The sequence below is a fragment of the Nocardioides limicola genome (genome assembly GCF_016827675.1).
GTDB classification, from domain to species: Bacteria; Actinomycetota; Actinomycetes; order Propionibacteriales; family Nocardioidaceae; genus Nocardioides; species Nocardioides limicola.
This window is the reverse complement of record NZ_JAERJA010000002.1, coordinates 558215-662842: the sequence shown is the minus strand read 5'-3', so window position 1 is coordinate 662842 and position 104628 is coordinate 558215. Positions and strand designations below refer to the sequence as shown.

Here is a 104628-nt window from a genome sequence, read left to right as displayed (position 1 = left end):
GCAGTGGTGTGGGGGCGGAGGAGTTGCGGTCGTTGTTGGAGAAGGTGGTGGCGCAGGTTTCTCCGGCGATGGTGGAGCATCCGGTGGTGTTGCCGCCTGGGTGCCCTGCGGTGGATCACCCGGTGATCGCTCGGGTGTTGGGGGAGGTGGAGTACGCCCGCGGTGACGCGGGTTGGGGATGCTCGTATCTGTCATCCTCAGGCGTGAACCTCTTTGCTGAGGGGACCCAGTTGAGTCAGGGGGCGCTCGCTGAAGAGAACGCGATGAGTGCTGAGAACGTGGCGGCTGGCCGCACACGCGTGATCGAGGAAGGGCCGGGAGTTCTACGGACCCGGTCTGGTGGACAGACTGACTGGGGCGAGTTTGTGACAGTGGAGGAGGCGCGGCAGAAACTCCAGGTGGATCTGTCGCATGTGGAGTCGCGGTCGAAGCCGGTGGGGGTGTCGGAGGCGGACTTCGATGAGTTGATGGATGTGTTGATCGCCGCCTGGCGGGACGCAATGGAGTGAGGCGCACGCCTCGCAGGTGCTCCCGGTTACGATGCGTCAGCAGTCATCGTCATCGACAGGAGCCACGATGAGTCAGCCGGCCTCGGGAGCCACCGGCCTGATCAGGGTCACCGTTGCCTCACCCACGCGACGCGTCGACCTCGTCCTCCCCGGCGCAGTGCCCATCGCCGAACTGGTCCCCGAACTGGCTCGCAGCGTCGGCCTGCTCGACCCCAGCACCGTCTACGGCGGCTACCGGATGCGCACGCACGACGGACGGGACCTGGTCGCCGATGTCGGCCTCGTCGCCCAGGGAGTCGACGACGGCGGGCTGGTCACCATCTCCGCAGGCATCGACGAGGAGCCCCCCAAGGTCTACGACGACATCGTCGAGGCGATGGCCGACGTGGTCGAGGGCGACCTCAAGCCGTGGCAGCCCGCCGCAGGACGGCGTACCGCCTTGTGGGCAGCCGGCCTCCTGCTGGCCGTGGGCGCCGCTGCACTACTGCTGCAACGTGGTGGCACCCTGCCGGCGGTCGCCGCCGGTGTGATCGCGACACTGCTCTGCCTCGGCGCGGTCGTGCTCTCCCGGGCCCAGGACGAGGAGAGTGCCGCCGTCGCCGTGGCCTGGATGGGCGCCGGCTACGGGGCTGCCACGGGATGGCTGCTGGCGCCCGCGGGCGACCCCTTCGGCTACGGATTGGCCTTCACCGGTGCCGGGGCGATGATCGCCGGCCTGCTCACCATCCTCGGCCTGGACGCCGGCCGGGCGCTGAGCATCCCCCCGGTGGTGGCCGGGGGCATCGCCACCACCGGGGGCCTGCTGCTGGCCTGGACCACCCTCGACCCGGCGACCGTGCTGGTCGCGCTGCTGGTGCTCGTCGTGATCTTCGGCAGTGTCTTCCCCTGGCTCGCGCTCAGCTCCACCGGCACCGATGTGGACCAGATCTTCTCGGTCGCCGACATCACCGCTGACCCCGACCCGATTGCGGCCGACGATGTGGCCCGCGACGCCCGCACCGCGCACGAGATCCTGATCGCCGTCACCGCCACCGTGGGACTGCTGCTGGTCCTGGTCGCGCCGGTCGCCGTCGGGTTGGGCGTCGCAGGCACCCTGCTCGCGCTCTGCTGCTGCCTGGTGGTGGTGCTGCGCACCCGTCAGTACCGCACCGGTGCCACCGTGCTCGTCGGGCTCACCTCCGGTATCGCCGGGATGGTCTCCACGGCCGTCGCGGTGCTCTGGCTGCACCCCGAGTGGCGGCCCGTCACCGCCGTCGTCCTCGCCGTCGCCGGCGGCCTGCTCCTGGCAGCCACCCTGCTCCCCTCGTCGGGATCGGTCCGACGCGGCCGGCTCGGGGACATCGCGGAGACGCTCGCACTGCTCGCCCTGCTGCCGCTGCTGATCCTGGCCATCGGCGTCTTCGCGGCCATCCGGAGCTGAGCCGATGCCCACCAAGAAGGACCTCGTCGAGGCGCACGCCTACAGCCGCCGCCGACTGATCACCGCGTTCGTCAGCGGGGCGCCAGGCGGTCGGGAGGTCGAGCCGACCAGACCCGGCAGGACGATCGTGGGCGGCATCGCGCTGTCGGTGCTGCTGATCGCCGGCGCTGCGATTGCCGGCGTCTTCACCGGGCGCACGCCCGCGGACTGGTTCTCCCCCGGGCTCGTGCTGTCCAAGGAGACCGGCGCGCCGTACGTCGTGATCGAATCCGACGGTGAGCTGACCATCCGGCCGGTCGTGAACATCACCTCGGCCCGGCTGCTCGTCGGTGCCGACTCCAGCCCGACCACGGTCCCCCAGACCGAGATCGACCGGCGACAGGTCGGCGACTACATCGGCATCCCCGAGGCGCCGGCGACGCTGCCCGGGCCCGACCTGATGATCGACCGCGGCTGGACCGCCTGCCTGGGAGTCGAGGGCGGCCTGCGCGCCTCCATCGCGCTCGAGCCCGGCGTCGAGATCCTGCCGACGGCGGCCGCAGTGGCGCAGGTCGATGGCGAGCACCACCTGATCGTCCGCTCCCAGGAGCGCTACAACTTCGGCAGCGCCCAGACCTTCAGCCTGCGGCTCCCCGACAACGACGTGGTCCGCTCCCGGATGCTCAGCCAACTGGGCCAGAACCAGATGCTGCGTCCTCGTGAGGTCCCCCGCGACTGGCTGACCCTCTTCCAGCCCGGCCCCCGACTCGACCTGGACAGTTTCGGGCTGCAGGGCCGGGGGGAACCCGTCAGTTATGCACGCGACCTCGGCGGGATCGACGCCGCCATCGGCGACCTGGTGCGGATCGGCAACCAGGCCTTCCTGCTGCAGCACGACGGGCCGGCCGAGCTGACCCCCTTCGCCGAGATCGTCTACCGGGCCCTCACCGGGGTCGAGCCACGCGACCTCACCGAGATCGGGCGCGCCTACGTCGCCGGCCAGTACCCGGCCGAGTGGCCACAGGTGCCACCGACCGAGCACGCCGGCGAATGGTGCGCCCTCCTCGAGCCGCGGGCCGCCGACACTCCCCAGGTGTGGTTGGCGATGCCACGGCCAGCCCCCGGCGGTGGCGCCCCCAGCGCCGAAGGCCCTTCGGCTCGGGACGTCCCGGCGGGCGTCCGGCAGGTTCGGGTGGAGCCCGGACACGGTGCCCGGGTGACCGCCGGCGGTTGGGACTTCCACACCGGGGGCAGCGAGTTCGTCATCGACCCCCGAGGCATTCGGTACGAGCTGATCGGGGACGCCGGCGACCTGCTCGGGTACGCCGCCCATCAGCCCCGGCTGGTCCCTGACACCTGGCTCACGCTCTTCGACCAGGGCGTGCCACTCTCCCAGCAGGCCGCCACCTGCACGCCCGGACGAGGATCGGACAGGTGCTGACCGGTCTCAGCCCCGGTTCCCCGCGGGCTATCGTGACTCCACCGTCCGGCGATCGACGTCCGGCTGAAGAAGGGTGAACCACATGATGAAGCGAGCAGGGGCAGTGCTGTCCGCGGCTGTACTCGGGTTCGCGGTGACCGCCTGTGGTGGCACCGATGATCCGGTGGCGTGGGCAGACAAGGTCTGTTCGGCGCTGGAGGACCCGATCGAAGCGCTCATGGCCGAGCCGGAGATCGACCCCTCGGACCTCGAGGCCACTCAGGCCGGGCTGGTCGACTACCTCGACAACGCAGCCACCAGCATCGGTGACATCAAGGACGCCTTCGGTGACGCCGGTGCCCCGCCCGTCGAGGGTGGCGACGACCTGGCGGACGAGATCTCCACCGCGCTGAGCAGTGCCCAGACCGCGATCGGTGAGGCGCGCGACAAGGTCGCCGAAGCCGACGCCAGCGACCCGATGGCGTTCAGCGCCGCGCTGAGCGGGATGAGCGGCGAACTCGCCTCCCTCACCTCCGCGATGGAGGCGGTCGGCTCCCTGGACAGCAACCCCGAACTGCAGAGCGCGGCCGAGCAGGCGAAGTCCTGCCAGTTCCTGAATGACATGTAGGACGTGGGTGGCCGCAGCGATCGCGGCGGCCACCCTCGCGATCCCCGTGCCGGCCCAAGCCGGCACGGGGAGCCTCGTCGACTGCTCGGCCCTGCGGTACGACGACGACGTGATGCCTGCCTCGCCCGCCAGCAATCCGCCGCTGGCGGCCCTCGGCGTCACCCGCGCCCACGAACTCCTCCGGGCCGACGGGTTGCGGCCCGGTGCCGGGATCGGCATCGCCGTCATCGGCGGCGGGGTGCGGCCGACCGGCAGTCTCGAGGTCGCCCATGCCGAGGTGCTGGCCGGTGGGGGGCCGCCCCAACAGCCGACCGCCACCATCGTCGCCGCCCTCGCCGTCGGCACCGGCACCGCGACGGACGGAGTCCCCTTGGGGCTGGCACCCCAGGCCCGCGCCCTCTCGGTGCGGGTCTTCGACTCCGACAACCCCCGCGACGGCGAGGCGGCGCTGACCACCGACAGGGTGGCTCGTGGTCTGAACTGGGTCGCCGACCAGGCTGCGGCCCGCCGCATCAACGTGGTCGCGGTGCCGCACTCGGTGGCCGCCAGCGACACTCTCGAGCAGGCGGTACGACGCGTCCAGCGGGCCGGCGTACTCGTCGTCGCCGCTGCCGGCCAGGACGCCCATCCGGCCAACTACGACGGAGTCCTCGCGGTGGCAGCGATGCCCGAGCGTGGACGACCACTGCCCGAAGGCAGCGACATCGCCGAAGTCGACCTGATGGCCCCCACCGCCGCGGCCGTGGCCACCGGCCTCAACGGTGCCCGCTGCCAGGTGTCCGCCGACGCGGCGGAGTACGCCGTCGGTGTGGTCGCCGGCGCCGCGGCCCTGACCTGGACCCGGCATGCCGACGACAACGCCGCCCAGATCGCGGCGAGGCTGCGGCACACCGCCAGCGGCGCCTCCGGCACCCGCGGCCCGGTGACCGGAGCCGGCATGGTGCAGCCGGTCGAGGCGCTCACCCGCCCCCTTCGGCCCGCCCCCGACGGCTCCGTCGACCAACTCGCTCCCGTCGGCTCCGAGGCGGCCACCGTCCAGCCGCCACCGCCCGCCGACGACGTCTACGCCCCCGCGCGAGAGTCGTTCCTGTGGTGGGGGCTGCTGGCCGGCGGCGCCCTGCTGCTGGTGCTGCTGGCCCGACCGCTGCTGCGGCGGGGTTCCCGGCCGGGCGCGGCTGTGAGAGGCTGACCCCCAGCCGCAGTGCACGGGAAGTTCGGTGTGAATCCGACGTGGTCCTCGCCACTGTGACCGGGAAGTCCCTCCTCGCACGATGCCACTGGCCCCCGGGCTGGGAAGGCAGAGGAGGGGTGACGATCCGGAAGCCAGGAGACCGGCTGCGGCGACACGGAAGAGTCCACGAGGAATGGAAGGGGCCACTCATGGCCAACGCAGTCGCAGTCTCCACCCCCGCAGTCAGGGTCCCGGCCTGGGCCTGGCTGCTCGTCGCCGTCGCGCTGTTCGCGTGGTACGTGATCTCCCAGGACAACGGCGCGGTGCTCGGCGCCGCAGCCGGGTTCCTGCACGAGGTCACTCACGACGCCCGGCACGCCCTCGGCGTGCCCTGCCACTGAGGGGGGCTTGTGACCTTCCCTCAACTGCTCCGTCGCGGTGTTGCGGCCGGAGCCATTGCCGGCGCCCTGGCGGCGGTCTACCTGTTGCTGCTGGTGGAGCCACTGATCGAGAAGGCCCTGGTCATCGAGGAGGCTCGTGAGCACGGCCACAGTCACGGCCACGAGGAGGAACTGGTCAGCCGCCTCGGGCAGGTGCTCGGCGCGATCGGCACTCTGGCCGTGGTCGGGATCATCTTCGGGATCGTGCTGGCCGTCGTCTTCGCCGCGAGCCGGGACCGGCTGCCGGTCGTCCATGACCACGGCCGGTCGGCGCTGTTGGCGGGCATCGGTTTCGTGGTCTTCGCGCTGCTTCCGGCGATCAAACTGCCGGCCAACCCGCCCGGTGTCGGCGACCCCGACTCGGTCGACCAGCGCACCGTCATCTACCTGGCGCTGATCGTGCTCGGCATCGCGCTCGCGGTGGCCGCCCTCTCGCTGGACCGGACACTGGCCGGTCACGGTCTGACCGGCCCGGTCCGGTCCACCCTGCTGATCGGCGGCTCGGTGCTGGTCGCCGCTGTGGTGCTGGTGCTGCTGCCGGCCTCCCAGGACGCGGTGGCCGACGATATTCCGGCCGCCTTGTTGTGGGAGTTCCGGCTGGCCTCGCTCGGTCAGTTGGCCGTGCTCTGGGCGGCGTTGGGGCTGACCTTCGGAGTGCTGGTCTCCCGGCTGCCCGCAGCGCGGGACGCGGAGCTGGTCGCGCGCTGATGCCGGCATCGGTCACGGTCTGTCGGGGCTGCTGCTGCGGCACCGTCGAGAAGCATCCCGACTTCGACCACGAGGAGCAGTTGGCGACGTTGCGTTCCGGCGTCAGCCGGGTGGTGGTCGCCGATTGTCTCGGCTCCTGTGACCGCTCCAACGTGGTGGTGGTGTCCCCGGATCCGGCTGCGCGCCGGGCCGGGGCGCGCCCGGTCTGGCTGTCCCGGATGCTCACCGTCGCAGCGACGCAGGCGGTGCTCGACTGGGTCGCCGACGGCGGGCCGGGCGTCGCGGACCTACCTCCCGCCCTGCGGGCCCGCCAACTGGTCGGCGCCTCCGCGGAGCCGGAGGCCACCGCGGGTTGAGGTGTCGGGCTCTGCTGATAGACACATGCCATGACCGCCACTCGGGACCAAGCAGACGCCCACCTCCGGGCGCTCGTCGGGCGTGACGACGCCCGGCTGTACGACGACCAGTGGGCGGCCATCGAAGCGCTCGCGGTGCAGCGGCGGCGCGCCCTGGTGGTGCAGCGCACCGGCTGGGGCAAGTCGGCGGTCTACTTCGTGGCCACCCTGCTGCTGCGGGAGTCCGGTGCCGGGCCGACGGTGATCATCTCGCCGCTGTTGGCGCTGATGCGCAACCAGATCGCGGCCGCCGAGCGGGCCGGGATCCGTGCCGTGACGATCAACTCGACCAACCTGGAGCAGTGGGAGTCGGCCCACGCCCGGATCGCGGCCGGCGAGGTCGACGTACTCCTGGTCAGCCCGGAGCGTCTCAACAACCCCGGTTTCCGCGACGAGGTGCTGCCCCGGCTGGCCGCCACCTGCGGGCTGCTGGTGGTCGATGAGGCGCACTGCATCTCGGACTGGGGTCACGACTTCCGTCCCGACTACCGGCGGATCCGCACCCTGCTGCAGGAGTTGCCGGCCGGGATCGGCGTCCTGGCCACCACCGCCACCGCCAATCAGCGGGTCACCGACGATGTCGCCGAACAGCTGGCCACCTCGGGGACCGGATCCAGTGACGCGGTGCTGGTGCTGCGGGGATCCCTGGACCGGGAGTCGCTGCGACTGGGCGTGGTCCGGCTGCCCACCGCCGAGCAGCGGCTCGCCTGGCTGGCCGACCATCTCGAGGAGCAGCCGGGCAGCGGGATCGTCTACTGCCTGACGGTGGCGGCGACCGTGGAGGTGGCGGACTACCTGACCTCCCGGGGGCACCGGGTGGCGGCGTACTCGGGGCAGACCGAGGCCAGCGAACGGCAGGCGCTGGAGCAGGCGCTGCTCGACGGCGAGGTGAAGGCGCTGATCGCGACCAGTGCCCTGGGGATGGGCTTCGACGCGGCGCTGGGGTTCGTGGTGAATCTCGGCGCTCCGAGCTCGCCGGTCGCCTACTACCAGCAGGTGGGCCGTGCCGGGCGCGGTGCCATCGACTCGGCGTCGGTGGTGCTGCTGCCGGCCATCGAGGACCGGGACATCTGGGCCTACTTCGCGTCGTTGGCGTTCCCGGCCGAGCCGCTGGTGCGCCAGACGCTGGCAGCGCTCGCTGCCGCGGAGCGGCCGTTGAGCACCGCGGCGCTGGAACCGCTGGTGGAGCTGAGCCGGACCCGTCTGGAGACGATGCTGAAGGTGCTCGACGTCGACGGCGCTGTACGCCGGGTCGCGGGCGGATGGATGGCCACCGGCGTGGAGTGGACGTACGACGAGGACCGGTACCGGCGGGTCGCCGAGGCCCGGACACGTGAGCAGCAGGCGATGCTGGACTACCTGTCCACCAGCAGTTGCCGGATGGCGCATCTGCGGGCCCAGTTGGACGACCCTGAGGTGGCGGGGGGCGAGTGGCGGTGCGGCCGGTGCGACAACTGTGGCGGGCTGGTGCTGGATGCCGAGGTGTCGGCGGCCGCGGTGACGGAGGCCGCCGAACGGCTGGCCCGGCCGGGGGTGCCGATCGCGCCACGGAAACTGTGGCCGACCGCGTTGGCCACGCTCGGAGTGCCGCTGTCGGGCCGGATCAAGCCGGTGGCGCAGGAGGGGCGGGCGGTGGCCAGACTCAGCGATCTGGGGCACGGCCCGTCGCTGCGCCGATTGCTGGCCGGTGAGGACGGGCCGGTCCCGGTGTCGTTGGCCCGTGCGATGGTCGCGATGCTGGACGACTGGACGCCGGAGGTGGACGTGATCGTGGTCGCCGAGTCGGTGACCCGGCCGATGGTGGTGGCCGATCTGGCGGCGGGCTTGAGTCGGCGGCTGCAGGTGCCGGTGGTGGGCCGTTGGGCGGTCGCGGACACGTCCGTGCCGCCGGGCAAGGGGGCGGCGAACTCGGCGCAGCGGGTGGTCGCCGTACGCCGTCGGCACCGGTTGGATCTCGACGACCCGGCCGCCGTGCGGGATCGGCGGGTGCTGCTCGTCGACGATCAGGTGGTCACCGGGTGGTCGCTGGCGTTGGCCGCCGCGGCGGTCTACGAAGCCGGCGCGGTCAGCGTCGCCCCGCTCACGCTCGCCGTCAACGGTTGAGGGGTGCTGCTCGTGGGTTCGATGTTTCGATCGCTCGCCGAGTGGGTATGACTCACGTTGAACGGACACGAGGGGGATAGGTGACGACCGAACAGCAGTTCCCGGCGCGGCTACCCGCCGCTTCCATGGCGGTCACCGACTCCTGCAGGATCGGCATCTGGATCCCTGCCATCGTGGCGCAACTGGACAAGGCGCGGGCACTTCTCCCTTGGGACAATCAAGGGCCCTGGCAGCGTCCGGCTGGTATTGGCCTTGGGACCACAGGTCCGATGCCTGAACACTTGGCACTCCAGGAGACGACCCTGGACGTACTGCGCAGGACGGGCCGTCAGTTGGAGCGCGGGGGCGAAGCCCTGTTCGAGGCGGCCCGATACATCGGACTCGCAGACGAGGAGGTGAGCGGTGGATTCTCGGCGATGGTCGATCGGATCCTCGCCAGCCATGAGCAGTTCTAGGGGTCGGGCGCGGTGCTTCTTGGTGCTGGCATGTGTGGCCGTGTTGGGAGGGTGTGTGCAGGCCGAGCCCCGTGATCTGTTGATGTCGGCCAGGTTTGAGACGGTTGACGGTCCACAGATGTGGGTGCAGTTGCCGATGGGGCAGGTGCACGTGGCGGTGGGAGACCCGATGGAGGTTGTTCCCCCTGAACTGACGAACGAGCCCGGTGGGTCAGCGGCTGATCCGGGCTTCATGTTTGTGCCTTTGGTGGTGGAGTGGAATCTGGAGGGGAGGCCGTTCATACCCTCGTTCGGCAGGCAGCCATCTCCTGAACCGGTGCTGTCGCTGAGCATTGGTGAGGAGGAGTATCGCCTGGGCCGGGTGTCCATGCTGTTCACGGAGGGGGCAGAGCCGGCGGAACTGCGCCGTGGTGGCTACTTCTTGCATGTGCCGAAGGTCGAGGTGGAGGTCTCGACATTGGCGTTGCTGGTGGAGTTCGACGGGGTGAGGCAGACGGCGTATCCCGATGGGAGTCGTGATGCGGGTGAGGCGGGTGGCCTGTATGGGTTGCCCACGTACGTGGAAGGCCAATCGTGTGCTGAGGAGACCTGGGAGATCGAAGGGACGTTGCGTGGATATGAGCCGCGTTTGGACTGTTTGGTCAAGGTGCTGGACTACCCCTATCTGGCTGGGCACGGGTGGGCTCATGATCTCGCTGCGGATCACTCTTGGGTGATTGTCGAGGCGAGCGCGCATTTCAGCGGCGTGGTGACGGAGGCCGGTCAGGCGGCCTGGGAGGGCTGTCAGCCCCGCCCGGGTAGGGCGAATGTCGCGGTGTCGCTTGGGGGTGACGAACCGATGGTCGAGTTGTCCAGTTCGACGCCAACCTGGGGGAGCTCTGTCTCGCCGCGCCTCCTGGTGGCGTTCCTTGCTCCACGTGGTGACGACGCGCTTCTTCAGATTGAAGGGACCTTCGGGTGCTTTGTGCTGACGCCAGACGACCTGGTCGACCACGTCCTAAAGGTGAGTCAGGAAGTGCGGGTGAGTCGATGAGACCACGGGCGCCCAAGCTAGGATGTGGAACACGTTCTAGTAGAGGAGCTTGCTGATGGGACGCTTGTCATTGCCGGAGGAGAAGCCGCCGGGCCTGGACTCGCCGGGTGCTGCCAAGGCGATCAAGGTGATGGCCCGGGTGCAGGTGCGGGTCTTCAAACTCACGAACGGTCGGATCGGCAACAAGTGGCGGATCGGGGCCGGCTTCCGCAAGCCGGTGCCGACGCTGCTGCTGGAGCACGTCGGACGCAAGTCGGGGACCCGCTTCACGACCCCGCTGCTCTACCTCGAAGATGGCGACCGGCTGGTCGTCGTCGGGTCCCAGGGTGGGATGCCCAAGCACCCGCAGTGGTACTTCAACCTGCGTGCGAACCCGGACACACGGGTGCATCTGAAGAAGCGTCGCGGGGTTCAGGTGACTGCTCGAGTGGCCGACCCGGACGAGCGCGCCGAACTGTGGCCGCGTCTGGTCGAGCTGTACGCCGACTTCGCCAAGTACGCCAAGTGGACCGACCGAGAGATCCCGGTGGTGATCCTCAGCCCCCGCTGAGACACCTCACAAGCGAAAACCACTGCTCGGTCGGGTCGGTCGGTGGCAGGATGTGCCCGTGCTGGGCGTGATCAACCTTCCGACGTACCTGGTCGGGCTCGTGTTGATCATCCTGCTGCCCGGCCCCAACTCGCTGTACGTCCTGTCCGTGGCCGCTCGCCGAGGGGTGGGGACCGGCTACCGCGCCGCGATGGGGGTATTCACTGGCGACGCGGTACTCATGGCGCTGTCGGCCGGGGGCGTGGCCTCACTGCTTCAGGTCACCCCGGGCGCTTTTGCGGTGATCAAGTTCCTCGGTGCCGGCTATCTGGGCTGGTTGGCGCTCGGCATGCTCCGGGCCGCCCTCGCCACGTGGCGCGGGCGGCGAGAGGTGGTGACGGTCGGCGACACTCCGCCGCCTGCTTCGATCGAACGGCCCTATCGGCGCGCATTGGTGATCAGCCTCCTCAACCCGAAGGCGATCCTCTTCTTCGTGGCCTTCTTCGTTCAGTTCGTCGATCCGACGTACCCGAACCCGGTGGTTTCGTTCCTGGTGCTCGCCACCTTCGCCCAGGCTGCATCGTTGGCGTACCTGTCGCTCCTCATCTTCGGTGGCGCGCGGTTGGCCGCCGGATTCCGGACGCGGCACCGCACCTCCGCCCTCGCCACCGCCGGAGTCGGTGCGATCTTCATCGCCTTCGCGGTCAAGCTGTCGGTGGCCAGCGCTGGCTGAGACCCCCGAAATGACAGACAGCCAGCCCCAAGTCTGGGACCGGCTGTCCGGTATCTCCTGAGAGATCACACGGCGGAGGTAGGGGGATTCGAACCCCCGAGGGCTATTAACCCAACCCGCTTTCCAAGCGAGCGCCATAGGCCACTAGGCGATACCTCCGCCGAGGAGGTTACCCGTCCTGGGGCGTTCCGCTGAAATCCGCTCCCTGGTCGGGACGGCCCGGACAGGGTCGCGTTGGTGGGCTGACCCACCCTCCCTTAGACTCGGGGCAACCCCCCGTGCGGCGACATCTTGCCGAACTCCCCCAGGGCCGGAAGGCAGCAAGGGTAAGCGAGCTCTGTCGGGTGCATGGGGGGCCTTTGCATGTAGCCACATGCCTCGAGGGGGCGGGTTTGGTTGCGGCCACATGCCTCGAGGGGGCGGGTTTGGTTGCGGCCACATGCCTCGAGGGGGCGGGGTGGGTGTCGGTTGTCGGTCCCGGTGGTTAGTGTTCAGGGGTGGACTCGCCCCTCGCCCTGTATCGCCGATACCGGCCGGAGACCTTCGCCGAGGTCGTCGGTCAGGACCACGTCACCGAGCCGCTGCGCGCAGCCCTGGCGAACAACCGCGTCAACCACGCCTATCTCTTCTCCGGCCCCCGCGGCTGCGGCAAGACCACCTCGGCCCGGATCCTCGCCCGCGCCCTGAACTGCGAGAAGGCGCCGATCGCGGACCCGTGTGGTGAGTGCGAGTCCTGCCAGGAACTCGCCAGGGGCGGCCCCGGCTCCATCGACGTCATCGAGATCGACGCCGCCTCCCACGGCGGCGTCGATGATGCCCGCGACCTGCGCGAGAAGGCGTTCTTCGCGCCGGTGAAGAGCCGCTACAAGGTCTACATCATCGACGAGGCGCACATGGTCACCACGCAGGGCTTCAACGCCCTGCTCAAGCTCGTCGAGGAGCCGCCCCCACACCTGCGGTTCATCTTCGCCACCACCGAGCCGGAGAAGGTCATTCCGACCATCCGCTCCCGCACCCATCACTACCCGTTCCGACTGATCCCGCCCCGGCTGCTCTCCGACTACCTCGCGGAACTGTGCCGTCTCGAAGAGGTGCAGATCGAGCCGGCCGCGCTGCCGTTGGTGGTCCGTGCCGGGGCCGGCTCGGCCCGGGACACCCTGTCGGTCCTGGACCAACTCCTCGGCGGGGCGGGCCCCGCCGGAGTCACCCACAAGCTCGCCACCGACCTGCTCGGGTACACCCCCGACACGCTCCTGGACGACGTGGTGGACGCCTTCGCCGCCGGTGACGGCGCGGGTGTCTTCGGAGTGGTCGACCGGGTCATCGAGACCGGCCAGGACCCGCGCCGGTTCGCCGAGGACCTGCTCCGGCGGCTGCGCGACCTGGTGATCATCAACGCCGTCCCGGACGCGCCGGCCACTGGGCTCATCGACGTCTCCGAGGACGCAGCCGAGAGGCTGGTGGCCCAGGCAGCTCGCTTCGGTGGCGGCCAACTCGCCCGCGCTGCCGACCTGCTGGCCACCGGACTGACCGAGATGCGCGGAGCCACGGCCCCCCGGCTGCTCCTGGAACTCATCTGCGCCCGGGTGCTGCTGCCTGCTGCCGACGACAGCAACGACGGCGTCCTGGCCCGCCTGGACCGGCTGGAACGACGGATGAGCATCGCTGCCCCGGCAGTCGGGTCGCCGCAGGCCCCGGCACCCGCCGCGTCCAGCACGCCCCGACCAACTGCGGTCGCCCCGGCCGCCGCCGAGCCCGCTGCGGAGCCTGCCCGACCGCCCGCGGCAGAGCCCGCCCTGGACCCTGCCCGACCGCCCGCCGCTGAGCCCGCCCCGGAGCCCGCCGAGTCGCCAGTTGTCCCGCCAGCCCCTGCCGAGCCTGCCGCGAGCTCGTCGCCGCAGGCGACCAGTGCGCTGAACCTCGCCGACGTACGACGACTCTGGCCCGACGTCGTCGAGGCCACCAAGAAGCGGCGTCGAGTCACCTGGATCCATCTGACCCAGCACGCGCAGGTCGTCGCCGTCGACGGCAACACCCTCACCCTCGGCTTCAGCAACTCCGGGGCGCGTGAGAGCTTCGCGGCCGGCGGAAGCGACGAGATCGTCCGGCAGGCAGCCCTTGACGTGATCGGTCACGCCTGGACCATCGACGCCATCGTCGACCCCGGCGCAACCGCTGGCGGGGGGGCTCCCGCCCCGACCGGGGACCGGTCCGGCTCCCGTAGCGCACCCGCCGACAGTCGGGCTGCCCAACCCGCCCCGATGGCGCCCCCCGATCCGAACCCCACCGGGGAAGCGGGCCCGCCCGACGAGGACGCCGCCCGCCCCGCCGCGCCCACACCGGACGCCCCCGCCGAGTCGAGCGGCGTGCCTGCCGCCGTCCGGGACGCCCTCAGGAACGGCCCCGCCGAGGCGCCAGCACCGCCCCGCGACCCCGACGCCGACGTCGACCCCGACGACCCGGTGATGGACGACAGCGACCTGGCCGGCGCGCAACTGCTGCAACGCGAGCTCGGGGCCCAGATCATCGACGAGATCCCTCACAACTGAGCGCAACCAGGAGACGCCATGACGCAGAACCCCTTCGGAGAGAACCCGCTCGACGCGCTCGGTGAGGCCCTCGGTGGCGCCCTCGGCGGACCCGGCGGCCTGGACATGGGCGCCCTGCTGGAGCAGGCCACCCAGATGCAGCAGCAACTCGTCGAGGCCCAGGAACGACTCGCCGAGACCGAGTTCAGCGGCACCGTGGCCGGCGGAGCCGTCACGGTCGGCGTGAGCGGCGTCGGTGAGCTCAAGTCGGTCCAGATCAAGGCAGGTGGCTTCGACGGCACCGACGCCGACGACCTGGCCGACCTCGGCGACATGATCGTGGCCGCCTACCGCGACGCCAAGGCCAACGCTGACGCGGAGGCCGCGGACCTGCTCGGGCCCCTCGCGGGTGGCATGGGCGGCGGACTGCCGGGTCAGGGCGGCCCTGGGCTGCCCGGCGGCCTCGGCTTCTAGCAGGCCACGTTGTACGAAGGCATCGTCCAGGACCTCATCGACGAACTCGGCCGACTCCCCGGGATCGGCCCCAAGAGCGCGCAGCGGATCGGCTTCCACCTGCTGCAGGCCGACCCCGCCGACGTACGCCGGCTGGCCGACGTACTCATCGAGGTCAAGGCCAAGGTCAAGTTCTGCCGGGTCTGCTTCAACGTCTCCTCCGACGTCGAGTGCCGGGTCTGTCGTGACCCGCGCCGGGACGGCTCGGTGATCTGCGTGGTGGAGGAGTACAAGGACGTCGTCGCGATCGAACGGACCCGCGAGTTCCGCGGCCGCTACCACGTCCTCGGCGGCGCGATCTCGCCGATCGACGGCGTCGGACCGGAGCAGTTGCGGATCCGGGAACTGATGACGCGGCTGGCCGACGGGGCGGTCACCGAGGTGATCCTGGCCACCGATCCCAACCTCGAGGGCGAGGCCACCGCGACGTACCTCACCCGACTTCTCAAGCCTTTGGGGTTGCGCGTAACGCGACTTGCCAGTGGACTACCAGTAGGGGGGGACCTCGAGTACGCCGACGAGGTGACCTTGGGACGGGCATTTGCCGGGAGGAGAGCAGCAGAATGAACGATGCAGATCCGCAGGTGGTCGTGCGTGACGACACCCTGGCCCGCGACGAGGGCAGCGTCCGGCCCGAGCTCGCCGAGTTCGCCCAGCAGATCGCCGACCAGGTCGCGTCGTTCCTGCTGGCATTGCGGGCACTCGCCAAGGAGCCGAACGCCAGCCGTGCCGTCTCCCTGCTGCTCCTGGAGGTCTCCCAGGTGCTGCTCGCCGGCGCCAGGCTGGGCGTCCAGACCGACTTCACCCCGGTCACCGAGTTCCAGCCCGACGCCGGCCCGGACCCGGACCTGGACGCGATGCGGCTGCGGCTCGCCGAGATGCTGGGCGACCTCGACACCTACGCCGAGCTCTTCGATCCCTATGGGGAGCCGGACGTCGTGGTCTCCAACCTCTCCGACGACCTCACCAGTGTGGCCACGTCGCTGGCGCACGGGCTGCGGCATTTCAGGGCCGGCCGGGTCACCGAAGCACTGTGGTGGTGGCAGTTCTCGTACGTCGCCAGCTGGGGGTCCGAGGCCAGCGCCGCGCTCCGCGCGCTGCAGGCCGTGGTCTCCCACGACCGCCTCGACGCGGACATCCCCGGCGAGGACGACCAGCTCGCCGCGGCCAATGAGATGCTGGAGAACTGACCTCTCCGCACCGAGTAGAATCGCCCTTCGGCCAGCCCTGTCCGGGCGACACACCAGAACCTCGAAGGACCAACCGTGGGCGACTCCAGCATCGTCGTACAGAAGTACGGCGGTTCCTCCCTCGCGGACGCTGCTGCCATCAAGCGGGTGGCCCGCCGGATCGTGGAGAGCAAGAAGGCCGGGTACGACGTCGTCGTCGCGGTCTCGGCGATGGGTGACACCACCGACGAACTGCTCGACCTCGCCGCCGGCGTGAGCCCGCTGCCGCCCGCCCGGGAGATGGACATGCTGCTCACCGCCGGTGAGCGGATCTCGATGGCGCTGGTCGCGATGGCGATCTCCGACCTCGGGTTCACGGCCCGCTCGTTCACCGGCTCCCAGGCCGGTGTGATCACCGACTCGGTGCACGGCAAGGCCAAGATCATCGACGTCACCCCCGGCCGGATCTCCTCGGCCCTGGCCGAGGGGCACATCGTGATCGTGGCCGGATTCCAGGGCGTCTCCGCGGACACCAAGGAGATCACCACCCTGGGCCGGGGCGGCACCGACACCACCGCCGTGGCGCTCGCCGCCGCGTTGGGCGCCGAGTCGTGCGAGATCTACACCGACGTGGACGGCGTCTTCTCCGCCGACCCGCGGATCGTGCCCACCGCGCGCAAGCTGGACCGGGTCTCCTACGAGGAGATGCTGGAGATGGCCGCGTCCGGCGCCAAGATCCTGCACCTGCGCTGTGTCGAGTACGGGCGCCGGCACGGCATCCCGATCCACGTCCGCAGTTCGTTCAGCCAGCTGGAAGGTACCTGGGTCGTCGACGACCCGACGGAGGGAAACACCATGGAACAGGCCATCATCGCCGGCGTCGCCCACGACCGCAGCGAGGCCAAGGTCACCGTCGTCGGAGTGCCCGACAAGGTCGGCGAGGCCGCGGCCATCTTCGAGGCGCTGGCCGACGCACAGACGAACATCGACATGATCGTCCAGAACGTCTCCGCGGCCGCCACCAACCGCACCGACATCTCCTTCACCCTGCCCCGCACCGACGGCCAGGCCGCGATGGAGGCGCTCGCCGGGATCCAGGACGTCGTCGGCTACGAGAAGCTGCTGTACGACGACAAGATCGGCAAGGTGTCCCTCATCGGAGCCGGGATGCGCTCGCACCCGGGCATCACCGCGAAGTTCTTCACCGCCCTGGCCGAGGCCGGGGTCAACATCGACATGATCTCCACCTCCGAGATCCGGATCTCGGTGGTGGTGGCCGACGAGCAGGTCGACGCCGCGGTGGCGGCCACGCACACCGCCTTCGACCTGGACGCCGACGAGGTGCAGGCGGTCGTGTACGGAGGGAGCGGACGATGAGCAACGGCGTACGTATCGGCGTTGTCGGCGCCACCGGCCAGGTCGGCGTCGCGATGCGGCAGATCCTGGCCGAACGGAACTTCCCGATCGCCGAGATCAGGTTCTTCTCGTCAGCCAGGTCCGCGGGCAAGGTGCTCGGCTTCGCCGGCCGTGAGGTCGTCGTCGAGGACGCCGAGACCGCAGACCCCACCGGCCTGGACATCGCGCTCTTCTCCGCTGGCGCCACCGCGTCCCGTGCGCTGGTGCCTCGGTACGTCGACGCCGGCGTGATCGTCGTCGACAACTCGAGCGCCTTCCGCAAGGACCCGGCCATCCCGCTGGTCGTCTCCGAGGTCAACCCCGAGGCGATGGCGGACGTGATCGCGGCCGGTCGCGGCATCATCGCGAACCCGAACTGCACCACCATGGCGGCGATGCCGGTGCTCAAGCCGCTGCACGACGCGGCCGGGCTGACCCGACTGGTGGTCTCCACCTATCAGGCCGTCTCCGGCTCCGGCATCGCCGGCGTCGAGGAGCTCGCGAACGGGATCGCGACCGCCGGAGAGAAGGCTCGGGAGTTGGCCTACGACGGCTCCGCAGTGGACTTCGGCGAGCCCGGGGTCTATCGGCGGACCATCGCGCACAACGTGCTGCCGTTCGCTGGCAATCTGGTCGACGACGGGCTCAACGAGACCGACGAGGAGCAGAAGCTGCGCAACGAGTCCCGCAAGATCCTCGGCATCCCCGAGTTGCTGGTCTCCGGTCTCTGCGTCCGCGTCCCGGTCTTCACCGGCCACTCGCTGGCGATCAACGCCGAGTTCGCTGCCGAGATCACTCCGGAGCGCGCCGTCGAGCTGCTCCGGGCTGCTCCCGGTGTCGAGCTCACCGACATCCCCACGCCGTTGCAGGCGGCGGGCAACGACCCGTCGTACGTCGGTCGGATCCGGCAGGACGAGGGAGTTCCGGGCCGCCGCGGTCTGGCGCTCTTCGTCTCCGGCGACAACCTGCGCAAGGGTGCGGCCCTGAACACGGTGCAGATCGCCGAGCTGGTGGCTGCGGCTCGCTGAGCGGGCTCAGCGCTGGATCTCGTAACCCTCTTCCTCTGCGGCCTCCATCACGGTGCCGGTGATCCAACTCGAGAAGACGAACGACCCGGCGGCGACCAGCGGCACCACCAGCAGCATGAACGGTGAGAACAGCGCGTCCACCAGCAGCAGCAGGGCGATCACCGCGACCAGGCCGACGCCGAGCAGGCTGGTGCTGCGCGGGTCCGGCTGGGAGAAGGCACTCAGCAGCCAGCCGCCGATCAGGACGAGGCAGATCAGGATCGCCACCAGCATGAAGAATCCGGCGCCGCCGCAGGACGTCGTCCCTCTGGCCATCGTGCACAGGCTCAGGGAGAGGTAGGTGGCCCCGACGGCCAGCAGGCCGATGATGATGCCGGTGATCGCGGAGGCCTGCCACCACGGCAGGGTGGGTAGCCGCAGGCTCGGCATCGATGGGGCACGGAATCCCGGCTTGGGGGCGGGTGGCTCGGTTGCCACCGCCGAATCCTCGGGTGCGGCCGGCAGGTCGTCGAGGACCACTGTCTCCTCGGCGAGCCGTTCGTCCGCCCACTGCTCGGCGACGTCGGTGTCGGTGAACTCGGGGTCGGTGACCTCAGTGTCGGTGAACCCAGTGTTGGTGACCTCAGTGTCGGTGACGGGGGCCAGGTCCGGCTCTTCGAAGTCGTCCTCGTCGAGTTCGTCGTCCGGGTCGACGTCGACGACCTCATGTTCGGCATCCTCGAACTCGACGTCCTGGTCGATGCCGACGTCCTCGAGGTCACCCTCCTCGTAGTCGGCACCCTCGATGAACTCTTCGGCCGCCGTCTCGTCGTCGACGAACTCAGGCTCCGGCGCAGCCGCCTTCTTCTTGCGGCGGAAGGGGCTGAACGACGGCAGTTCCAGGGAGGGGCCGTCGTACTCCGGGTCCTTGCTTGGCATGGACCTAGTTTGCCATGCCCGGGCACGGCGCGGCGGTCGCCGCGGTCGCCGCCGCGCCGGGGATCACGTGGTGACGATGTCTCGGCGCCTCAGCCCCAGGAAGCCCAGTGCGAGCAGCGCCGCGGCGACCAGGGACAGAATCACCAGGGGCCAGGCCTCGGCGCTCTCCGCAGGCACGGCCGGGGTGTGCCAGAACGGCGACAGCGCGGACAGCCAGTCCGGGAACCGGAGTAGGTCGCTGAGCATCGTCTGGACCAGCGCACAGGCGAACACCAGCCATCCCCAGGCGGTGCTGGTCCAGCCCCAAATAGCGAAGGCACCCGACGCCACTACGGCGATGGCGGGCAGTTGGACCAAGGCGCCGGACAGTCCCAGCCACAGGTGGTTCGAGTTGCCGTCCATCAGTGCGTAGACACCGCCGAACGTGAGTGCGACCAGGGTCAGCAGGACAACCGTGGCCAGGCCGCTGACCAGCAGGTTGGCACTTGCCCACCGCCAGCGGGGGACTGCGGTGGCCAAATGGGCCTCGGCCCGACCGGATTGTTCCTCGGTCCGCAGGCGCAACACCGACATCACCGTGAAAGCAGCCAAGAGACTGGCCTGGAAGCGACTGATGTAGGCCACGAAGAAGTCGATCAGCGCCTCCCCGGCCGCGCCGTCCCCGAACATGGCCGCCGCCTCGGGGTTCTGCTCCAGCATCTCGGGCACCTGGGTGACGATCGAGCCGTAGAGGGCGGCCAGAAGCAACAACAAGGCACCCCACCCGAAGATGAGTCCGCGCTGGGTGCGCCAGACGAAGCCGGTGTCCGTGGACAGCAGGCCGGAAGCGCGTGGCCGGCCGAGTTTGGGCTCCAGCAGACCCCCGCCGACGTCGCGACGTGAGCCGAGTGCCGCGGTCAGCAGGAAGCCCAGCGCAGCGCCGGTGACCAGCACCAGGAGAACCCACCAGCGACGCTCACCGAAGGACTCGACCGCCTGCGCCCAGCCGAAGGGGGAGAGCCAGACGGCAGGGCTGTCTCGGATCGCGGCTATACCTCGGATCGCGAAGGTGATCGCGATGACCGCGCCGCCGATGCCGAGGGCCCCTCTGCCGGTCACCGAGACCTGCGCGGCAACGGCAGCGCTGGAGGCGAAGACCACGCCGAGCCCAGCCAAGCTCGCCCCGAAGGCGAGCGAGCCGCCCGCCTCCACTCCGGCGACGATGAAGGCCCCCGCGATCAGCGCCCCGGTCATGACCGAGGCGAGGATCGCCACCGTGAGCGCGGCCAGCACCGGTGCGTGCCTTCCGACCACTGTGGAGCGGACCAGTTCGGTGCGCCCCGCCTCCTCGTCAGAGCGGGTGTGCCGGACGACGGTGAACAGCACCATCAGGCTGATCAGGATGCCGGCCATGAAACTGACCTCGTTGACCGCGATGCCCCCGATGGTGTCAAGCCCGGCCTCGCGGCCAGCCATGATCAGGTTGGTGATGTTGTCGCCCATCATCCGCGAGTAGAGAGCAATCTGCCGGTCGTCGCTGTAGAAGTCGATCACTGCGTTTGCGCTGAACAGTGCCATCGTTGCGTTGCCCAGGATCCAGGCGGGCAGAATGAGCCTGTCGCGTCGCAGGATCAGCCGGACCAGGTGTCCGGTGCCTGTGTAGTGCTTCACGCCGACTCCTGGCCGGGGATCTCGCCGTACTGGCGCATGAAGAGTTCTTCCAAGGTGGGCGGGTGTGCGCTGAGCGACGTCAGGCCGGCCGCGGACAGGGCCGCAATGGCCGCGTGCAGGTGCTCGGCGTCGACGTCGAAGGTGACCCGGTGGTCGTGCACCTCGGGGGCGTGTACGCCGGGGATCTGCGACAGGTCGGGGATCGGCCCCGACGTCTTGGCGGTCACCGTGGTTCGGGAGAGTTCGCGCATCTCGGTCAGGCTGCCGGTCTGCACATTGTGGCCCTCGCGGATGATGCTCACCCGATCGCACAGCGCCTCGACCTCGGCCAGGATGTGACTGGACAGCAGCACGGTCGCGCCGCGAGAGGTCATCTCGTGGACGCACTCCTGGAAGGTGGCCTCCATCAGCGGGTCCAGCCCGGAGGTCGGCTCATCGAGCAGGAACAGCTCGGCGTCCGAGGAGAGCGCGGCGACCAGGGCGACCTTCTGCCGGTTGCCCTTGGAGTAGGTGCGCGCCTTCTTGCGAGGGTCGAGCTCGAAGCGCTCGATGAGCTCGGCCCGCCTGGTCTCGTTGAGACCGCCACGCATCCGTCCGAGCAGGTCGATGATCTCGCCGCCGGTCAGACCCGGCCACAGCATCACGTCGCCGGGCACGTAGGCGATCCGGCGGTGCAGCTCCGCGGCGTGCGCCCAGGGGTCACCGCCGAGCAGCCGGGCGGTGCCGCTGTCGTGGCGGAGCAGCCCCAGGAGAACTCGGATGGCGGTGGACTTGCCGGCCCCGTTGGGGCCGAGGAAGCCGTGCACCTCGCCGGTCTCCACATGCAGGTTGAATCGGTCCAGGGCGCGCACCGGCCCGAAGGTCTTCACCACGTCGACCAGTTCGATGGCTGTGTTCGTCATGGCCATGAAGGTACACGACTTTCAGTAGATTCTGAATCTAATTAACGTTACCCTTCCGCCATGGCGAATCCTGATGCGGTCCGGCAGGCGGTCGAGCGGTTCGCCGCCGCGTTGGAGACCGTTGGCCTGCAACGGATGCCGGCTCGGGTGTTCGCCTTCATCCTCATCGATGACGCTGAGACCTACTCGGCGAAGGACCTCGCTGAAGGTCTCGGGGTCAGTGCCGCCTCCATCTCCGGGGCGGTGCGTCAACTCGTCGAGGGTCGGCTGATCTTCAGGGAGAGTGTGCCCGGCACCCGTGCTGATCAGTTCAGAGTCAACGACGACGACCTGTGGGGGACGATCCTGCGCAGTCGGTTCCAGATGCTCGATCAGTTGATCGACACCGTCGACGGCGCGGTGCGGCTCCTCGGGGTGGGTACGCCGGGAGCTCGTCGGATGATGGAGACGCAGGCATGGTTCGAGTTCAATCGAGACACGCTGGGCCAGCTCCTCGACGACTGGGGCGCGCAACGGGACCGTCGTACAGAGGAGATCGCGGGCCGGTTGTCGGGCTGAGAAGGCCTTGAAATGCAACGATGTCCCGCGACACCAGCCAACGGTGTCGCGAGACATCACATGGTCGGGGTGACAGGATTTGAACCTGCGGCCTCTTCGTCCCGAACGAAGCGCGCTACCAAGCTGCGCCACACCCCGATTGCAAGTCGCTGACGCTCCTCACAAGCAGAGCGAGCATACCGGAGGCCTGACGGGCGGCCGAATCCGGGGGGAGTCTCTCGGATTCGGGCCGTGGCGCCGGCCACAAACCCCACCTCGGCGGGCCACGAACCCCACCTCGGCGGGCCACGAACCCCACCTCGGCGGGCCACAAACCCCACTTCGGCGGGGGGGGGTTAGGGGTGGGGGAGGAGGGTGAGCAGGGTGGCCTCCGGACGACAGGCAACGCGGACACGGGTGAACGGGCTGGTGCCGACACCGGCCGACACGTGCAGCCAGGATGAGCCGGGGTCGCCCGGGGCGGAGGCGGCCGGGTGGCGGTGCAGGCCCTTGGCCCGGGCCGGCTCCAGGTCGCAGTTGGTGGTCAGCGCCCCGACGAAGGGGACACACACCTGACCGCCATGGGTGTGGCCCGCCAGGATCGCGTCGTACCCGTCCGCGGCGAACTGGTCCAACACCCGCAGGTACGGCGCGTGAGTGACCGCCAGCCTGAGGTCGGCCGCGGGGTCGGCCGGCCCGCGCACCGCGGCCAGGTCGTCGTAGCGCAGATGCGGGTCGTCCACCCCGGCGAACGCCAGCGAGGTGTCGCCGACCGTCACCGTCCGTCGCAGGTTGGTGAGGTCCACCCAGCCGGCGCCGTCGAAGGCCTTCTGCAGGTCCGGCCACGGCAACTGCGGCACATCGGTGCTGCGCCGGCCGTCATCGGTCATCAGGTAGCGCAGCGGGTTGCGCAGCACCGGCGTGTAGTAGTCGTTGGAGCCGAACACGAAGACCCCGGGCACGTCCAACAGCGGCCCCAGCGTGTCGACCACCACCGGCACGGCGTCCGGATGCGCCAGGTTGTCGCCGGTGTTCACCACCAGATCCGGCTTCAGCGCGGCCAGTTCACGCAGCCACTCCTGCTTGCGCTGCTGCCCCGGGGTCATGTGGATGTCGGACAGGTGCAGCACCCGCAGCGGGCGCTGGCCCGGGGGCAGCACCGCGAGGTCGAGGGTGCGCAGCGTGTACGCCCGCGCCTCCCAGGCGGCGTACGCCGTGCAGGCAGCGCCGAGGACGGTGCCGTAGGCAGCGGCGCGGCCGGCAATCCGGATGAAGCTCACCCCGCAAGGCTGCCACAATGGTCCGCATGAGTGCTCTCAAGGACCGTCTCCGCGCCGATCTCACCACCGCCATCAAGGCCCGCGACGAGCTCCGGTCGTCCACGCTGCGGATGGTCCTCACCGCGATCACCAACGCCGAGGTGGCCGGCAAGGCCGCGCGCGAACTCAGCGACGACGATGTCATCGGGGTGCTCTCCTCGGAGGGGAAGAAGCGTCGCGAGGCGGCCACCGCCTACACCGACGCCGGTCGCAGCGAACTGGCCGAGAAGGAGCAGGCCGAGGCCGCCGTCATCGCCGACTACCTGCCCGTCCAGTTGACCGAGGCCGAGATCGCTGCCCTGGTCACCGCTGCCGTCGAGCAGGCCGGCGCCGCCGGCGAGGGGATGAAGGCGATGGGCAAGGTGATGGGCCTCGTCCAGCCCCAGGTGAAGGGACGCGCGGACGGCGGCGTGGTGGCCGCCGAAGTGCGCCGTCAACTGGGCTGAGCAGACTCAGCGATCCCGGCCACGCCCCGGGGAGCGGCCGTCATCGTCATCATCGTCGTCGTCGTCGTCCTGCTGCTTCTTCTTTTTCTTCTTCTTCGGCTCGGGACCCAGCGAGGGGTGGATCACGATCAGGTCGCCGGCGCCGAACATGGTGCCGCCGGTGGGGTTGGTGCGGGCCACCGTGTCCTTCGGGGCCGGGGAGTGCACGGCGTTGCCGACACTGGTGGTGAAGCCGGCGTCCTCCAGCACCTGCTGGGCCCGCTCGATGCTCATCCCGTGCGTGCTGGGCACCGGGGTCAGGAACCCGGCGATCTCGCCACGGGCCGGAGTCTCGAAGGGCACCGGGTCCAGGTACGGGGTGATCGCTCGCATCGCGTCGCCCCAGATCGGGCCGGCGAAGCCGGAGCCGCTGGCACTGGCCCGATAGATGCCACCGACCGTCTGTCGGACCAGGGTCAGCCAGTGCCCCTGCTCGTTGGCCCCGGCGATCATCGACGCGGCCGCGATCTGCGGCGTGTAGCCGACGAACCAGACCGCCATGCCGCTGTTCGTGGTGCCGGTCTTGCCGGCGGAGGGGACCGACGGAGCGATCCGACCGGCGAAGCCGCCCGGGGCGGTGACACCCTTCAACACGTCGTTGACCGCGTCCGCGACCGCGCTCGGCAGCACCTGGCGGCACTGGTCGGCGTAGGTCTTCAGGGTGTTGCCGGACAGGTCCTCGATCGCGGTCACCGGACGGGTCTCGCAGTGTTTGCCGCGGGCCGCGAAGGTCGCATAGGCGGCGGCCATCTGCAGCGGGCTCACGTCCGTGACGCCCAGCGCGAACGAGGGGACCATCTGTGAGGCCGGGTTGTCGAGGGTGATCCCCATCGCCTGGGCCAGTTCGAACGGCTCACAGATGCCGGTGCGCTGGGTCAACTGGGCGAAGAAGGTGTTCACCGACTGGGTGGTGCCCCGGTAGAGGTCGAAGGTGCCCGAACCCGTCGAGTTCTTCGGCGACCACACCTGGCTGCTGGCGTAGGGCTGGTCGTCACAGACCGTGAACTCCCGCTCCCGGATCGAGATGGACTGCGGTGAGTTGATCTTCGTGTTGAGCGGGATGCCCTGGTTGATCGCGGCTGCCAGCACGAACGCCTTGAACGTGGAGCCGGCCTGGAAGCCGTTCGCGTCGCCGTACTTCTTGTCCACGACGTAGTTCAGGAACGTCTGCCCCGCGGCCCGGTCGGTGCCCATCGGCCGTGACTGGGCGACCGCCTTCACATGCCCGCTGCCGGGCTCGACCATCGCCAGCGCGCCGATCGCCTGGTCGGTCGGGTAGACATGCCGGCTGACCGCCTCGTCGGCCGCGTCCTGGAAGTTCACGTCCAGGGTGGTCCGGACGGTCAGCCCGCCGGTGTAGAGCAGTTCCTTGCGCTCCGCGCGGGTCTCACCCAGCGCCGGGTCCTCCATCAGGTAGCGGACCACGTAGTCGCAGAAGAACGGCGCCCGGGAGTTCACGCAGCCGTTGCGGGTCTGCTGCACGTCCAGTCCGAGCCGCCGGGACTTGGCCTTATCGGCCTGCTCGCGCTCGATCACGTTCAGCTGGGCCATCCGGTCCAGCACCACGTTGCGGCGCTCCCGGGCGCGCTCGGGGTTCCGGGTCGGGTCGTAGGCGGACGGGCTCTGCACCAGTCCGGCCAGCATCGCGGCCTCGCGCAGGTTCAGCTGCTTCGCGTTCTTGTTGAAGAAGTGGCGGGCCGCTGCCTGCACGCCGTAGGCGCCGTCGCCGAAGTAGGCGATGTTGAGGTAGCGCTCCAGGATCCACTCCTTGGAGTACTTCTCCTCGATCGCGATGGCGTACCGGAGCTCACGCAGCTTCCGCGCATACGTCTCGTCGGTGGCGGCCTTGCGCTCCTCGTCGGTCTCCGCCTGGGTGATCAGGGTCAGCTTCACCATCTGCTGGGTCAGCGTCGAGCCGCCCTGGACGACACTGTTGCTGGCTTGGTTGGTGACCAGCGCACGGACGGTGCCCTTGAGGTCCAGCGCGCCGTGCTGGAAGAACCGGTAGTCCTCGATGGCGACGATCGCCTCGATCATCCGCGGCGAGATCTGGTCCAGGGCAACGGTGACGCGGTTCTCGTCGTACAGGGTGGCCAGCACGTTGCCGTCGGCGTCCAGCAGCGTCGAGCGCTGCGCCAGCGGGCGTGCCTCCAGTTCCTCAGGAAGCTCGTCGATGCTCTGGGCGACAGTCTTGGCGCCCAGGCTGGCGACCCCGGCGAAGGGGATGGCGAGTCCGGCGACGATCACGCCCAGCACGACGGAGACCAGGCCCATCACCGCAAGGTGGGAGAGGACCCGAGGAGCTGTCAGACGTTCCGAAGCAGGGCGTGCCATGGCTCCCAGCGTACGTGAGGGGCCGGTGGGACTCCGATTCCGCGGAACCGGCGGAACAGTTGGCCGCGCACCCCCCTCCGCCAGCCGATGGGTGGAACGGCCTAGTCATTTCGGGCCATACACATTTGGGCACTCCGTGTCTGTGTATGCGGGGCTGGATTCTTTACGTTCTTTACCTGGGGTTGAACCGGGACGACGGGCCTCCTGAATGGTTCCTCGTCCCCCACGGAGGAAATGGGGACAATCATGTGGGTCGATGACTGGGCGCCGTCCGCTGCCTGCCGACAGGCGGAGCCGGACCAACTGTTCGTACGGGGCGCCGAACAGAACCAGGCCAAGAAGATGTGTGGCGCCTGTCCGGTCCGCACCGAATGCCTGGCCGAGGCGCTGGAGAACCGGATCGAGTGGGGCGTCTGGGGCGGCATGACCGAGCGGGAACGCCGCGCCCTGCTGCGCCGCCACCCCAACACCTCGTGGCGGGTGATGCTTGAGGCCGCCCGGGGCGAGCAGCCGCTGGCGCCACTCTCCGAGGCTGTCTGACGCTCAGCCGCTGGCCAGCAGCGCCCCGACCTGACGCAGGCCGTCCAGGTCGTGTACGTCGCTGGGCAGGGCCGGGACGACCGTCATCGGCACGTCCGGGTGCCCGGTCGCGAAGCGGCTGATCAACCGCGCTTCGGAGGCGACCATCCGGGCCCGGTCGCTGTGCAGGCGCAGCAACGCCGCCGTCACCGAGGCCTCCCCGTTCAGGCGGGCGGCAGCGGCCATCGCCTCCTCGGCCGACATCGTCGACTCGGGCTGCTGGCTGGCCCGGTTCACCACCAGCCCGGCCAACGGCATCCGGTCGGCCTCCAGGCGTTCGGTGAAGTACGCCGCCTCCCGCAACGCATCGGGCTCCGGGGCCGCCACCACCAGGAAGGCCGTCCCGTCGGCCTGCAGCAGCCGGTAGGTCTGCTGGGCCCGCTGCCGGAACCCGCCGAAGAGGGTGTCGAACGCGGCCACGAAGGTCTGCATGTCGCGCAGCACCTGGGCGCCGACGATCTTGGTGAGGGCGTTGGTGATCAACCCGAGGCCCGCGCTCATCAGCCGCGCCGGGCCCTTGGCCGGAGTGAGCAGCAGCCGGATGAACCGGCCGTCGAGGAACGAACTGAGCCGTTCGGGGGCGTCCAGGAAGTCCAGCGCCGACCGCGACGGTGGCGTGTCGACCACGATCAGGTCGTAGCTGCCGTCTTTGCGGGCCGCCCGGTGGATCTGGCCGAGCTTCTCCATCGCCATGTACTCCTGGGTGCCCGCGAACGACGTGGACAGCGCCACGTAGAACGGGTTCTCCAGGATCTGGGCGGCCTTCTCCGGGGTGGTCTGGCTGATCACCACCTCATCGAAGGTGCTCTTCATGTCGAGCATCATGGCGTCCAGGCCGCCCCCGCGGCTCAGGTCGAGCCCGGTCACCGGGCGCGGAGTGTTGTCGAGCCGCTCGATCCCCATCGCCTGCGCGAGCCGCCGGGCCGGGTCGATGGTCACCACCACCACGCGGCGGCCGCGCTCGGCGGCCCGCAGCGCCACCGCGGCCGACGTGGTGGTCTTGCCGACCCCCCCGGAGCCGCAGCAGACGATGATGCCCACGGCGGAGTCGTCGATGAGCGCGTCGACGTCCAGGCGGGGGGCGCGGGCGTCGGTGGCGGCCAACGGGCCCACCCGGGTGTGTCGGCGCGTCATGCCATCCCCTGTCGTCGCAACTGTGCGGCCAACTCGTAGAGGTCGCCCAACTCGACCCCGCCGGCGATCCTCGGCAGCTCGTAGGTGGGCACCCCCAGTTGCGCCACGAGTTGCCGTTGGCTGTCCTCCAGGCCGCGTCGTACCGCATGGTCGTGTGCCTCGGTGAGCAGCCCGTCCAGCAGGGCGTCGTCCACCTCCAGGCCGGCCTTGCGCAGGTCCTCCTCGATGCCGGTCCGGTCGAGTTCGCCGGCGCGGGCCGCCGCCAGCGTCTCGGCCGACAGGTCCTGGGGCCGGACCAGGTTGACCACGACACCGCCCACCGGCAGATCGTTGGCGCGCAGGTCGTCGATGCCGTCGGCGGTCTCCTGGACGGGCATCTCCTCCAGCACCGTCACCAGGTGCACCTTGGTCCGCTCCGACCGGAACAGGGTCATCACCGTGTCCGACTGGCTCTTGATCGGCCCCACCTTGGCCAGCCCGGCCAACTCGGAGTTGACGTTCAGGAACTGGGTGATCCGGCCGGTGGGCGGGGCATCGAGCACCACCGCGTCGTACCGGATGGCGCCCTTGTTCCGGCTGTTGCGTTGGGCGGCCTCGTACACCTTCCCGGTCAGCAGCACGTCGCGTACGCCGGGGGCGATGGTGGTGGCGAAGTCGATCACCCCGAACCGGTCCAGGGCCCGGCCGGCTCGGCCGAGCTTGTAGTACATCGCCAGATACTCCAGCAGCGCCGACTCGGGGTCGATGTGCAGTGCGTGCACCACGCCGGCATGCCCGTCAGGTCCGGGCAGCCCCTGGGCGATCCGGATCTCCGCATACGGCAGCGGCTCCACGTCGAACATCCGGGCGATGCCCTGACGCCCTTCCACCTCGCAGAGCAGCACGTTCTTCCCGGTCGAGGCGAGTGCCAGCGCGAGCGCGGCCGCGACGGTGGACTTGCCGGTCCCGCCCTTGCCGGTGACGACGTGCACCTGGACGTCCGGCCAGTCGGAGGAGGCTGCTTCGGTCACGGTCGGCAGCCTAGCGCCGTGACCCGGACCGCGTGGCCCAGAGCGCGGGCAAGATCGGTCACCGGCACCGTCGGTTCCTCCCCGTCGAGTTCGGGGGCCGGGACGTGCACGAAGCCGGCCGGGCCGTCGGTGAGGCCCAGCAGCGCGTGGAAGAGGTGGTTGCAGACGAAGCGTCCGGCATCGTGGGACGGCTCGGCCGGGAGTCCGTCGGCGACACAGGCCGCGACGATCAGGTCCACGTCCAGGCGGGTCCTGCGCAGCGGCGCTCCGGCCGGGTCGATCGGACGCTGCCGGGGCTGCTCGCCGGCGTTGTCGGGGATCCGGGCGTCGTCGAGGTTGACCGCCCGCGTCTCCGGGGTGATCGCCGTCCTGCCCCACCCCTCGCCGACCGCGATCACCGCGTCCGGCCGATGCTCGCCGACCAACTCGGCCAGCGCAGCCACCGAGCCGGCGAACTCCACCGGCAGCACCGCGGTGACCAGCCGGATCGCCGGGTCCGACCACGTGTCGCCCAGCAGGCCGACCGCCTCGGCACTGAGGTTGCGGGTCCGGCCGCCGAAGGGCTCGAAGCCGGTGAGCAGGATCGTGCTCATGGCAGGTTGCCCAGCGTCCGGGTCACCGAGATCCGCACCGCCACCCGATCCGGGTTGGGGCGCGGGGTGCGGTACCGCTCGGCGTACCGGGCGCAGGCGGCGGCCACCTGGTCGGGGTCCTCGACGATCTCGGCGGTGCCCTCCAGCGAGGCCCACCAGCGGCCCTCGACCTGACCGACGGCCACCCAGGCAGGCTGCACGGCGCGGATGTTGCGTGCCTTGACCGAGTTCCGTGAGGTCAGCGCCCAGGCCGCGTTCGCCTCCGGCTCCAGGACCACCCCCATCGGAGTGACGTGCAGGCTGCCGTCAGGGCGTTGGGTCGTCACCGTGCAGTGCCGGCGCTCCCGCCAGAACTCGACGTACGCCGGATCGGTGAGGGTGAAGGTGCGCCGGGTCATGCAGGCCATTGTGCCGACATGGCGGCTGCCAGGGGGTGAGTAAGGTGCCCTCATGACCAAGTGGGAGTACCTGACTGCGCCGATCCTCACGCACGCAGCGAAGCAGATCCTGGACAACTTCGGCTCCGAGGGATGGGAGTTGGTGCAGATCGCCCCGGGGATGAACCCGGAGAACCTCGTCGGCTACTTCAAGCGACCGATCACCTGATGGCGCACCCTGAGGACCGGCTGGCCGGGATGGGCCTGGACGTGCCGGAGGTGGCTGCCCCGGTGGCCGCCTACCTGCCGGCCGTGCGCACCGGGTCCTACGTCTACACCTCCGGACAGTTGCCGATGCGCGACGGGACCCTGCTGGCCACCGGCAAGGTCGGTGGCCAGCTGACCGAGGCCGAGGCCGTCGACTGCGCCCGCCAGTGCGCCCTCAACGCACTCGCCGCGGTGAAGTCGGTGATCGGCGACCTGGCCGAGGTGAAGCGGATCGTCAAGGTGGTCGTCTTCGTCGCCTCGGCGCCGGAGTTCACCGGCCAGCCGAAGGTCGCCAACGGCGTCTCGGAACTGCTGGGCGAGGTGTTCGGGGAAGCCGGCCGCCACGCGCGATCCGCGGTGGGCGTGTCGGTGTTGCCGTTGGATGCGCCGGTCGAGGTCGAGATGGTCGTCGAGGTCTGATGGACCCCACCCGCACCCTGCCCGACTCGCTGGTCGAGGCGTCCCTGAAGTACCAGGACGGAGGCGCCGAACCATCCCCCCCACGCGATGCGGCGACGGTGGTGCTGATGCGCGGCTCGGACGGGTCGCCCGGCGGGGTGCGGGCCTACTTCCTGCGGCGGCACGTCGGGATGGAGTTCGCGGCCGGGATGTGCGTCTTCCCCGGCGGCGGCGTGGACCCCGACGACGCCCACCTGAGGGGCGACCTGTGGGCCGGGCCGAGCCCCGAGCAGTGGGCCGAGGCGATGGGCTGCTCCCCGGACGAGGCCACCGCGCTCGTCTGTGCGGCGGTGCGGGAGACGTTCGAGGAGTCCGGGGTGCTGCTGGCCGGCACACCGGACTCGGTGGTCGCCGACACCACCGGCGCGGACTGGGAGGCCGACCGTGAGGCGCTGGAGGCGCGGCAGCTGTCCATGTCGGAGTTCCTGGAGCGCCGCGGCCTGGTGCTCCGCAGCGACCTGCTGGAGCTGCTCGGCGGGTGGCTCACCCCGGTCTTCGAGCCGAAGCGGTACCGGACCTGGTTCTTCGTCGCCTCGCTGCCCGAGGGACAACGCACCCGCGATGTCTCCGGAGAGTCCGACCTGGTGGCCTGGCTGCCCATCCGGGACGCGATCCGCTACGTCGACACCGGCCAGATGATGATGCTGCCGCCCACGTATGCGACCTGCTGCCAGCTGTACGACGCCAGCACCGCCACCGAAGCCATCGAACTGGCCCGCAGCTGGCCCAGCGACATGGTGGAGCCGGTGGTGGACGCCGCCTCCCGGCGGCTGGTGATCCCGCAGCGATTCGTGGACATCGGGCTCCGGGTCGGGCAGGAGCTGGACGGGGCCGCAGCGGACGCCGGTCAGGAGGCGGACGCGTGAGCGACCAGCCCTGGGCGGGCGGCAGCTTCGGGGATCGTGGCGTCTGCGTGCTCGCCCCGAACGCCAACTACATGACCCTGGACGGCACCAACACCTGGGTTCTGCACGAGCCCGGCGCCGACTCCTGCCTGGTCATCGACCCCGGTCCCTCGGATCCCGGTCACCTGGAGGCGATCACGGCCACTGCGGCTCGCCTGGTCGGCACCGACCCGGACGCCCCCGGGCTGATCGCCTCGGTGCTGCTCACCCACCACCATGCCGATCACTCCGAGGCTGCCGGGGAGTTCGCCGCCGCCGCCGGCTGTGGGGTGCGTGCGCTGGACCCGGCGTACCGGCTGGGGAGCGAGGGGCTGGGCGAGGGCGACGTGGTCACCGCGGGCGGGCTCGAGGTGCACGTGGTGGCCACCCCCGGCCACACCGCCGACTCGCTCTCGTTCCTGGTCCCGGCCGAGCGGGCCGTGCTCACCGGTGACACGGTGCTGGGTCGCGGGACCACCGTGGTCGCGCACCCGGACGGGGAGCTCGGCGCCTATCTGGCCTCCCTCGACCGGTTGCACGCGCTCTGTGAGGCGGGCGAGGTGACCTGGGTGTGGCCGGGTCACGGACCGGTGATCCCGGACGCGCTGGCCGCTCTCGACTACTACCGTCAGCACCGGGCCGAACGGCTGGCCCAGGTCGAGGAGGCGTTGCTCGTGCTCGGCCTGGACGCGTCACCGCGCCAGGTCGTCGAGCACGTCTACGTCGACGTGGACCCGGTGCTGTGGGGCGCCGCCGAACTCTCCGTCCGTGCCCAGCTCGCCTATCTGCGCGCCGGGCGCTGAGGAGTCAGCGGGCGCGGCGGGAGAGCCTCTCGATGTCCATGATGACCACGGAGCGGGGCTCCAGGCGCAGCCAGCCGCGGGACGCGAAGTCGGCGAGAGCCTTGTTCACCGTCTCCCGGGAGGCGCCGACCAGCTGAGCCAGCTCCTCCTGGGTGAGGTCGTGATGCACGTGCACGCCGTCGTCGGCGGTGCGACCGAACCGGTCGGCCAGGTCCAGCAGGGCCTTGGCGACCCGGCCGGGCACGTCGGAGAAGACCAGGTCGGCGACCACGTCGTTGGACTTGCGCAGGCGGGAGGCCAACTGGCCGAGCAGGGTCAGCGCCACCTTCGGGCGGCCCTCCAGCCAACGCAGCAGGTCCTCGTGCGACAGCGACGCGAAGGACACGTCGGTGACCGCGGTGACGGTCGCCGAGCGCGGGCCGGGGTCGAAGAGCGAGAGCTCGCCGAACATCTGACCCGGCCCCATGATGGCGAGCAGGTTCTCCCGGCCGTCGCTGGAGGACCGGCCGAGCTTCACCTTGCCCTCGAGGACCACATACAGCTTGTCGCCGGAGTCTCCCTCGTGGAAGAGCACCTCGCCACGCCGCATCCGGGTCTCGGCCAGCGAAGCCTGCAGTGCGGTGGCCGCCTCGTCGTCGAGCGCGCTGAACAGCGGTGCCTGACGGAGCACGTCGTTGTCCACTTTGGAGCCTCCCATAGTCGGGTCCTTGACCCGCCGTTCATAGCGGGGTCGATGCTGATCCTAACCAGTGGTGAGTATCACATCCGTGCAACGGGTGCCGCGGCACGACGTCGGAGTTGCCCCGTAGGGTGGTCGGGTGCCGCAGAACAGCCCCGCCGGGGAGACGAGGACCGCCCTGGTCCGCCGTGCCCGCCGGATCAACAGGGTACTGGCCGAAACCTACCCCGACGCACGCTGCGAACTCGACTTCGACAACCCCTTCGAGTTGCTGGTGGTCACCGTCCTCTCGGCCCAGACCACCGACCGGCGGGTCAATGCGGTCCGGCCGACCCTGTTCGCGGCGTACCCGGACGCGGCTGCGATGGCGGCTGCCGATCGGGACCACCTCGAGCAGATCGTCGGGCCACTCGGCTTCTTCCGGGCCAAGACCGAGTCGTTGCTGAAACTCAGTGCCGCCCTGGTGGAGCACCACGGTGGTGAGGTGCCGGGCCGCCTCGACGATCTGGTGAAGCTGCCAGGCGTCGGGCGCAAGACCGCCAACGTGGTCCTCGGCAACGCCTTCGACGTGCCCGGCATCACCGTCGACACCCACTTCGGACGGTTGGTGCGTCGCTTCGGTTGGACCGAGCAGACCGATCCGGTCAAGGTCGAGCACGAGATCGGGGCGCTCTTCCCCAAGCGGGACTGGACGATGCTCTCCCATCACCTGATCTGGCACGGGCGGCGCCGCTGCCACGCGCGCACCCCCGCCTGCGGCGCCTGCCCGGTGGCCCGCTGGTGTCCCTCGTACGGCGAGGGTCCGACCGATCCTGAGGAGTCGGCGCTGCTGGTGCGGACCGAGGGCCGGGCATGAGGGCACGGGCGGTCGCCGCGCTCATCGTGGTGGCGTTGCTGGCGGCCGGATGTCAGGGAGATCCGGACGAGCCCCGGTTCCGGGTGCCGGTGGTGGGGCCGGCCGACATCGAGGTGGACACCCCCGAGCTCCGCGCCATGAAAGCGGCCGCCGGTGTCGCCGAGTGCGAGCCCGGCACCGGCGCGCCGGTGGCCGGCGGTCTACCGCCGATCACGCTGCCCTGCTTCGGTGGCGGACCCGACGTGGACCTGTCCGGCCTGCGTGGCCCGCTGGTGGTGAACCTGTGGGCATCCTGGTGCGCGCCGTGTCGGCACGAGATGCCGATCCTGCAGGAGTTCTGGGAGCGGTACGGCGATCAGGTCGGCGTACTCGGCATCGACTACGAGGACGTGCAGAGCGTGGCGGCCATGCAACTGGTCGCGGACACGGGTGTCACCTACCCGTTGTTGGCCGACCCGCAGGCAGACTTGTCCGGAGCCGACCCGGTGCCGAACCTGCGTGGGCTGCCGTTCCTGATGCTGGTCGACGCTGACGGTCGGGTGGTGCATCGTGACTATGTGGAGATCAAGGAGGTGGCCGCGTTGGTGGAGTTGGTCACCGAGCACCTTGGGGTGGACCTGTGATGTCCGGGGGAGCGGGAAGCTCCGGGCTGCCGGAGACGTCCGGGCTGCCGGAGTGGCTCCATCCGGTGCGCGAGGCCGTCGACCGGATCACCGTGCACGAGTTGACCCGCTTCATGCCCCCGGCCAACGACGACACGCTGCGCCGTGGCGCGGTGCTGATGCTGTTCGGTGAGGGTGGCCGCGGCGGTGAACTGCTGCTCACCGAGCGTGCGCACCACATGCGCTCCCACCCGGGGCAGGTCTCCTTCCCCGGTGGCGGTGTCGACCTGGGTGAGACACCGGTGCAGGCAGCGTTGCGTGAGGCTCACGAGGAGGTGGGGCTCGATGCTGCGGGGGTGACCGTCTTCGGTGAACTTCCCGAGCTGTGGTTGCCTCCGAGCAACTTCGCGGTCACGCCGGTGCTCGGCTGGTGGCACGAGCCGGGCGAGGTGGGGGTGCGCAGCCCCGAGGAGGTGCACGACATCCATCACGTGGTGATCGAGGAACTGCTCGAGCCCGACAACCGGGTCAGTGTGGTGCATCCCAGCGGCTGGCGGGGCCCCGGCTTCCTGATCGGCCAGGACAACGAGGTGATCCTGTGGGGGTTCACCGCCGGGATCATCTCGAGGCTCTTCGACTTCATCGGCTGGACCCGCCCCTGGGACGAGCAGCAGGAGCGGCAGATCCCCTCGCACATGATGCGGGGCCAGCCGACCGCCTTCGAGTTGCCCGCCAACACTCGCCTGGATCTGGAGGATGACGCATGAACGTCCTCGACTGGGTGCTGGTCACCGTCGTCCTGGCCTACGCCCTGTCGGGCTACTGGCAGGGCTTCGTCACCGGCGCCTTCGCCACCACCGGCCTGCTCGCCGGCGGCGCGCTCGGGATCTGGCTGGTGCCGATCGCCCTCGGGGATGCGGCACCGTCCATCTGGGTGACCCTGGCCGCCATCTTCCTGGTGATCCTGGCGGCCAGTCTGGGCCAGGCCAGCCTGCAGCACTACGGAGCTCGGATCCGGGAGAAGATCGCGTGGCAGCCGGTCCGGGCGGTGGACGCGATCGGCGGCGCGCTGCTGGCGGCGATGGCGGTGCTGTTGGTCGCCTGGGCGCTCGGGGTGGCGATCTCGGGGTCCCGGATCACCGGTCTCACGCCGCAGGTGCGTTCCTCGGCGGTGCTCGCCCAGGTGGACTCGGTGCTCCCCGCGCAGGCGCGTGGCCTGCTGAACCAGTTCAACAACGTGGTCGGCACCACCTTCTTCCCCCGCTACCTGGAGCCCTTCGCCCCGGAGCGGATCGTCGCCGTCGACCCGCCGCCGGCGGATCTGACCGGCCGACCCGGCATCGATGCGGCGCGCGAGAGCGTGCTCAAGGTGGTCGGCAACAACCGTTGTGGACGTGGCGTGGAGGGCTCTGGCTTCCTGTACGCCGATGACCGGCTGATGACCAACGCGCACGTGGTGGCCGGCGTCAACGACCCGTTCGTGGTGATCGGTGGGGAGCGGAGGCCGGCGCGGGTGGTGCACTACGACCCGCAGATCGATGTCGCCGTACTCGCTGTCGACGATGGCGACCGTCGGACGCTGAGCTTCAACTTCAACGCAGGCGAAGGCGATCCGATCGCGATCCTGGGTTACCCCAACGACGGTCCGTACGACGTGCAGGGCGGCCGGATCCGGGCCGAGCAGCGGCTGCGCTCGCCCGACATCTACGGCCGCGGTTCGGTGCTGCGGGACGTCTACTCGGTCCGCGGCCTGATCCGGCCGGGCAACTCCGGTGGACCGTTGGTCTCACCCCGTGGCGACGTGGTGGGCGTGGTCTTCGCAGCCTCGGTCACCGACGCCGATACCGGCTATGCGCTCACTGCGGAGCAGGTGCGGGAGGCTGCGGCGGCGGGGGTGCTCAATTCGCGCGCGGTGGACACCGGGAACTGTGCCACCGGCTGAGCCGGCGCTGCTCAGAGAGCGGGGCCGCCGGTGATCGCCTGCTTGCTCAATTGCAACTGCTCCACGCTCTCGGTCGGCGCGGAGATCCGCTTCACGTACCGGTAGCCGAGGAAGCCACAGAGTGCGGCCGCGGCCAGATAGAGCCCGGTCACGATCAGGTAGGCCCAGTGCAGCGACAGGCCGGCGCCGTTCCAGTGGATCAGGTGCGCCAGTGCCACCGAGCCGAGGATCAGCGACATCAGCGCCAGGAAACCGGCGACGGCGAAGAAGGCGAGACCGAAGCCCCCGGCCTTGACGCTGAGCTTGAGCTCGGACTTGAGCAGCTGGATCTCTTGGCGCGCCAGCGCGGAGAAGTCGCCGGTGACGTCCGCGACCAACTTGCCGATGGTGGGCTCGGTGTCGTTCACCGGTGCGGGTGCCATGTGCTCTGCTCTCTGCCGGGTGTCATGCGGTCACAGTTCGGTTCAGACCTTACCCTCATGGGTGGTCGGGGGAGGCGGCTCATCGCCCCGCCGCTGCTCCCTGGGCGTGGCAGCGGCCTCGTCGAGGGACTCGTAGGGCTCCAGCGCGTTGCTCAGCGTCCGCGGGTCGAGCTCGGTCTGGGCACGGTAGGCGGCTCGGCCGAGCATGTTGCTGGCCACCGACGAGACGATCAGCGAGGCAGAGATGGCGGCCGCCGCCTTCACCCCGTCAAGCACCGTGAGGTCGCCGTGGGCGAAGTCGAAGAGGGCGGCCCCGGCGATGATCAGCGGCAGTCCGGCGCCGGTCGCGGGGCTGAGGTTGTTGACTCTGCTGATCGCGTCCTTGGACCGCAGCATCCCCAACGCGGTGACCAGGAAGAACAGCGACCCCAGCAGCATCAGCACTCCGGCGCCGAGCGCTCCGGCGTTCGACCAGGTCATCGTTCCCCCCGGGTGAGCATCCGGGCCAACGCGGCGGTGGCCATGATCCCGCACAGGGTCGCCAACAGCACCACGTCGAAGAGCACCGAGGTGGAGCGCAGCACCCCGACCAGCACGAAGATGGCGGCGGCGCAGAAGAACAGCAGGTCACCGACGACGGCACGGGTGGCGTCATCGGGCCCCTTGGCCACCTGCAGGGTGCCCAGCGCCGAGGCGACGATCACCACGGCGATGGCAGCGACGATGAGCCAGGTCATCGGGCACCTCCCGGGCCACGGCTTCCGAAGGCGGCCTGCACCTTGTCGCGCATGTGTTCCAGGTCGGCCATCACGGACCGCTGGTCGGCACCGAAGAGTGCCTGAACGAACGCGACCCGGGGTCCGTGCTCGCTCTCCGGGGCGATGCCGAGCACGAGGGTGCCGGGGGTGATGGTGATCGAACTGGTCAACAGGGTCACCTCCAGGTCCGACAGGCCCTGCATCGACAGTTTGACGATGCGCGGACGCTGGGTGCTGCCCGGCGTACACACGTCGGCCGCCAACCGCACCACGGCGACGGTCAACTGCCAGGCCAGCCACGGTGCGTACCCGAAGAGCAGACGGAGTCCGGTCATCGCGACATCACCGCCTCGGCGTACCCGGAGACGTCGAGCAGGCCGCTCGCTGCCTGCAGGCAGAGCTCCCAGACCGGGCCGGGCACGAAGAACAGCAGCAGCGAGGCGCCCAGCAGCGCCGCCGACGGCAGCAGGGTACGGCGGCGGATCCGGGTCCCGTGCGGGAACGGCACCGGCACGCCTCGGCCGCGGCCGTAGCAGGGCAGCTCCTCGATCGGCGGACCCCAGAAGACCTCGCTCCACATTTTGACCATCGCCAGCAGGGTGCCGATGCTGGCGACCAGGATCGCGGTGAGCACCAGCCACAGCTGCAGGCCGTCGAGTTCGGCGGCGGCGCGGACGAGCCCGACCTTGCCGAAGAAGCCCGAGGACGGCGGGAAGCCGATCAGCGACCCCATCCCGAGCGCGGCGAGCACGGCCAGCACCGGCTCCCGCCGCATCAGCCCGGACAGGCCCACGAACTGGTTGGTCCGGTAGGCGTGCTCGATGGCAGCCGAGGCCAGCAGCAGTGACCCCATCACCAGGATGTGATGGATCATGTAGAAGAAGCCGGCAGCCAGTCCGAGTTGGGTGCCGATGCCGAGACCGGCGAGGATGTAGCCCACCCCGGCGACCATCTGCCAGGACAGGCTGCGCCGGATCATCTTCTCGCCCAGCGAGCCGTAGCCGCCGACCACCATCGTCACCGTGACCAGGATCAACACCAGGGTGATCCACGCCGGGGCGCCGTCGAGGACGACCTGGTGGATCCGGTAGATCGCATAGATGGCGACCTTGGTGTGCAGCGCCGAGAAGAGTGCCATCACCGTGGCCGAGGTGGCCGGATAGGAGCGGGGCAGCCACCCGTGCACCGGGACCACGCCGGCCTTGACGGTGAGTGCCAGCAGCACCACCGAGACCGCGAGCAGGAACCGGGGGTCCTCGGCATCCATCTCGCTGAGCACCGCGATGTTGACCGAGCCGGCGACTCCGTAGACCAGGCCGACGCCGATCAGGAAGATCGTCGACGTGGCCAGGTTGAGGACCACGAAGAGCCGGCCGATGCCGAGCCGTCGCCAGGTGCCCGTCATCGCGATCAGCGCGTACGAGGGCAGCAGCATCACTTCGATGAAGACGAACAGGTTGAACAGGTCACCGGTCAGCAGCGCCCCGTTGACGCCCGCCGAGAGCATCAGCACCAGGCTCGGGAAGAAGCGCAGCCGCGCCTCGCCGGTGAGCATCGCCACCGCGATGCAGGCCAGCGTGGTGATGCCGGTGACGGTGATCATCACCGCGGTGAAGGTGTCGGAGACGAACGCGATCGCGATCCCGGGCACGAAACCGCCCACGTGGTGGGCGATCACCGGCGTCTCCGAGTGCGCCATCACCAGGGCGGCGCCACCGGCGGTGGTCAGCAACGGGCCGACCACCAGCAGCATCCTGCTCAGGCGGCCGGGCAGCATCACGCCCAGAGCGGCAGCCAGCAGTGGGACCACCACGAGCAGGGGGAGAGCCGGGCCGGTCATGCGCGGTGGTCCTCTCCGGTGTCGGGCATGTGATGGGTGTCGTCGTCGTGGCCGATCCGTGCCAACGCGAGCATGAAGACGGTGACGGCCAGGGTGATCACGATCGCGGTGAGCACGAAGGCCATCGGCAGCGGGTCGGCCGCATCGGCCGGGTCGCCGCGGCCGGTGAGCGGCTCGCCGCGCCAGGCGGTGACCCCGGCCGCCAGCAGGATCAGGTTGGCGCCGTGGGAGAGCAGAGTGATGCCGAAGATGATCCGGATCAGGCTCGGTTGGCACATCAGGTAGACGCCGCCCGTGACCAGCACGGCGACCGTCAGCGGCAGCACACTCATGCGTCCTCCCGGGCTGGTTCGGCCGGTACGTCGTCGGGTCGGTCGGTGCCCAGCCGGTCGAAGGCGGCCATCACCAGGCCGAGCACGGCCGCGTAGACGCCGACGTCGAAGAGCAGCGAGGTGCTGACATGGATGCCGCCCAGGTACCCGTGCAACGGCTGCAGGAACGACGAGTCGGCGTACCCGATCAGGCCGGTGACCAGTGCGATGAGGACGCCGCCCCCGATCAGTCCGACGTGCAGGGCCCGCGGCCCGACGGCACGGTCCTCGGGGCGGGACAGGTACACCAACGCCACCGCAGCCGAGGCGACCAGCGCGGCGATGAAGCCGCCGCCGGGCGCGTTGTGGCCGCGCCAGAAGATGACGGCCGAGAGCACCAGCAGGGCCGGCACCAGCACGCGGAGCAGCAACTGCATCGGGAGCAGGTTGCTCTGCGGGTCGGACAGGGCCAGTTCGGCCTGCGGGTCGGTGAGTCGACCCTGCGGGCGCAGTTGGGCGACCTCCACCCGATTGGGCGGGTCCAGGGTGCGGGTCCGAACCGTGCGCAGCACCGCGATGATGGCGACCCCGGCCAGGCCGAGGACCGCCAACTCGCCCAGGGTGTCCAGGGCGCGGAACTCGACCAGGATCACGTTCACCAGGTTGTCGCCGCCGGTCACCTCGGTGCCTTCGGCCAGGTAGAACTCGGCCGGGTCGGACTTGCCGCGTCGGCCGGTGAGCAGCCAGGTCGCGGCAGCGGCGCCGGCGCCGAGGGTCAGGGCCAGGGTGAGGGCGGCGCGCCGGTGGGTCCGGTACGGGTGACCGATCCGGGCCGGCAACTGCCGCAGCACCAGCATGATCACCAGCACGGTGAGCACCTCGACCATCAGCTGGGTGAGGCCGACGTCGGGTGCGCCCAACGAGAAGAGCTGCACGGTGACCGCGATCCCGACACCGCCGAGGTAGACGGTCGCCGCGATCCGGGAGTCGGCCAGACTGGTGCCGATGACCCCGAGGGTGATCAGTGCCAGCAGGCCCCAGTCGACGGGCTGCCACAGACCCGGCTGGGCGGCAGGGACGTCGCCACCGGCGAGGACGCCGATGGTGCCGGCGCCGAGCAGCACCGACAGCACGATCAGGGCGGGGACGACGTGCCGGGCGGGGTGGTCGTAGGCCACCATCTGGGCCAGCGAACGACCGAGTCGGCCGGCACGGCCGAAGAGGTACTCCAACGCCTCGGCGCCGGTGCCGGGCAGCAGGCCCCGCTCGAGCCGTCGGTAGAGGGCCTTCCGCTGGGTCATCGCCAGCGCGCCGACGGCCACCACCGCCGCGGTGACGAGCAGTTCAGGGGTGATCCCGTGCCACAGGTGCAGTGGATAGGACGCGACCCCGCTCATCGCCTCGACGGCCCGGCTTACCGGGACGTCGACGACGCCGAGCGCGAAGGCGAGCGGCAGGCCGGCCCAGATCGGCAGCGCCGCGGGGATGAAGAGGGCGGCCGAGGGGCCGTGGCTGTCACCGATCTCGCGCTCACCGTCGACGAACGAGCCGAACACGATCTTGGCGCTGTAGGCGAAGGTGAGCACCGCGCCCATCCCGGCCGCGGCCAGCGCCACCGGGCCGACCCAGGCGGGGCCGGGCGCCTCCAGCATCGAGGCGAGGATCGTCTCCTTGCTCACGAAGCCCAGCAGCGGTGGCAGGCCGGCCATCGCAGCGGTGCCGACCACCATGGTGGCGAAGCTCCACGGCATCACCTTGCGCAGCGCGGGGAGCCGCCGGGTGTCCCGGGTGCCGGCGGCATGGTCCACCACGCCGACCATCATGAAGAGACCGGACTTGAAGAGCGCGTGCGCGATGGTGTGGATCACCGCGGCGGTGAGCGCCTTCGGCGTACCGACCCCGATCGCGGCGGTGATCAGTCCGAGCTGGCTGACGGTGGAGTAGGCCATCAGTCGCTTCAGGTCGGTCTGCTGGAAGGCGAAGAGCGCACCCATCGCTGCGGTGAAGAGTCCCACCGAGATGAGCATCGCGTTCCACACTCCGACGTCGGAGAACGCCTCGGCGAACCGGAGCATCAGGTAGATGCCGGCCTTCACCACGGCTGCGGCGTGCAGGTAGGCACTGACCGGGGTGGCGGCGGCCATCGCGTCGGGAAGCCACGGATGGAACGGGAACTGGGCCGCCTTGGTGAAGCCGGCGATCGCGACCAGCGCGGCGATCACGGCGGTGATGCCCGGCCGGTCGTCCCAGACCGTCGAGCCCAGCGCTTCCGACAACGAGGTGGTGCCGGTGGCGACGATGGTGAGCGCCACCGCGATCAGCAGGGTGATGCCCCCGATGAAGGTCATGAACAGGGTGCGCACCGATGCCGCCTGGCCACCCGAGCCGGAGCGGGCGATCAGCAGGAAGGAGGCCAGCGAGGTCAGCTCCCAGCAGAGGAAGAGCAGGACCAGGTCGTCGGCGAGCACCAGCCCGACCATGCCGAACGCGAACGCGGTCATCCACAGGTAGAAGCCCAGTTCGCGGCCCTCGGGCAGGTACGCGGCGGAGTAGGCGAAGACGGCCGCCCCGATCACCAGGGCGATCATCACGAAGATCAACCCCAGGCCGTCCAGGCGCAGTGTCAGGTTGACGTCGAGGGCGGGCAGCCAGGCCACCGACTGGGTGACCACGTCGCCGTCCAGCACGGTGCGGGCGGCCGGTACCATCGCCGCGGCCAGTGCCAGGAAGAGGGCGGCCACCGGCCAGCCGGTACGGCGGCCGAGCACGCTGGTCAACGGGACGACGGCCACGGGCACCAGCGCAAGGAGCGCAAGGAGCCACATCAACGTCATCGCAGACCCTTCGTCGGCTGGGTGGTTGCAGGACACGAGTCGAGCCGGCGCAGCACCGGGCTCGTCCTCAGGCCCGGGCTGGATCTACGCCCCGTGCGTTGGGGCGACAGCCTAACAATGTGCCGGCCACCGCCCCTGAGCAGGTCAGGGGCAGTGGCCGGCACCGTGCTGGCGGCTGGCGGCCGGGCGGATCAGTCCTCCGTGGAGGTCGCCTGTCCGGCCGAGATCAGGTCCATGATGGAGCTGTCGGCCAGCGTGGTCGTGTCGCCGACCTTGCGGTTCTCGGCGACGTCGCGGAGCAGTCGGCGCATGATCTTGCCGGACCGCGTCTTCGGCAGTTCGGGGACGATCATGATCTGCCGGGGCTTGGCGATGGCGCCGATCTCCTTGGCCACGTGGTTGCGCAGTTCGGTGACCACGTCGCCGCCGGTCGCGGCGCTCTCCCGCAGGATCACGAACGCACACACGGCCTGACCGGTGGTCTCATCGGCCGCGCCGACCACGGCCGCCTCGGCGACGCTCGGGTGGGAGACCAGGGCCGACTCGATCTCGGTGGTGGAGAGCCGGTGCCCGGACACGTTCATCACGTCGTCCACGCGGCCCAGCACCCAGATGTCGCCGTCCTCGTCCTTCTTGGCTCCGTCGCCAGCGAAGTAGTACCCCTGTTCGGCGAAGCGCGACCAGTAGGTCTCCACGAAGCGGTCGTCGTCGCCCCACAGGGTGCGCAGCATCGACGGCCAGGGCTGGGTGAGCACCAGGTAGCCACCGGAGCCGTTGGGCACCGGGACGCCGTTCTCGTCCACCACCTCGGCACCCACACCGGGCAGCGCCTTCATCGCCGACCCGGGCTTGCCGTGGGTGACCCCCGGCAGCGGCGAGATCATGATCATCCCGGTCTCGGTCTGCCACCAGGTGTCCACGACCGGGGTGCGGTCGCCACCGATGACATTGCGGTACCACACGTAGGCCTCGGGGTTGATCGGCTCGCCCACCGAGCCGAGCAGCCGCAGCGAGCTCAAGTCGAACTCGCCGGGGATGTCCCGGCCCCACTTCATGAAGGTCCGGATCGCCGTCGGCGCGGTGTAGAAGATGGTCACGCCGTACTGCTGGATGATCTCCCACCAGCGACCCTTGTGCGGGCTGTCCGGGGTGCCTTCGTAGATCACCTGGGTGACGCCGTTGGCCAGGGGGCCGTAGGTGATGTAGCTGTGCCCGGTGATCCAGCCGATGTCGGCGGTGCACCAGTAGACGTCCGTCTCCGGCTTCAGGTCGAAGACGGCGTGATGGGTGTACGCCGCGCCGACCAGGTAGCCACCGGTCGTGTGCAGGATGCCCTTGGGCTTGCCGGTGGTGCCGGAGGTGTACATCACGAACAGCGGATGCTCGGCGTCGAAGAACTCGCACTGGTGCTCGGTGGAGGCGCTCGCCACGGCGCCGTGCCACCAGACGTCGACGTCGTCGTCCCAGGCCACCTCCTGACCGGTACGACGGACCACCAGCACCCGCTCCACGCGGTGCCCGTCACGATCGGCGGCCTTGGCGCGGGCCTCGTCGACCGCCGGCTTCAACGCGGACGGGGCGCCACGCCGGTAGCCGCCGTCGGCGGTGATCACCACCTTGGCGCCGCAGTCGGTGATCCGCGACGCCAGCGCGTCGGAGGAGAAGCCACCGAAGACGACCGTGTGCGGGGCGCCGAGCCGGGCGCAGGCGAGCATCGCGATGACGGCCTCGGGGATCATCGGCAGGTAGATGGCCACCCGATCGCCGGTGGTCACGCCGAGCGCGGCCAACGCGTTGGCCGCCTGGGAGACCTCGTCCTGCAGCTGGGCGTAGGTCACGTCCCGGGTGTCGCCGGGCTCGCCGACGAAGTGCAGCGCCACCTGGTCGCCGCGGCCGGCGGCCACGTGCCGGTCGACGCAGTTGTAGGCGGCGTTGATCCGACCTCCGGTGAACCACTTGGCGAACGGCGGGTTGTCCCAGTCCAGGACCCGGGTGAAGTCGGTGTCCCAGTCCAGCCGCCGGGCCTGGGTGGCCCAGAAGGCCTCCTGGTCCGCGGCCGACTCGTCGTACGCCGCAGCAGTGACGTTGGCGGCGGCGACGAGGTCGGCTGGCGGAGCGAAGCGCCGCGTCTCGTGCATCAGGTTGGACAGTGTCTCGTCGGGCATGGTGGCTCCCGCAGTCATGGGGTCTACTTTCCGGCCGATCGCCAGCCTAGAGGGTTGTGGTGGGCGTCACACCCCCACCATGGGTGCTCCGGGGCTGCGATCACGTTGCGATGCGCAGCCCCGGAGCCTTGGGGGGGGGGAGGAGGGTCAGTGCAGGTCGGCGCCCTCGGCGTGCTTGGCGACCAGGTCGGTGCGGCCGGGGAAACGGATCTCCTCGACCAGCGCCTGCATCTTCGCGGACGGCTTCGTGGTGAACTGGGAGACCACGATGGTGACCGTGAAGTTGATCAGCATGCCCACCGTGCCGAAGCCCTTCGGGTCGATGCCGAACAGCCCGTCGCCGCCGCCGTACGCCGGCAACGTCCAGGCCATGTAGGCCAACGTCACCGCGATGCCGGTGATCATCCCGGCGGCAGCTCCGGCTGCCGTGCACCGCTTCCAGAAGATGCCGAGGACCAGTGCCGGGAAGAAGCTGGCCGCGGCCAGGCCGAACGCGAGCGCCACCACCTCGGCGACGAATCCCGGCGGGTTGATGCCGAGGTAGCCGGCCACCAGGATGGCGGCGGCCATCGCGATCCGACCGACCAGCAGCTGCTTCTTCTCGTCAGCGGCCGGGTTGATCTTCTTGTGGTAGACGTCGTTGGCGATCGACGAGGAGATCACCAGCAGCAACCCGGACGCCGTGGACAGGGCAGCGGCGAGGGCACCGGCGGCGACCAGGCCGATCACCGGGGCCGGCAGTCCGCCGATCTCCGGCGAGGCGAGCACCAGGATGTCGTTGTTGATCGCGATCTCGGTGGGCACCGAGGACAGGGCCCCGGTGAAGTTGAGCACGCCGTCGTTGTTCAGGTCGGTCAGTGGAGCGCCACCCGGGCCGGAGATCAGGCCGACGTCGGCCCACCGGTGGAACCAGCTGGGCTGGTCCGCGAGCGCGGCACCGTTGACGTTCTTGAGGATGTTCAGCTTCGCGTACGAGGCGACCGCCGGGGCGGTGGTGTAGAGCAGCGCGATGAAGAACAGCGCCCACAGCGCCGAGTAGCGAGCAGCGCGGACGTTCTTGGCGGTGTAGAAGCGGACGATCACGTGCGGCAGACCCGCGGTGCCGAACATCAGCGCTGCGGTGATCAGCACCATGTTCATCATGTTCCACTGCGCGAACGCCGCCGTGTACTCGTGGAAGCCGAGCTCCACCGACAAGGTGTTGAGCTCCTCCAGGATCCGGCCGAAGCCGACCTGCGGCACCGGGATGCCGGTCAGCTTGCTGGAGACCGCGATGGCGGGGATCAGGTAGGCGATGATCAGCACCGTGTACTGGCACACCTGGGTCCAGGTGATGCCCTTCATGCCACCGAGGACCGCGTAGAAGAAGACGATCGTCATGCCGATCAGCACGCCGATGTTGCGGTCCACGCTGAGCAGGTTCGCGAAGACCACGCCGACTCCGGCCATCTGGCCGGCGACGTAGACGAACGAGACCACCACGGCACAGAGCACCGCGACCATCCGGCCGGTCTCGGAGTACCGGTCGCCGACGAAGTCGGGGATCGTGTACTTGCCGAACTTGCGCAGGTACGGCGCGAGCAGCAGGGCGAGCAGCACATAGCCGCCGGTCCAACCCATCAGGTAGGTCGATCCGCCGTAGCCGTTGCCGTTGAGGCCGAGGGCGATCAGGCCGGCCATCGAGATGAAGGACGCGGCGCTCATCCAGTCGGCGGCGATCGCCGCGCCGTTGGCGGGGGCGGGGATGCCGCCGCCGGCCACGTAGAAGCCTGCGGTGTCCTTCACCCGGCTGGCCCAGGCCACGTAGATGTAGATGCCGAAGGTGACCGCGACGAACCCGAAGGTCCAGATCTGTACCTCGCTCATGAGTGGTGCACCTCCTGCTCGTAGGCGTCGATGCCGAACTCGGCGTCCAGCCTGTCCATCCGCCAGACGTAGATCGCGATCAGCGCCACGAAGGTGATGATCGATCCCTGCTGGGCGAACCAGAAGCCGAGCGGGAAGCCAGCGATGACGATCGTGTTCAGGGCCTCGACGAAGAGGATGCCGGCGCCGAAGGAGACCAGCGCCCAGATCGTCAGCAGTACGGCCATCAGTCTGAGATTTCGGCGCCAGTACTCCTGGCGCGCGGCGTCGTCCATGGTTCCTCCTGGGGTGTGGACGTGGGGTTCGAAGCGGACAGCCGGGGGGCTGCAGGACGACGACGAAACCAAGGGGCGCGGGAGCCGGTCAAGAGCAAATCGTGACTCAGGACACACTCTGCGCCGGGCGGTGTGGAACGCGCGGTCAACGGGGTCCGGAGGCCCGGAATCGCCTGCTGTGACTGGGGTCACAGGCCGTTCGGACCGTTCGTCGCGGCGCTGGTGCCGTTCGTCGCACCGCTCGTCGTGGCCAGCCTGCCGCGGCCCCCACCGGTGACCCCTCGACGACGGCTCAGCGGCGCCTACAGTCGGTGCATGGCCACCCTCACAGCTCCTCGCACCCGCCGACAGGTGCACCCCGGTCGCAAGACCCTGGGGCTCGCCGCGGTGCTGGTGATCGTCGGATCCTTCCTGCCCTGGTTGCACACCTTCGCCGGCGTCATCTCCGGCGCCAACGGGCCTGGATTGTGGACCTTCTATGCGGCGGTGTTCGGGGTCGCTGGCGCGTTGATGCCCTGGCGTCGGGTCGGAGCCGTCCATGCGGTGGTCCTTGCCGCCGTGGCCCTGGTGTTGCCGATCTGGCAGGTGGTGCACGTGATCGGTCTGGTCGGCCTCTCCGGGTGGATGCCCGGCCCGGGTCTCGTGGTCGTCTTCACCGGTGGGGTGTTGGCGGCGGCAGCCGCCCGGCGCCTGCTCCAAGCAGCTCCCCAGTGATCTGATGCCTTGGTTTCGGTTCGGTCGCCTGTTACGACTGGAAGGAACCGAGACGAAGGAGAACTGATGAAGATCTCACGTGTCAAGGCCACCCTCGCCGCCACGGCGCTCGCCGGCTCCCTGGGATTGGCGGGATGCACGCAGGTGAATGACCCGGTGGACGACCCCACCATCATCGACCCGGACAGCCCCCCGGGTGAGACCCCTCCCGACGACGGGATGGATGACGACAACGACGACGACAACGACGACAACGACGACGAGGGCTACGACGAGTGACACCGACGAGTGACCCTGTCGCCTCCCCTCCCCGCCGAAGTGGGGTTTGTGGCCGCGCGAGATGGGGTTTGTGGCCGGCCGAGGTGGGGGTTCTGGCCGGTCAGCGGGTCAATCGCTCCGGGTAATGCAGGCGCACCATGAACCGGGACACATGCGCCGGCACCGTGCGCCGGGTCAGTTTCGAGACCAGCCACATGGTCAGGAACGCCGCCGGCACACTCCAGGCCGCCGGCTGACTGAGCAGTACGCCGGCCCACCCCGAGGATGCCTGGCCACCGGCCATCACCCAGGCCACCGCGAAACCGCAGCCGCCTCCACCGACCAGCAGCCCGGCGATCGCACCGGCCTCGGTCAGCCCCCGCCACCAGATCCCCAGTAGCAACAGGGGACAGAAGGTCGACGCCGCCACTGCGAAGGCCAACCCGACTGCCCGGGCCACCCCCACTCCCGGCACCGCCAGCGCCAACACCAGCGGGACAGCCATCGCGATCACCGCTCCGGCACGGAATGCTGCCACCCCGCTCAACCGGCCCCGTCCGAAGCGGCGTCCGGTCACGTCCTGCCCCAGCACCCCGGCCACCGCGATGCCCAGCCCGGACGAGGTGGAGAGGAAGGCGGCGAACGCTCCAGCGACCACCAGGGCCGAGAGGAGTTCGCCGGCCAACCCCGGCACCATCAGCCGTGGCAGCTCCAGCACCAGCACGTCGCTACGGCCCGACTCGGCCAGCGCTTCGGCGTACACCCGTCCCAACGCGCCGTAGAGCGGCGGCAGCAGATAGAAGACGCCGAGCAGCACCAGCACCACCAGCGTGGTCCGCCGCGCCGCCCGACCGTCGGGGTTGGTGTAGAACCGCACCACCACGTGCGGAAGTCCCATCGTCCCCAGGAACGTGGCGATGATCAGCGAATAGGTGAGATACAGCCCCTGGGCGTCACCGCCACCCAGCGGCAACGACCAGGCGTCCCCGGACAGTCCCGACGACGGCACGTCGACCGGGTTCGGTGCCCCGTCACCCACCCAGACCATCAGCAGCACGATCGCCGGCAGCAGCAGCGCGGTCAGCTTGAGCCAGTACTGGAAGGCCTGGACGAAGGTGATCGACCGCATCCCGCCGGAGACCACGTTGATCAGCACCACGCCGGCCACCGCCACGGCACCCAGCCACGGCGGTGCCCCGAGGGCGGCCTGCAGCGTGATGCCGGCCCCCTGGAACTGCGGCAGCAGATAGAGCCAGCCGATCGCCACCACCATCATCGAGCAGAGGGCTCGCACCCGCCGCGAGTCCAGTCTGGCCTCGGCGAAGTCGGGCAGTGTGTAGGCGCCGGAGCGCCGCAACGGCGCAGCCACCAGCACCAGCAGCACCAGGTAGCCGGCGGTCCAGCCCACCGGGTACCAGAGCATGTCGGCGCCGAAGACCAGCACCAGCCCGGCGATCCCGAGGAACGAGGCCGCTGACAGGTACTCACCCCCGATGGCGGAGGCGTTCAGTCGGGGACGGACGGTCCGCGAGGCCACCAGGAAGTCGCTGGTGGTGCGGGAGAATCGCAGCCCCCAGGTGCCGATGGCCAAGGTCGCGACGGTCACCAGCACCACCGCCGTGAGCGAGATCGCCTGCGAGGTCACGGCTTCTCCGGCTCGGTCGGGGAGACGGCGGTGACCAGGTCGACGAAGTCACGTTCGTTGCGTTCGGCGCTGCGCACGTACCACGTCCCCAACACCCACAGGAACGGATGCACGGCCACGCCCAGCAGCAGCCAGGCCAGCGGGATCCCGAACGGCCGAAGATCGGCCAGATCGGGGGCGAAGAAGAACACCGCCGGCAGGCTGGCCACCCCCAACGCCAGCACCAGCAGCACCCGGAGCGCCAGCCGCCCCTGCTCGGCCAACAACGAGGACAGGTAGATCTCGCCGAGAGGTGACTCGGCGTCCACCAGGCGGCGCGGCACCGTACGCCGGCGAGGCGGCCCGGTGACCCGGACCCGCGGCGGCGGCTCGGTGCTCATCAGCGGCGCTCCCGGCTGCGCAGCAACAGGTCCTTGAGTTCACGGGTGTGTCGTCGGCTCACCTGCAGCCGTACGCCGCCCACGCTGACGCTGCAGCGCCCCTGCTCGCTGTGCACCTCGTCGACGTGCGCCAGCGCCACCAGCAGCGACCTGTGGATCCGCACGAACCCGTCCCACTCCGCCTCCAGGGTCGACAACGGCGCGCGGATCAGGTGCGAGTCGTCGGCCGTGTGCAGCCGGGCGTAGTCACCCTGGGCCTCGACGTAGCGGATGTCGGAGCGATTGATGAAACGGATCACGCCGGCCCGCTCGACCGGGATCTGCTCGTCCGGCTCGGCCGCAGGCTGGGCGCTGTGCGCCACCACCCGACGTACCGCCTCGGCGAGGCGCTCCTCACGCACCGGTTTGAGCACGTAGTCGACGGCGTGCAGGTCGAACGCCTCCACCGCATGCGCCTCGTGCGCGGTGACGAAGACGATCGGTGGCGGCGCCTTGAAGCGGGTCAGCACCTGCGCCAGTTCGAGGCCGGTCAGGGAGGGCATCTGGATGTCGAGGAAGATCACATCGACGTCGAGCTCCTGGAGCAACCGCAGCGCCTCGGTGGCGGAGTCGCAACTGTGCACCCGGCCCACCCGCGGATCCCGGCCGAGCAGGAAAGTCAGCTCGTCCAGAGCCGGGCGCTCGTCATCGATGACGAGCACCTCGAGGCCATCGGGTGAAGGGGTCATGCGTGCACTCCGGGGGCGAACTTGGGCACTCGCACGATCACCTTCGTGCCAGCGCCGCGGGCGGTCTCCACCACCAGACCGTAGTCGTCGCCGAACGTGGTGCGCAGCCGTGCGTCCACGTTCCCCAATCCGACGTGGTCACCTTCGACTGCCGGGTCGGCCGGCTCCGCGAGGTCGACCGGGTTGCCGGCCAGCGCACGGCGTACCTTCTCCGGGTCCTCGCCGGCGCCGTTGTCCTCCACCGTGATCTCGCACTCGGTGTCCAGGTCCCGGGCCACGATAGTGATGGTGCCGACGCCGGCGGTCGCCTCGGCGGTGCCCGCCAGGCCGTGCCGCACCGCGTTCTCGACGAGGGGCTGCAGGCACAGGAACGGCACCGCCACCGGCAGCACCTCCGGCGCGATCCGCAGCGTCACCGCGAGGCGGTCCCCGAACCGCGCCTGCTCGAGCAGCAGATAGCGCTCGATGGACTTGAGCTCCTCGGCCAGGGTGGTGAACTCGCCGTGCCGGCGGAACGAGTAGCGGGTGAAGTCGGCGAACTCGAGCAGCAGTTCGCGGGCACGGTCGGGATCGGTGCGCACGAAGGAGGCGATCGCGCCGAGGCTGTTGTAGATGAAGTGCGGACTGATCTGGGCGCGCAGCGCCTTCACCTCCGCTTCCATCAGACGGGTCCGGGATGCGTCGAGCTCGGCGAGCTCCAGTTGCCCCGACACCCACTGGGCGACCTCGTCGGTGGCCCGTACCAGGCCGGCCGAGGTGGCTTGGGCGTAGGCCTGCAGAGTGCCCACGATGCGTTCCTCGACGATCAGCGGACTGACGATCACATGCCGCAGCGGGCATCCCGGCGTCGCGCAGCGCAGGTCGCGCCGGTCGAACACCTTGGTGCTGCCGGAGTCCACGGCAGGCAGCGCCAGCCGTGGTGCGTCCACCTCGTGATGCCCGGCGCCCCCGTCCCAGGCGAGCGCGGTGGCGGTGTCGGTCAGAGCCAGGGCGGGTACGCCGAGCAGGTCGCGCAGGTGCCGGATGCTCCGCTGGGCGCTGGCCGAGGTCAGCCCTTCCCGCAGTGCGGGGGAGGCCAGGCTGGCGGTGTGCAGGGTACGGAAGGTGGTGCGGTCCGCGTCCCCGCCGAGTCCACGTCGCCGTCTGTCCGCCGGACCGCGTCGCACGAACCTCATCGGTCAGCGGAAGTCGATCAGGATCATGCCGGTGTCGCTCGGGTCGACGCTGATCCCGGGCGCGGCGGGGTCACGACGCTGGTCGGCCCCGGCCCCGGACTCGGCCCCGGCCTGCCGGCCGGTCGGGGTCGGCTGGCCGGTCGGGGTGAGGTCCAGTGGCTGGGTCTCGTCCGATGGGTCGCCGGCCGAGGGCTGACGCACGGCCGAGTCGGAGCTCTGGCTGTCGGAGCCCTGCCTATCGGAAAGCAGCGTCTCGGAGCGGGGCGGCAGCCACGGTTGGTCGACCACGGTGGCGGTGAAGACCCGGTGCCGCCACGGCAACTGCATGCCGTCGGCCCCGCGCCCGTAGTCGTCGTACAACGCCAGCGCGGCAGCGATCCGCACGTCACGGTCCGCGTCATCGAGGTCGACCAGGTGCGGCAGGGTGGGCAGCAGTTCCAGGAGGTCGTTGCGGTTCACCGGCTCCCAGCACCCGAACTCGACCTCGTCGACGAACCCGAAGGCCCCGGCACCGACCAGCGGCGCGGCCGGGGTCTCGGGTCTGGGTGCGCCGATCGCCGCATCGAGCTTGCGGGCCCAGGGGATGCGATGGTCACGCTCGGGCAGCAACAGCGACAGCCGACCTCCTGGGCGCAGCAGTCGGGCGACCGTATCGAGGTCCTTCGGGAGCGCCCCGACGGCGATCACGGCGTCGACGGAGCGCGGTTCGCCGACGATGTCGCTGCCGCGGGGCACCACCACCGCGTGGTGGCCGATCGCGGTCAACGCCTCGGCGAGCAGGTGGTCGCCGAGGACCAGGACGGAGCGGCCCCCGGCGCCGGCCAGCCAGACCAGTGCCTCGTGGGGGTAGCGCGCGGAGTCCATCGCGTCGAGGCTACCTCCCGGAGGGTCGATGAGGGGTCTAGGCTCGTCGATCGTGTCCGAAGATCCACTTGCCTGGCTGACCGAACTCGAGGGAGTGCCGTCGGCGTTCGCGGCGACCCGGGACGGGATCGACATCCTGCTCCGGGATCGGGGGCTGCGGCGGACCTCGCCGGAGATGACGGGCGAGTCGCTGCTCCGGGGGGCGCACGCCAGCGCGGTGCTGGAGGGGTCGGCGAGCACCCTGGAGCAGGTCCGTGCCGGTGATGTGGACGCGTTGGCCGCCGACGCGGTGCGGGTGTCGACCGAGTTGCTCGGGTTGGTCCCGGTGCTCTCCCGGTCGCCGTTGCAGGTGCTGGCCCGGGTGCATGCCCTGGCAGCGGCAGGGTCGGTGCCGGAGCAGGAACTGGGGCGACCCCGCGACGCAGAGGCCGCCAGCAGCTTGCGGGCCCTGGCCAAGCTGCTCACCTCGGAGACGTCGGTGCCGGCGTTGGTGCTCGCCGCGGTGGCGCATGCCGGGGTGGTGACCGCGGCACCCTTCGCCTCCCACAACGCGATGGTGGCCCGGGCGGTGGAACGGCTGGTCCTGGTTGAGCGTGGTGTGGACGAGAAGTCGTTGACGGTGCCCGAGGCAGGTCATCTGGCGTTGCGTCCCCAGTACGAGTCGAACCTGCGGGGCTACGCGACGGGCGGCCGTGCCGGCGTACACGCGTGGTTGTTGTACGCCGCGGAGGCCTACGCTGCGGGCGCCGAGGCGTCCCCGCTGCACTGACCTGTTCGCGCCGTGATCCTGGCCGGCACGGCAAGCGGCACCCGTTCGGAGGGGAACGAGTGCCGCTGCATACACGTGAGACCGCTGGCTACCAAGCGTGCACTATCTCAACTGTCGCCCCGGGAGTCCTCCCGATGACGAGCGCCCTGTAGGAAGGGTGGATCGCCGCGTGGGTACCCGGCTCACGTGCTGGTCTGGAGTTCTTGTCACCCTTTGTACGCCGCCGACGTCGCCCGATCAAGTCTTGACATCGTCATCCGATCATGTATGGCCGGCAGCCTTCGGCGACCAGGTGTGAAACCTCGCCCGCCCAGATGTGAAACCTCGGCGGGCCATATGTGACACCTCGTCAGGGGCGGCGTCGTGTGTGCCACCACAGGGTGACGCCCAGGGCCACCACGCCACCGGCGACCAGGGCGAGCGCGGCCGGCTTCGCGGCTGCTCCGAACCGGTTGCCCAGCGCCACCGGTCGCACGAACACCAGGATCGGCCAACCCTCCTCGGTGGCCACGCGCCGCAGCTCCCGATCCGGATTCACCGCATGGGGGTGTCCGACCGCCCGGAGCATCGGAATGTCGGTGGCCGAGTCGCTGTAGGCGTGGCACCGGTCCAGGTCGTAGCCGAACTCCTCGGCCATCGCCTCGATCGCCCGCGCCTTCTCCTCGGCGTAGGCGTAGTACTCGATCTCGCCGGTGTACTTCCCGTCGGAGACCTCCATCCGGGTGGCGATCACGTGGTCGGCACCCAGCATCGTCCCGATCGGCTCCACCAGTTCCGCGCCGGACGCGGAGACGATCACCACGTCGTTGCCGGCCAGTTTGTGTTGCACGATCAGGTTGAGCGCCTCGGCGTACACCAGCGGTTCGACGATGTTGTGCAGCGTGTCCGCGACGATCTCCTTGACCACCGCGACGTCCCAACCGGCACACATCTGCGACATGAACTGCCGCATCTTCTCCATCTGGTCGTGGTCGGCGCCGCCCACCATGTAGAGGAAATGCGAGTACGCCGACCGCAGCACCAGGCCACGTGAGATCAGGCCGCCGGCCTGGAAGGGGCGGCTGAACGCGAACGTGCTGGACTTGGCGATGATCGTCTTGTCCAGGTCGAAGAAGGCCGCAGTCGGCATGGTGGCCAGCATAGGTGCCGACACATGACGGACCTCGACGGGCCAGCCGGGCCGGTTGTCATGCACAGGGGGCCGCGGACGGGCGGTTGCCCACAGAGACCCACCGGGGACTGTCGCGCGCCGCTAGGCGACGACCACGCTGGGATCCATGACCGACGATGTCCTCATCGCCACCCGCGATCCCGCCCTGGCCGACGAGGTGGTGCGACTGGCCGCCGCTGCCGGCGCCGAGGCGATCGTGGTCGAGGAGACCCTCGCCGCGCGGCAACTCTGGCCCAGCGCCAGGTCCGTGCTGGTCGCCCGGGACCTGGTCACCGAACTCGCGGCTGCCGGACCGGACCGGCGCCCCGGCGTGTTGGTGGTGACCGATCGGGCGGTGACCGACAGCGAGTACCGCGCCGCCCTCGCTGTGGGCGCCGAGCAGGTGATCGAGCTGTCCACCTCGAGCCACCTGGTGGTCGAGGCGCTCACCGATGCCGGTGACCAGGCGGTGCCGGCCACGACGATCGCCGTGATCGGTGGCTCCGGCGGCGCCGGGGCCAGCACCTTCGCGGCCGCCCTGGCCCAGACCGCCGCGCGGCAGCTGCCGACGCTGCTGGTGGACGCCGACCCGTTGGGCGCCGGGGCCGACCGGGTGCTCGGTCTGGAGGAGGAGCCCGGTGTCCGCTGGGACGACCTGGCGCGCAGCGTCGGCCGGCTGTCGGGCCGATCCCTACGTGAGGCCGTGCCGCGGCGTGCCGACCTGGGCGTGCTGACCTACCCGGCCGGGACCGTCACGCCGTTGGAACCGGGCACCGTGCGCCGGGTCCTCTCCGCTGCCCGGCGTGGCCACCGCGCGGTGATCGTGGACCTGCCCCGCACCTTCACCGGCGGCGCCGAGGAGGTCCTCGCGGCCACTGACCGGGTGGTGGTGATCACCGTCGCGACCGTCGCCGGTGTCGCAGCCACCGTGCGACTCGTGGCGAGGCTGGGGAGTGGTCGTACCGGCATCGTGGTCCGGGGCGCAGGGGTCGACGGCGCCACCATCGGGGCCCTCACCGGGCTGCCGGTGATGGCCGAGATGCGTGACCAGCGCGGGCTCGCCGAAGCGGTCGATCTGGGCGCCGGGCCTGCCCACGCGCGTCGCAGCGTGCTGGCCCGCACCGCCGTCGAGGTGCTCCGCGACTGTGGGGTGGCGGCATGACGGCGGTGCCCGCGGCTCTCGTCGAGGCGGTCCGGGACAGCCTCGCCCGCAGCTCGGGCCCCCTCTCGGCGCAACGGGTCGCCGAGGTGCTGCGGGCTCAGGGCCGGCCGGTCGGCGATGCCGAGGTGCTGGCGGTGCACGAGGCCCTGCGTCGCGACGTCCTCGGCGCGGGCCCGCTGGAGCCACTGCTCGCCGACCCCGAGGTCACCGACGTGCTGGTCAACGGCCCGGTCGCGGTGCATGTCGACCGCGGCACCGGCTTGGAGCTCACGGGGGTCACGTTCGCCGACGACGAGGCGGTACGCCGCCTGGCCCGCCGGCTGGCCGCCCAGGCGGGACGGCGCCTGGACGAGGCGATGCCCTACGTGGACGCGCGACTGCCGGACGGGTCCCGCCTGCATGCGGTGCTCTCACCGGTGGCCAGCCCGGGCACGCTGATCTCGATCCGGGTGTTCCGGAGCCGTTCGCTCACCCTCGCTGACATGGTCGAAACCGGTGGCGTCACCGAGGGCGGCGCCCAACTGCTGCAGGCTCTCGTCGCAGACCGCCGCGCCCTGCTGGTCACGGGCGGCACCGGCACCGGCAAGACCACCATGCTGGCAGCGTTGCTGTCGCTGGTCGATCCCGGCGAGCGCATCGTGGTGGTGGAGGACTCCGCCGAACTGCGACCGGACCACCCGCACGTGGTCGGGCTCGAGGGCCGGCCGGCGAACATCGAGGGTCGTGGCGAGATAGCCCTGGCGACCCTGGTCCGGCAGGCGCTGCGGATGCGCCCGGATCGGTTGGTGGTGGGGGAGGTCCGGGGCGCCGAGGTGGTGGACCTGCTCGCCGCGCTGAACACCGGACACACCGGTGGCTGCGGCACCCTGCACGCCAACTCCGCCTCGGACACCCCCGCCCGGGTGGAGGCGCTGGCCTTGGCTGCCGGGTTGACCCGCGCCGCAGCCCACAGCCAGTTCGGTGCCGCCGTGGAGGCCGTCGTGCACCTGGCCAGGGACCGGGACGGGCAGCGGGTGCTGCGCGAGATCGGGGTCCCGGAGCGGGGCGGCGACGGGCTCGTCCGGATCACCCCCGCCGTGGTGTTCGGCGACGGGGAGGCGCGCGCGGGACCGGCGTACGCCGCGCTCTTCGGGGATCGCCGATGATCGCTGTCGCGGTGATGGCAGCGGCGGCCGTCTGGTTCGCGCTGCCTCCAGTTCGGGCAGCGCCGGCCGCGAGGTGCGGCGGGGCAGGTCGCCGGTGGGCGCTGGTGGCCGCAGCCCTGGTCGCCACCACGATGTTGCCCGGCCGGATGCTGCTGCCGGGCGCGATCGTGGGCGCTGCCGCCGTGATGGGTCTGTGGCTGCTGCGCCAACGCCAGCACTCCCGGGTCGTGGCCGACACTCGGGTCCGGGTGGGGCGAATGGCCCAACTGCTGGCAGCCGAACTCACTGCCGGGCGGCCGCCGACGGCTGCCCTGGCCGAGGCCACCGCCGACTGGCCGTCGCTGGCCGGGGTCCGCCGAGCCGCCGAGATGGGCGCCGATGTCCCGCACGCCTGGCGGGAGGCCGCGACCCGCCCCGGCTGCGCCGACCTGGCCGTGGTGGCTGCTGCCTGGCAGGTCTCCGAGGCCTCGGGCAGTTCGCTGGCTGCCGCGTTGGGTCGGGTGGTGGCCCTGGCCAGACTCGATGCCGAGACGCGGCGCACGGTGGAGTCGGAGCTGGCCTCGGCCCGGGCCACCGCGCGGCTGATGGCCGGACTCCCGGTGCTCGCCCTGCTGATGGGGTCGGGGATCGGCGGGGACCCCTGGACGTTCTTGTTCGCCACGCCGGTCGGTCTGGGGTGCCTCGCGCTGGGGCTCCTGCTGGGAGGCGCCGGCCTCGCCTGGATCGAGGCGATCGCCACCTCGGTGGTGCGCGGATGACGCCCGGCCTCGTCGCCGCCCTGGCCGCGGCCGGTGCGGTGGCCCTGGCGATGCGGCCACGGCCACCCCTGGACCGCCCGGCCGTCGCCGTCTCGGGACGCCGGCTCCCACCGCTGCTGACGAGATCCCTCATGGTGGCGGGGGCCAGCCTGGTCGTGGTGGCGGTGGTGCCAGGACCCTGGGGGATCGCCGTTGCCGGTGGAGCCACCCTGCTGGTGCTTCGGCTGGCCGGCGCGGAGCCTGCCGAACTGCGCCGCGCCCGGCAGCAGCGTCGTCGGCAACTGCCGACGCTGGTGGGGCTGTTGGCCACTGCCCTGGAGTCCGGCCAGCCGCCGGAGCGCGCCCTGGAGTTGGCGTGTGAGGCGCTTCCAGGGCCGGCTGCGCAGGCGTTGGAGGCCCCCCGGGCCCGGCTGTCGATGGGGATGTCTGCCACCGACGCCTGGGCACCGCTGGCCGCAGATGCCGACCTGGAGCCGCTGGTCCGGGTGCTGGTCCGGGCAGAGGCGAGCGGGTTCCCGGTCGCTGACGCCATCGGCCGTCTCTCCGACGACCTGGCCGCCCAGGCGCGGGCACGGATCACCGACGCCGCCCGCACCGTCGGGGTGCGGGTCGCCGTCCCGCTGGGTGTCTGCCTGCTCCCAGCGTTCTTGCTGGTCGGCATCGTGCCCCTGGTCGCGGCGGCGCTCTCGGGACTGCACTGGTGAGTCTTGGGGCTGCTGGTGAGTCTCGGGCTGCGCTGGTGAGCCGACCGGGCCGCTCGTCGTCCACAGCCACCGCCGCTGCCCCGGTTGTGCACAGCCCATCCATCGCCCGTTGGCAGCCACCGGGCACGCAGGCAGGGTCGAGGCAGTCGGCTCGATCCGCGGGCCGGACACTGAGGAGGAGTCGATGCACACAGCCACCACATCCCGAACCGAGGACGGCATCACCACTGCCGAGTACGCCGTCGGCACCGCCGCAGGCGCGGGCCTGGCCGGGCTGCTCTACGTGATGCTCACCGGCGGTTTCGGCAACCAACTGCTCAGCACCCTCTTCGACCACGTGTTGAGCCTGCTCGGAGTCGGCTGAGTGGTGACCCGGCGGCCACAACGCGGCGCCGTCACCGCCGAGACCGCGATGGTGCTGCCGATCCTGGTGGCGGTCACCGTGTTGATGGTCTGGGTGGTGTCGGTGACGGTCGCTCAGATCCGGGCCGTGGATGCTGCCCGTGAGGTGGCCAGGGCGCTCGCCCGTGACGAGCCCGAAGTGGACGCACGGGCCGTGGGTGCCCGGGTGGCCCCGGCGGGCGCCCGAATCGACATCGCGGTCGGGGATGACCTGGTCACGGTCACCGTCGTCGCGGCGGTGTCCGGCCCGGGTGGATGGCTGAGCCGGACGGTGGCACCGCAGGTGCGCGCCACTGCGGTGGCGCGCCGCGAGGGCGTCCCGTGAGGCCGCCGACCCGCTTCCGGTGCCCCGCTCGCTGCCGGGGTGAGCGCGGGGCCGCCACCGCGGCTGCGGTCGGGCTGATCGGCGTGCTGGTGACGGTGGCGCTGGCCGCGGCCTGGGTGGGCGCGGTGATGGCGGCGCACCGCGGCGCCCAGTCCGGGGCCGACCTGGCCGCCCTGGCCGGCGCCACCGCGATGGTCGCGGGTGGCGACGGCTGCGCCGAGGCCACTCGGGTCGCCGCGGTCAATCAGGTCACCCTGGTCTCCTGCCTGGCCGACGGGATGGCGGTGACCGTGACGGTCACCGTCGAGACGCCGGCGCTGGCCGGACGGGAGGCGACGCTGACTGCGACCGCCCGTGCTGGACCGCCGTGATGCTGGAGCGCCGTGACGCTGGACCGCCGTCACGAGAGCGCGGCCGTGGCGACCGGTCAGGTGCGGTCGGGATCCTCGGTCGGCGGGTCGACCGGTGCGTCGGTCACCGCGACATGCTCGCCGTGGGCCGGCTCGGCAGCGGCCGCCGGGGCTGCCGAGGTCTCGGGGCCGGTGGCCAGTTGGCCCTTGAGCGAGGCCAACTCCTTGCGGTCGCGCCGGGTCTTGAGCTCCCGCCTCACTCCGGCCCGGGTCAGCGCCAGCCCCCACCAGATCAGGCAGCCGCAGGCGAGCCCGAGCAGGAAGATGCCGAGGGCGTTGGTCTCGATGCCGAGCACGTCGACGGTGCCGGTCCCGTCGAGGGCGACCGCCGCGATGGCGAGGATCGCCAGGACCAGGAAGACGAGGCCGAGGAGCAACATGCGGCTCACCCTACCCAGCAGGAGCTCCGGAGAGCAGCAACTCGAGCAGTCGCCTCGCCGCGTCCTTCTCCAACGGGTTGTTCTGGTTGCCACACTTGGGGGACTGCACGCACGAGGGACACCCCTGGGCGCACTCGCATGCCTCGATGGTGTCCCGGGTCGCGGTCAGCCACGCGCGCGCGGCATGGAAGCCCCGCTCGGCGAACCCGGCGCCGCCGGGGTGCCCGTCGTACACGAAGACCGAGAGTTGACCGGTGTCGGGGTGCAGCGCCGTCGAGACACCGCCGATGTCCCACCGGTCGCAGGTCGCGAAGAGCGGCAACAGTCCGATGGCGCAGTGCTCGGCGGCGTGCGCGGCTCCGGGCACCAGCGTGTCGTCGAGGCCGGCCTCGGCCAGCAGGTCCGGTGGCACCGTCCACCACACCGCGACAGTCGGCAGCGTGCGGGCCGGCAGATCCAGGGGCTCCTCGCCCAGCACCTCGCCTCCCGGTTCCCGGCGCCGCAGGTAGGAGACCACCTGATGGGTCACCGCCACCTCGCCGAGGGTGAGCCGGCATTCACCCCAGCGCTGACTCTCCCGGGTGCCGGTGATCCGCAGCGCGGTGGTCTCCCGGGCCGAGGTGGACCACCCGGGGTCACTGCGGCTGATCACCGCCACCTGCTCATCCAGATCGAGCTCATCCACCAGCCAGGTCTCGCCGCGATGCACGTAGACAGCCCCCCGATGCGCCTGGGCGTGCGCCCGGCCGCCGTCGACAGTGCCGATCACCCGGCCGGTGTCGCCCTCGATCAGGGACACCTGGCCGCCCCCGCCGGAGCGGAGGTTCACCGCGTCCGCCGGACGATCCCGCTCCGTCCAGAACCAACCGCGCGGTCGCCGGCGCAGCATCCCCTGCTCGGTCAGCGTCTCCACGGTCGCTGCTGCGGTCGGGCCGAAGAGTGGCAGGTCCTGCTCGGTCAGCGGCACCTCGAACGCGGCCGCGCACAGGTGCGGCCGCAGCACATAGGGGTTGTCGGGGTCGAACACGCTGGCCTCCACCGGCGCACCCAACAGTGCCTCCGGGTGCGCCACCAGGTAGGTATCGAGCGGGTCGTCGCGAGCCACCAGCACCCCGACGGCGTCCTGCCCCTCGCGCCCGGCCCGCCCCAGTTGCTGCCACAGCGCGGCCCGGGTGCCGGGGAACCCCGCCAGCAGCACTGCGTCGAGTCCGTGCACGTCGATGCCCAACTCGAGGGCGTTGGTCGCGGCCAGTCCGGTCAGCCGCCCGGACCGCAGCGCGTCCTCGATCTCCCGACGTTCCTCGGGCAGGTAGCCGCCGCGGTACGCCGCCACCTGACCGGCCAGTTCCGGGTGCACCTCGGTGAGCAGTTCGGCGGCGGTCAGCGCGACCGACTCCACACCTCGCCGGGACCGGACGAACGCCAGCGTGCGCACCCCTTCGGTGACCAGGTCCGCGAGCAGGTCGGCGACCTCGGAGGAGGCGGCCCGGCGTACCGGTGCGCCGTTCTCCCCGGCGTACGACGTCAGCGGCGGCTCCCACAGTCCCAGCGCCACCTGGCCGCGGGGCGAGGCGTCATCGGTGACCGCCTGCACCTGCAGCCCGGTCAGCCGGGACGCAGCGGTCTCCGGCTCGGCGACGGTGGCCGAGGCCAGCACGAACGTCGGCGCCGCCCCGTGATGTGCAGCGACCCGCCGCAGCCGCCGCAGCACCTGGGCGACCTGCGAGCCGAACATGCCCCGGTAGTGGTGACACTCATCGACCACCACGTAGCGCAGGTCCCGCCAGAACGACGCCCAGCGTTGGTGACCGGGGAGCATCGAGACGTGCAGCATGTCCGGGTTGGTCAGCAGATACTCGGCGTGGTCGCGGCTCCAGTCCCGCTGCTCCCGACCGGAGTCGCCGTCGTGGGTGCTCACCCGCACGTCGAGCCCGAGCGACTGCAGTGAGGACGCCTGGTCCTGGGCCAGCGCCTTGGTGGGGGTCAGGTAGAGCACGGTCGCGCCCCGCTGCTGGTGGGGTCCACGCGACTCCCGGATCGCGGTCAGGGCGGGCAGGTGGTAGGCGAGCGACTTGCCGGATGCGGTGCCGGTGGCCAGCACCACGTGCGCACCGGCGTGGGCGAGTTCTGCCGCCTCGACCTGGTGTCGCCACGGCCGGGCGATCCCCCTACGTCGGTAGGCCTCAGCGACGTCGTCGGGCACCCAGGCCGGCCAGTCCACGGTCCGTGCCGAGCGCGGCGGCAGCACCTCCACGTGCCGCAATCGATCCTCCCGGCCCGGGCCCGCCGCCAGCATGGTGACCAACTCAGTGCCGGAGAGGCCATGCGGACGGTTGGCGGGCATGGTTTGATACTCGCAGGCAGGGGCATCGGACTCGGACCCGCCTTCGGGGGCGGAAGGAGCTAGGAGTGGATCTGACACTCGGCACGCGCGAGGTGGGCGGCCGCACGGTCGTCGCCGTCGGTGGCGAGATCGATGTCTACACCGCGCCCCGGCTGCGCGAGCAGATGACCGACCTGGTGGCGGCCGGTCGCTACCACCTGGTGATCGACCTGGGCGGTGTCGAGTTCCTCGACTCCACCGGGCTCGGAGTCCTGGTCGGCGGACTCAAGAAGGTCCGCAGTCACGACGGCTCCCTGGACCTGGTGTGCAACTCCGACCGGCTGCTGAAGATCTTCCGGATCACCGGCCTGGCCAAGGTCTTCCACATCTACCCGTCGGTGGACGAACTCCCGGCCCACTGAAACGCCGGTCTCCCGGAACCCTCGCCAAAGGCGCGCTCTTCTGCCAAGGTGTGAGGTGCATCACGCCCAAGTGAGCGTGGATCGACGACTGCCCGGGAGGTACACGTGGTCGCACACGTGGTCGAACTGTCACAGTCAAATCAGACGCTGGTCATCCTGGTGGCCGGCGTCGGGCTTGCCGCCCTGGTGATGGCAGCCATCTTCCGACGACAGGTGCTGGCCGCCGACGAGGGCACCGAAGGGATGCAGGAGATCGCCCGGGCCGTGCAGGAGGGCGCCAACGCCTACCTGACGCGTCAGTTCCGCACCCTCGCGGTCTTCGGGGCGATCGCCTTCGTGGTCCTGCTGGCACTGCCGGCCGACGACTGGACGGTCCGAGCCGGCCGGTCGATCTTCTTCCTCGTCGGCGCGGTGTTCTCCGGATCCATCGGCTACCTCGGCATGTGGCTCGCGGTGCGTGCCAACGTCCGAGTGGCGGCAGGCGCCGAGCGGGAGGGCCGCGACCCGGCGATGACGGTGGCGTTCCGCACCGGCGCCGTGGTCGGCATGTCCACGGTCGGACTGGGGTTGATCGGAGCCTCCGTGGTGGTGCTGCTCTTCCGCCACGAGGCCGCCCACGTGCTTGAAGGGTTCGGCTTCGGCGCCGCGCTGCTGGCCATGTTCATGAGGGTTGGCGGCGGCATCTTCACCAAGGCCGCCGACGTCGGCGCGGACCTGGTCGGCAAGGTCGAGCAGAACATCCCCGAGGACGACCCCCGCAACGCCGCCACCATCGCCGACAACGTCGGCGACAACGTCGGCGACTGCGCCGGGATGGCCGCCGACCTCTTCGAGTCGTACGCCGTCACCCTGGTCGCCGCGCTGATCCTCGGCGCCGCCGCCTTCGGTGACAAGGGGCTGGTGTTCCCGCTGCTGATCCCAGCCATCGGTGCGCTGACCGCCGTACTCGGCGTCTACCTGTGTCGCCCGCGGGCCGGCGAATCGGGGCTGCGCACCATCAACCGGGCCTTCTACATCTCCGCGGCCGTGGCGGCGGTCGCCTGCATCGGGCTCTCCTACGCCTTCCTGCCCTCGACGTTCGCCGAGTTGACCAACAGCACCCAGCTGGCTGCTGCCGGTGATCCGCGGCTCATCGCAGCGGTAGCCGTGGTGATCGGGATCGTGCTGGCAGCCGCCATCCTGACCCTGACCGGCTACTACACCGGCACCGAGCACCGGCCCGTCACCGACGTCGGCCGCACCTCCCTGACCGGTGCCGCGACGGTGATCCTCTCCGGGCTCTCGGTCGGCTTCGAATCGGCCGTCTACACGACCCTGGTGATCGGCGCCGCCGTGTTCGGGGCCTACCTGCTGGGCGGCGCTGCGCTGACGGTGTCGCTGTTCGCGGTGGCGCTGGCCGGTTGCGGCCTGCTCACCACGGTGGGCGTGATCGTCGCCATGGACACGTTCGGCCCGGTGGCCGACAACGCCCAGGGCATCGCCGAGATGTCCGGCGAGGTCGGGGAGGCGGGTGCCCAGGTGCTCACCGAACTCGACGCGGTCGGCAACACCACCAAGGCGGTCACCAAGGGCATCGCGATCGCCACAGCGGTGCTGGCTGCGACTGCGCTCTTCGGCTCCTACATGACCTCGGTACTGGATGCGGTCGCAGCCAGCGGCGCCACCCTGCCCGACGGCATGTTCGAGGTGGTCAACCCACCGGTGCTGGTGGGGCTGCTGATCGGCGCCTCGGTGGTCTTCCTCTTCTCCGGGCTGGCGATCAACGCGGTCGGTCGGGCGGCGGCCGCCGTCGTCTACGAGGTCCGTCGACAGTTCCGGGAGATCCCCGGGATCATGGAGGGCACCGGTCGGCCGGAGTACGGACGAGTCGTGGACATCGTCACCCGCGACTCGCTGCGCGAGCTGACCACCCCGGGACTCCTGGCCGTGCTCTCGCCGGTCGCGGTCGGGTTCGGCCTCGGCGTCGGTGCGTTGGCCGGCTTCCTGGCCGGCGCCATCGGCACCGGCGTGCTGATGGCCGTCTTCCTGGCGAACTCCGGTGGCGCCTGGGACAACGCCAAGAAGCTCGTCGAGGACGGTCACCACGGCGGCAAGGGGTCACCCGCCCACGAGGCGACGATCATCGGCGACACCGTCGGCGACCCGTTCAAGGACACCGCCGGCCCGGCGATCAACCCGCTGCTCAAGGTGATGAACCTGGTCTCCCTGCTGATCGCCGGCGCGGTGGTGACGCTGACGATGGGCGACGACGCCAACACCCCGCTGCGGATGGCCATCGCGCTCACCGCCACCGCGATCGTCGTCGCCTCGGTGTGGATCTCCAAGCGACGTTCGGTGGTGCTCGACGCCGACCCGGAGCCAGCGCACGCGGTGGGGTAGCGGGCGCGTAACCTCACCGGCGTGGATCTCGACCTCGCCCCGGACCTGAGTGCGGCGCTGGCCGCAGCGACGTACACCTACGACCAGGTCGCCGAACTGCTCGGCCCGGACGCGCACGCCGCGCTGCAGCGCAACGAGACCACGCCCGGCCTGCGTCGTACCGCCGACGGGTCACCGCTGGCCACCCTGACCCGGCTCTTCCTGCTGCAGACGCCGGTGAGCCTGACCGCGGCCGAAGGCGCCCTTCCGGGGCTGGTGGAACGCAGTGTCGCCGCCGGCCTGGTCGACGTCGACGGCGACCAGGTGCGGGCCCTGCTCGACCTGCGTCCCTACGCCGACGACCTGCTCGACCTGTGGGTCGCCAGCGACCTGACCCCCGGCATGGACGGTACGCCGTACCGGACCCGCCCCGACCACGTGCTCGGCGTCTCCTCCGCTTCCACCTCGCTGGCCCAGTTGACGATCCGGGACGACGTCGGCTCGGCACTGGACCTGGGGACCGGGTGCGGGGTGCAGTCCCTGCACCTGGCCGAGCACGCCGACCGGGTGGTCGGCACCGACGTCAACCCGCGCGCCCTGGCGCTGGCCAGATTCACCTGCGCCCTGAACGGCGTCGAGGCCGACATCAGAGACGGCTCCCTCTTCGAACCCGTGGCCGGCGAGCGCTTCGACCTGATCGTCACCAACCCGCCGTTCGTGATCTCGCCGGCGACCGGCGAGCGGCTGGTCTATCGGGACTCGGGGATGCCGGGCGACCAGGTGGTGGAGCGGATCGTCCGGGCCGCGCCCGGCCACCTGACCGACGGCGGCTGGTGCCAGATCCTGGCCAACTGGGCGATCACCGACCGTCCCTGGGACGAGCGCCTCGGCAGTTGGGTGACCGGAGCCGACGCCTACGCGGTGCAGCGGGAGGTGCTCGACCCGGCCGCGTATGTGGAGATGTGGCTGAAGGACTCCGGCGCCCACCCCAGCACCGGCGGCGTCCCGGTCAGCTACCGGCGGCGGTACGACGAGTGGCTCGGCTGGCTGGAGGCGCAGGGGGTCCAGGGCATCGGGTTCGGCTGGCTCAACCTCCATCGCACCGACGCGTCACCACGACTGAGCTTCACCGAGTGGCCCTACGAGGTGGAGCAGCCGATCGGCGCCCACGTCACCGGGTGGCACCGTGACGCCGAGGCGGCAGCGGCGGGGGCGGACGCCCTGTGGGCGACGCGGCTGCACCTGGCGGCGGACGTCGTCCAAGAGACCCAGGGCGCGGCCGGCGCCGAGGACCCGGGCACCATCGTGCTCCGCCAGCAGCGAGGGCTGCGGCGGGCGCACCAGGTCGACACCGTGGTCGCCGCGGTGGCCGGTGCCTGCGACGGGGACCTCCCGCTGGGGGTGATCGTGGACGCGGTCGCCCAACTCACCGGAGCCGAGCCCGGACCCACGCGTGCGTCGTGCCTGGGACAACTCCGGGAGTTGGTCGCCGACGGATTCCTCAGGCCTACCTGAGTCGGTGGTGGAGGTTGCCCGGCGCTGACCGGGGAACCTCCACCACCTCACGTTCAGCAGGTGGTGGCGGTCACCTTGCCGAGCTCGTTGAGCGCGCCGACGGCCTGGACCAGGCCGTGGCCGTAGTCGTGGTCGCGGCCCCTCTTGCCCAGGTCCAGGGCGCTGTCGGCGAGTGCCTTGCGGATCTGGGCGTTGCTGGCGTCGGGGGCGCAGGCCCAGATCAGTGCGGCGATGCCGGCCACGTGCGGAGTGGCCATCGAGGTGCCGTTGAACGCCGCGTAGCCCGAGGCCGGCTTCTCGACCTGGTTGACGACGGTGCCGGCCTGACCGACGAAGGCCAGGGCGGCCTGACCGTCGGCCTGACTCATCGAGATCGCCGGGATCGGCTGCGGCGACCCCAAGGTGCCGACGAAGCCGCCCGCCTCGTTGTTGTAGATGACTGCTGCGGCGCCGCCCCCGGCGGCGACGTTCGCCACCTTGTCGCCGAAGCTGATCTGGCCGCGCTCGCACAGCACGACCCGGCCGGTCCAGGCGCCTGACGAGGTGCACAGGCCGCCGTCGACCACGTCGCCGGTGGCCGATCCCTCGGCAGCGAACTCCATCGAGTGACCTGCGAAGGTCTGACCCGCGACGGTGAGCGACGCCGTCTCGAGGTAGGGCACCGTGGACAGCACGCCCACGCCGGGGGCAGCGATCTCGACGTCCTTGTTGGACTGGGAGAAGTCGGCCTTGGCCATGTTCTCGTCCACGGCGGCCACCGAGATCACCGAGCCGTAGCTGGCCGGGTAGGAGGCCTGCTTGTTTCCTGCGTTGCCGGCGGCGGCAACTGACAGGACGCCGGCGTTGTAGGCGGCGTTGAACGCGTTCTCCTCGAACCGGGACTTGAAGGAGCCACCCAGGCTCATGTTGATCACGTGCGAGCCGGCGGCGCGGCACTTGTCCAGGGCGGCAACCAGGTCGGAGGAGTAGGCCCAGGTGCCGTCGTCGCCGAAGACGCGGACGATGTGCAGCTTGACGCCGGGGTTGACGCCGACCACGCCGAGGTCGTTGTCGACCGCGGCGATGGTGCCGGCCACGTGGGTGCCGTGCCCGTCGCCGTCCTCGTTCCAGGGCCCGGTGCCGCCGGGGTCGTTGTCGCCGGTGACGTTGGCCGGCAGGTCCTCATGGCCCACGTGGTAGCCGGAGTCGATGATGCAGACGGTCCGGGAGTCCGGAGTGGCCGGGGAGAGTTGGTCGGCCTGGGTCATCGTGACCCCGTACGGGGTCTCCTGGGCCAACGGAGTCCGGACCCGGTCCGCCTCCACGAACCGGACGCCCCGGGCGCTACGCAGGGCAGCCACCTGGCCGGGTGACACCATGGCTGCCGCGCCCCCGGAGGCGGGCAGATCCAGGACGATCTCGCCGCCGGCGGCACGCACCGACGCCTTGCCTTGGGCAGCCTTGCCCGGCTCGAAGGCGACGATGAACCGTTCCGGCGGACCGGCTGGGGATGCGCCGGCGCTCACGGCGGTGAAGGTGCCCGCGGTGAGGATGGCGACTGCGGCACCGGAGATCAGAATCCTGACCCGACGGACCCGAGAAGCTTTCTGCATCGGATGTACTCCCTCGTCATTGATGGGAACGAAATGCTTCGGACTCTAGGCCGATGGCCGAGAGGATCGCCAGAGTCGATCGGTCTCGGAACGGTCTCGTTTCCATCAAGATCCGGCCCGCCCGGACAGGTCTGCCGGGCGGGCCGGTCTGTCGAGCGGGCCGGTTCGCTCAGCAGGTGGTGGTGGCCACCTTGCCGAGCTCGTTGAGCGCGCCGACGGCCTGGACCAGGCCGTGGCCGTAGTCGTGGTCGCGGCCCCTCTTGCCCAGGTCCAGGGCGCTGTCGGCGAGTGCCTTGCGGATCTGGGCGTTGCTGGCGTCGGGGGCGCAGGCCCAGATCAGTGCGGCGATGCCGGCCACGTGCGGGGTGGCCATCGACGTGCCGTCCCAGGCGGCGTACCCCGAGGCCGGCTTCTCGATCTCGTTGACGACGGTGCCGGCCTGACCGACGAAGGCCAGGGCGGCCGCGCCATCGGTGTCACTCAACGAGATCGCCGGGATCGGTTGTGCCGACCCAAGGGTGCCGATGAAGTTGCCGGGGGCGTTGTTGTAGATCACGGCCGCCACACCGCCACCGGCGACCACGTTCGCCACCTTGTCACCGAAGGTGATCTGGCCGCGCTGGCACAGCACCACCAATCCGTCCCAGGCGTCTGACGAGGTGCACAGGCCGCCGTCGACCACGTCGCCGGTGGCCGATGCCTCGGCGGCGAACTCCATCGAATGGCCGGAGAATGTCTGCCCACCCACGGTCAGGGTGGCGGTCTCCACGTAGGGCACCGTGGAGAGCACGCCGACACCCGGCGCGGCCAGTTCGACAGTCCGGTTGGACTGGGAGAAGTCGGCCTTGGCCATGTTCTCGTCCACGGCGGCCACCGAGATCACCGAGTCGTACCCGGCCGGAAACGACGTCCGCTTGTTGCCGTCGTTGCCGGCGGCGGCCACCGACAGCACCCCAGCGTCGTACGCCGCAGCGAAGGCGACCTTCTCGAGCCGGGACTGGCGCGATCCGCCGAGGCTCATGTTGATCACGTGCGCCTCCGCCGCCAGGCACTTGTCCAGGGCGGCGACCAGATCGGAGGAGTAGGCCCAGATGCCGTCATCGCCGAAGACGCGGACGATGTGCAGGTTCACGCCGGGGTTGACGCCGACCACACCGAGGTCGTTGTCGACCGCGGCGATGGTGCCGGCCACGTGGGTGCCGTGCCCGTCGCCGTCCTCGTTCCAGGCGCCGGTGCCGCCGGGGTCGTCGTCGCCGGTGACGTTGGCCGGCAGGTCCTCATGGCCCACGTGGTAGCCCGAGTCGATGACACAGACGGTCCTGGACTCCGGAGTGGCCGGGGAGAGCTGGTCGGCCTGGGTCATCGTCACCCCGTACGGGGTCTCCTGGCTGAACGGCTCCCGGACCTGGTCGACCTCCACGAACCGGACGCCGCGCGCGCCGCTGAGGGCAGCCACCCGACCGGGACGCACCATCGCGGCGACGGCCGCGCGTCCGGGCAGGTTGCGCACCACCTCACCGCCGGCCTCGCGCAGCGCAGCACGCCCCTGGGCGGCCTGGCCGGGCTCGAAGGCCACGATGTAGCGCTGGGGTTCGGCGGCCGGAGCCGCCTGAACGGTGACGGAGGCCAGTGTTGCGGCGGCCAGCACGGTGGCCGCCGCAGCGACGGACCACGGGCGGTGCCAACTGGATCGACTGGGATTGGGCATCGTTGCCACATCCTCGAGACTGGGCTATGGGGTTCTCGCATGCTAGACCCATTCAGCGCCCACCTCCATAGCCCAACGGGAGCGGTCCGTGGGGGACCGGCCGGGCGACGCGCTACCGTAAGCGGCCGTGAGGCTCCACGCCCACGCAACGCAAGGAGCAGACCCCCATGTCCAAGTTGGTCATCGTCGAGTCCCCGGCCAAGGCCCGCACCATCGCGGGCTACCTCGGCCCCGGGTACGTCGTCGAGTCGTCCATCGGTCACATCCGGGACCTTCCGCAGAGCGCCGCGGACACTCCGGCCAAGATCAAGGACAAGCCGTGGGGACGGCTGGCCGTGGACGTGGAGAACGGCTTCCAGCCCTACTACGTGGTGCCCCGCGACAAGAAGGACCAGATCCGCAAACTCAAGGGCCTGCTCAAGGACGCCGACGAGCTCTACCTCGCCACCGATGAGGACCGCGAGGGTGAGGCGATCGCCTGGCACCTGCTGGACGAGCTGAAGCCCAAGGTGCCGGTCAAACGGATGGTCTTCCACGAGATCACCAAGGCCGCGATCCAGGCCGCTGCCGAGAGCCCCCGTGAGGTGCACATGGATCTGGTGGAGGCCCAGGAGGCCCGCCGGATCCTGGACCGGCTCTATGGCTATGAGGTCTCCCCGGTGCTGTGGAAGAAGGTCATGTCCGGCCTCTCGGCGGGCCGGGTGCAGTCGGTGGCCACCCGACTGGTCGTGGACCGGGAGCGGGAGCGGATGGCGTTCCGGTCCGCGTCGTACTGGGATCTGGAGGCGACCTTCGACGCGGGCGCGGACGCTGACCCGCGGATGTTCGGCGCCAAGCTGGCCAGCATCGACGGTGCCCGGGTGGCCCGCGGCAGCGACTTCCTGCCCAGCGGCGAGCTGAAGGGCGCCACCACGCTGGCGCACCTGGACCGGCCACGCGCCGAGGCGCTCGCCGAGGCCCTCCAGGACTCCGCCTTCGAGGTGCGCTCGGTCGAGGCCAAGCCCTACAAGCGCTCGCCGTATGCACCGTTCCGCACCACCACCTTGCAGCAGGAGGCCTCCCGCAAGCTCGGGATGAGCGCCAGCGTCACCATGAGCGTGGCCCAGCGCCTCTACGAGAACGGCTTCATCACCTATATGAGGACCGACTCCACCACCCTCTCCGGCGCTGCGGTGAACGCGGCTCGGGCCCAGGTGCGGGAGTTGTACGGGGCCGAGTACGTGCCCGACAAGCCGCGCGTCTACGCCTCCAAGGTCAAGAACGCCCAGGAGGCACACGAGGCGATCAGGCCAGCCGGGGAGTCGTTCCGGACGCCGGCACAGACCGGGCTCAGTGGTGAGCAGTACCGCCTCTACGAGCTGATCTGGATGCGCACGGTCGCCTCCCAGATGAAGGACGCGGTCGGCAACAGCGTCTCGGTGCGGCTCGGCGGCGTGGCGACCACCGGCGAGGACGTCGTCTTCTCCGCCTCGGGACGGGTGATCACCTTCCACGGCTTCCTCAAGGCGTACGTCGAGGGCACCGACGCCCCCGGGGCGGCCCGCGACGACGAGCAGACCCGGTTGCCGCAGTTGACCGAAGGCGCCTCGGTGTCCGCGGCGTCCCTGCACGCGGCCGGTCACGAGACCAAGCCGCCGGCCCGCTACACCGAGGCCACCCTGATCCGGGAACTGGAGGAGCGGGAGATCGGGCGGCCGTCGACGTACGCGTCGATCATCGGCACCATCCTCAACCGGGGCTATGTCTACAAGAAGGGCACCGCCCTGGTGCCGGCCTGGATCGCCTTCTCGGTGGTGCGGCTGCTGGAGGAGCACTTCACCCGACTGGTGTCCTACGAGTTCACCGCGGTGATGGAGGACGTGCTCGACGAGATCGCTCGCGGTGAGCGGGACCGGGTCGCCGAACTGACCGAGTTCTACTACGGCTCCGACACGGTCACCGGACTGCATCCGCTGGTCACCGGCCTCGGCGACATCGACGCCAAGGAGCTGGCCACCTTCCCGGTCAACGACGAGATCGACCTGCGGGTGGGTCGCTACGGCCCCTACCTAGAGGGGCCTGGCCCGGACGGGGAGCGGGTGCGTGCCAACGTCCCCGAGGATCTGCCTCCCGACGAGCTCACGCCCGAGAAGGCCAAGGAGTTGCTCGCCAACCCTGCCGGCGACGAGCGCGAACTCGGTCGGCACCCCGAGACCGGACTGCTGGTGGTGGCGAAGAACGGCCGCTTCGGCCCCTACGTCACCGAGCAGCTGCCCGAGGGGGCCAAGGGCAAGCCGCGCACCGGATCGCTGTTCAAGTCGATGAGCCTGGACACTGTCACCCTCGACGACGCCGTGCAGCTGCTCAGCCTGCCGCGGGTGGTCGGTGCCGACGCCGACGGCGTCGAGATCACCGCCCAGAACGGCCGCTACGGCCCGTACCTGAAGAAGGGCACGGACTCACGGTCGCTGGCCGCGGAGGACCAGCTCTTCTCGATCACCCTCGACGAGGCGCTCGCCATCTATGCCCAGCCCAAGCAGCGCGGCCGCGGTGCAGCGGCGCCGCCGCTGAAGGAGTTGGGCAACGACCCGGTCTCGGGCCAGCCGGTGGTGGTCAAGGCCGGACGCTTCGGTGAGTACGTCACCGACGGTGAGTACAACGCGACTTTGCGCAAGGACGACTCGGTCGAGGCGATCACCTTGGAACGGGCCGCGGAGTTGCTTGCCGAGCGCCGGGCCAAGGGGCCCGCCAAGAAGGCGGCGAAGAAGACCGCGAAGAAGGCTCCCGCGAAGAAGGCTGCCAAGAAGGCTCCCGCGAAGAAGGCCGCTGCGAAGAAGGCCGCTGCGAAGAAGACCACCAAGAAGGCCACCAAGAAGTCCTGAGCCTTCGGGAGTCGAGTGTCCGCGAGGAACGAGCGGACGTATCCAGACCCCGCCCTGCCCTTGACCTTGGGTCGGTGGTCGAGTGTCCGCGAGGAACGAGCGGACGTATCGAGACCACCTTGGCCCCTTGAGCCCCCCACCCGCCCCATGTATCTTGACATCAAGATATCCAGTGAGGAGTGAGTGAGAGTGGCCTGGGATCCGGAGCGCTATCTGAGGTACGCCGATGAGCGGGGCCGCCCGTTCGTCGAACTGCTCGCCCGGATCCCGGCGGCCGCGCCGGGCACCGTGGTCGACCTGGGTTGTGGCGCCGGCAACCTCACCGCACTGCTGCTGCGGCGCTGGCCAGACGCGCAAGTGCGAGGGATCGACTCCAGTCCGGAGATGATCGACCGGGCCCGACGGGACCAGCCCGGCATCGGCTTCGAGGTCGGTGACCTGGCCGCTTGGTCCGGCACCGCGGACGTGCTGATCGCCAACGCCAGCCTGCAATGGGTGCCGGGTCACCTGGAGTTGCTGCCCCACCTGTGGACGCGAACGCAGTGCTTGGCGTTCAGCGTGCCCGGCAACTTCGACGAGCCCAGCCATACGATCCGCCGCGACCTGGCTGCCGAACCGGCGTACGCGCCTCACACGGCGGGCGTGGCCGTGCCTGCCAGCCACGACCCGTCCACCTACCTGGAGATCTTGACCGCGGCGGGCGCCCGGGTCGATGCCTGGGAGACCACCTATCTGCACGTGCTCACCGGGACGGACCCGGTGTTCGAGTGGGTCTCGGGCACCGGCGCCCGGCCCACCTTGGCGGCCCTGCCACCGGACCTGCGGGCGGAGTTCGTGAAGGAGTTCAAGCGGCGTCTGGCCGCGGCGTACCCACCCGACCCCGAGGGTCGCGTGGTGCTGCCGTTCCGCCGCATCTTCGTGGTGGCGACCCGCGACTGAGGTGCTGCGTCTGCTCGGTGCGTGGGGCTCAGCGCAGCCGCTTGTTGATCTCGTCGATGAACTGTTCGGCGGGGATGCGGAAGGCGGTGATGGGGATGACGACTCCGGGTTTGGTGCCCTTGCGTTCGACGCGTACGCCGGCGGGCATGCGTTTCTGGGTGACGGCGCCTCGGATCCGCTCCCAGGGGATCGTGACGTCGTCCTTGTATCCGCGGTAGGTGAAGTCGTCGGGCCCGAGGATGACCTGCCATCGGTGCAGGCGGCCCGTGCACAGACGCCACCATTCAGGGAGCGACGCCAAAGCGGCCACGCCGATCAGGACCGCGAAGAACATCAGCCGAGGAGAGTCCAGGACGGAGGGTTGGATGAACAGAGTGGCACCCCACAGCAGCCCGCCTGCGGCGAGCGCGGCGCCGGCCAGGATGGTGGTAGTGACCAGGGGCAGCGGCGAGGTGATCACGATGGTGCCGTCGGGAGATTGCTTGAGGTCTCGTCGACGTTTCGGCAGCGCCAAGGCGATCACGGCGGCCACTGCTGCGGACAGAAAAGCGACGCCGCCCAGTCCCAAGGGCAGCCGAACGAATCCGTCAGCGAAGGCGGCCATGAGGAGGCAGCTCGCGCCGACGGCGACAAGGAACGCCAGAGAGAGCGTGGTGTGCGCGGGAGAGATGAGGCGCGTGGCGGGCATTGTTGTTTCCTTCATCGTCTGCGCTTGTTGATCTCGTCGATGAACTGTCCGGCGGGGATCCGGAAGGCGGTGATGGGGATGACGACTCCGGGTTTGGTGCCTTTGCGTTCCACGCGTACGCCGGCGGGCTTGCGTTTCTGGGTGACGGCGCCTCGGATCCGCTCCCAGGGGATCGTGACGTCGTGTTTGTAGCCGCGGTAGGTGAAGTCGTCGGGCCCGAGGATGACCTGCCATCGGTGCAGGCGCCCGGTGCACAGACGCCACCATTCGGGGAGCGACGCCAAAGCGGCCACGCCGATCAGGACCGCGAAGAACATCAGCCGAGGAGAGTCCAGGACCGCGGGCTGCAGGGCGAGCGCCGTCCCCCAGAGCACTCCTGCCAAGGTCATCGCCGCGAGACCCAGAACCGTGCAAGTGACCAGGGCGGCGGGAGCCTTGATGGTGACTGAGCGGTCAAGGTCGGGGGCGGGCGTTCGCCGACGCTTGGGGAGGACCAACGCGATGAACGCTGCAACGGACAAGGATGTGAAGGCAAGCCCGCTGAGGGCCAACGGCAATCTCACGAAACCGTCGGCGCTCACAGCGCCGACGGTGAAGCCGACACTGGCTGGAATCAGGAACGTGAAGGTCAGGCAGACGTACCACCACGGGATGAGTCTCATGGGTCACCAGGGTTTCAGTTTGCCGAGGGCGCTCTTTGCCGACCCCCAGGTGTTCGAGGCCCAGTCAGTGATGCCGTCCCAGTTGTCGTAGATCTTGCCAGCCCCCCAGCCCACACCGGCGACCACCAAGCCTCCACCCACCACGACCGCAAGCGCCGGCGCTGACACCACCCCGGCCGCCACCAATGCGGTGATGCCTGCCGCGGCAGCGAGGCTCGCTCCCGTGGTGATGGCGGCTCGCTTCCAGTCGCCGGTGGTCGCGCCCTCGTGAATCCCGAACCCGATCTCGATGCCGACCCCCACCGGTCCGCCGAGGATCCGGCCCCACCTCCCGAAGCGGCGAGCCTTGCCGGCCCAGTCGTCGAGACGCGTTCTGCCGGACGGTCGATCCGCTTGCCCGCGCACCTGCGGATTGCCGGACACCCGGCTCCGACGCCGGAACTCGCGAGCCTCGTTGCGGTAGCGCTCGGACATCCGGGTCAACGCCAACCCCGCGAGACCGGCCCCCGTTCCCGCAGCGAAGTTGGGGAGGACGCCGGCCACCTCAGCGAGGATCTTGTCGATGCGATCCTTCTCGCGCGCATCGGACAGATCCACCGCGAGTTGGGCGTCGATCCATTCGTAGAAGCCCGCCCAGAGGGCGACGGCCTCCTCTGCGAGCTCGTTGAACAGGGTGACCTTGGCGATCGCCTGCTGGCGCGCCAGATCCTCCGCGGAGCCCGGAATCACCACGCTTGCCGGTACCAGGGGTGGTGGCTCGATCGTCGTACTCGTGAGGATCAACCCTCCCGCCTGTGCCCGCTGCCGCAGGGCGTCCATGTCCGTCTGCATGCGCCCGAGCCGGGAGGCATAGACATCCAAGGCCGTAGCGGCTCGGCCAATTCGCTGAACGTGATTGTCAGAGGCGGTCACCACAGGAGCCATGAAGTCCCGGTATGCCTGCGCCCCTGCGCCATCCCATCCAGCCGACGCCGCAGCGCGGGCGCCGGCCTGAAGGTCGGCTGCTTCGTCGACGTTCGCCTTGAGCGTGCTCCGAAGCCAGGTGGCCGCGGCGTTGACCGAGGCCGGACTGCCGTCGACCTCGGTGTCGATCATCGGAGCCCCTCGTTCAGCTCCGTGAACCGGGCGACCAAGGCGTCCTCGGTCTGGGCCAAGTCATCCCCCGTGTCGCGGATAAGGATCGCCACCGCCTGGTTGATGGCCGCGATCTCTGCTGCAGTCAGGCCGACGGCCTCCAGGATCTCGAGCAGGAAGGGTGTCCCTTCTCCGCCGTCGATCGTCTGGGGTGCGTTGGTGGCGGAGTCATCGATCACGGATACGGCGCTGTCGTGGCGCGTCGTGATCGCTTCTGCAGTGTCAGCGTCGAGACGGAGCGTCATTGCCCCTCCCGCATGGCCTGGCGCAGATCGTCCGGCCAAGGGACATCGAGCAGCTTCAGGTCGAACGGTTTGGTGGCGTGCAGCTCACCCAGCTTGGCGGTCTCGAAGACAGCCCACGGCTGATCTTCACCACAACAGTCGATGAAGCGATCCAGGGCGCTGTACCCGAGGAGCGCCACCCTCCCGTCGTCCAACAGCACCATCCGCACGTCGCGGACCTCGCCATGCTCATCGACACTCACCGGCAGATAGACGACCGGAGGACCACTGACCGGGTCAACCGTCGCTTCAGGACTCTCCATGCCCGATGTTCTACCCCGTCGATGCCCGCTCAAACCTCGGCTGGTCGGAAAAGCCTGATGTCAGGGCGTTCTGACTGTTGTCAGGGGTTGCAACCCCTGACAACAGTCGACAGTCCCTGACATCAGGGTGTTCCGACGACTCCCGACGACACCCGGACACCGGGCGCCGCACCGAGGTCAGCGGCCGCGGCGCTTCTTCTCCCGGACCTTGATCGAGGTGGTGCGGCCCTGGCCGTCGGTCTCCCGCTCCACCTCGAAGAGGCCGATCGCGGTGACCAGGTCGACCAGTTTGACGAAGCGCCAGTTGCGGGAGTCGAAGTCGGGAGCCTGCTTGGCGATGTGTGAGCCGACGGTGCCCAACTGGGCCCAGCCCTCGTCATCGGAGGCCGCCGCGATCCCGGAACGGAGCAGGTTCAACAGTTTGGCGTCCTGGCGCAACTCGCTCGCGGTGGGCCGCTTGCGGGGCTGTACGGCGTCGGTCGCCTCCTCGTCGGCGTCAGCGCCGAGCACGTCGAGATAGACGAACCGGTCACAGGCGGCGACGAACGCCTGCGGGGTCTTCCGCTCGCCGAACCCGATCACGTCCACGCCCGCCTCCCGGATCCGGGACGCCAACCGGGTGAAGTCCGAATCGGACGAGACCAGGCAGAACCCCTGCAGTCGCTCGGTATAGAGCAGGTCCATCGCGTCGATGATCAACGCCGAGTCGGTGGCGTTCTTGCCGGTGGTGTAGCCGAACTGCTGGATCGGCGCGATTGCATGCACGTTCGCCGCCTCCTTCCAGCCCTTCAAGCGGGGCGTCGTCCAGTCGCCGTACACCCGCTTCACCGAGGCCACGCCGTACTTGGCGATCTCGGCGAGCAGGGCGTCACAGTTCGACGGCGACACGTTGTCGGCGTCGATCAGGACCGCAAGCCGTGGACTGTGGGGGGCTGCAGGCACGGGCGGGGCTCCTTCGTCGCGGCGTACGCCGAGCGGCGCACCCGGCCACCGTAGCCCCACCGTCGGTGCCGGCGCATAGGCTGACCTCCGATGAACGCCGCAATCACGTCGCCGCCCCCCGGACTCTTCGTCTGCTTCGAGGGCGGCGACGGCGCCGGCAAGTCCACTCAGGCGCGGCTGCTGCAGGCGTGGCTCGTCGACCGTGGCCGCACCGTGCTGCTCACCTTCGAGCCCGGCGACACGGCGGTCGGGGCCAAGCTGCGCGAGATCGTGCTCAGTCCCGAGACCGGGGAGCTGGCCAGTCGCACCGAGACGCTGCTCTATGCCGCGGACAAGGCCGAGCATGTGGAGACCGTGATCCTGCCCGCCCTGGCCCGTGGGGAGGTGGTGATCACCGACCGGTACGTCGACTCCACCATCGCCTATCAGGGCGCCGGTCGCACGCTGGCCGCTGCCGAGGTCGAGCAGGTCGCCCGGTGGGCCACCGGCGGCCTGCGCCCGCACTTGACGGTGCTGCTCGACGTCGACCCCGAAGCCGCGATGGGCCGGTTCACCGGTCGGGACCGGATCGAGGGCGCCGGAGTGGAGTTCCATCGCCGCGCCCGCGCCGAGTTCCTCAGGCTCGCCGAAGCGGACCCGGAGGCCTACCAGGTCCTCGACGGTCGCGACGATGTCGACGCGATCGCCTCGGCCGTCCGGGACCGGGTCGCCGCCCTGCTGGAGGCACGATGAGCATCTGGGACACCCTGGTCGGACAGCGCCCGGTCATCGACACGCTCACCGCCGCTGCCGCCGGCCGCGGGATGACCCATGCCTGGCTGTTCACCGGCCCGCCCGGGTCCGGCCGCTCCAACGCCGCGATGGCCTTCGCCGCTGCCCTGCAATGCGACCAGGCCGGGCAGGGGCCCGACTGCCCGCACCGCTGCCACGACTGCCACACGGTGCTCGCCGGGTCCCATGCCGACGTCACCCGGGTGCGCACCGAGAAGCTGTCGCTCGGGGTCGAGGAGGTGCGCGACCTGGTCCGTTCCTCCGCGCTCGCCCCGAACGGTCGCCGCTGGCAGGTGATGATCATCGAGGACGCCGACCGACTCACCGACCAGGCCAACAACGCGCTGCTCAAGACCATCGAGGAGCCCACCCCGGCCACCGTGTGGGTGCTCTGCGCGCCCACCGTCGAGGACCTCCTGCCGACCATCCGATCCCGATGCCGGCTGGTCACCCTGAGCACGCCGATGGCCGCTGACGTCGCCGACCACCTGGCCCGCCACCAGGGCGTGGCGCCCGCGCTCGCGGCGTACGCGGCCGCTGCCAGCCAGGGTCACATCGGCCGGGCCAAGGCGCTGGCCACCGACGAGGCGACCCGGAACCGGCGCCGTGAGGTGGTCACCCTGCCGACCAGACTCACCCATCTCGGCGCCGCGATGACCGCGGCACAGAACCTCCTGGACGCAGCCAAGGAGGAGGCCGAGGCGATCACCGCCGCCCTCGACGCCCGCGAGAAGGCCGACCTGGACGCCGCCTACGGGGTGGTCGAGCGGGGCAAGCGCCCCCGCGAGTACGCGCCGGCACTCGCCGCGCTGCAGAAGTCCCAGAAGACACGTGCCACTCGCCGGGTGCGCGACGTCGTCGACCGAGGACTCACCGACCTGATGTCGGTCTACCGGGACGCCATCGCGATCGGCACCGGCGCCCACGGGGACCTCGTCAACGCCGACATCGCCGGCGACGTCCGCCAACTCGCCGCCACCACGACGCCGGAGTTGAACCTGCGCCGGATCGAGGCGATCCTCGGCGCCCGCGAACAGATCATGGAGTTCAACGTGCCGGTGCTGCTCGCACTGGAGTCGATGATGACCTCGCTGCTCCCCACCGAGCGCGACTGAGGCACCGCGCCCAGGCTCCTAGACCGGCGAACGGGAGGTGTGCAATGACGGTGATCAACGTGGCCGACGACCTGGAGCCGTTCCGGACCGAGCTCATCGGCTACTGCTACCGCTACTTCGGCTCCATCGCTGAGGCCGAGGACGCCGTCCAGGAGGCGATGACCCGGGCTTGGATGAACGCCGACACCTTCGAGGGCCGCTCCTCGGTGCGGACCTGGCTCTACCGGATCGCCACCAACGTCTGCCTGGACATGCGGGATGCGGCGCAGCGGCGGGCACTGCCCTGCGACCTGACCGGTCCGGGGGAGGTCCCGGCCGGTCCCGCCGGACTGACCGCGGCTCCAGCCGAAGCCTGGCTCACCCCGATCGCCGACCGCCTCCTCTTCGCCGGCATCGACGACCCTGCCGAACGCGCCGCCACCCGCGAGTCGGTGCGGTTCGCGTTCCTGTCCGCGCTGCAACTGCTGCCACCACGCCAGCGTGTCGTGCTGATCCTGCGCGACGTGCTGTCCTGGACCGCCCGGGAGACGGCCGAACTGCTTGAACTGTCGGTGGACTCGGTCAACTCGGCATTGGCGCGGGCGCGTCGCACCGTGGCCTCGCACGACACCGCGGCGTCGCGGTCTCCCGACTCCGAGGAGGAGCGCACGCTGCTCACCCGCTACACCGACGCGTTCGAACGGTACGACGTGGACGCCCTGGTCGACCTGCTCGCCGCCGACGCCACCTTCACCATGCCGCCGTACGAACTGTGGCTGCAGGGACACGAGGTGATCCGCCGCTGGTGGGACGGACCGGGACGGGTCTGCGTCGGCTCCCGGGTCGTCACCGCCGCCGTCAACGGGATGCCGACGGTGGCCGTCTATCACCCCACCGGTACCGGTGACTTCGCCCCGTTCGCGGTGCACGCCCTCCAGGTTCACGACGGACGGATCGCGGGGATCACCCACTTCCTCGGCGCTGAGGTGTTCGCGCAACTGGGTCTGCCGGAGAAAATCTCCGGCTGACCGACCAGTTTCGGCGCCGCGGATCGTCAACCCCTTGAGCGCGCCACCGGGCGCGACCTCGGAACCCACGACGAAGGAGACATCGGCCATGACCCGTACCGTCACCGCACACCAGTTCTGCTCCATCAACGGCGTGACCCAGGACCCGCACCTCTTCCAGTTCGACTGCTTCGGCGCCACCGAGGGTGAGCTGATGGGCCGAGCACTCGCCGGTGTCACCGACGTGGTGATCGGGCGCAAGCTCTTCGAGGAGTGGTCCGCCTATTGGCAGGCCGCCGAGGTGTCCGATCCGTTCGCCGAGTTCATCAACCCGGTCCGCAAGCACGTGATCTCGTCCACGCTGCACGGCGACCCCGGCTGGAACGGGACCGTGGCCGCCGGAGATCCCGTCGAGTACGTGCAGAAACTCCGCGAGACCGAGGGGGGTGGCATCGTCGTGGCCGGCGGGATCGAGACCATCCGCACCCTCTTCCTCGGCGGCGTCATCGACACGCTCACCCTGACCATCCATCCGGCGATCGGCGTCGGGCAACGCCTCTTCGACGACAGTGTCGACCTGACCCGACTGCGGCTGGTCGAGGCGCAGGCCACCGACGCCGGCAACGTCGTCGCCAGCTACGCCCTACGCGGCTGACGCCGTCGTGCACCTCGCCGTCAGTCGGGAACGACCGGCTCGGCGAGGTGCGCGATCGCGTCCCCGGAGTTGACCAACGGTGCCCGGTTCAACCCGATCACCACCCCGGACCTGTCGGCGTGCACCAGCCGCACCCGCCGGCCGAAGGTGTCCGAGAGGCCGCCGATGCGTTGACCGGCCTCGACCCGGTCACCCAGCTCCACCTCCAGGTGCAGGATCCCGGTCCGTCGGGCCCGCACCCAGCTGCTCTGTCGGCACTCCACGCTCGGCTCGGCAACGCCGCCGTTGGTGTCGACCATCCCCAGCGACGCGAGCACCCGGCGTACGCCGTCGACGCCGGCGGTGATCGGCACCTCGTCGAACCGCAACGCCTCGCCGCCCTCATACAGCAGCACGGTGGAACCGCGGTCCTTGCCGGCCTGGCGCAGCGACCCGTCGCGCAGCTTCGAGTGCAGCATCACCGGGGCGCCGAACGCCTCGGCGAGTTCTCGGGTGCGGGGGTCGTCGAGGTCGGCCCGGATCTGGGGCAGATTGGCGCGGCGGTCCGCAGCGGTGTGCAGGTCGATCCCGATGTCACACCGGTCGACCACCTCGACCATGAACAGGTGTGCGATCCGGCTGGCCAGCGACCCGCGCGCCGACCCCGGGAAGGAACGGTTCAGGTCGCGTCGGTCCGGCAGGTACCGGTCGCCGGTCATGAAGCCGAGCACGTTCACCACCGGCACCGCGACCAGAGTTCCGTGCAGGGTCTTGGGGGACAGCGTCGAGAGCACCCGCCGGATCACCTCCACGCCGAGCACCTCGTCGCCGTGGATCGCGGCATTGATCCACACCGCCGGCCCAGGCTCCTTGCCGTGCAGCACCCGCACCGGGAGGTGGACGTCGGCGCCGGTGACCAGGCGGGTGATCGGGATCTCGACCTCGCGGGCCTGCCCGGCGCGGACCCGGACGTTGCCGATCGCGAACGACTCGCGTGCCATCAGCGTCCCCGGTTCCTGCGGCGGATCTCTCGGTCCGGCCGACCGCCCAGGTAGGAGCGGCGCGGGTCGACCAGGAACCCCTGCCGCAGCGCCTCGCGGCCGATCAGCATCCGGAAGCCCATCTCGTCGCGTCGGCTCAGCGTCACCTCCGCAGTCACCTCGGTGCCCAACAGCCGCACGCCCATCAGTACGACGTACCGCTCCTGGCTGTGCCCCGAGGAGCTACGCACCGACCGACGGTCATGGATCGGCAGTTCGGCCTCGACGGCGTCCGCAGCCGAGCGCTGCCACGGGTGGATCGAGAACCGCACCCAGTCGGCCCCGTCCCGCTCGAACTCGGCGAGGTCGAAGGCGTGGATCGCGGAGGTGCGGGCCCCGGTGTCGAGCTTGGCCTTCACCCAGTCGACACCGAGCGCGGGCAGGCTCACCCACTCGCGCCATCCGGCTACGGTGTTTGAATGGGTGCTCACAGTGCACCATCCAAGCAGGCCACCCGGCCGGTCTTGGTGGATCCCGGCCGGACAATCGACCCGAAGGTGTGGAATGAAGCTCGCGATCCTGTCCCGTGCCCCGCGCTCCTACAGCACCATGCGGCTCCGAACCGCGGCCCTGGACCGGGGGCACGAGGTCAAGGTGTTGAACACGCTGCGGTTCGCCATCGACCTGTCCGGTGAGACGCCGGACCTGCAGTTCCGGGGCAAGCAGCTCTCCGACTACGACGCCATCCTGCCGAGGATCGGGGCCTCGATCACCTACTTCGGCACGGCGGTGGTGCGCCAGTTCGAACAGATGGATGTCTACACGCCGAGCACGTCCTGGGGGATCACCAACTCCCGCGACAAGCTGCGGGCGACACAGATCCTGTCCCGGCACAACATCGGCATGCCGGCCACCACCTTCGTTCGGGACCGGGCGGACGTGATCCCGGCGATCGAGCGCGTCGGCGGAGCGCCGGTGGTGATCAAACTGCTGGAGGGCACCCAGGGCATCGGCGTGATCCTCGCGCCCGAGCTGAAGGTGGCCGAGGCGATCATCGAGACCCTGCAGTCCACCAAGCAGAACGTGCTGATCCAACGGTTCGTCGCCGAGTCCAAGGGCCGCGACATCCGGGCCCTGGTGATCGGCGACCGGGTGGTCGCGGCGATGCGTCGGGTCGCGAAGGGGGACGAGTTCCGCTCCAACGTGCACCGGGGCGGCAGTGTCGAGGCCGTCGAGTTGGATCCGGAGTACGAGCGGGTCGCGGTGCGTGCCGCGCGGATCATGGGTCTGCGGGTCGCCGGCGTGGACATGCTGGAGGGCAACGAGGGTCCGCTGGTGATGGAGGTGAACTCCTCGCCCGGTCTTGAGGGCATCGAGGCCGCCACCAAGCTCGACGTCGCCGGCGCCATCATCGACCACATCTCCGACCAGGTGGCGTTCCCGCAGATCGACGTACACGAGCGGTTGAGCGTCTCTACCGGGTACGGCGTGGCCGAACTGGTGGTGCACGGCGATGCGGACCTGATCGGCAAGACGCTGGCGGAGTCGGGTCTGCGGGAGCGGGACATCTCCGTGCTCACCCTGCATCGGGGCACCACGGTGATCCCGAACCCGTCGGGCCGGAAGGTGCTCGAGGCCGAGGACCGGTTGCTGTGTTTCGGCAAGCTCGAGGAGATGCGGTCGCTGATCCCGGCCCGCCCCAAGCGTCGGCGGCGGGTCAAGAAGTTGCCCAAGCAGCCGCTGCCGGAGGAGTGAGTCATCGCCCGGGTCGCTGGTGCCACCGGGCTAGGGTTGCCGCACCCGACCTGAGGAGCGCACGTGAGCCGGATCCTGGGGCCGATTGTGGCCGCCCTGTTGCTGCTGACCGGTGGCGTGGTCGCGATCGTGCTGGTCAGCGACCGCTCCCCGGCCTCGGACCCGGCGCCGACCGCCGAGCCGTCCCCGACCCGCACCCCGGAGCGGGAGCCGGATGACTCCCTGGACGCGCGCACCCCGCCGGACCCGGCGCTGGCTCGCTTCTATGAGCAGACCCCGGACTGGGAGCGGTGTCGCGGTGGCTACGAGTGCGCTCGGATCATGGTGCCCCTCTCGTACGCCGATCCCGGAAGCGAGACGATCGAGTTGCTGCTGCTGCGGGTCACCGCCCGCAACGCCGAGACCCGACTCGGGTCGATGCTGGTCAACCCCGGCGGCCCTGGCGCCCCGGGCACCTCGTACGCGGAGATGGCCAACCTGCACTGGTCGGCGGAAGTCCGAGACGCCTACGACATCGTCGGCTTCGACCCGCGTGGCACCGGCGAGAGTGCGCCGGTCGACTGTCTCGGTGACGCCGAACTGGACGAGTACCTGTCCGGTGCGCCGTGGCCGATGAGTCCCGCCGAGGTGGATGACTGGCTGGCCCAGGACGAGATGTTCCTGGGTGGCTGCGCGGAGAAGTCGGGTCGGTTGGCCGGGCACGTGACCACCGTCGAGGCGGCGCGGGACATGGACGTGATCCGGGCGGTCCTGGACGAGTCCACGCTCACCTACTTCGGCGCGTCGTACGGCACCAAGCTGGGTGCCACCTACGCGGAGCTGTTCCCGCAGCGGGTCGGCCGTCTGGTGCTCGACGGGGGCGTCGACGTCTCGTTGGCCAAGCTGGACAAGAGCATGCAGCAGGCGGCGGGCTTCGAGACCGCGCTGCGGGCCTACGTGTCGCACTGCGTCAGCGGCGGCAGCTGCTTCCTGGGCAACGACGTGGACGAGGGGCTGACCCAGATCCAGGAGCTGCTCGACGAGATCGCCAACGAGCCGCTGCGCACCAGTGCCGGCCGCGAGCTGCGGATCGGCAACGCCTTCTACGGGTTGGTGACGCCGCTGTACAACCGCGACTACTGGAACTACCTGGACACCGGCCTGCGCACCGCGCTGACCGGGGACGGGTCGATGTTGTTGCTGCTGTCGGATGCGTATCACTCGCGGAGCGACAACGGGTACGAGAACAACGCATCCGAGGCGATCTACGTGATCAACTGCCTGGACGACCCGAGTGCGGTGCCCGCGGACCAGGTGCCGGACATCATGGACGACTTCCTGGCGGCCTCGCCCACCTTCGGCGAGATCTTCGCCTGGGGGATGACCGGCTGCGCCGGGTTGCCCTACGAGTCGTCCGAGGAGCCGTTGGAGATCCGCGCCGCCGGCGCGGCGCCGATCCTGGTCACCGGCACCACCCGCGACCCGGCCACCCCGATGCAGTGGGCCGAGTCGTTGGCCGAGCAGTTGGAGTCGGGCATCCTGATCCGCCGCGACGGCGACGGCCACACGGCGTACGGCCAGGGCAACAGTTGTGTCGACGAGGTGGTGGACGCCTACCTGCTCGACGGTGAGGTCCCTGACGGCCCCGTCGACTGCTGACCGGGTCGAACTTGTCGCGACCCCGCCGGTTGGCCCCGTGCGTCGTCCACTCCGTATACTTCCCCGGGTTCTCCACTCCGGTGGGGAACGCGCCGCCTTAGCTCAGTCGGTAGAGCGAATCACTCGTAATGATTAGGTCGTCGGTTCGATTCCGACAGGCGGCTCCACACAGGCACGTCACTACACTGCCGCCATGTCGATGGTGCACACCGACGCGGTGTTCTTCGAGGACGACATGGCGTTCGAGGCCTGGCTCGTCGATCACGCCTCGACAGCCACACACGTCTGGATCCGGATGGCCAAGAAGGGGACCGGGATCACGTCGATCGACTGGACGAGGGCCGTGGATGTGGCGCTCTGCTTCGGCTGGATCGACGGTATCTCCCGGCGGATCGACGACGAGTGGTACGTGCAGCGGTTCACCCCGCGGCGCGCGAAGAGCGTCTGGTCGAAGATCAACCGCGAGCGCATTGAGCGGCTCACAGCGGCAGGGCGGATGCGCCCCGCCGGCCTTGCCGAGGTGGAGAGGGCGAAGGCGGACGGCCGCTGGGACGCCGCCTACGACAGCCCGGCCACCGCCGTGGTGCCCGACGACCTCGCCGCCGCCCTGGCCGCGCGCGACCTCACCGAGGTCTACGCTGCGCTCGACAGCCGCAACCGCTTCGCCTTCCTGCAGCGCATTCAGACCGCAGTGCGCCCGGAGACCCGCACCCGTCGCATCGAGCAACTCACCGACGCCCTTGCCCAGGGCAAGACCCCGCACCCGGCGCCGACGAAGAAGTCCGGCGCCTAGTGCTCCGTGGTCAACCGTCTGGACGCCGGAGGGTTCGCCGCACCTCGTTCTCGGCCCTTGAGCAAAGTCCACGGCGCCACGCCACGACAAGTCCGCGGGGCCAGGGTGGGTCAGGGTGGGTCAGAACACCACACCGCGGTCGACGACCAGGTTCGCCCCGGTGATCGACGCCGCTGCGCTGGAGGCGAGGAAGAGTACGGCGTCGCAGACGTCGCTCGGCGGCATGAAGCCGGGGAAGGCGCTCTGGCTCTTCATCAGCAGGTCCCAGTTGATGTCTGTCGGCAGTTCCTTGGCCGACGAGTGAGGCATCGCGGTGTCGATGCCGCCGGGGGAGACGCAGTTGACGCGGACGCGCTGCTCGGCGAGTTCGATCGCCAGCGAGCGCATCGCCAGGAGGATGCCGGCCTTGCTCGCGCAGTAGACGGAGTTGTAGGGCTGGGCGTAGCTCGCGGAGATGGAGGCGATGGTGACCACGTTGCCCTGGGACTCCGCCAGTGCTGGGGCGACGGCCTGGGTGAGCAGCACCGGCGCCACCAGGTTGACGTCGGTATGCAGGCGCAGGCTGGCCGCCGTGATGTCGCCGAGGCGGGCGAAGCGCTGCACGCCGGCGACGTTGCAGAGCACGTCGAGCCCGCCGAGCTCCTCGACAGCCTGTGCGCCGAAGGAAGCCACGGCGGCCTCGTCGCGCAGGTCGACCGGGATCACGCCGTCGGCCGGGGCGATGTCGGTGGCGACGACGGTCGCGCCCTCGCGCCGGAAGGCGGCGGCAAGGGTGCTGCCGACGCCGCCCGCCGCGCCGGTGATGATCACCCGCGCGCCGTCGAAGCGGGGGGTGCTGCTGGCGGCGGTCATCGGACTCCTTGAAGTAGAACGCGTTTCAGTTACAGGAATGGTATGTGACGCGCACTGCACGCGGGGCCGTTGGTCTCGCGCGCGCCGTGCCCGCTACGACGACTCTTCAGCGACTCCGCGCCGATCCATCCGGGCGAGCAGCAGGTACCCCCACGCCAGCACGAACCACGGCGCGACCAGCCACGGCCCGTTGAGGAAGATGAACCGGACGCCGAGGTCCATGAAGCTGTCGGTGTTGACGGCCGGGAAGCCGGCGATGATCTCGCTGCCGTAGTACTGCCAGGTCAGTACGGTGTGGGTTACCGCGGTGGCCATCACCATCAACACGCCACGGATGTCGGTGAAGCGGGAGCGGAACAGCAGGATCAACCCGGTCACCCCGACCAGCGCGTTGGTCACCGACAGGATCTCGATCATCACGAACTCGGGCTCGGGGTTCAGGTAGCGCAGGTCGCCGCCGTCCATGTAGGCCCACCACGGGTAGGCCCAGATCTTCTCCCTGGCCCCGGCGATGGCCTCATGGGTGAGCAGCCACACCAGCTCCCAGGTCAGGTGGGTCACGTACGAGGCGATCACGAACGGCAGCACCACCAGTTGCAGCCGCTCGAAGCGGCTGCGGCGTCGCAACGCCCGGAACGGCAGGTACGCCGCGAAGATGCCGAGCCAGTAGGCGATCGCGATGTGCACCGACATCACGTTCGCCACCCCGCGACGCTCCAATCCGAACGAGAAGACCGCCAGGCTGTACGCCGGGAACGCCAGGGCGATGGAGCCGAAGCAGAGGATCCACGTCCAGCCCAGGCCGCCGATCCGGGGTCGGACCGGGGCCTGCGGTGCGTCGGTGTGGGCGGGGCTCATCGGCCACCTCCTGAGGGGGTAATAGTGAGTCCAAGTACAGTAATGCTCATTACTATGCCACGGTGGCGATCCACCTGCAGCACCAGGGAAGGAACTCGATGGCATCGGCTCGACCTTCGGACCCGGTGACCTTGGACGAGGCGCGCCGGCAGATGTATCGAAGCCAGATCATCGCCGCTGCGGAAGGGGAGTTCGCCCGGGCGGGCTTCCGGGACTGCCGGATGGGGGACGTGGCTGCGACCGCAGGCATCTCGCTGGCCACCCTCTACAAGCACTTCGCCGGCAAGGACGCCCTCTGGGACGCGGTCAACGCCACCCGGATGGCCGAGTTCATGGCCGCCGTCGACGCCGCCGTCGCGGAGGTGGAATCAGCTCTGGACGGGCTGCTCGCCGCAGCCCGCGCCGAGGTGGAGTTCCTCACCACTCACGACGCGTTCCTGGCCATGCAACTCAAGGACGGCCTGAATTGGGCCACCTCCACGGCCGGGCCGAGTCAGCGACGGGGCGGCCAGCGGCAGGCCTGGGAGCAGGGGATGGGGCTGGTCACCCGAGCCGCCGAGAGGGCGATCCGGCGGGGCGAGGTCGGCGTCTCATCGCCGGACCTGGTCGCCGCTCTGGTCGTCTCCGCTCTCCAGATCTGGCTGACCCGATGGGTCGACTCGGGTCGTCGACAGTCGCCGACCGAGGTCGCCGACGAGGTGGTCACCCACCTGCGCCGCTGCCTGGCACCGTGACCGCGAGCGCGTTCAGTCGTGATGGACTCGACGCGAGAGGCGGATGTGTCCCGCTTCGGCGCCGTCGAGGAGGGCGTCATCGGAGTAGTGGACGCCCTTGGCGGACCAGGAGGTCCTCGAGCCGAGTCGGACCCAGGAAGGGTCGTCCAGGCACGACCGCGGAATCCGGAACCGCACCACATCCCTCGCGTAGCGGATCCGATGGTGCACTGCGCAGTGCAGGGTCCTGTTCCTGTGTGTGGTGAACCGCATCGTTCCGGACCAGTTCGTGGGGTCCGCGAGAACCGAAACGCGCCGGTCGAGGCCAGTGTCGGTCAGGATGCGTACCTGATGCTCGCCGTGGTCGCCTCGGCGGGACAACGAGCGGAACTTGACTCGGACCACGACCGCATTGCCTGTGTGTTTGAAGGTCGTGCGCACGATGTCGCCCTGCGTCACCCGAGGCGCTGGCGTGAACCCGTAGCCGGTGAAGATGGCCACGTCGCCGCGCGCATCCGGCACCACCAGGGTCGCTGCTTGAGCAGCACCACCGGCGAACAGCACGCTGCTGACCACGAGAACGGCGACGGCGAGGACACGGCGCATGAAGAACCCCCGAGAGTGGAAGTGGCAGGGCCCGTCCCCATGACGGGCCCTGCCAACGATAGTCCGGTGGGGCGGCTTCAGCCGCGAACCAGCCGGTCGGTCAGCGCGATGAGTCGCGGCGCCTTGCTGTTGCGCTGAGCGTCATCGACCAGGACACGGTCACCATCGCTCCAGGCGGTGCGCAGGCCCAGGCGAACCCACTCGGGTCGTTCCAAGCACGCACGCGGGATCCGGACCCTGAGCACGTTCTTGCCGTAGTTGATCCGATGCTGCACGGCACACTCCACATGCCGTCCGTTCGGTCGGTGCAGCACGGCAGTCCCCGACCACGCGCTTGGGCCGGCAGTGACGCGTAGGTAATGCGACAGTCCGGCGTTGGTGACGATCCGGATGTTGTGCGTGGTGCCGAGGCCGCTGCGCTGCAGTGACCGATAGGTCGCGCGCACGACCACGGCGCGCTGCCGATGCGCGAACCGGGTCCTCACTATGTCGCCGTGGGCGACCGATGTGCCGACCTTGGTCTCGCCGGCCCCGTCAGCGGAGAGCACGTCTCCGCGCGCATCCGACACCACGAGCGAGGCGGCCTGGGCGGAACCGCCGGCGAACAGCACGCTGCTGACCACGAGGACGGCGACGGTGAGGACATGGCGCATGAAGAACCCCCGAGAGTGGAAGTGGCAGGGCCCGTCCCCATGACGGGCCCTGCCAACGATAGTCCAGTGGAGGTGTTTCAGCCGCGCCGGATGCGAGGCGACAGAGCGACCCGGTTGCCCACCTTCCCGTCCTTCTGGGCGTCATCGGCGTACATGGCCGAGAGATCGCCCTTGAGCCAGAACGATGCCACGCCGACACGGACCCAGCGCGGGTTGTTCAGGCAGGCGCGCGGGATCCGCAGAGTGAGCAGGTTCTTGCCGTAGTCGATCCGGTGCGACAGGTCGCAGTCGACCGGCTTGTGGTTGGGTCGGGTCATCTCGGCGTCGCCCTTCCACTGGCCGCTCATCGCGGACACGTGCACGTCACGGCGTAGGCCGGCGTCGGTGACCACCCGCACGTAGTCGCCGCGGAAGAGGCCCTGCTTCGCCAGGGAACGGAACTTGACTCGCACCACCACAGCCTTGTTGCTGTGCACGAAGCGGGTCCGGACGATGTCGCCGTTGGCGACCGAGCTGAGGGTCTCCTCCCCCGTCTCCATGTCGAAGGTGACAACATCCCCCCGCGCATCGCGGACGGTGTAGTCGGCCGCGTGGGCGGCGCTGACCGGGATGAGGGAGAGGCCGAGGGCGAGCACCAATGAGGTCGCCAGTTTGCGCATGACGGAATCCGATCTCGAGAAGAAGAGTGTGGCCTGATCGTAGAGGCACGCGAAGGCTTGGTAGCCAGTAACCTCGGCGCATGTCCTGGCCGATCATCGACCGCCCCGCACTCCGGGAGTCCATCGACTCCCGGCTGTCGGGACGTCCCCCACGCCCGGTCGCGCTGGTCGGCCCGTCCGGCATCGGCAAGACCACCGCGGCAGCCGCAGCCGCCGCCCGGTGGCGGCGACGGGGCGGTGAGGTGCTGTCGATCCTCGGCGTCGCCGAGCTGACCGAGGTCCCGTTGGCCGCATTCGTGCCGGCGATGGGTGCCCTCGGAGTCGACGACGTGAGCAACGCCGAGGCGCTGGAACGCCAGGTGATCGCGGCAGCAGGAAGGCGGGCAGGTGAGTTGCTGCTGGTCGTCGACGACGCCCCGTTGCTGGACGCCACCTCGGCCGGCATCGTCTATCACCTGATCCGCGCCTTCGGTCTGCCCGCCGTCCTCACCCAACGCGCCGAGCATCGGCGGACCGGCGCGATCGCCCGTCTCTGGCACGAGGACCTCGTCGATCAGTTGGACGTCACCGGGCTCGCCACCGAGCATGTCGACGCGTTGTTGCGTCAACGGTTGGGCGCGGTGCCGCGCCCCGACGACGTACGCCGGTTGCGGCGGCAGACGGACGGCAATCCGTTGTTCCTGCGTGAGGTGGTCGAACGGGCCGAGCGTCAAGGCCTCGTCACTCGGAGCGAGACCGGCGTCCGGCTGCGTGAGGTGGCCACCCCGCGGGGCCTCCTGTCCACCGTCGCCGACCGTGTCGCCGACCTCCCGCCGCCCCAGTTGCACGCTCTGCAGGCACTCGCCCTGGGCGCGGCCGCGCCGGTCGAGTTGCTGCTGCCGGGTGCCGCGCACGCAGAAGCCGTCGAGGACCTGTCCGCTGCCGGGTTGGTGACGATGGCGGCCGGTGGGGTGGCCCGGCTGGCACATCCCCTGCACGGGGAGGCGGCCCTGGGCCGGCTCGATCCGGGAGCTCGCACCGAGCTCGCCCAGCAGATCGCCACCCGGCTGTGGGAGAGCGGTGACCGGACGTTCCGGTTCTCCTCGGTGCTGCTGCGCCTCGGCGCGGGCGCGCGGATCGATCCGGCCGAGCTGCACTGGGCGCTGCGTCATGCCTTCGGGCTCGGCGAGCACCTGACCGTGGTCGAGTTGGCGGCCCGGGCCGACGACCTCGACCTGGAGTTGCCGGTGGCCGCCGCGATCGACCTCGCCTCGGCACACTCTGCGCTGGACGACCTCGACGCCGCCGACCGGTGCTTCGCCGAGGCCGAGCGACGCTCCTCCTCCTCGGCCGACGCCGCGCTGCTGGTCTCCCGGCGGGGGGCGCACCTTGCCTACCGTCGCTTCGATGTCGCTGGGGCGCTGGCCCTGGTGCAGCGGTTCGAGGCCTCGCTCACGAGCGGCGACCGTCAGGCGCTGACGCCGGAGGTGCGGACCTGGCAGGTGCTGGCCGGTGCAGCCCAGGCCGGTGCAACCCAGGCCGTCGAGGCCGACACCGACAGTCCCCTGGGGTCCGGGCTGGGCGACGTCAGCCCGGCGGTGGCGGTCCGCGCGGCGATGGCGGCGGTGATGCTGGACGCGATGGGCGGCCGGGACGCCCAGCAGGCCGCGGAGATCCTGATCCGCGCCGAGCGCGAGCATGGACTGCTGGAACCCCATGCAGCCGCGATGGTGCACCTGCAGCGCTACTTCATGCTGCTGTCCAGCGGGCAGGGCGATGCGGCCCGGGCCGTCGCCGAGGAGCAACTCGTCACCTCCGCGCCCGATGCTGCGGGCATCTGGACCTACACCCTCGGCGTACACCTGATGTACGGCGGTCGGTTGCGGGAGGCGGGCCGGCTGGCTCTCCTCGCCGAGGAACAGCTGCGCTGGCGCGACCCGATCGGTCTGCTCGGCGCGGCGCTCGCGCTGCGGGCCGTCGTGGCCGCCCAGGCCGACCGGATCGCTGAAGCCGAGGCGGTGCTCGGGTCGATGCTGCCCGCTCAGCGCGACGACCCCAAGGCGGCGATGCTGCTGGCGGAGGCCCAGGCGCTGCTGGCGGCCGCCCGGGGGGACGTCGACCTCGCCGCGAAGATCATCGAGGCTGCGGCCGGCGCCGGGGTCGAAGCCGGCTATGACCTGGTCGCCGCGATCTCGCTGGGCATCTGCATCCGGCTGGGGGCGGTGGACCGGGCCGCTCCGCTGCTCGCCGAGATCCGTGGCCGGGTCGGATCCGGACTGCTGCTCTATCGGGCGCTCGACGAGACCGCCCGCGGCCTGTCGGACCGGGACCCGGTCGCCGTGCTGACGGCGGCGCGGGACCTGGCTGCGGCTGGCATGGTCCCGGCCGCAGTGGACGCGCTACGGCGCGCCGAGGCGTTCGCCGACCGTCCAGGGCAGGGTGAACTGCTGCGTCGACTGCAGCTGACCAAGGCCGCGCTGGCGGAGGCCAACGAGGCGGCACCGTTGCTGTCTCGCGGGGCCGACGAGCTCAGCGCCCGGGAGTGGCAGGTCGCCGACCGGGTCAGGCGCCGGCTGGCGAGCCGCGAGATCGCCGACGAGTTGGGCATCTCGGTGCGCACCGTCGACAACCACCTGGCCAACGTCTACCGCAAGCTCGGTGTGTCCCGGAGAGGTGAGCTTCGGGCCCTCTTCGACCCGGACGGCTCAGCCGCGCCGGATCCGCGGTGACAGCGCCAGCTTGCCCTTGATCGTGCCGTTGCGCTGAGCGTCATCCATGAAGAGCGTGGAGCCGTCGCCCCACACCGAGCCGAAGCCGACCCGGATCCATCGCGGGTTCTGCAGGCATGTGCGGGGCACCCGCACCGTCAGCGTGTTCTTCCCGTAGTTGATCCGGTGCGAGATCTGGCACATCACCACGTCGCCGTTCGGGCGCTTGAAGTGGGCGGTCCCGTCCCAGTTTGCGGGCGCCGCCCACACCTCGACGTTGCGGCGTACTCGGTCGTTGGTGGTGATCCGGATGAAGTCGCCGCGCACCACGCTGCCCTTCCGGTCCAGGGACCGGAACTTGGCACGCAGCACGAAGGCGCGCTGGCCGTGGATGAACCGAGCGCGGACGATGTCGCCGTTGGCGACGTCGCTCGGGGTCTGCTCATCGGTCTCCGGGTTGACAGCGACCACGTCGCCACGGGCGTCGCGGACCGTGTGTTCGGCGGCGTTGGCGGCCCCGGCTGGCAGCAGTGTGGCCGCCACGGCGAGTGCGACGAGTCGGGCTGCGGTACGGCGCATCGGCGTCTCCTTCTCAGGCATGCGAACGTGAAGAAGCGGACCGCCCCGGCCCGTCGGGGGTTGGCTGGCCGGAGCGGTCCCGGATGGAGCACCGGGACCTGCGTGGGGACACTCAGGGGGTCTGGTGCATCCTCCTTGGACGGAGTGAAGCACGGCGCGAAGTGGCCTGTGCGGGAAACAGCCAGACCCGCGAGAAGGTTTAACCTGCGGGCTCGTCGAGGTGTGGGTCGGCAAGCAGGTACTGGGTCATCCGGCCGTCCGAGCGGCGGTCGTGGTGGCGGATCGGAGCCGGGATCATCCGGCCCTCGGTGGTGTCCCAGAAGTGGTCGACCTGCACGCAGACGCGACGGGCGACCTGCCCCAGTACGCCCCGGTGCGGGACGTAGGGGTGTGGCCGGGTCGGTGCCTTGAGTTCGGAGCGATACACGGCCTCGGCCGGGTCGTGGTCGTCGTCGGGGGCGGTGCCGGCGTCCAGGTCGCGGGCCAGCGCCCGCTCGACCTCCCAGAACTCGTTGTACCTGCGCTGGACGTCGTCCCAGACATCGGACCAGCCTCGCCGGACCGAGTACGTCGATCCGTAGAGCTTGCCCTTGACCTGCGCCAGTGCCCGCTCCAACTGCTTGCTGGCCCGAGTGAACTCCTTGGCGCGTTCGCGGCCGTCGGGGAGTTCGCGCTGGGCCCGTGGCACCAGCACCTCGTTGAGCGCGGCCACATGCCGGCTGATGCTGGACAGGAAGGTGTCGGTGGCGGGGTAGCGGTCGCGTGGACGTTGCAGGGTGGCGCGCCGTTCCGATGCCGTGTTCATCCGCTCCACGAGGACCTCATGGGTGGCCCGAAGGCTGGGTAGAAGTACGTGCATGACTCACTCCTTCCTTCCAGTGTGACCCGGTGACCGCCCCAGGACAAGGCGCGAGGGCCCGCCCGCTAGCGGCAGAGGTGAAACGCGTTCTACATTGTCCGGATGAACAGGGATGTCTTCGCGCCGGCGACGCTCGGTCCGGTCAAGCTGGGGAACCGGGTGATCAAGGCAGCGACCTTCGAAGGACGTACGCCGTACGGGGAGGTGACCCGTGACCTGATCGACTTCCATGTCGACCTCGCCCGGGGCGGCGTCGGCCTGACCACGGTCGCCTACCTGGCGGTGGCTGCGGAGGGCCGCACGCATCGGGAGCAGATCGTGGTCGGGCCGGGCACTCGGCACGGGCTGGCTCGTCTCGCCGAGGCGGTGCACGAGGCGGGCGGCAGGATCTCGGGCCAGGTCGGCCATGCCGGCCCGGTGGCCAATGGCCGCTCCAACCAGGTGCACGCGTTGAGTCCGTCACGGATGTTCTCCCCGCTGTCCATGCAGATGGTCCGGTCGGCCACCGAGCGCGATCTGACCCGGATCACCCATCAGTACGTCGACACGGCGCGGACGCTGGTCGATGCCGGGTTCGACGTCCTTGAGCTGCACATGGGGCACAGCTATCTGATCAGCGCCTTCCTGGCGCCGGGCCTGAACCGGCGGGCGGACCGCTGGGGCGGTCCGTTGGCGAATCGGGCGCGACTGGCCCGGCAGATCGCCCATGCGGTCCGGGACGCGGTCGGTGACGAGGCCGGGCTGATCGCCAAGGTGAGCGTCGGCGACGGCTTCAAGGGCGGATTGACCACCGACGAGGCGGTGGAGTTCGCCCGGTTGCTCGAGGCGGACGACACCCTCGATGCGCTGCAACTGTCGGCCGGCAGCTCGCTGATGAACCCGATGTATCTGTTCCGTGGTGAGCCGCCGCGCAAGGAGTTCGCCGCAGTGATGCCGTGGCAGGTCAAGTGGGGGATGAGGGCGGCTGGCAGGGCGTTCCTGCGCGAGTACCCGTACCAGGAGGCCTATCTGCTGGACAAGGCGGCTCGGGTGCGTGATGCGGTCACCATCCCGCTGATCCTGCTCGGCGGCATCTCCACCCGGGAGACGATGGAGCTGGCGATGAGCGAAGGATTCAGCTACGTCGCGATGGCTCGGGCGCTGTTGCGCGAGCCCGACCTGATCCGGCGCCTGGAGCGCGAGCCGCGCGGAGCCGGACTCTGCATCCACTGCAACCGGTGCATGCCGACGATCTACGCCCCCGGCGGCACCCACTGCCCGGTGATCTCGGCACCCGGGTGACCGCGGTCTTGGATGGCTCCTCCAAGGGGGTCGACAGGACGTAGAACCTGTTCTAGATTAGTGGTTGTGGACACCAAGAAACTGAAAGTCGTCGGATGGTCGACCGGCACCGTCGGCCGGCACGTGATCGCCGGGATCGAGGCCCACAAGGACCTCGAACTCGTCGGACTCTGGGTCTCGAACCCGGACAAGGTCGGCAAAGATGCCGGTCTGCTGGCCGAGCTCGGGCGCGAGCTCGGTGTCGCGGCCACGAACGACGTCAGCGAACTGATCGCGCTGGCCCCCGACGTCGTCATCCACACCGCGATGACCGATGACCGGATGTTCGAGGCGATCGAGGACATCGCCGTCCTGCTCGAGGCCGGCATCAACGTCGTCTCCTCGGGCCCGGTCATCCTCTGCTGGCCCTGGGGAGTGCTCTGGGAGGACGGACTCAGTCGGATCGAGAAGGCCTGCGCCGCCGGAGGGTCCTCCCTGCACGTCAACGGGATCGACCCCGGGTTCGCCAACGACGTACTGCCGCTGGTGATGACCAGCCTGTCGCGGCGCATCGACTTGGTCCGGGTCTCCGAGATCGCCGACTACTCGACCTACTACCAGCCCGTGGTGATGGGTGACATCTTCGGCTTCGGCAAGCCGCTGGACTTCGAGGCGATGCTCTGGCAGCCCGGAGTGCTGTCGATGGGGTGGGGCCCGGTGGTCCGTCAGATCGCCGCCGGTCTGGACCTCACCCTCGATGAGCCGCTCGAGGAGATCGTGGATCGACGACCCGCCGAGGTGGACACCTCCACGGTCAGCGTGGAGATCCCGGCCGGCACCCTGGGGGCGGTCCGCTTCCAGGTGGTCGGCAAGGTCGACGGAGTGCCCCGGATCGTGCTCGAGCACATCACCCGGACCCATGTCGACCAGGTGCCGGAGTGGGCCACGCCCCCCGAGGGCGGCGGCTGCTACCGCGTCGAGATCCTCGGTGACCCCCAGATGAAGGTCGACTTCACCCACCAGGGCGAGGACGGCGACCACAACGACTCCGGGATGATCACCACCGCCATGCGGCTGGTCAACGCGGCTCCGCATGTGGTGGCGGCCGACACCGGCATCGTCACCGCCCTGGACCTGATGGGTGTCACCGGACGAGGCGTCGCATGATCCTGGACCGCTTCCGCCTCGACGGCCACGTCGCCGTGGTCACCGGAGCCGGTCGGGGGATCGGTGCGGCGACCGCCGTGGCCCTGGCGGAGGCCGGCGCCGACGTGGCGATCTCGGCCCGGTCGGCGGACCAGTTGAAGGAGGTGGCCACCCGGATCGAGGCCACCGGTCGACGGGCGTTGGTGCTGCCGGCCGATCTGTCCGACCTGGACGCGGCCGCCGGTCTCGCCCGGTCGGCGTACGACGAGTTCGGGCGCCTGGACACGATCGTCAACAACGTCGGGGGCACCATCCCGAACGCCTTCCTCGACACCGACACCGACTACCTGACCGAGTCCTTCAGGTTCAACGTCGCCACCGCCCACGCGCTGACCCGCGCAGCGGTGCCGCTGATGCTCGCCGGTCCGGCGAGCCGGACCCAGTCCGTGGTCACCATCAGTTCGATGCTCGGCCGCACCGCCGGCCGCGGCTACCTGGCCTACGGCACCGCGAAGGCCGCGCTGGCGCACTGGACCCGGCTCGCCGCGACCGACCTGTCGCCACGGATCCGGGTCAACGGCATCTATGTCGGTTCGGTGATGACCAGCGCTCTGGAGTTCGTCGCCGGGATCCCGGAGATGATGGATCAGATGGAGACCGGCACTCCGCTGGGACGCGTCGGCGAGCCCGAGGACATCGCCGCCGCCGCGCTCTACCTGGCCTCCACGGCCGGCGGCTACGTGACCGGGAAGATGCTCGAGGTCGACGGAGGGATCCAGCAGCCCAACCTGGACCTGGCGCTTCCGGATCTGGCCTGAGCGAACGTGAGCGATCTCGCGTTTGCGTGGATGTTGTCCTCGTGTCCTCTCCCGGTAACCTTCCCTGCGTGCACAGACGGGCCTACGCACTCCTGATCGCTACTGCCGGGATCATGGGGATCCTGGCGCTGGTGACAGCGCAGGTCCTCGACCGGCGGCTCGTCGACCCCGAAGGCTTCCTTGGCCCGGGTTGGCTGCGGCTGCCGATGCTGCTGCTGGGAGCCTTCGCGCTGGACCTGGTGCCGAGGATGCTGTGGCTCTCCCGGCTCAACCCGAAGCTGATGTCGGGCATCGTCAAGGAGCGGATCCGCACCCACTGGACCCGGGACCGGATCGTGCTGGTGGTGCTCGGCCTGGTCTGCTTCTACCTCACCTACGTGAGCTACCGGAACCTGAAGTCGTTCCTGCCTGCGGTGATGGGGCCGAAGAAGTACGACAAGGAACTGCACGAGATCGACATCTGGCTCTTCTTCGGTCACGAGCCGGCGGTGGTGCTGCACGATCTGTTGGGGACCACCTTCACCGCGCACGTGCTCTCCAGCATCTATCTGTGGTACCTGCCGATGGTGGGCATCGCGGTGGCCGCCTGGCTGGTCTGGTCGCGCAACATCAGCTTCGGCTACTGGTTCGCCACCTCCCAGTGCCTCGGCTGGGCGTTGGGCACCGCGTCGTACTACATGCTGCCCACCCTGGGCCCGGGCTTCGAGTACCCGTGGCTCTACGGCGACCTGGCGGCCAGCGGCGCCGGGTCGCTGATGGACGCGCTCTTCTACGGCCGCTCGACCGTGCTCTACGGGGACGTGGAGTCGGCGATGAACTCGGTGGCCGGCTTCGCCAGCCTGCACACGGCGATCACGCTGCTGTGGGCGCTGATGGCGCAGTACACGATCCGCAACCGGGTGGTGCACTGGATCCTCTGGATCAACTTCGCGCTCACCATCGTGGCGACCCTCTACTTCGGCTGGCACTACGTCCTCGACGACGTCGGTGGCGTCGCGATCGCGCTGATCGCCTTCTACCTGGGCGCCTGGGCATCGGGGCAGCGCTTCCACCGCGGAGGCTTCTCGTCCTATCCGACGACGACCACCGCGTCGGTCCCCGTCGACCGCGACTGACCCACCCCCTCTCCCCACCCCCCTCCCTCCCCCGAGTTGGGCCTTATCCGCGTCGACTTGGGCCCTATCCGCGTCGACTTGGGCCTCCTACGCGTCGAGTTGGGCCCAATCCGCGTCGACTTGGGCCGCATCTGAGACGACCACGCGCGCCCGCGACGAGAATTACAACAATGTAGTTAGTCAAGGCGACACGCCGATACTTTTGAGAAAATTGTTAAAAAGTGTTCCCCTTGGGGCTTGTGAGCACTAACGTGCCGGGAGTGCCTCGTGCGATGGGGAAGTCGCGCGAGGCACCTCGAACAATGAGGGAGTACGCCGTGCACGAACCGCGCAGCAGTCGCAGGTCGATGCGGGCGACCCTGCTCGCCGCCACGGTGGTGACTGCGCTCGTGGCCGGCCTGACCACCGCGGCCAATGCCGACCATGAGGCTCCCTCGGCCGACGAGGTGGCCGCCGCAGAGCGGGCGGTGGAGGTCAAGGAACGGGACGTGGCCGCCGTGCGGGCTGATCTCGCGCGCGCCACCGACCGGCTCAACAGCAGCATCATCGCCGCCGCGCAGGCGGCAGAGGCCTGGAACGGTGCCCGGCACCAACTGAGCGTCGCCCGGGCCGAGGCCCGACTCGCCGAGCGGCAACTGGCCGCTGCCGACGCCGCGGTGGCACGCCAGCAGCAGTCCTACGGCGACACCCTGGTGGCGGCGTACAAGATGGCCCCCGAACTGACCGCACTGCGCGCCATCGTGGACTCCGACGGGATCCAGGACGTCATGCAGCGCACCACCACGTTGGCCAACGCCGAGGCCGCGATGGCCCGCCGGTACGACGACTACCGCACCGCCGCCAGTCGAGCCGAGGTCGCCCGCGTGCGAGCGGAACAGACCAGAACGCAGGCACGCGACCAGGCGGCCCTGGCCGAAGCCGCCCATCAGGCAGCGGCGTCGGCCGCCGACGCGGCCGCCAACCAGGCAGCCCGGATCGCCGCCGACCGGGATCGACTGATCGGCGAACTCGCCACCCTCGAGGGCGTCAGCGTCCGGCTCGCCGGGGAGCGCCAGGCGGCACTGGAGGCCAATGCCGCCCAGGCGGCGGCCCAGCAGGCGGCCCAGGCGACGGCCCAGCAGGCCGAGGAGCCCGCCCAGGCGGCAGCCGAGCCTGCGACCGCAGCGTCCTCGCCGGCCCCTGCGCCGACCGCGACGCCGACCCCGACTCCCACTCCCACCCCCGCCCCCGCCCCAGAGCCGACGTCGACACCCACCCCCACTCCGACGCCCACCCCCTCCCCGACGCCCACCCCCACTCCGACGCCCGCCCCGGAGCCGGCTCCGGAACCCCCGGCGCCGTCCACCGGAGCCCAGGCCGCGATCGACTACGCGCGCAAGCAGATCGGGAAGCCCTACCAATGGGGCGCCTCGGGGCCGAACGCGTTCGACTGCTCCGGGCTGACGATGCGGGCCTGGCAGGCCGGCGGCAAGTCGCTGCCGCACTGGTCGGTCGGGCAGTTCCAGCAGTCCACGCCGATCAAGGCCTCGCAGCTGAAGCCGGGCGACCTGCTCTTCTGGGGCACCAGCAGCAGCCCCTCGTCGATCTACCACGTGGCGCTCTACATCGGGAACCAGCGGATGATCCACGCTCCCCGCAGCGGCCGGCCGGTCGAAGAGGTCTCCATATACTACTGGATCCCGCCCAACTTCTTCGCCCGACCCTGACCCCTTCCGGCGTACCGTGAGCGACATGGCTGACGACGGATACCGGCAACCCGCCTTCGACGCACAGGTCCTGCAACGAATCCTCGACGGGCGGTACGCCGCGGTCCGGGACCTGGTCCGTGACAACCTCGTCGAGCATGCCCAGGTCCTCGACGACGCCGACATGATGCCGCGCGAGGAGTTCCGGGAGCGGGTGCGTGAGATCGTCGGCCTGATCGCGGCCACCGGTCAGGCGGGCTACGGATTCCCGGAGAAGTACGGCGGCGGCGGCGACATCGGCGCCTCGGTCGCCGCCTTCGAGACCCTCGGCTTCGGGGACCTGTCGGTGCTGGTCAAGGTCGGCGTCCAGTTCGGGCTCTTCGGTGGAGCAGTCCTGCAGCTGGGCACCGAGTCACATCACGACGCCTACCTCGAGGATCTGATCAGTGGCCGGGTGCTCGGCTGCTTCGCGATGACCGAGACCGGTCATGGCTCCGACGTCCAGTCGCTGGAGACGACGGCCACCTTCGACGCCGCCACCGACGAGTTCGTGCTGCACACCCCGACCGAGTCGGGGCGCAAGGACTACATCGGCAATGCAGCCCGACATGCGGAGTTGGCGGTGGTCTTCGCGCAGTTGGAGATCGCCGAGGAGAGCCACGGCGTACACGCGTTCGTGGTGCCGATCCGCCGCGACGGTCAACCCGCACCCGGCGTCACCATCAGCGACTGCGGCGACAAACTCGGCCTGCAGGGTGTCGACAACGGCCGGCTCTCCTTCGATCGGGTGCGGGTGCCGCGGACGGCCTTGCTCAACCGGTTCGCGGACGTGACCGCGGCCGGTCGCTACGAGTCGGAGATCGAGAACAGCAACCGCCGCTTCTTCACCATGCTCGGCACCCTGATCCAGGGGCGGGTCTGCGTGGGCGGTGCGGGGCTCTCGGCCGCCAAGGTGGCGCTGGCGATCGCGATCCGGTACGCCGACACCCGGCGCCAGTTCCGCACCGCCGAGGACCAGCCCGAGCAGTTGCTGCTCGACTACGGGATCCACCAGCGGCGACTGCTGCCGCTGCTGGCCCGCACCTACGTGTTGCACTGCGCCCAGGAGGTGGTCGCGGGCCGGTTGCACGACGTCTTCACCGATGGTGCCGACGAACGGACCCGTCGAGCCCTGGAGTCCCGGGCCGCCGGCACCAAGGCGCTGGCCACCTGGCATGCGACCTGGACCATCCAGGAGTGTCGGGAGGCGTGCGGCGGCGCCGGGTACCTCAGCGTCAACAGGTTCGCGGCACTGAAGGCGGACACCGACGTGTTCACGACCTTCGAGGGTGACAACCACGTGCTCCTGCAGTTGGTGGCCAAGGGCCTGCTCACCGACTATTCCAGTGACTTCTCCGACCTCGACCAGCTGGGGATGGTGCGCTTCGTCGCCGGTCTGGCCGTGGACGGGGTCCTGGAGAGGCTCAATGCCCACAAGCTCCTGGAGCGGGTCCGTGATCTGCTGCCGGGCGGCGACGAGTGGGACCAGGAGGCAGGTCTGCTGGACAGCAACTACCAGTTGGCGATGCTGGAGTTCCGGGAGTCGCACTCGGTGGCCGGGGTGGCGCGGCGACTCAAGCGCGGCATCGATCTGGGCATGGAGCCGGGCGAGGTCTTCTCCCGGGTGCAGGACCACGTCATCTTCGCAGCCCGGGCCCATGTGGAGCGGCTGGTGCTGATGGCGGCCGTGGAGAAGTTCCAGGCGCTGCCCGACGGCGCGGAGAAGGTCGCCTTCGGCTTGATGGTCGACCTGCATGCGCTCACCGAGATCGAACGCGACCGGGCCTGGTTCATGGAGCACGGCAGGCTCACCACCCAGCGGTCCAAGGCGATCAGCCGCGAGGTCAACGACCTGTGCCGCAAGGTGCGGCCGCTGGCGGTCGACCTGGTGGCCGCGTTCGGGGTCCCGGACGCGATGCTTCGGGCCGAGATCCTCGGCGAGCAGGCGTCGTGACCCTCGCGGTCAGCGGCGCACCGGTCTGCTTCACAGCCCGCTGAACCAGGTCACCCAACGAAGAGGACCCCGCACGCGCACGGCGTACGGGGTCCACTCGAGGGCGTGGAGGATCAGTGTCCGCCATCCTCCTGGAAGCGCTTGAACGAGGCCTCGACCTCGGCGACGGCCTCGTCGTGGCCGACCCAGTTGGCACCCTCGACGGACTTGCCGGGCTCGAGGTCCTTGTAGACCTCGAAGAAGTGCTGGATCTCCAGCTGGTCGAAGCGGGACACATCGGAGATGTCCTTGAGGTGGGCCAGGCGCGGGTCGTGCGAAGGCACGCACAGGACCTTGTCGTCGCCGCCGGCCTCGTCGGTCATCCGGAACATCCCGATCGCCCGGCAGGCGATGACGCAGCCCGGGAACGTGGGCGCCTGCAGCAGGACCAGCGCGTCCAGCGGGTCGCCGTCCTGGCCGAGGGTGTCCTCGATGAAGCCATAGTCAGCGGGGTACTGGGTGGAGGTGAAGAGCATCCGGTCCAGTCGGATCCGACCGGATTCGTGGTCGACCTCGTACTTGTTCCGCTCACCCTTGGGGATCTCCACCACCACGTCGAACACGAACGGGTCGTTGGCCACGTCTGACGACAAGGTCCTTCTCCTCTGTCTCCGCGAGGCGGCGACCGCCGCCTCATCACTGCTGTTCCTGACTCGGGTCAATGCTGCCGGTCAGTCTCCCGCACAATTGGCCACGGTGCGCAATCAGCGCACAATTGCCGAACCCACCCATCCCCCTGTCAGGAAGGACGCCGCGTGGCCACACATGACCGGACCGGTGCGCCCCACTCTAGGGCCACGGGCAGCGCGGGAACCGTCTGGGGCCCGGTGCTGCTGGTGCTGGCCGTGCTGGGGGCAGCGGTGGGGATCTGGCGGTTCGAACTCGTCGAGTACGACGCGGCACCCGCCGCGCCGCCGGCCGGCCTGGAACTGGTCCAGGCTGCTGCCCCACGGACTCTGCCGGCGCTGACCGGCGGCGGCGTGCTGGCGCCGGCGAAGGTACGACGAGCCCTGGCGGAGGGGCTGCGGCGCGAGGAGCTCGGTGGCCGGGTGATGGCGGTGGTGGCCGATCTGGACGGCGGCGAGCCGCTGCTGCAGCGCGGACCCGGGCTGGTCACCCCGGCCTCCACGATCAAACTGCTCACGGCGGCTGCGGCCCTCGACGTACTCGGTCCGGACCGGGCCTTCGTCACCCGGGTGGTGACCGGCGACCGGCCCCGGGACATCGTGCTCGTCGGTGGCGGCGACCCGATGCTCACCGCCGAGGCCGACGACGGTTCCTATCCGGGACGCGCCGACCTGGCCACCCTCGCCACCAGTACCGCGCTGGCGCTGGCCGAGCAGGGGCGGGATCGGGTGCGGCTCGGCTATGACGCCTCGTTGTTCGGCGGCGACGGGGTGAGCCGGCGTTGGCGCGAGGACTACGTGCCCGAAGGGATCGTGGCCAGGATCGGGGCCCTGATGGTCGACGGTGGTCGCCCGGAGTCAGGGCGTGGCCGCGTCGCGGATCCGCCCCGTGCTGCGGCCGAGCAGTTCGCCGCGGCCTTGACCGAGGCCGGGATCACCGTGATCGGAGACCCACGGCCGCAGGTGGCCCCGGGGACTGCGGACGAGGTGGCCGCCGTGACCTCGGCGCCGCTGGACCAGATCGTCCGCTGGGTGTTGGACTGGAGCGGCAACGAGCCGGCCGAGGTGTTGGCGCATCACGTCGGGCTCGCGCTCAGTGGCGAGGCGACGTTCGCCACGGCCACCCGCGGCGTCGTGGACGCGGTCCGCGCCTTGGGGGTGCCGATGGTCGAGGACGAGGTGTACGACGCG

107 protein-coding genes, 3 tRNA genes, 1 other RNA gene and 1 riboswitch (1 of these 112 running past the window's edge) are annotated in these 104628 nt (G+C 70.2%); of the genes, 63 read left to right on the top strand and 48 right to left on the bottom strand.

What is annotated here, in order from left to right; all coding sequences use genetic code 11:
* From JKG67_RS07245 to leuE, 13 genes are all read left to right on the top strand, one after another.
* A partial coding sequence (locus JKG67_RS07245; RefSeq protein ID WP_203336576.1) for a hypothetical protein occupies positions 1 to 509 on the top strand: 509 nt, incomplete at its 5' end.
* 67 nt (positions 510 to 576) lie between these two features.
* Positions 577 to 1929, top strand: a complete 1353-nt coding sequence (gene eccD, locus JKG67_RS07240; RefSeq protein ID WP_203336575.1) for a type VII secretion integral membrane protein EccD — start codon at positions 577 to 579, stop codon at positions 1927 to 1929.
* Between the two features lie 4 nt (positions 1930 to 1933).
* On the top strand, positions 1934 to 3349 hold the full coding sequence (locus JKG67_RS07235) for a type VII secretion protein EccB (protein WP_203336574.1): 1416 nt from the start codon (positions 1934 to 1936) through the stop codon (positions 3347 to 3349).
* A gap of 82 nt (positions 3350 to 3431) precedes the next feature.
* On the top strand, positions 3432 to 3956 hold the full coding sequence (locus JKG67_RS07230; protein ID WP_203336573.1) for a hypothetical protein: 525 nt from the start codon (positions 3432 to 3434) through the stop codon (positions 3954 to 3956).
* 7 nt (positions 3957 to 3963) lie between these two features.
* The gene (locus tag JKG67_RS07225) at positions 3964 to 5145 is read left to right on the top strand and encodes a S8 family serine peptidase (RefSeq protein WP_203336572.1); all 1182 of its coding nucleotides are present in this window, start codon (positions 3964 to 3966) and stop codon (positions 5143 to 5145) included.
* A riboswitch (cobalamin riboswitch) is annotated at positions 5139 to 5310 on the top strand. It overlaps the preceding gene by 7 nt.
* Positions 5311 to 5336: 26 nt before the next feature.
* The gene (locus JKG67_RS07220; protein WP_203336571.1) at positions 5337 to 5528 is read left to right on the top strand and encodes a CbtB-domain containing protein; all 192 of its coding nucleotides are present in this window, start codon (positions 5337 to 5339) and stop codon (positions 5526 to 5528) included.
* A gap of 9 nt (positions 5529 to 5537) precedes the next feature.
* Complete coding sequence (locus JKG67_RS07215) at positions 5538 to 6275, top strand: CbtA family protein (RefSeq protein ID WP_203336570.1); 738 nt, start codon at positions 5538 to 5540, stop codon at positions 6273 to 6275.
* Positions 6275 to 6631: a (2Fe-2S) ferredoxin domain-containing protein gene (locus tag JKG67_RS07210; protein ID WP_203336569.1), complete on the top strand. Its 357-nt coding sequence runs from the start codon at positions 6275 to 6277 to the stop codon at positions 6629 to 6631. Before JKG67_RS07215 ends, JKG67_RS07210 begins: the two co-directional genes overlap by 1 nt.
* Before the next feature lie 30 nt (positions 6632 to 6661).
* Positions 6662 to 8773, top strand: a complete 2112-nt coding sequence (locus tag JKG67_RS07205; protein WP_203336568.1) for a RecQ family ATP-dependent DNA helicase — start codon at positions 6662 to 6664, stop codon at positions 8771 to 8773.
* Positions 8774 to 8853: 80 nt separating this feature from the next.
* Entirely contained in the window at positions 8854 to 9228 is a 375-nt protein-coding gene (locus JKG67_RS07200; RefSeq protein ID WP_203336567.1) for a hypothetical protein, read from the top strand.
* A 55-nt stretch (positions 9229 to 9283) separates the two neighbouring features.
* Positions 9284 to 10261: a hypothetical protein gene (locus JKG67_RS07195; RefSeq protein ID WP_203336566.1), complete on the top strand. Its 978-nt coding sequence runs from the start codon at positions 9284 to 9286 to the stop codon at positions 10259 to 10261.
* 55 nt (positions 10262 to 10316) lie between these two features.
* Entirely contained in the window at positions 10317 to 10811 is a 495-nt protein-coding gene (locus JKG67_RS07190; RefSeq protein WP_203336565.1) for a nitroreductase family deazaflavin-dependent oxidoreductase, read from the top strand.
* A gap of 58 nt (positions 10812 to 10869) precedes the next feature.
* A complete protein-coding gene (gene leuE, locus JKG67_RS07185; protein WP_203336564.1) occupies positions 10870 to 11523 on the top strand; it encodes a leucine efflux protein LeuE in 654 nt (217 codons plus the stop codon).
* 73 nt (positions 11524 to 11596) lie between these two features.
* On the opposite strand, the gene JKG67_RS07180 is transcribed toward leuE, so the two are convergent.
* A tRNA-Ser gene (locus JKG67_RS07180) sits at positions 11597 to 11682 on the bottom strand.
* A 111-nt stretch (positions 11683 to 11793) separates the two neighbouring features.
* Between JKG67_RS07180 and ffs the strand changes: the two genes are divergently transcribed.
* The 7 genes from ffs to JKG67_RS07145 all read left to right on the top strand — a co-directional run bounded on the left by ffs (position 11794) and on the right by JKG67_RS07145 (position 18156).
* Positions 11794 to 11884, top strand: an RNA gene (ffs, locus tag JKG67_RS07175) — signal recognition particle sRNA small type.
* A gap of 136 nt (positions 11885 to 12020) precedes the next feature.
* On the top strand, positions 12021 to 14072 hold the full coding sequence (locus JKG67_RS07170) for a DNA polymerase III subunit gamma and tau (protein ID WP_203336563.1): 2052 nt from the start codon (positions 12021 to 12023) through the stop codon (positions 14070 to 14072).
* Positions 14073 to 14090: 18 nt separating this feature from the next.
* Positions 14091 to 14525, top strand: a complete 435-nt coding sequence (locus tag JKG67_RS07165) for a YbaB/EbfC family nucleoid-associated protein (RefSeq protein ID WP_203336562.1) — start codon at positions 14091 to 14093, stop codon at positions 14523 to 14525.
* Positions 14526 to 14534: 9 nt separating this feature from the next.
* Positions 14535 to 15131, top strand: coding sequence for a recombination mediator RecR (recR, locus tag JKG67_RS07160; protein ID WP_203336561.1), 597 nt, complete (start codon positions 14535 to 14537; stop codon positions 15129 to 15131).
* On the top strand, positions 15128 to 15754 hold the full coding sequence (locus tag JKG67_RS07155; protein WP_203336560.1) for a DUF5063 domain-containing protein: 627 nt from the start codon (positions 15128 to 15130) through the stop codon (positions 15752 to 15754). Before recR ends, JKG67_RS07155 begins: the two co-directional genes overlap by 4 nt.
* 75 nt (positions 15755 to 15829) lie before the next feature.
* Complete coding sequence (locus JKG67_RS07150; RefSeq protein ID WP_307816466.1) at positions 15830 to 17110, top strand: aspartate kinase; 1281 nt, start codon at positions 15830 to 15832, stop codon at positions 17108 to 17110.
* Positions 17107 to 18156: an aspartate-semialdehyde dehydrogenase gene (locus JKG67_RS07145; RefSeq protein ID WP_203336559.1), complete on the top strand. Its 1050-nt coding sequence runs from the start codon at positions 17107 to 17109 to the stop codon at positions 18154 to 18156. Before JKG67_RS07150 ends, JKG67_RS07145 begins: the two co-directional genes overlap by 4 nt.
* A gap of 6 nt (positions 18157 to 18162) precedes the next feature.
* On the opposite strand, the gene JKG67_RS07140 is transcribed toward JKG67_RS07145, so the two are convergent.
* The 3 genes from JKG67_RS07140 to JKG67_RS07130 all read right to left on the bottom strand — a co-directional run bounded on the left by JKG67_RS07140 (position 18163) and on the right by JKG67_RS07130 (position 21626).
* Positions 18163 to 19074 carry a hypothetical protein gene (locus tag JKG67_RS07140; RefSeq protein WP_203336558.1) on the bottom strand — a complete coding sequence of 304 codons (912 nt, stop codon included), beginning with the start codon at positions 19072 to 19074 and terminating at the stop codon, positions 18163 to 18165.
* A gap of 63 nt (positions 19075 to 19137) precedes the next feature.
* Positions 19138 to 20724, bottom strand: a complete 1587-nt coding sequence (locus JKG67_RS07135; RefSeq protein ID WP_203336557.1) for an ABC transporter permease — start codon at positions 20722 to 20724, stop codon at positions 19138 to 19140.
* A complete protein-coding gene (locus JKG67_RS07130; RefSeq protein WP_203336556.1) occupies positions 20721 to 21626 on the bottom strand; it encodes an ABC transporter ATP-binding protein in 906 nt (301 codons plus the stop codon). The genes JKG67_RS07135 and JKG67_RS07130 overlap by 4 nt, the downstream gene beginning before the upstream one ends.
* 60 nt (positions 21627 to 21686) lie before the next feature.
* On the opposite strand from JKG67_RS07130, the gene JKG67_RS07125 reads away from it, so the two are divergent.
* Positions 21687 to 22184: a GbsR/MarR family transcriptional regulator gene (locus JKG67_RS07125; RefSeq protein ID WP_203336555.1), complete on the top strand. Its 498-nt coding sequence runs from the start codon at positions 21687 to 21689 to the stop codon at positions 22182 to 22184.
* Positions 22185 to 22245: 61 nt separating this feature from the next.
* Here JKG67_RS07125 and JKG67_RS07120 read toward each other — a convergent pair.
* A tRNA-Pro gene (locus tag JKG67_RS07120) sits at positions 22246 to 22322 on the bottom strand.
* A 197-nt stretch (positions 22323 to 22519) separates the two neighbouring features.
* Positions 22520 to 23443 carry a metallophosphoesterase gene (locus JKG67_RS07115; RefSeq protein ID WP_203336554.1) on the bottom strand — a complete coding sequence of 308 codons (924 nt, stop codon included), beginning with the start codon at positions 23441 to 23443 and terminating at the stop codon, positions 22520 to 22522.
* 26 nt (positions 23444 to 23469) lie between these two features.
* On the opposite strand from JKG67_RS07115, the gene JKG67_RS07110 reads away from it, so the two are divergent.
* Positions 23470 to 23928, top strand: a complete 459-nt coding sequence (locus tag JKG67_RS07110; RefSeq protein ID WP_203336553.1) for a GatB/YqeY domain-containing protein — start codon at positions 23470 to 23472, stop codon at positions 23926 to 23928.
* Positions 23929 to 23934: 6 nt separating this feature from the next.
* Here JKG67_RS07110 and JKG67_RS07105 read toward each other — a convergent pair whose 3' ends face one another.
* The gene (locus JKG67_RS07105) at positions 23935 to 26301 is read right to left on the bottom strand and encodes a transglycosylase domain-containing protein (RefSeq protein ID WP_203336552.1); all 2367 of its coding nucleotides are present in this window, start codon (positions 26299 to 26301) and stop codon (positions 23935 to 23937) included.
* Positions 26302 to 26547: 246 nt separating this feature from the next.
* Here JKG67_RS07105 and JKG67_RS07100 point away from each other — a divergent pair, with 246 nt between their 5' ends.
* On the top strand, positions 26548 to 26841 hold the full coding sequence (locus JKG67_RS07100; protein WP_203336551.1) for a WhiB family transcriptional regulator: 294 nt from the start codon (positions 26548 to 26550) through the stop codon (positions 26839 to 26841).
* 3 nt (positions 26842 to 26844) lie between these two features.
* On the opposite strand, the gene bagB is transcribed toward JKG67_RS07100, so the two are convergent.
* The 4 genes from bagB to JKG67_RS07080 are packed head-to-tail and all read right to left on the bottom strand — an operon-like array spanning position 26845 to position 30015.
* Positions 26845 to 28014 carry an ArsA family ATPase gene (gene bagB, locus JKG67_RS07095; protein ID WP_203336550.1) on the bottom strand — a complete coding sequence of 390 codons (1170 nt, stop codon included), beginning with the start codon at positions 28012 to 28014 and terminating at the stop codon, positions 26845 to 26847.
* On the bottom strand, positions 28011 to 29024 hold the full coding sequence (gene bagA / locus JKG67_RS07090; RefSeq protein WP_203336549.1) for an ATPase BagA: 1014 nt from the start codon (positions 29022 to 29024) through the stop codon (positions 28011 to 28013). Before bagA ends, bagB begins: the two co-directional genes overlap by 4 nt.
* Complete coding sequence (locus JKG67_RS07085; RefSeq protein WP_203336548.1) at positions 29021 to 29617, bottom strand: pyroglutamyl-peptidase I; 597 nt, start codon at positions 29615 to 29617, stop codon at positions 29021 to 29023. The genes bagA and JKG67_RS07085 overlap by 4 nt, the downstream gene beginning before the upstream one ends.
* Positions 29614 to 30015 (bottom strand): pyridoxamine 5'-phosphate oxidase family protein, encoded by a 402-nt coding sequence (locus JKG67_RS07080; protein ID WP_203336547.1) that lies wholly within the window; start codon positions 30013 to 30015, stop codon positions 29614 to 29616. Before JKG67_RS07080 ends, JKG67_RS07085 begins: the two co-directional genes overlap by 4 nt.
* Before the next feature lie 52 nt (positions 30016 to 30067).
* Here JKG67_RS07080 and sp36 point away from each other — a divergent pair, with 52 nt between their 5' ends.
* From sp36 to JKG67_RS07060, 4 genes are read left to right on the top strand one after another with little or no spacing between them, the layout of a single operon-like run.
* Positions 30068 to 30223 carry a Sp36 family protein gene (gene sp36 / locus JKG67_RS07075; protein ID WP_203336546.1) on the top strand — a complete coding sequence of 52 codons (156 nt, stop codon included), beginning with the start codon at positions 30068 to 30070 and terminating at the stop codon, positions 30221 to 30223.
* Positions 30223 to 30681 (top strand): RidA family protein, encoded by a 459-nt coding sequence (locus JKG67_RS07070; RefSeq protein WP_203336545.1) that lies wholly within the window; start codon positions 30223 to 30225, stop codon positions 30679 to 30681. The genes sp36 and JKG67_RS07070 overlap by 1 nt, the downstream gene beginning before the upstream one ends.
* Entirely contained in the window at positions 30681 to 31586 is a 906-nt protein-coding gene (locus JKG67_RS07065; RefSeq protein WP_203336544.1) for an NUDIX hydrolase, read from the top strand. The genes JKG67_RS07070 and JKG67_RS07065 overlap by 1 nt, the downstream gene beginning before the upstream one ends.
* Positions 31583 to 32407 (top strand): MBL fold metallo-hydrolase, encoded by an 825-nt coding sequence (locus tag JKG67_RS07060; protein ID WP_307816465.1) that lies wholly within the window; start codon positions 31583 to 31585, stop codon positions 32405 to 32407. Before JKG67_RS07065 ends, JKG67_RS07060 begins: the two co-directional genes overlap by 4 nt.
* A gap of 4 nt (positions 32408 to 32411) precedes the next feature.
* Here JKG67_RS07060 and JKG67_RS07055 read toward each other — a convergent pair whose 3' ends face one another.
* On the bottom strand, positions 32412 to 33089 hold the full coding sequence (locus tag JKG67_RS07055) for a Crp/Fnr family transcriptional regulator (protein ID WP_443678533.1): 678 nt from the start codon (positions 33087 to 33089) through the stop codon (positions 32412 to 32414).
* A 136-nt stretch (positions 33090 to 33225) separates the two neighbouring features.
* On the opposite strand from JKG67_RS07055, the gene nth reads away from it, so the two are divergent.
* The 4 genes from nth to JKG67_RS07035 are packed head-to-tail and all read left to right on the top strand — an operon-like array spanning position 33226 to position 36486.
* Positions 33226 to 33942 (top strand): endonuclease III, encoded by a 717-nt coding sequence (gene nth / locus JKG67_RS07050; protein WP_307816464.1) that lies wholly within the window; start codon positions 33226 to 33228, stop codon positions 33940 to 33942.
* Positions 33939 to 34565, top strand: a complete 627-nt coding sequence (locus tag JKG67_RS07045; RefSeq protein WP_203336542.1) for a TlpA family protein disulfide reductase — start codon at positions 33939 to 33941, stop codon at positions 34563 to 34565. The genes nth and JKG67_RS07045 overlap by 4 nt, the downstream gene beginning before the upstream one ends.
* Positions 34565 to 35311 carry an NUDIX hydrolase gene (locus JKG67_RS07040; protein WP_238997985.1) on the top strand — a complete coding sequence of 249 codons (747 nt, stop codon included), beginning with the start codon at positions 34565 to 34567 and terminating at the stop codon, positions 35309 to 35311. The genes JKG67_RS07045 and JKG67_RS07040 overlap by 1 nt, the downstream gene beginning before the upstream one ends.
* Entirely contained in the window at positions 35308 to 36486 is a 1179-nt protein-coding gene (locus tag JKG67_RS07035; RefSeq protein WP_203336541.1) for a MarP family serine protease, read from the top strand. Before JKG67_RS07040 ends, JKG67_RS07035 begins: the two co-directional genes overlap by 4 nt.
* Positions 36487 to 36497: 11 nt before the next feature.
* Here JKG67_RS07035 and JKG67_RS07030 read toward each other — a convergent pair whose 3' ends face one another.
* The 10 genes from JKG67_RS07030 to JKG67_RS06985 all read right to left on the bottom strand — a co-directional run bounded on the left by JKG67_RS07030 (position 36498) and on the right by JKG67_RS06985 (position 46957).
* Positions 36498 to 36908 carry a phage holin family protein gene (locus tag JKG67_RS07030; RefSeq protein ID WP_203336540.1) on the bottom strand — a complete coding sequence of 137 codons (411 nt, stop codon included), beginning with the start codon at positions 36906 to 36908 and terminating at the stop codon, positions 36498 to 36500.
* 42 nt (positions 36909 to 36950) lie between these two features.
* Positions 36951 to 37388, bottom strand: a complete 438-nt coding sequence (locus JKG67_RS07025) for a monovalent cation/H(+) antiporter subunit G (RefSeq protein ID WP_203336539.1) — start codon at positions 37386 to 37388, stop codon at positions 36951 to 36953.
* The gene (locus JKG67_RS07020) at positions 37385 to 37645 is read right to left on the bottom strand and encodes an MrpF/PhaF family protein (RefSeq protein ID WP_203336538.1); all 261 of its coding nucleotides are present in this window, start codon (positions 37643 to 37645) and stop codon (positions 37385 to 37387) included. The genes JKG67_RS07025 and JKG67_RS07020 overlap by 4 nt, the downstream gene beginning before the upstream one ends.
* Positions 37642 to 38064: a Na+/H+ antiporter subunit E gene (locus tag JKG67_RS07015; RefSeq protein ID WP_238998129.1), complete on the bottom strand. Its 423-nt coding sequence runs from the start codon at positions 38062 to 38064 to the stop codon at positions 37642 to 37644. The genes JKG67_RS07020 and JKG67_RS07015 overlap by 4 nt, the downstream gene beginning before the upstream one ends.
* Entirely contained in the window at positions 37998 to 39506 is a 1509-nt protein-coding gene (locus tag JKG67_RS07010; protein WP_203336537.1) for a monovalent cation/H+ antiporter subunit D family protein, read from the bottom strand. The genes JKG67_RS07015 and JKG67_RS07010 overlap by 67 nt, the downstream gene beginning before the upstream one ends.
* Positions 39503 to 39838, bottom strand: coding sequence for a sodium:proton antiporter (locus JKG67_RS07005; RefSeq protein WP_203336536.1), 336 nt, complete (start codon positions 39836 to 39838; stop codon positions 39503 to 39505). The genes JKG67_RS07010 and JKG67_RS07005 overlap by 4 nt, the downstream gene beginning before the upstream one ends.
* Positions 39835 to 42651: a DUF4040 family protein gene (locus JKG67_RS07000; RefSeq protein ID WP_203336535.1), complete on the bottom strand. Its 2817-nt coding sequence runs from the start codon at positions 42649 to 42651 to the stop codon at positions 39835 to 39837. Before JKG67_RS07000 ends, JKG67_RS07005 begins: the two co-directional genes overlap by 4 nt.
* A 191-nt stretch (positions 42652 to 42842) precedes the next feature.
* Positions 42843 to 44834, bottom strand: coding sequence for an acetate--CoA ligase (gene acs / locus JKG67_RS06995; RefSeq protein ID WP_372442045.1), 1992 nt, complete (start codon positions 44832 to 44834; stop codon positions 42843 to 42845).
* Positions 44835 to 44963: 129 nt separating this feature from the next.
* Positions 44964 to 46682 (bottom strand): sodium:solute symporter family protein, encoded by a 1719-nt coding sequence (locus JKG67_RS06990; RefSeq protein WP_203336534.1) that lies wholly within the window; start codon positions 46680 to 46682, stop codon positions 44964 to 44966.
* The gene (locus tag JKG67_RS06985; RefSeq protein ID WP_203336533.1) at positions 46679 to 46957 is read right to left on the bottom strand and encodes a DUF4212 domain-containing protein; all 279 of its coding nucleotides are present in this window, start codon (positions 46955 to 46957) and stop codon (positions 46679 to 46681) included. Before JKG67_RS06985 ends, JKG67_RS06990 begins: the two co-directional genes overlap by 4 nt.
* A 315-nt stretch (positions 46958 to 47272) precedes the next feature.
* Between JKG67_RS06985 and JKG67_RS06980 the strand changes: the two genes are divergently transcribed.
* Together JKG67_RS06980 and JKG67_RS06975 are read left to right on the top strand one after the other, a co-directional pair.
* The gene (locus JKG67_RS06980; RefSeq protein ID WP_203336532.1) at positions 47273 to 47671 is read left to right on the top strand and encodes a hypothetical protein; all 399 of its coding nucleotides are present in this window, start codon (positions 47273 to 47275) and stop codon (positions 47669 to 47671) included.
* A gap of 66 nt (positions 47672 to 47737) precedes the next feature.
* On the top strand, positions 47738 to 47950 hold the full coding sequence (locus JKG67_RS06975) for a hypothetical protein (protein ID WP_203336531.1): 213 nt from the start codon (positions 47738 to 47740) through the stop codon (positions 47948 to 47950).
* Between the two features lie 100 nt (positions 47951 to 48050).
* Here the strand turns inward: JKG67_RS06975 and JKG67_RS06970 are convergent, their stop codons facing one another.
* Genes JKG67_RS06970 through JKG67_RS06950 form a run of 5 tightly spaced genes read right to left on the bottom strand, consistent with a single transcriptional unit; the run spans position 48051 to position 52721 of the window.
* Positions 48051 to 49574: a sodium/solute symporter gene (locus JKG67_RS06970; RefSeq protein WP_203336530.1), complete on the bottom strand. Its 1524-nt coding sequence runs from the start codon at positions 49572 to 49574 to the stop codon at positions 48051 to 48053.
* Complete coding sequence (locus tag JKG67_RS06965) at positions 49571 to 49954, bottom strand: DUF485 domain-containing protein (RefSeq protein ID WP_203336529.1); 384 nt, start codon at positions 49952 to 49954, stop codon at positions 49571 to 49573. Before JKG67_RS06965 ends, JKG67_RS06970 begins: the two co-directional genes overlap by 4 nt.
* Positions 49954 to 50682, bottom strand: coding sequence for a LytR/AlgR family response regulator transcription factor (locus JKG67_RS06960; RefSeq protein WP_203336528.1), 729 nt, complete (start codon positions 50680 to 50682; stop codon positions 49954 to 49956). Before JKG67_RS06960 ends, JKG67_RS06965 begins: the two co-directional genes overlap by 1 nt.
* Positions 50679 to 51848, bottom strand: coding sequence for a sensor histidine kinase (locus JKG67_RS06955; RefSeq protein ID WP_307816463.1), 1170 nt, complete (start codon positions 51846 to 51848; stop codon positions 50679 to 50681). Before JKG67_RS06955 ends, JKG67_RS06960 begins: the two co-directional genes overlap by 4 nt.
* 12 nt (positions 51849 to 51860) lie before the next feature.
* Positions 51861 to 52721 carry an MDR/zinc-dependent alcohol dehydrogenase-like family protein gene (locus JKG67_RS06950; protein WP_203336526.1) on the bottom strand — a complete coding sequence of 287 codons (861 nt, stop codon included), beginning with the start codon at positions 52719 to 52721 and terminating at the stop codon, positions 51861 to 51863.
* A 52-nt stretch (positions 52722 to 52773) separates the two neighbouring features.
* Between JKG67_RS06950 and JKG67_RS06945 the strand changes: the two genes are divergently transcribed.
* Positions 52774 to 53490: an oxidoreductase gene (locus JKG67_RS06945; protein WP_203336525.1), complete on the top strand. Its 717-nt coding sequence runs from the start codon at positions 52774 to 52776 to the stop codon at positions 53488 to 53490.
* Between the two features lie 349 nt (positions 53491 to 53839).
* Here JKG67_RS06945 and JKG67_RS06940 read toward each other — a convergent pair whose 3' ends face one another.
* Entirely contained in the window at positions 53840 to 54619 is a 780-nt protein-coding gene (locus JKG67_RS06940; protein ID WP_307816462.1) for an HAD family hydrolase, read from the bottom strand.
* Positions 54620 to 54767: 148 nt separating this feature from the next.
* Here JKG67_RS06940 and ssd point away from each other — a divergent pair, with 148 nt between their 5' ends.
* The 7 genes from ssd (at position 54768) to JKG67_RS06905 (ending at position 59507) form a co-directional block, all read left to right on the top strand.
* Positions 54768 to 55802 (top strand): septum site-determining protein Ssd, encoded by a 1035-nt coding sequence (gene ssd / locus JKG67_RS06935; protein ID WP_203336524.1) that lies wholly within the window; start codon positions 54768 to 54770, stop codon positions 55800 to 55802.
* Complete coding sequence (locus JKG67_RS06930; protein ID WP_203336523.1) at positions 55799 to 56947, top strand: TadA family conjugal transfer-associated ATPase; 1149 nt, start codon at positions 55799 to 55801, stop codon at positions 56945 to 56947. The genes ssd and JKG67_RS06930 overlap by 4 nt, the downstream gene beginning before the upstream one ends.
* Entirely contained in the window at positions 56944 to 57705 is a 762-nt protein-coding gene (locus JKG67_RS06925; protein ID WP_203336522.1) for a type II secretion system F family protein, read from the top strand. Before JKG67_RS06930 ends, JKG67_RS06925 begins: the two co-directional genes overlap by 4 nt.
* On the top strand, positions 57702 to 58409 hold the full coding sequence (locus tag JKG67_RS06920; protein WP_203336521.1) for a type II secretion system F family protein: 708 nt from the start codon (positions 57702 to 57704) through the stop codon (positions 58407 to 58409). Before JKG67_RS06925 ends, JKG67_RS06920 begins: the two co-directional genes overlap by 4 nt.
* A 184-nt stretch (positions 58410 to 58593) precedes the next feature.
* Positions 58594 to 58773, top strand: coding sequence for a DUF4244 domain-containing protein (locus JKG67_RS06915; RefSeq protein ID WP_203336520.1), 180 nt, complete (start codon positions 58594 to 58596; stop codon positions 58771 to 58773).
* Positions 58774 to 58776: 3 nt separating this feature from the next.
* Entirely contained in the window at positions 58777 to 59136 is a 360-nt protein-coding gene (locus JKG67_RS06910; RefSeq protein ID WP_307816461.1) for a TadE family type IV pilus minor pilin, read from the top strand.
* The gene (locus JKG67_RS06905; protein WP_307816460.1) at positions 59133 to 59507 is read left to right on the top strand and encodes an Rv3654c family TadE-like protein; all 375 of its coding nucleotides are present in this window, start codon (positions 59133 to 59135) and stop codon (positions 59505 to 59507) included. Before JKG67_RS06910 ends, JKG67_RS06905 begins: the two co-directional genes overlap by 4 nt.
* A gap of 56 nt (positions 59508 to 59563) precedes the next feature.
* Here the strand turns inward: JKG67_RS06905 and JKG67_RS06900 are convergent, their stop codons facing one another.
* Positions 59564 to 59926 carry a hypothetical protein gene (locus JKG67_RS06900; protein ID WP_203336518.1) on the bottom strand — a complete coding sequence of 121 codons (363 nt, stop codon included), beginning with the start codon at positions 59924 to 59926 and terminating at the stop codon, positions 59564 to 59566.
* Between the two features lie 10 nt (positions 59927 to 59936).
* Positions 59937 to 62270 carry a DEAD/DEAH box helicase gene (sftH, locus tag JKG67_RS06895; protein WP_238997984.1) on the bottom strand — a complete coding sequence of 778 codons (2334 nt, stop codon included), beginning with the start codon at positions 62268 to 62270 and terminating at the stop codon, positions 59937 to 59939.
* Between the two features lie 65 nt (positions 62271 to 62335).
* Here sftH and JKG67_RS06890 point away from each other — a divergent pair, with 65 nt between their 5' ends.
* From JKG67_RS06890 to JKG67_RS06880, 3 genes are all read left to right on the top strand, one after another.
* Positions 62336 to 62671 (top strand): anti-sigma factor antagonist, encoded by a 336-nt coding sequence (locus JKG67_RS06890; RefSeq protein ID WP_203336517.1) that lies wholly within the window; start codon positions 62336 to 62338, stop codon positions 62669 to 62671.
* A 105-nt stretch (positions 62672 to 62776) separates the two neighbouring features.
* Positions 62777 to 65050: a sodium-translocating pyrophosphatase gene (locus JKG67_RS06885; protein WP_203336516.1), complete on the top strand. Its 2274-nt coding sequence runs from the start codon at positions 62777 to 62779 to the stop codon at positions 65048 to 65050.
* A gap of 21 nt (positions 65051 to 65071) precedes the next feature.
* Entirely contained in the window at positions 65072 to 66544 is a 1473-nt protein-coding gene (locus tag JKG67_RS06880) for a DUF7059 domain-containing protein (RefSeq protein WP_203336515.1), read from the top strand.
* Positions 66545 to 66597: 53 nt separating this feature from the next.
* On the opposite strand, the gene JKG67_RS06875 is transcribed toward JKG67_RS06880, so the two are convergent.
* Together JKG67_RS06875 and JKG67_RS06870 are read right to left on the bottom strand one after the other, a co-directional pair.
* On the bottom strand, positions 66598 to 68136 hold the full coding sequence (locus tag JKG67_RS06875; protein ID WP_203336514.1) for a S8 family serine peptidase: 1539 nt from the start codon (positions 68134 to 68136) through the stop codon (positions 66598 to 66600).
* A gap of 169 nt (positions 68137 to 68305) precedes the next feature.
* On the bottom strand, positions 68306 to 69844 hold the full coding sequence (locus JKG67_RS06870) for a S8 family serine peptidase (RefSeq protein ID WP_203336513.1): 1539 nt from the start codon (positions 69842 to 69844) through the stop codon (positions 68306 to 68308).
* 167 nt (positions 69845 to 70011) lie between these two features.
* Between JKG67_RS06870 and topA the strand changes: the two genes are divergently transcribed.
* On the top strand, positions 70012 to 72705 hold the full coding sequence (gene topA, locus JKG67_RS06865) for a type I DNA topoisomerase (protein WP_203336512.1): 2694 nt from the start codon (positions 70012 to 70014) through the stop codon (positions 72703 to 72705).
* A gap of 189 nt (positions 72706 to 72894) precedes the next feature.
* Complete coding sequence (locus JKG67_RS06860) at positions 72895 to 73644, top strand: methyltransferase domain-containing protein (protein ID WP_307816459.1); 750 nt, start codon at positions 72895 to 72897, stop codon at positions 73642 to 73644.
* 28 nt (positions 73645 to 73672) lie between these two features.
* Here the strand turns inward: JKG67_RS06860 and JKG67_RS06855 are convergent, their stop codons facing one another.
* The 6 genes from JKG67_RS06855 to JKG67_RS06830 form a co-directional block, all read right to left on the bottom strand.
* Positions 73673 to 74332, bottom strand: a complete 660-nt coding sequence (locus tag JKG67_RS06855) for a hypothetical protein (protein ID WP_203336510.1) — start codon at positions 74330 to 74332, stop codon at positions 73673 to 73675.
* Between the two features lie 11 nt (positions 74333 to 74343).
* A complete protein-coding gene (locus tag JKG67_RS06850; RefSeq protein WP_203336509.1) occupies positions 74344 to 74994 on the bottom strand; it encodes a hypothetical protein in 651 nt (216 codons plus the stop codon).
* Between the two features lie 3 nt (positions 74995 to 74997).
* Complete coding sequence (locus tag JKG67_RS06845; protein ID WP_203336508.1) at positions 74998 to 76089, bottom strand: hypothetical protein; 1092 nt, start codon at positions 76087 to 76089, stop codon at positions 74998 to 75000.
* Positions 76086 to 76373 carry a hypothetical protein gene (locus tag JKG67_RS06840; protein ID WP_203336507.1) on the bottom strand — a complete coding sequence of 96 codons (288 nt, stop codon included), beginning with the start codon at positions 76371 to 76373 and terminating at the stop codon, positions 76086 to 76088. Before JKG67_RS06840 ends, JKG67_RS06845 begins: the two co-directional genes overlap by 4 nt.
* Positions 76370 to 76615: an SAV_915 family protein gene (locus tag JKG67_RS06835; RefSeq protein WP_203336506.1), complete on the bottom strand. Its 246-nt coding sequence runs from the start codon at positions 76613 to 76615 to the stop codon at positions 76370 to 76372. The genes JKG67_RS06840 and JKG67_RS06835 overlap by 4 nt, the downstream gene beginning before the upstream one ends.
* A 237-nt stretch (positions 76616 to 76852) precedes the next feature.
* Complete coding sequence (locus tag JKG67_RS06830; RefSeq protein WP_203336505.1) at positions 76853 to 77617, bottom strand: NYN domain-containing protein; 765 nt, start codon at positions 77615 to 77617, stop codon at positions 76853 to 76855.
* A 90-nt stretch (positions 77618 to 77707) separates the two neighbouring features.
* Here JKG67_RS06830 and tmk point away from each other — a divergent pair, with 90 nt between their 5' ends.
* The 4 genes from tmk (at position 77708) to JKG67_RS06810 (ending at position 81144) form a co-directional block, all read left to right on the top strand.
* Positions 77708 to 78349 carry a dTMP kinase gene (gene tmk / locus JKG67_RS06825; protein ID WP_203336504.1) on the top strand — a complete coding sequence of 214 codons (642 nt, stop codon included), beginning with the start codon at positions 77708 to 77710 and terminating at the stop codon, positions 78347 to 78349.
* Entirely contained in the window at positions 78346 to 79503 is a 1158-nt protein-coding gene (locus JKG67_RS06820; protein ID WP_203336503.1) for a DNA polymerase III subunit delta', read from the top strand. The genes tmk and JKG67_RS06820 overlap by 4 nt, the downstream gene beginning before the upstream one ends.
* Positions 79504 to 79547: 44 nt before the next feature.
* On the top strand, positions 79548 to 80510 hold the full coding sequence (locus JKG67_RS06815; protein WP_203336502.1) for a sigma-70 family RNA polymerase sigma factor: 963 nt from the start codon (positions 79548 to 79550) through the stop codon (positions 80508 to 80510).
* Between the two features lie 88 nt (positions 80511 to 80598).
* A complete protein-coding gene (locus tag JKG67_RS06810; protein WP_203336501.1) occupies positions 80599 to 81144 on the top strand; it encodes a dihydrofolate reductase family protein in 546 nt (181 codons plus the stop codon).
* Between the two features lie 20 nt (positions 81145 to 81164).
* Here the strand turns inward: JKG67_RS06810 and JKG67_RS06805 are convergent, their stop codons facing one another.
* Both JKG67_RS06805 and JKG67_RS06800 read right to left on the bottom strand, forming a co-directional pair.
* Positions 81165 to 82124: a succinylglutamate desuccinylase/aspartoacylase family protein gene (locus JKG67_RS06805; protein ID WP_203336500.1), complete on the bottom strand. Its 960-nt coding sequence runs from the start codon at positions 82122 to 82124 to the stop codon at positions 81165 to 81167.
* On the bottom strand, positions 82124 to 82594 hold the full coding sequence (locus tag JKG67_RS06800) for an ATP-dependent zinc protease family protein (RefSeq protein WP_203336499.1): 471 nt from the start codon (positions 82592 to 82594) through the stop codon (positions 82124 to 82126). The genes JKG67_RS06805 and JKG67_RS06800 overlap by 1 nt, the downstream gene beginning before the upstream one ends.
* A gap of 73 nt (positions 82595 to 82667) precedes the next feature.
* On the opposite strand from JKG67_RS06800, the gene JKG67_RS06795 reads away from it, so the two are divergent.
* From JKG67_RS06795 to JKG67_RS06780, 4 genes are all read left to right on the top strand, one after another.
* Positions 82668 to 83858, top strand: coding sequence for a RimK family alpha-L-glutamate ligase (locus JKG67_RS06795; RefSeq protein WP_203336498.1), 1191 nt, complete (start codon positions 82668 to 82670; stop codon positions 83856 to 83858).
* A gap of 63 nt (positions 83859 to 83921) precedes the next feature.
* Positions 83922 to 85496, top strand: coding sequence for an alpha/beta hydrolase (locus JKG67_RS06790; RefSeq protein WP_203336497.1), 1575 nt, complete (start codon positions 83922 to 83924; stop codon positions 85494 to 85496).
* A gap of 91 nt (positions 85497 to 85587) precedes the next feature.
* Positions 85588 to 85663: transfer RNA gene (locus JKG67_RS06785), tRNA-Thr, on the top strand.
* A 26-nt stretch (positions 85664 to 85689) separates the two neighbouring features.
* Complete coding sequence (locus JKG67_RS06780) at positions 85690 to 86289, top strand: YdeI/OmpD-associated family protein (protein ID WP_238997983.1); 600 nt, start codon at positions 85690 to 85692, stop codon at positions 86287 to 86289.
* Positions 86290 to 86409: 120 nt separating this feature from the next.
* Here JKG67_RS06780 and JKG67_RS06775 read toward each other — a convergent pair whose 3' ends face one another.
* Both JKG67_RS06775 and JKG67_RS06770 read right to left on the bottom strand, forming a co-directional pair.
* Positions 86410 to 87141 (bottom strand): SDR family NAD(P)-dependent oxidoreductase, encoded by a 732-nt coding sequence (locus tag JKG67_RS06775; protein WP_203336496.1) that lies wholly within the window; start codon positions 87139 to 87141, stop codon positions 86410 to 86412.
* A gap of 93 nt (positions 87142 to 87234) precedes the next feature.
* Positions 87235 to 87999 carry a hypothetical protein gene (locus JKG67_RS06770; protein WP_203336495.1) on the bottom strand — a complete coding sequence of 255 codons (765 nt, stop codon included), beginning with the start codon at positions 87997 to 87999 and terminating at the stop codon, positions 87235 to 87237.
* A gap of 62 nt (positions 88000 to 88061) precedes the next feature.
* Between JKG67_RS06770 and JKG67_RS06765 the strand changes: the two genes are divergently transcribed.
* A complete protein-coding gene (locus tag JKG67_RS06765) occupies positions 88062 to 88733 on the top strand; it encodes a TetR/AcrR family transcriptional regulator (protein ID WP_203336494.1) in 672 nt (223 codons plus the stop codon).
* A gap of 12 nt (positions 88734 to 88745) precedes the next feature.
* Here the strand turns inward: JKG67_RS06765 and JKG67_RS06760 are convergent, their stop codons facing one another.
* The 3 genes from JKG67_RS06760 to JKG67_RS06750 all read right to left on the bottom strand — a co-directional run bounded on the left by JKG67_RS06760 (position 88746) and on the right by JKG67_RS06750 (position 90630).
* Entirely contained in the window at positions 88746 to 89318 is a 573-nt protein-coding gene (locus JKG67_RS06760; RefSeq protein WP_203336493.1) for a hypothetical protein, read from the bottom strand.
* A 77-nt stretch (positions 89319 to 89395) separates the two neighbouring features.
* Positions 89396 to 89971, bottom strand: a complete 576-nt coding sequence (locus tag JKG67_RS06755) for a hypothetical protein (protein ID WP_203336492.1) — start codon at positions 89969 to 89971, stop codon at positions 89396 to 89398.
* 77 nt (positions 89972 to 90048) lie between these two features.
* Positions 90049 to 90630, bottom strand: coding sequence for a hypothetical protein (locus JKG67_RS06750; protein ID WP_203336491.1), 582 nt, complete (start codon positions 90628 to 90630; stop codon positions 90049 to 90051).
* 80 nt (positions 90631 to 90710) lie between these two features.
* On the opposite strand from JKG67_RS06750, the gene JKG67_RS06745 reads away from it, so the two are divergent.
* Positions 90711 to 93338, top strand: a complete 2628-nt coding sequence (locus JKG67_RS06745; RefSeq protein WP_203336490.1) for a helix-turn-helix transcriptional regulator — start codon at positions 90711 to 90713, stop codon at positions 93336 to 93338.
* Here JKG67_RS06745 and JKG67_RS06740 read toward each other — a convergent pair.
* Both JKG67_RS06740 and JKG67_RS06735 read right to left on the bottom strand, forming a co-directional pair.
* The gene (locus JKG67_RS06740; protein WP_203336489.1) at positions 93315 to 93896 is read right to left on the bottom strand and encodes a hypothetical protein; all 582 of its coding nucleotides are present in this window, start codon (positions 93894 to 93896) and stop codon (positions 93315 to 93317) included. The genes JKG67_RS06745 and JKG67_RS06740 overlap by 24 nt on opposite strands.
* A gap of 199 nt (positions 93897 to 94095) precedes the next feature.
* Positions 94096 to 94755: a hypothetical protein gene (locus tag JKG67_RS06735; RefSeq protein WP_203336488.1), complete on the bottom strand. Its 660-nt coding sequence runs from the start codon at positions 94753 to 94755 to the stop codon at positions 94096 to 94098.
* Between the two features lie 102 nt (positions 94756 to 94857).
* On the opposite strand from JKG67_RS06735, the gene JKG67_RS06730 reads away from it, so the two are divergent.
* The 6 genes from JKG67_RS06730 to JKG67_RS06705 all read left to right on the top strand — a co-directional run bounded on the left by JKG67_RS06730 (position 94858) and on the right by JKG67_RS06705 (position 102772).
* Entirely contained in the window at positions 94858 to 96036 is a 1179-nt protein-coding gene (locus tag JKG67_RS06730) for an NADH:flavin oxidoreductase (protein ID WP_203336487.1), read from the top strand.
* Positions 96037 to 96102: 66 nt separating this feature from the next.
* Positions 96103 to 97182, top strand: a complete 1080-nt coding sequence (locus JKG67_RS06725; protein ID WP_307816458.1) for an NAD(P)H-dependent amine dehydrogenase family protein — start codon at positions 96103 to 96105, stop codon at positions 97180 to 97182.
* Positions 97179 to 97979 carry an SDR family oxidoreductase gene (locus tag JKG67_RS06720; RefSeq protein ID WP_203336485.1) on the top strand — a complete coding sequence of 267 codons (801 nt, stop codon included), beginning with the start codon at positions 97179 to 97181 and terminating at the stop codon, positions 97977 to 97979. Before JKG67_RS06725 ends, JKG67_RS06720 begins: the two co-directional genes overlap by 4 nt.
* Before the next feature lie 68 nt (positions 97980 to 98047).
* Positions 98048 to 99094, top strand: coding sequence for a phosphatase PAP2 family protein (locus JKG67_RS06715; protein ID WP_307816457.1), 1047 nt, complete (start codon positions 98048 to 98050; stop codon positions 99092 to 99094).
* A 302-nt stretch (positions 99095 to 99396) separates the two neighbouring features.
* Positions 99397 to 100800 (top strand): C40 family peptidase, encoded by a 1404-nt coding sequence (locus JKG67_RS06710; protein WP_203336484.1) that lies wholly within the window; start codon positions 99397 to 99399, stop codon positions 100798 to 100800.
* A gap of 25 nt (positions 100801 to 100825) precedes the next feature.
* On the top strand, positions 100826 to 102772 hold the full coding sequence (locus tag JKG67_RS06705) for an acyl-CoA dehydrogenase family protein (protein WP_203336483.1): 1947 nt from the start codon (positions 100826 to 100828) through the stop codon (positions 102770 to 102772).
* 113 nt (positions 102773 to 102885) lie between these two features.
* On the opposite strand, the gene JKG67_RS06700 is transcribed toward JKG67_RS06705, so the two are convergent.
* Entirely contained in the window at positions 102886 to 103404 is a 519-nt protein-coding gene (locus tag JKG67_RS06700; RefSeq protein WP_238997982.1) for an inorganic diphosphatase, read from the bottom strand.
* A gap of 162 nt (positions 103405 to 103566) precedes the next feature.
* Between JKG67_RS06700 and dacB the strand changes: the two genes are divergently transcribed.
* A protein-coding gene (dacB, locus tag JKG67_RS06695; RefSeq protein WP_203336482.1) for a D-alanyl-D-alanine carboxypeptidase/D-alanyl-D-alanine endopeptidase crosses the window boundary here: on the top strand, positions 103567 to 104628 show its 5' portion. Its footprint extends 363 nt past the window's final position; only the first 1062 of its 1425 coding nucleotides appear in the window; it begins with the start codon at positions 103567 to 103569; its stop codon lies beyond the right edge, outside the window.

Excerpts from the sequence above, each read along its gene's own strand:
- eccD (WP_203336575.1), top strand. The coding sequence starts at position 577 with ATGAGTCAGCCGGCCTCGGGAGCCACCGGCCTGATCAGGGTCACCGTT.
- JKG67_RS07235 (WP_203336574.1), top strand. The coding sequence starts at position 1,934 with ATGCCCACCAAGAAGGACCTCGTCGAGGCGCACGCCTACAGCCGCCGC.
- JKG67_RS07230 (WP_203336573.1), top strand. The coding sequence starts at position 3,432 with ATGATGAAGCGAGCAGGGGCAGTGCTGTCCGCGGCTGTACTCGGGTTC.
- JKG67_RS07220 (WP_203336571.1), top strand. The coding sequence starts at position 5,337 with ATGGCCAACGCAGTCGCAGTCTCCACCCCCGCAGTCAGGGTCCCGGCC.
- JKG67_RS07210 (WP_203336569.1), top strand. The coding sequence starts at position 6,275 with ATGCCGGCATCGGTCACGGTCTGTCGGGGCTGCTGCTGCGGCACCGTC.
- JKG67_RS07205 (WP_203336568.1), top strand. The coding sequence starts at position 6,662 with ATGACCGCCACTCGGGACCAAGCAGACGCCCACCTCCGGGCGCTCGTC.
- JKG67_RS07190 (WP_203336565.1), top strand. The coding sequence starts at position 10,317 with ATGGGACGCTTGTCATTGCCGGAGGAGAAGCCGCCGGGCCTGGACTCG.
- JKG67_RS07165 (WP_203336562.1), top strand. The coding sequence starts at position 14,091 with ATGACGCAGAACCCCTTCGGAGAGAACCCGCTCGACGCGCTCGGTGAG.
- JKG67_RS07155 (WP_203336560.1), top strand. The coding sequence starts at position 15,128 with ATGAACGATGCAGATCCGCAGGTGGTCGTGCGTGACGACACCCTGGCC.
- JKG67_RS07145 (WP_203336559.1), top strand. The coding sequence starts at position 17,107 with ATGAGCAACGGCGTACGTATCGGCGTTGTCGGCGCCACCGGCCAGGTC.
- JKG67_RS07140 (WP_203336558.1), bottom strand. The coding sequence starts at position 19,074 with ATGCCAAGCAAGGACCCGGAGTACGACGGCCCCTCCCTGGAACTGCCG.
- JKG67_RS07130 (WP_203336556.1), bottom strand. The coding sequence starts at position 21,626 with ATGACGAACACAGCCATCGAACTGGTCGACGTGGTGAAGACCTTCGGG.
- JKG67_RS07125 (WP_203336555.1), top strand. The coding sequence starts at position 21,687 with ATGGCGAATCCTGATGCGGTCCGGCAGGCGGTCGAGCGGTTCGCCGCC.
- JKG67_RS07110 (WP_203336553.1), top strand. The coding sequence starts at position 23,470 with ATGAGTGCTCTCAAGGACCGTCTCCGCGCCGATCTCACCACCGCCATC.
- JKG67_RS07105 (WP_203336552.1), bottom strand. The coding sequence starts at position 26,301 with ATGGCACGCCCTGCTTCGGAACGTCTGACAGCTCCTCGGGTCCTCTCC.
- JKG67_RS07100 (WP_203336551.1), top strand. The coding sequence starts at position 26,548 with ATGTGGGTCGATGACTGGGCGCCGTCCGCTGCCTGCCGACAGGCGGAG.
- bagB (WP_203336550.1), bottom strand. The coding sequence starts at position 28,014 with ATGACGCGCCGACACACCCGGGTGGGCCCGTTGGCCGCCACCGACGCC.
- JKG67_RS07085 (WP_203336548.1), bottom strand. The coding sequence starts at position 29,617 with ATGAGCACGATCCTGCTCACCGGCTTCGAGCCCTTCGGCGGCCGGACC.
- JKG67_RS07080 (WP_203336547.1), bottom strand. The coding sequence starts at position 30,015 with ATGACCCGGCGCACCTTCACCCTCACCGATCCGGCGTACGTCGAGTTC.
- sp36 (WP_203336546.1), top strand. The coding sequence starts at position 30,068 with ATGACCAAGTGGGAGTACCTGACTGCGCCGATCCTCACGCACGCAGCG.
- JKG67_RS07070 (WP_203336545.1), top strand. The coding sequence starts at position 30,223 with ATGGCGCACCCTGAGGACCGGCTGGCCGGGATGGGCCTGGACGTGCCG.
- JKG67_RS07065 (WP_203336544.1), top strand. The coding sequence starts at position 30,681 with ATGGACCCCACCCGCACCCTGCCCGACTCGCTGGTCGAGGCGTCCCTG.
- JKG67_RS07045 (WP_203336542.1), top strand. The coding sequence starts at position 33,939 with ATGAGGGCACGGGCGGTCGCCGCGCTCATCGTGGTGGCGTTGCTGGCG.
- JKG67_RS07040 (WP_238997985.1), top strand. The coding sequence starts at position 34,565 with ATGTCCGGGGGAGCGGGAAGCTCCGGGCTGCCGGAGACGTCCGGGCTG.
- JKG67_RS07035 (WP_203336541.1), top strand. The coding sequence starts at position 35,308 with ATGAACGTCCTCGACTGGGTGCTGGTCACCGTCGTCCTGGCCTACGCC.
- JKG67_RS07030 (WP_203336540.1), bottom strand. The coding sequence starts at position 36,908 with ATGGCACCCGCACCGGTGAACGACACCGAGCCCACCATCGGCAAGTTG.
- JKG67_RS07025 (WP_203336539.1), bottom strand. The coding sequence starts at position 37,388 with ATGACCTGGTCGAACGCCGGAGCGCTCGGCGCCGGAGTGCTGATGCTG.
- JKG67_RS07020 (WP_203336538.1), bottom strand. The coding sequence starts at position 37,645 with ATGACCTGGCTCATCGTCGCTGCCATCGCCGTGGTGATCGTCGCCTCG.
- JKG67_RS07010 (WP_203336537.1), bottom strand. The coding sequence starts at position 39,506 with ATGACCGGCCCGGCTCTCCCCCTGCTCGTGGTGGTCCCACTGCTGGCT.
- JKG67_RS07005 (WP_203336536.1), bottom strand. The coding sequence starts at position 39,838 with ATGAGTGTGCTGCCGCTGACGGTCGCCGTGCTGGTCACGGGCGGCGTC.
- JKG67_RS07000 (WP_203336535.1), bottom strand. The coding sequence starts at position 42,651 with ATGACGTTGATGTGGCTCCTTGCGCTCCTTGCGCTGGTGCCCGTGGCC.
- acs (WP_372442045.1), bottom strand. The coding sequence starts at position 44,834 with ATGACTGCGGGAGCCACCATGCCCGACGAGACACTGTCCAACCTGATG.
- JKG67_RS06990 (WP_203336534.1), bottom strand. The coding sequence starts at position 46,682 with ATGAGCGAGGTACAGATCTGGACCTTCGGGTTCGTCGCGGTCACCTTC.
- JKG67_RS06985 (WP_203336533.1), bottom strand. The coding sequence starts at position 46,957 with ATGGACGACGCCGCGCGCCAGGAGTACTGGCGCCGAAATCTCAGACTG.
- JKG67_RS06980 (WP_203336532.1), top strand. The coding sequence starts at position 47,273 with ATGGCCACCCTCACAGCTCCTCGCACCCGCCGACAGGTGCACCCCGGT.
- JKG67_RS06975 (WP_203336531.1), top strand. The coding sequence starts at position 47,738 with ATGAAGATCTCACGTGTCAAGGCCACCCTCGCCGCCACGGCGCTCGCC.
- JKG67_RS06965 (WP_203336529.1), bottom strand. The coding sequence starts at position 49,954 with ATGAGCACCGAGCCGCCGCCGCGGGTCCGGGTCACCGGGCCGCCTCGC.
- JKG67_RS06960 (WP_203336528.1), bottom strand. The coding sequence starts at position 50,682 with ATGACCCCTTCACCCGATGGCCTCGAGGTGCTCGTCATCGATGACGAG.
- JKG67_RS06950 (WP_203336526.1), bottom strand. The coding sequence starts at position 52,721 with ATGGACTCCGCGCGCTACCCCCACGAGGCACTGGTCTGGCTGGCCGGC.
- JKG67_RS06940 (WP_307816462.1), bottom strand. The coding sequence starts at position 54,619 with ATGCCGACTGCGGCCTTCTTCGACCTGGACAAGACGATCATCGCCAAG.
- ssd (WP_203336524.1), top strand. The coding sequence starts at position 54,768 with ATGACCGACGATGTCCTCATCGCCACCCGCGATCCCGCCCTGGCCGAC.
- JKG67_RS06930 (WP_203336523.1), top strand. The coding sequence starts at position 55,799 with ATGACGGCGGTGCCCGCGGCTCTCGTCGAGGCGGTCCGGGACAGCCTC.
- JKG67_RS06925 (WP_203336522.1), top strand. The coding sequence starts at position 56,944 with ATGATCGCTGTCGCGGTGATGGCAGCGGCGGCCGTCTGGTTCGCGCTG.
- JKG67_RS06920 (WP_203336521.1), top strand. The coding sequence starts at position 57,702 with ATGACGCCCGGCCTCGTCGCCGCCCTGGCCGCGGCCGGTGCGGTGGCC.
- JKG67_RS06915 (WP_203336520.1), top strand. The coding sequence starts at position 58,594 with ATGCACACAGCCACCACATCCCGAACCGAGGACGGCATCACCACTGCC.
- JKG67_RS06900 (WP_203336518.1), bottom strand. The coding sequence starts at position 59,926 with ATGTTGCTCCTCGGCCTCGTCTTCCTGGTCCTGGCGATCCTCGCCATC.
- sftH (WP_238997984.1), bottom strand. The coding sequence starts at position 62,270 with ATGCCCGCCAACCGTCCGCATGGCCTCTCCGGCACTGAGTTGGTCACC.
- JKG67_RS06875 (WP_203336514.1), bottom strand. The coding sequence starts at position 68,136 with ATGCAGAAAGCTTCTCGGGTCCGTCGGGTCAGGATTCTGATCTCCGGT.
- JKG67_RS06870 (WP_203336513.1), bottom strand. The coding sequence starts at position 69,844 with ATGCCCAATCCCAGTCGATCCAGTTGGCACCGCCCGTGGTCCGTCGCT.
- topA (WP_203336512.1), top strand. The coding sequence starts at position 70,012 with ATGTCCAAGTTGGTCATCGTCGAGTCCCCGGCCAAGGCCCGCACCATC.
- JKG67_RS06855 (WP_203336510.1), bottom strand. The coding sequence starts at position 74,332 with ATGCCCGCCACGCGCCTCATCTCTCCCGCGCACACCACGCTCTCTCTG.
- JKG67_RS06850 (WP_203336509.1), bottom strand. The coding sequence starts at position 74,994 with ATGAGACTCATCCCGTGGTGGTACGTCTGCCTGACCTTCACGTTCCTG.
- JKG67_RS06845 (WP_203336508.1), bottom strand. The coding sequence starts at position 76,089 with ATGATCGACACCGAGGTCGACGGCAGTCCGGCCTCGGTCAACGCCGCG.
- JKG67_RS06840 (WP_203336507.1), bottom strand. The coding sequence starts at position 76,373 with ATGACGCTCCGTCTCGACGCTGACACTGCAGAAGCGATCACGACGCGC.
- tmk (WP_203336504.1), top strand. The coding sequence starts at position 77,708 with ATGAACGCCGCAATCACGTCGCCGCCCCCCGGACTCTTCGTCTGCTTC.
- JKG67_RS06820 (WP_203336503.1), top strand. The coding sequence starts at position 78,346 with ATGAGCATCTGGGACACCCTGGTCGGACAGCGCCCGGTCATCGACACG.
- JKG67_RS06815 (WP_203336502.1), top strand. The coding sequence starts at position 79,548 with ATGACGGTGATCAACGTGGCCGACGACCTGGAGCCGTTCCGGACCGAG.
- JKG67_RS06810 (WP_203336501.1), top strand. The coding sequence starts at position 80,599 with ATGACCCGTACCGTCACCGCACACCAGTTCTGCTCCATCAACGGCGTG.
- JKG67_RS06805 (WP_203336500.1), bottom strand. The coding sequence starts at position 82,124 with ATGGCACGCGAGTCGTTCGCGATCGGCAACGTCCGGGTCCGCGCCGGG.
- JKG67_RS06795 (WP_203336498.1), top strand. The coding sequence starts at position 82,668 with ATGAAGCTCGCGATCCTGTCCCGTGCCCCGCGCTCCTACAGCACCATG.
- JKG67_RS06780 (WP_238997983.1), top strand. The coding sequence starts at position 85,690 with ATGTCGATGGTGCACACCGACGCGGTGTTCTTCGAGGACGACATGGCG.
- JKG67_RS06775 (WP_203336496.1), bottom strand. The coding sequence starts at position 87,141 with ATGACCGCCGCCAGCAGCACCCCCCGCTTCGACGGCGCGCGGGTGATC.
- JKG67_RS06770 (WP_203336495.1), bottom strand. The coding sequence starts at position 87,999 with ATGAGCCCCGCCCACACCGACGCACCGCAGGCCCCGGTCCGACCCCGG.
- JKG67_RS06760 (WP_203336493.1), bottom strand. The coding sequence starts at position 89,318 with ATGCGCCGTGTCCTCGCCGTCGCCGTTCTCGTGGTCAGCAGCGTGCTG.
- JKG67_RS06755 (WP_203336492.1), bottom strand. The coding sequence starts at position 89,971 with ATGCGCCATGTCCTCACCGTCGCCGTCCTCGTGGTCAGCAGCGTGCTG.
- JKG67_RS06750 (WP_203336491.1), bottom strand. The coding sequence starts at position 90,630 with ATGCGCAAACTGGCGACCTCATTGGTGCTCGCCCTCGGCCTCTCCCTC.
- JKG67_RS06745 (WP_203336490.1), top strand. The coding sequence starts at position 90,711 with ATGTCCTGGCCGATCATCGACCGCCCCGCACTCCGGGAGTCCATCGAC.
- JKG67_RS06740 (WP_203336489.1), bottom strand. The coding sequence starts at position 93,896 with ATGCGCCGTACCGCAGCCCGACTCGTCGCACTCGCCGTGGCGGCCACA.
- JKG67_RS06735 (WP_203336488.1), bottom strand. The coding sequence starts at position 94,755 with ATGCACGTACTTCTACCCAGCCTTCGGGCCACCCATGAGGTCCTCGTG.
- JKG67_RS06730 (WP_203336487.1), top strand. The coding sequence starts at position 94,858 with ATGAACAGGGATGTCTTCGCGCCGGCGACGCTCGGTCCGGTCAAGCTG.
- JKG67_RS06720 (WP_203336485.1), top strand. The coding sequence starts at position 97,179 with ATGATCCTGGACCGCTTCCGCCTCGACGGCCACGTCGCCGTGGTCACC.
- JKG67_RS06710 (WP_203336484.1), top strand. The coding sequence starts at position 99,397 with ATGAGGGAGTACGCCGTGCACGAACCGCGCAGCAGTCGCAGGTCGATG.
- JKG67_RS06705 (WP_203336483.1), top strand. The coding sequence starts at position 100,826 with ATGGCTGACGACGGATACCGGCAACCCGCCTTCGACGCACAGGTCCTG.